Genomic DNA, 108,569 nt, shown 5'->3' on the forward strand with positions numbered 1-108,569 from the left:
GCGTCGGCAAAATCCGTGGCGTCGAGAGCTTTGGCATGATGGCCTCGGAACGTGAGCTGGAGCTGTCGGACGAGCATGATGGCATCATCGAGCTGCCCTCGGGCGCGGTGGGTGATCGCTTTGTCGATTGGCTGGCCGAGAATGAGCCCTCGAAGGTTGATCCGATGATTGAAATCGCGATCACACCGAACCGCCCCGATGCGCTGGGCGTGGCCGGGATTGCGCGCGATCTGGCGGCGCGCGGGGTTGGCACGTTGAAAGAGCACAACCATGCGCCGGTACCGGGCGATTTTGAATGCCCGATCAAGGTGACAATTGACGACGATACGCTGGACGGTGCGCCGCATTTCACCGGGCGTCTGATCCGGGGTGTGAAAAACGGCCCCAGCCCGCAATGGTTGCAGGATCAGTTGAAGGCCATCGGTTTGCGCCCAATTTCGGCGCTGGTGGATATCACCAATTACATGACCTTTGACCAGAACCGCCCACTGCACGTCTTCGATGCTGAAAAGGTGCAAGGCAACCTGCGGATTCATCGCGCCAAGGGTGGCGAAACGCTGGTGGCGCTGGACGAAAAGGAATACACCCTGCAGCCCGGCATGATGGTGATCTCGGACGACAAGGGCCCCGAATCCATCGCCGGTATCATGGGTGGCGAGGAAACCGGCTGTACCGATGAGACGGTCAATGTCTTCCTTGAAAGCGCGTTCTGGGATCATGTCCAGATCGCCCTGACGGGCCGTGCGTTGAAAATCAACTCGGACGCGCGTTATCGGTTCGAACGCGGCGTGGACCCGGATTTCACCCGCGAAGGTTTGGAACAGGCGACGCAGATGATCCTGGATATCTGCGGGGGTGAAGTTTCTTCGGTTGTCGAGGCGGGCAAAGCGCCGAACCACGCGCGGGCGTTCAAGCTGGATGCGGCACGGGTGCAGTCTCTGGTCGGGATGGAGATACCAGAGAGCGAACAGCGTCAGACCCTGACCCGTCTGGGTTTCCGCCTTGAGGGCGAGATGGCCCATGTGCCCAGCTGGCGCCCCGACATCATGGGCGAGGCCGATCTGGTGGAGGAGGTCGCGCGGATTGCGTCCCTGACCAAGCTGCAAGGGAAACCTCTGCCGCGCATTGCGGATGGTATTCCGAAACCGGTGATGACCCCGACGCAACGCCGCCAGTCGATGGCGCGGCGCACCTGCGCGGCGCTTGGGTATAATGAATGCGTGTCATATACGTTCATCGATCAGGGCTCGGCTGCGTTGTTCGGGGGCGGGGATGCTGCCACTCAGCTGGAAAACCCGATCTCGTCCGAGATGAGCCATATGCGCCCCGATCTGCTGCCCGGTCTGTTGCAGGCTGCCGCCCGCAATCAGGCGCGCGGATATGCAGACGTGGCCCTGTTCGAGGTCGGCCCGGTCTTTCATGACGGTGAGCCCGGCGACCAGAAAACCCAGATTACCGGCCTTTTGGTCGGCCGTGACGGGCCCAAGGATGTGCATGGGGCCTCGCGCCCGGTGGATGTGTTCGATGTAAAGGCAGATGCCGAGGCCGTGCTGGCCGCTATCGGAGCGCCTGCCAAGGTGCAGATTTTGCGTGACGGCGATGCCTGGTGGCATCCGGGGCGTCATGGCAGGATTTGTCTGGGCCCCAAGAAAGTGCTGGGCGTGTTTGGCGAACTGCACCCACGCATCCTGCAGGCGATGGACATCAAGGGCCCGGCGATGGCCTTTACCATCTGGCCGGATGAGGTGCCTTTGCCGCGCAAAACCGGCGCGACCCGCGCGGCGCTGGAGTTGCGCGATCTTCAGGCGGTTGAGCGTGACTTTGCCTTTGTCGTCGACGCCGGCGTCGAGGCCCTGACGCTGGTGAATGCGGCGGCTGGTGCAGACAAGGCTCTGATCGACAATGTCCGGGTGTTCGATGAATTCATCGGCGGCAGTGTGGGAGAGGGTAAGAAATCCCTTGCCATCACGGTGCGGCTGCAGCCGACGGACAAGACCCTGAAGGAAGACGAGATCGAGGCCGTCAGTGCCAAGATTGTCGAGAAGGTCGCCAAGGCCACCGGCGGTACGCTGCGCGGCTAAGGTTGCATCCGCCTCCGGCGGCCGTATTTTGAACGAGAAGAAGGGGCGGGGTGCGCCCCTTTTTCATGGGAAGAGGAGATTGCGATGTTGAAGGTGTATCTATCCGGTGAGATTCATACGGATTGGCGCGAGCAGATTATTGTTGGCGCGCAGGGCCTGGATGTGGAATTCAACAGCCCGGTCACGGATCACGCGGCCAGCGATGATTGCGGTGTGGCCATTCTGGGCGCAGAGCCGAACAAGTACTGGCATGACCATAAAGGTGCGATGGTGAATGCGATCCGCACCCGCAAGGGGATTTCAGACGCCGATGTGGTGGTTGTGCGGTTTGGTGAGAAATACAAGCAGTGGAATGCTGCCTTTGATGCGGGATATGCGGCGGCCCTGGGCAAGTCTTTGATCGTCCTGCATGGCGCAGATCATCAGCATGCGCTGAAAGAGGTGGATGCCGCAGCATTGGCCGTGGCCGAGGAGCCGCAGCAGGTGGTTGAGGTTTTGCGCTATGTGTTGACCGGGGCTTTGCCGGGCTAAACTGATTTTTTGGGCTTGCGGGCAGAGGGCGGCGCAAGCCCGGTTTTCAGGTGATCAATCCCGTGCGGGGATTGTTAGGCCCTTTTGTACCGCCGGTCGCTGCAGGAACCGATCCAGATAGGCCACCACATTGGCGTGGTCATCCCAGCCCACCAGCTCTTTCGCGCCGTAGAAATCCAAACCGCGCAGCCAGGGGGCGATGGCCATATCGGCGATCGAGTAGTCTCCGGCCACCCAGTCCTTCCCGTCCAGCTGTTGGTTCAGGACGTTCAGCAGGCGCCTGGCTTCGTTGACATAGCGTTCCCGGGGGCGGGGGTCCTCGATCTCGCTGCCGGCGAATTTGTGGAAAAAGCCCAACTGCCCGAACATTGGCCCAAGACCGCCCATCTGGAACATCAGCCATTGGGTGACACGGTGTTTGTCAGACGCGCTTTTGCCGATGAATTGCCCGGTCTTTTCGGCCAGATACAGCAGGATTGCGCCGCTTTCGAACAGGCCGATGGGTTCCCCATCCGGGCCGTTGGGGTCGATGATCGCGGGGATCTTGTTGTTGGGGTTCAGCGACAGGAAAGCGTCGCTTTTGACATCCGTATCCGACAGGGTGACCTTGTGCGCCTCATAGGGCAGGCCGGTTTCTTCGAGCATGATTGAGACTTTGACCCCATTGGGTGTGGGGAAGGAATAGAGCTGTATCCGGTCCGGGGTTTGTGCGGGCCAGCGGGACATGATCGGGTGAGTGTTGGCGTCCAGCATGGGGGACCTCCTGTTTGCGATGTCTTGTGAAAGGTAGGTGGGCACGGGCCACCATGTAAGACCCGTTGCTGTGCATTACTGGTCAGCGGGTGTTTGTGGGTGAACAACGGGGAAAACTGAGGGAACTGAAACCTAGACCAAGATGACTTTTTTGCTAAGGTTTCCGCCAATCCCGCGCGCAAGACGCGGGCGTCTTGTTGTGAAAAGGAGAGACGCGTGGACGAGGTCGTAACACAGGTGGGTGCGTTCGCCCCATTGATCATGAGCGCCGTTAAAGCGCTTATTGTATTGATCCTTGGATGGATCGTGGCCGGAGCGATTGGCGGTATGGTACGCCGCCGGATCAACTCGACCCCGCAGATTGACCCGACGCTGGGCAATTTCATGGCCAGCCTGGTCAAATGGGCCATACTGGCGATGGTTCTGGTGGCCGTGCTGGGGATCTTCGGGATTGAGGCGACCAGTATCGTTGCCATTCTGGGTGCTGCCTCGCTGGCGATTGGTTTGGCTCTGCAGGGGACGCTCAGCGATTTGGCTGCCGGTGTCATGCTGGTTGTGTTCCGCCCCTATAAGCTGGGCCAGTATGTGGATATTGGCGGTACGGCGGGTACGGTGAAGGATTTGAACCTGTTCACGACTGAACTGGTGACGCCGGACAATGTACAGATCATCGTTCCGAACGGTCAGGCCTGGGGCACTGTGATCACCAATTACTCGGCTCATGACACGCGGCGCGTCGATCTGGTGTTTGGCATCGATTATGGCGACAGCGCGGATGAGGCGATGAAGATCATTCTGGACGTGGCCAAGGCGGATGAGCGCATTCATAGCGACCCCGAGCCCTGGGTGCGGGTGACAAATCTGGGCGACAGCTCGGTCGATCTGACGGCACGGGTTTGGTGTGCGGCGGCGGATTACTGGGATGTGAAGTTCGAGGTCACAAAAGCGGTGAAAGAGGCGTTCGATGCAAAAGGCGTGTCGATTCCATATCCGCATTCGGTCGAGATTCACAAAGAGGCGTAAGTCCTCCCGCCCGTCGTACGGGCATTGAAATGCCCTTCTTCGGTTGGGCCCGGCGCCGCGCTGATCGCGCGGCGCTGTTTCGTTTATGACACCCGTTGCGTTTTGTCCGACCGCACCGCGCCGATAGGCGCGGTGCCCGGCCCAACGCTGTAAACGCCCTCGGCAGAGGGCGCTTTCAGGGGCGGGAGCGCCTCAGGATTTGATCACCACGTTGGGCGAAACCACGTCGATTCCCAATGCCTTGCCGACCGCGTAATAGGTCAGTTGGCCTGCGTGCACATTCAGACCGGCCAGCAGGTGCGGATCGTCCTGACAGGCTTGTTTCCAGCCTTTGTCAGCCAGCGACAGCATGAAGGGCATCGTGGCGTTCCCCAGCGCGATGGTCGAGGTGCGGGCGACCGCGCCCGGCATGTTGGCCACGCAATAGTGCATGATGCCGTCTACATCATAGATCGGGTCCGCGTGGGTGGTTGCCTTTGACGTCTCGAAACACCCGCCCTGGTCGATGGCCACGTCCACCAGAACCGCACCGGGCTTCATGGTCGACAGCTGATCGCGGCTGATCAGCTTGGGTGCGGCGGCACCGGGGATCAGCACCGCGCCGATGACCATATCGGCATCCTGGATCAGCTCGGCGGTTGCGCCAGCGGTTGAGTACTGGTTCTTGAACTGGCGTCCGAACACGTCGTCCAGATAACGCAGGCGCGGCAATGAGCGGTCGAGCACGGTCACATCCGCACCCATGCCAGACGCAATCTGCGCCGCGTGCGTCCCCACGACACCACCACCGATCACAACCACCTTGGCCGGCCCAACGCCCGGAACGCCACCCATCAGAACACCGCGGCCACCATTGGCCTTTTGCAGGGTCCACGATCCGACCTGAGGGGCCAGACGGCCTGCAACCTCGGACATCGGGGCCAGCAGGGGCAAGCCGCCATGCGCGTCAGTGACAGTCTCATAGGCGATTGCGGTACAGCCCGAGGCCAGCAGGTCATGTGTCTGGTCCGGGTCGGGGGCAAGGTGGAGATAGGTGAACAGCAGCTGCCCCTCGCGTAGCATCTTGCGTTCGGCTGCTTGTGGCTCCTTGACCTTGACGATCATGTCTGCGGCGGCGAACACCTCTTGGGCGGTGTCGACGACCTGCGCACCGGCCGCGATATAGGCGTCATTGTCAAAGCCTGCGCCGATGCCGGCATTGGTTTCAATGATGACGTCGTGGCCGCGGGCAATGGCCTCTTGCGCGGCGTTGGGGGTCATGCCGACGCGGAATTCCTGGGGTTTGATTTCCTTGGGGCAGCCGATCTTCATTTGGGATCTCCGTTTATAAACTGCCCAAAATATAGGCATGTTGAAGTGCAATTTCTGTGAAACTCTGCCTGTCATCGGGGTGTTGTTTGGGAAATTTTCCGGTATTAGTTTTAAAACTTGCAATGGAATTGCGCGAATGAGCCTGGATACGACGGATAAGAAGATTCTTGCGGCCCTGCAACGCGATGGCCGCATGTCGAATGCGGAGCTGTCTGAACAGGTGAACCTGTCGCCCTCGGCCTGCCACAGGCGCGTGCAACGGCTTGAGGCGGATGGCTATATCCGCAACTACGTAGCCTTGTTGGACGCGCGCAAGATGAACGTGCCGACGACGGTCTTTGTCGAGATTACGCTGCAAGGACAGGCGGAGGAGGTTCTGGACGCGTTCGAAAAGGCCGTGGCGCGTATTCCCGACGTTTTGGAGTGTCACCTGATGGCGGGTACGGCGGATTACATCCTAAAGGTCGTTGCCGAAAACACCGAGGACTTCGCCCGCATCCATCGTCAGTACCTGTCCCGCCTGCCGGGGGTGGCACAGATGCAAAGCTCGTTTGCATTGCGGACGGTGTTCAAGACCACCGCCTTGCCGGTTTGATCAAGCCGGGCCGGGATAGGTGAACAGGACGAGATGCAGTGCGTTAAAGCCGAAATGCATCACAACCGGAACCCATAACCGCCCGGTCGCGTAATACCCCAGCCCGCAGGCGACCCCCAGAACAGATGCTAGGACCACCAGCGCGGCACCGCCGCCTGCATGGACCAGACCAAACAACAGACTGGCCGCTGCGATCCCTGCGGCGGTTCCGATTTTGGGGATCAAAACCGATTGCAGATAGCTGCGAAAAAAGGCCTCTTCGGTCAGGCAGGTCAGAAACAGGTTCGACAGGGCAAAGATCAGCCACCATGCGGGCAGGCCGATGTCGAACCGTACCGCTCCGACGGTCAGACCCAGCAGGAACAGGGCGGGAAGCAGCACTAGTCCGGTCGTCAGCAACCATGGTCTGAACGGGTCTGAGGTCCGGACCATGCCCGGCCATGCCAACAACACCGCAAACAGAACCAGAGGTTTGTCCAGGTTCAGATACATGGTGAAATCGGCGCTGCCGGGGCTAGCCTGAACCTGATCCAATACCAACAGGTTGTGAAAGCCCGGAAACAGATGCGCCCCCAGTGCCAGGCACCACAGGATCAGCGCCAGATGCCCCGCCAGAGCCGCACCCCCGGATAAACGCCGCAAACCGGCCGCGCCAAACAAGCCAACACCGACAAGCGCCACCGCCAAAGGGGTTACCAGACCCATGGCCAGCGCAGCACAGCCAAAGGTGCCAAGCAGGACCAGGCCCAGTCCTTGTCGACCTGACGCAGCAAACACCTGCGCGGTGATCAGAATGAGCCACGGCCAGATAGCGGGCAAAAGAGACAGGAAATGCGCCATGGGCTTCTCAGGGGAAAGGACGCGCTATTGTTGCCGCGGGAACACGCCCCGTGGCAAGGGCGAAAAGCGGCAATCTTGGGCCAACGCGCTGGTGATGCGGCAATTCTATCGCTTGTTTCCCGCCAAAACTGCGTTCACAAAGGAACTGACTGATCGCCGCCTGCAACCCGTGCCACAGCAGTGTCTGCAAGGGCCTCATCAATTGATCTGATGACATCTGGCGGTTACACGCGCCGGGTACGGTCCGGACCCGATAGACGATAAGGATGTGACTTTGGCTTACGAAAATAACGATGTCCCCAAAGACTGGCTGGAAGCCGAGTTGGAAGATACGCTGGACGAAGATTTTGAGATCGAATTCAGCGAACCGATGTTGTCGATGGAAGTTCGCAAGATCTACAAGGATCAGCACCCCGATATGCTGGACCGCAAGGTCTATTTCAGAAACCTGCTGCGCCTGCAGGCCGAACTGATCAGGGTACAGGACTGGGTGCAGCATACAGGAGCTAAGGTCTGTATCCTATTCGAAGGCCGTGACAGTGCAGGCAAGGGGGGCGTGATCAAACGGATCACCCAGCGCCTGAACCCTCGGGTCGCCCGCGTGGTGGCATTGCCTGCCCCCAGCCGGCGTGAGCAGAGCCAGTGGTACTTCCAACGCTATGTGCCGCATCTGCCTGCGGCGGGCGAAATCGTCCTGTTCGACCGCTCGTGGTACAACCGCGCAGGTGTTGAGCGGGTCATGGGCTTTGCCAGCGAAGATCAGGTTGAACAGTTCTTTCAGGACGTTCCGGAATTTGAACGGATGCTGGTGCGGTCGGGGATTATTTTGCTGAAATACTGGTTCTCGATCACCGACGAAGAGCAACAGTTGCGATTCCTCATGCGTATCCATGACCCTATGAAACAGTGGAAATTGTCACCGATGGACCTGGAATCCCGCATCCGGTGGGAGGCGTATACAAAAGCCAAAGAAGATATGCTCTTCCGCACCAACATCCCCGAAGCGCCTTGGTACATTGTCGAAGGTAATGACAAGAAACGCGAACGCCTGAACTGTATCGAACACCTGCTGACCAAAATCCCCTATGGAGACGTGCCGCAGGAAAAGGTCGATCTGCCCGACCGCAAATATAACCCCGAATACGAGCGCAGGGTTCTGCCGGACGAATTGCACGTCCCGAAAATCTACTGACAAAAACGCCCCCGAATTGGGGGCGTTTTTCATTCCGGGACTGTCTGATGCGTGAAAGTCAGAACAGAAAGTTTTCGTTGCTCAACTCGGACAGTGACGTGTCTTCCAGCACGAGCTGATACCCGTTGTCATCCTCAATCACGACATCACTGCCACGTTGTGAGATGTGGTTGTTCATCAGGTCCTGGTAGTTTTGGATCGATGATTTGACAAATTTCAAAAAGACCTGATCGCCTTCGTCAGCGTCAAAATCGGTCACGCGCTGGTCGCCATAACCAAAAACGAAATCGTCGGCACCGGAACCACCCGTCAGGACGTTGTCACCCAGACCGCCAAACAACCAATCGTTTCCGTTGCCACCATCAAGGTCGTCATTGCCGGCCTGACCACTGAGCCTGTCATTGCCGTCGCCGCCAGACAGGTCGTCATTGCCATTGCCGCCCTGGATCTGGTCCCAGCCTGCACCGCCATGTGCAGTATCGGCCCCGTCCCCGCCAAACAGACGATCCTGGCCATTGCCGCCATAGAGCAGGTCTTGCCCCACGCCGCCATAGATCAGGTCGTTGTTGTTGCCGCCATATGCTTTGTCGTTCCCATGGCCGGCATAAATCTTGTCGTTGCCGTTATTTCCAATCAGCGTGTCAAACCCGTACCGCCCCAACAGCGTATCCGAGCCGCCTTTGCCGACCAAAGTATCGGCCCCGTTGCGTCCGTCCAGAACCCCGGCGCTGCCGTCTCTTAGCACCAGCCAATCGTCTTGTGCGGTGCCCTGAGTCCCAGCCCAAACCTCCTGGCGAACCGGTGTAAGATCCGGTTCCGGCGTTTCGTCGGGAACTGGCACTGGCGCAGGCGTCGGTGATGGCGACGGTGCGGGATTGGGTGCGCCGCCTGATGCGCCGGTATCCAACAGAACCGGTGCCGAAGTCGTCGCAAAGTTTTGCGTGACGATCACAGCGTCCCATCCGTTGAAGTCGCCTTCTTCGATCCCGATTCCGATATATTTGAAATTGGGGTTCAAGATATTGGCCCGGTGGCCGGGGCTGTTCATCAGAGACTGATGCAATTGCACGACGTCATCGCTGGCACCATTGGGTCCGCGTTCAGATTGCCACGCAATGTTTTCACCGGAACGCCACGCGCCAGAGAATTGAAAGCCCGCATCTCTCATGCGTGCCGTGGCGCTGGATCCACCCTGTCCCGTGTGGCTGAACGTGTCTGTTTGCAGCATCCATTCGCTGTGGTCTTCGGCTGAATCATTCAGCCTCTGTTCAAGCTGCAGAGGCTGTAGCCCCCGGCTTGTGCGTTCTTCATTGATCAGTGCAAGCATCTGCCGTTCTAGCGCGCTAGCGTTGGACATGACTCTGCCTCCGTAAGAATTCGTTATTTTGGAGCGACCTTAATGGCGAGAATTTGGCGGGATAAGGTCGCAATCTGGGCGGCCCGACCCACTCGGCGAATTGTCACCACCGAGATCGTTATGTTTGTGCAAAAACCCGCGCAGACGGGCCAATAAAGGGCCGAGGGGCACCGGTGCAGTGCCCCAAACACCGTCTCAGACGTCAGAAAAAGCTCATCACATAGTCGTCATCGACCGGTATTTGCCACAAAAACCCATTTTGCAGGGTATCTGCAGCGACCGACTCGGGGGGCGACTCAGTCGGGGTTTCTTCGCAACGATCCCAAAACAGCATGAACGCATCATCCTCTGCCGCAGCATCGGCCGTTTCGGTTTCAGCCAATTCGAACTCATCGGCGGGCCTGCGAGGGCTGTTAAAGAACTCAAGAATAGACGCAAGGAACGCATCGACGTCGAACGCTGTTTCAACAGGGGTTTGAGCAACGGGTTCCGGGGTCTCGGTTTCCTGAACCGGAGTCGCGACGACCTCGGGAGTGTCCTCGGTTTCGGGCGTTTGGTCGACCGGTTCCTCGACCTCAACCAGATCTGTGGCGGGCGTCTCGGTTGCGTCGGGTTCGGGGACTTCTGCAATGGGGGTTTGCGGGTCAGTCACTTCTTCCTCGGGCGCTGCGGGGGCGACGCCGGTGTCCAGAACCACCTCACCGTCGGTGGTGGCAAAGTTCTGCGTGACCATCACGGCATCCCACCCGTTATAGTCGCCTTCCTCGATCCCGATGCCGATATATTCGAAATCGGGGTTCAGGATGTTGGCGCGGTGGCCCGGGCTGTTCATCAGGTTTTGGTGCAATTGCGCGACATCATCGCTGATCCCTGGCGCGCCGCGTTCAGATTGCCACGCGATGTTTTCGCCCGATCGCCAGCTGCCCGAGAAATCAAAGCCGGCATCCCGCATCCGCTCGGTCGCGCTGGACCCGTTCGAGCCCGTGTGGCTGAATCTGTCTGCGTCCAGCATCCATTCACTATGATCCTCGGCCGATGCGTTCAGGTTGGTTTCCAGTTTCAGGGGCTCCAGCCCGCGGGATGTGCGCTCTTGGTTGATCAGCGCCAGCATTTCCTGCTCGATTGTACTTGCAGTCGACATTTCTGCCTCCGGTTATGAGTGGTCGTCTGAGTAGACGGGGCCAATTACACGGGGCATTCGAACGGCGGACAGAGGGGGCGTGGATTTGCGCGAATTCCGGCAGGCGCGTGCTGTCAGAGAACGATTCGCTGCGCTGCAAAATGCCGGGCAAAATCCTGCCGAGTCAGAACTGGCGGCTTGTTGCTGAGGCTCGGGGCCGGATCGGCGGATTGCAACTGGTGTCGAAAACGACAAACCCCCGGGCGGGGCCTCGGGGGTCGTCAAATAGTGTCATCCAAAGCTGGAAGAGCGTCAGGTGCTTAGAGCAGACCTTCGCGCTGGGCTTTCTTGCGTGCCAGTTTACGGGCACGACGAATCGCTTCAGCTTTCTCACGCGCTTTTTTCTCGGACGGTTTCTCGAAATGTTGCTTGAGCTTCATTTCACGGAAAACGCCTTCGCGCTGCAGCTTTTTCTTCAGGGCACGAAGCGCCTGATCGACGTTATTGTCGCGAACACTAACCTGCATGTGGTTGTCACCACCTTTCTAGATAGAGTTGCAAGGATTTGCAGGAAGTGGCCGTATAGCAAAGCGCACCTATCTTGTCTAGTACTGGGTCCCAGAACCGGAGAACCGCCATGACCGTTACCTACGAAGATACAAAACAACAGCTTTTGGACGCCATCCTGATGCATGTGCCGTTCGATGGCTGGTCCGAGGCCAGCTTTCGCGCCGCCATCAGCGACTGCGATCTGGATGACGGTCTGGCCCGCGCGATCTGCCCGCGTGGGGCGGTCGATCTGGCGCTGGCGTTCCATGCGCGCGGGGATGCGGCGATGGTCGAACGTCTGACCACCACCGATATGTCCGAGATGAAGTTCCGCGAAAAGGTGGCTGCTGCTGTCCGATTCCGGCTTGAAGCCGTACCCGACAAAGAACTGGTGCGCCGTGGCATGACGCTGTTTTCCCTACCAACCCATGCAGCGGATGGGGCTAAAGCATTGTGGCAGACCTGCGATCTGATCTGGGACACGCTGGGCGACACGTCGGATGATGTGAACTGGTACACCAAGCGGGCGACTCTGTCGGGGGTGTATTCCTCGACCCTGTTGTTCTGGCTGGGCGACGACTCGCCGGACCATGAAAGGACCTGGTCGTTTCTGGATCGCCGTATCGACAACGTGATGCAGATCGAAAAGCTCAAGGCGCAGGTGAATGGCAACCCGCTGTTCAAACCCTTTCTGGCCGTGCCGAACTGGCTTGCCGGTCAAGTCAAACCTCCGATGAAAATGCGGGCGGATTTGCCGGGGATGCTGAACCCGCGCAAGTAAGCGTCTGGGCCTTCCCGAATTAGCCTGCTAGGCATTGGGCCAAGGAGGATTTGCCCATGACCCAGACGATGCGCGCTGTAGAAATCACCAAGCCCGGCGGCCCGGATGTTTTGCAACTGACCGAGCGCCCGGTCCCCGAGGCGCAAGCGGGTCAGGTGGTGCTGAAAGTGGCCTATGCCGGGGTGAACCGCCCTGACGCGTTGCAGCGGGCCGGGGCCTATGATCCGCCCCCGGGTGCCAGCGATTTGCCGGGGCTTGAGGCCTCGGGCGAAGTGGTTGCCGTGGGGCCGGGTGTTGAGGGGCTGTCGATCGGTGATCAGGTTTGTGCCCTGCTACCCGGTGGTGGCTATGCCGAATATGTGGCCACCCCGGCCGCGCATTGTCTTCCGGTGCCTCAGAGCATGGGGCTGAAAGAGGCCGCTTGCCTGCCCGAGACCTTCTTTACCGCCTGGTCCAACGTCTTCATGCGTGGCGGGCTGAAAGCAGGGGAACGGTTTCTGGTCCATGGCGGCTCCAGCGGGATCGGGACCACGGCGATTCAACTGGCCCACAGCTTTGGCGCGCGGGTCTTTGCCACCGCCGGATCGGACGAGAAATGCGAAGCCTGCCTGAAACTGGGTGCGGAACGCGCGATCAACTACCGCGATGAGGATTTTGTTGGCGTCATGCGAGCCGAAGGGGGCGCGAACCTGATCCTCGATATGGTGGGCGGTGACTATATCCCGCGCAACGTGAAATCACTGGCCGAAGATGGCCGGCTGGTGCAAATCGCATTCCTGCAAGGCCCACAGGTCGAGCTGAACTTTGCTCTGATGATGGTGAAACGCCTGACCCTGACCGGCAGCACCCTGCGCCCTCAAAGCGATCTGGCCAAGGCGCGGATTGCGCAAAACCTGCGCGAAGCGGTCTGGCCCCTGCTTGAGGCCGGAAAGGTCGCCCCCGTCATGGACAGCGCATTCGATTTGGCCGATGCCGCAGCGGCCCATGCGCGGATGGAAAGCTCGGGCCATATTGGCAAGATCGTTCTGAACGTGGCCGGTTAAGGCCGTTCTAATCTGCGCAAAGAGCCGCATCTCAGCGTGATTTTCACGCTGAGGTTGCATGCGGCCAAATCCTGCCGATTGCCCTTATTTTCAGGCGTGTTAGCTTGGCGTCAGGCAACAGGAGGTCAGCATGCAGCAAACGGCAAGAACCGTCGTCATTCATGAACACGGCGGCCCCGAAGTTCTGAGGATCGAAGACCGCCCCGTGGGCGAGCCCGGCCCCGGTGAGGTGCGCATCCGGCACAGGGCCTGCGGGTTGAATTTCATCGATGTGTATCAACGCACCGGTCTCTACCCGCTAGAGCTGCCGCATGCGTTGGGGATGGAGGCCGCAGGCGTGATTGAGGCCGTGGGCGAGGGCGTCACCCATTTGCAGCCTGGTCAGCGCGCCGCCTATGCCGCCGCGCCCTCAGGCGCCTATGCCGAGGCAAGGGTGATGCCCGCCGCGCAGGTCTGTCCTTTGCCCGAGGGGATCACCTATGACGCGGCGGCGGCGATGATGCTCAAGGGGATGACGGTCGAATATCTGTTTCACCGCACAACACCGCTGAGGCGCGGGGATACCGTTCTGTTCCATGCCGCTGCCGGTGGGGTGGGGTTGATCGCCTGTCAGTGGGCCAAGTCTGAGGGGATCACCCTGATCGGTACGGCCGGAACAGACGAAAAATGCAGTCTGGCGCAATTCAACGGCGCAGCCCATTGCATCAACTACCGGACGGAAAACTTTGCCGAACGCGTGGCCGAGATCACCGGCGGCAAAGGCGTTGATGTTGTCATGGATTCCATCGGGGCGGATACGTTCAACGGATCGCTGGATTGCCTGAAACCGCTGGGCATGATGATTTCCTTCGGCAATGCGTCGGGGCCGGTGCCGCTGATGGATATCGGGGTTTTGGGCAAAAAAGGCTCGCTCAAGATCACGCGGCCGACGCTGTTCACCCATATTGCGGATCATGCCGTCTGTCAGGCCATGGCGCGGCGTCTGTTCAACAAGGTCGAAGGCGGCGAGGTCAAGATTCACATCGATCAGCGTTTTGCGCTGGATCAGGTGGCCGATGCCCATCGCGCGCTTGAGGCGCGTCAGACCACGGGCAGTACGGTTCTGGAAGTATAAGTGCCTGTACAAAAGAAAACCGGCGGCAGATCTCTCTGCCACCGGTTCTTTCGCCTAAGCGGTCGGATTACTGCGCTTGCAGTTCGGCCGGCGTTTTCTCTGCGATGTCTTTCCAGTTGGCGTCTGCCCGCTCGTTAAAGCCCGGGATGTCGCCTTCCCAGCGTTCCTGAATGTCTGCCGACAGGTTCAGGTACAGCTTGTTGTCAACGATTTTCCAATAGTTCGGGTCGCCGTCGAACTTGAAGCCCATCGCGGTGCCGAATGCGCAGTAGCCGCCATATGCGGGCAGGTACGCTTCGGGGTTTTCTTCGAAGGCTGCTTTGTTTTCTTCATTGGCAAAGCGGTACAGTGCATCATTGTGCAGGGTGGTGATGCGGTAATCGCCTTTGGTGGCCTCGCCAACGGTGAAGTAGGCAACCGGGTCATAACCCTGCAGCGCCAGGCCGGTCGAGCTTGCGTTCAGTTCAACGCCAGCGGCCAGGGCCGTGCTTGCAACTGCGACGGACAGTGCAACGCCGCCGATGAGGGATTTGATCTTGTTCATGGTTTTCACCTTTCGTGAATTGAGCCACCGGACGACACGGGAATTGTGTCTGGGCAACCCTTTCGATTTTGTTCCGTGCGGTCGGTAATTGGCCGTCACGAAACCGAAGTGGGTAATCCCGTCATCACGTTCAAAACAATCAATTGTGAATGTGCGCATGCGAAGGGCGGATGTTCAAAAATGCGCAAAAAGGGTCAGGGATCGGCGACAAATGAGGTCACAAAATCAATGACTTTCTGCGCGGGCATTTCGCACGGACGCAGCAGCGCACCGCTGTTTTGCGTCAGATACAGGTTTAGGCTGATGTAATCCGTGCCACCCAACTCATGCGCGACGAGCTTGTGGCTTTTGCCATTGGCCAGCACTGTTCGGCTGACCACATAGCGCCGGTCATTGCTGCGTCCGGTGCAAGTTCCAAGCGGGAGAGAGAAGAAGGCGTTCAGAAAAGGGCCGGTCTCGTTCAAGACTGGCCGACTTTGGGCTCAGTCCCGGCTTTGATCCGCGAGATGTTGCTGCCGTGACGCCAATAGACCAGCAGGGTCAGTACGATGCCCAGGAAAAAGCCTGTCCCATCGGTCAGCAACAGCACCCAGATGGTTGAAAGCGAGGCCGCGACCAGCGCCCCCAGCGAAGACATGCGCCAGATCGCCACCGTCACCAGCCAGGTCACACAACAGGCCACGCCCACGCGCCAGTCCAGTGCCAGCCACAGGCCGAAAAAGGTGGCCACGCCCTTGCCGCCCTTGAACCCCAACCAGACCGGAAAGCAATGCCCAAGAAAGGCAGCCAGTGCTGCGATCTGGGCGGCATCTTCGCCCGCCAGCGCCCGGGCGAGCAAGACAGCGACCACCCCCTTGGCCGCGTCCAGGATCAGCGTCAGCGCGGCGGCGGCTTTGTTGCCGGTGCGCAGCACATTGGTTGCGCCGATATTGCCGGACCCGATTTCGCGCAGGTTGCCCAGGCCCATGACTTTGGCAAGGATCATACCAAAGGGGATCGATCCCATCAGATATCCCATCGCGGCCCAGAGGATCAGCTGGGTCGTCGTACTGTCGATTGGGGGCATCAGGGTCTCCGATATACTTCTTGGCCTGCAACATAAGTTGCAGAGACCTTACCCTGCATGCGCTGCCCGTCAAACGGTGTGTTCTGCGATTTCGATTTCAGGGCAAACCGATCCAGCACAATAGGCACATCCGGGTCGAACAGCACCAAATCGGCGGGTGCACCCTCGGCCAGACGACCCGAGTCCAGCCCCAGCCGTTTCGCCGGATTCAGGGCCATGGCGCGGAACAGGGTCGGCAGGTCCAGTTGATCCGCATGATAGAGCCGCAGCGCGGCGGGCAGCAGGGTTTCCAGCGCGACTGCGCCCGAGGCCGCCTCTTCAAACGGCAGGCGCTTGCTTTCTTCGTCCTGCGGGGTGTGCATGGAACTGATGATGTCAATCAGCCCGGTCCGCACGGCTTCGATCACCGCCTGGCGGTCGTCCTCGGACCGAAGCGGCGGCTTGACCTTGAAGAAGGTGCGATAGTCGGCCACGTCCAGCTCATTCAGCGTCAGATGGTGGATCGATGTGCCTGCGGTGATGTCCAGCCCGTTGCGCTTGGCGCGGTCCAATGCGGGCAGGGCGCGGGCGGTGGTGATCTGATCGGCGTGGTACTTGGCGCCGGTCATTTCAAGCAGAGCGATGTCGCGATCCAGCCCCATGCGCTCGGCCATGGGCGAGACGGCGGGCAGACCGTAAAGCGCGGCGAACTTGCCGCTGGTGGCAGCGGCCCCGGCGCTCAGGATGGGTTCCTGCGGGTGTGCAATCACCAGCGCGCCGCAGGATTTCGCATAGGTCAGCGCGCGGGAAAACACTTTGGTATTGGCGATCACATGGTCGCAATCGGTAAAAGCCACGGCACCTGCGTCTTGCAGAAAGCCGATCTCGGTCATCTCGCGGCCTTCGCGGGCTTTGGTCAGGGCTGCCATGGGCAACACGTTGACCGGCGCATCCGCCTGAGCGCGGCGGGTTGCGAATTCCAGCGTTTCCGGCGTGTCCACGGCGGGCAGCGTGTCAGGGCGGGTGACGATAGTGGTCACACCGCCAGCAGCAGCGGCCAGACCGGCGGATTTATAGCTTTCCTTGTGCCGCTCGCCCGGCTCGCAGACCTTGACGCCGATATCGACGATGCCGGGGGCCAGACATTGCCCATCGCAGTCGATCACCTGCGCGTCCGAGGCCGGAGCGGCACCCTGACCAAGGGCGGCTATGCGGCCCTCTGAGACCTGCAGCCAGCCAAGCGTGTCCGTTCCGGCCTCGGGGTCGATCAGGCGGGTGTTGGTGAAAATCTGGTCGGTCATGTCTGGGCCTCTCGGGCTTTGGTCAGGGCTGCCATGGCGGCGTCCGGGTCGGGCAGGTATTCGAACACGCGAAATCGCAGGTGCGAGAATACGATGTTCCGTCCGTTGCGATAGAATTTCAGGTCGGGATGAACGGGAATGGATTTCGCTTTGAAGATCGCGCTGATCCACCAGACATTGCGATCGGTCACCACATAGACGCGTCGCGTGCGGATCAACCGATCCCACCACATGAAAAACGCCAGCAGCAGCGTGCAACTGATCAGTTGCCAGTAATCGCGCACGGTGTCTGCAAACCACGGGCTGGCGAGCCAGGCCAGACCAAGGCTGGCAACCAGAATCCCGTAGGCCCAACGCAGACGCGGAGGAAAATAGCCTTGATAGGGCTGACCGGCCCACAGAACCCCTTCATTGTCGGGTATTTTCTCGCGCCACCAGTCGTCGCTCATCCAATGGCCCTTTCGATGGCGGCTTTGGTGGCGGCGGGGTCGGCTTGGTATTTGATCAGGTGTTTGTCGCCGCTTTTGGTGACGACCTGCACGAAACTGCCCATGATGTTGACCGCCTCAATCTGATTCAGCGGCACGACGCGCGGGCCGGGGCCGGTGAGGGTGGTGTCAGACATCTCCCACGTATTTGTCAATTCCTCGGACGCCAGATACCACGCGCGGATGCCGATGGCGGCCAGCCCGGCGGGCGCTCCGGTCCAGACATAGGGGTTGCCGATCAGCCAAAGCACGATCATTGCCCCCGCCATGGCGATGGCGGCCAGGGTCAGGTTGGTCTGGATATAGGCGCGTTTGTGCGGGGTGAAGGTTACAGGATCAGCCACAGGGCACCTCCGACAACAAATAGGATGATCACCGCCAAAAGGGCCGAGCCGACACGATTGGACTGACCGGTCTCGACCGGTGACTGCGGGGCCGAGAAGGGCCGTGCGCTTTCGGTTTTGATCGGCCCGCCGGTCCAGTTGGTGGCCTCTTCGGTATAGAGACCTTGTAGGTGAACCCTTGGGTCCGGCGTCAAATTGGCGGCGCGATCACCGAACGCGGCGCTGCGCACCACCATCACCCAGCCTTCGATGGCGTCGAGTGCAGTACGGTTCAGCTGATCCTCGGACACGCCGCAGCCTTCGTGCAGGTATCCATAGAGCCCAAGGTCTTCGAGGTCAGCGACCGGAAAGATATCAATCTGCTCTGCGTCCAGCCCCTCGACCCCTAGAACCTGATCAGCAGCACCGGGTTCACGCAGGAACTTCGCCTCTTCGGCGCGCATGTCCAGCGTGAACAGGCGGATCACACCGCGTTCATGGGGGGCGATGGTCAGATCGCTCATGCGGCCTCGCGCAGGTTCCGGGCCAACAGCTCCATCGCGGCCATGCGGACGGCGACGCCCATCTCAACCTGTTCCTGAATGACGGATCGGTTGATGTCATCAGCCAGCGTGCCGTCGATTTCCACGCCGCGATTCATCGGGCCGGGATGCATGACGATGGCATCGGGCTTGGCCAGCGCCAGTTTCGCCGCATCCAGCCCGTAGCGGTGGTAATATTCGCGCTCGGACGGGATGAAACCGCCATCCATGCGCTCTTTCTGGAGGCGCAGCATCATGACGACGTCGACGTCGCGCAGGCCGTCGTTCATGTCGTCGTAAATCTCGGCACCAAATTCTGCGAACTGGCCGGGAACCAGCGTAGGCGGGCCGATCAGACGGATGCGGTTTTCCATCTTGCCCAGCAGGATCAGGTTCGAGCGCGCCACGCGGGAATGCGCCACGTCTCCGCAGATTGCGATGTTCAGCCGGTGCAGGCGACCCTTGGCGCGGCGGATGGTCAGCGCGTCCAGCAGGGCCTGCGTCGGGTGTTCGTGCCGCCCGTCACCGGCATTCAACACCGCGCAATTCACTTTCTGCGCCAGTAGGTCCACGGCACCGGAATGCGGATGCCGCACCACCAGCAGATCGGGATGCATCGCGTTCAGCGTCATCGCCGTGTCGATCAGCGTCTCGCCCTTTTTGATCGAGCTGGCCTGCATCGCCATGTTCATCACATCCGCGCCCAGCCGCTTGCCTGCCAGTTCAAAACTGGCCTGCGTGCGGGTCGAGTTCTCAAAGAACATGTTGATCTGCGTCAGCCCCGACAGCACATCGGAATGCTTGGCCGATTGCCGGTTCAGGTCGACATAGGTCTCGGCCAGATCAAGAATGGCGGTGATATCGGATTGCGACAGATGCTCGATGCCAAGAAGGTGACGATGGGCAAAACGCATGGGCGGGCTCCGGTCTGACAATCGAGCCGCTTATAAGAAGCCGCGCGGGCCAAGGCAACCTAAGGATCAGACCCTTCGGGCAGTTTCTCGCACCCGCCATCGGGCAGGCACTGTTCACCGGGTTTGCACCACCTGGCATTGCCGCAATCGACCGCTTTGACCGGCACGCATCCCTGATTGGCCGAGCATTTGAACCCCTGGCGGCATTGCGAGCCGGTTTCCTCGCATAAAAACCAGCCGGGGCGCGTGCATCCGCCGCCCGGCAAGCAGGCGGTGCCCGTGGCGCAGGTGCTGCCGTCGTCACATCTGGCGCTGGGCTTGGGCAGTGTGAACTTGAGCGAGATCGCCTCGCACTCGCCGCGCCCATTGCACGAGGTGCCGCTTGGGCAATCCAGGCTTGTGCGGCATTTGTTTTCGCCCTTGGGGGCGCATCGGCGGCTGCCGATGCAGCGTTCGAACGGGCCGCAGGACAGACCGCCACCGCAATAGGTGCCGCCCAGGGGGATACAGTGGTTGTCAAAGCTGCATCGCTGCCCGGCCGAGCAGCACCGGTTGCCACATTTTGACTGCCCGCCGCGACATTGGGGGGTTCGGTCTTGTATTCCGCCCCGATTGTGCAGCCCTTCGCGGGTGTTGATCTGCGCAAAGACGGGGCCGCTGAATGTGATCAGCAGGGCAATGGTCAAAAGGAATCGCAACACAACAGCCATGAATGCGCCAATGGTCGGTGCGACGGGACGCCCGATCAAGGGCAATTCGCTTTCCCTCGGTCAAAAGCTGGTTAGATTGAGGTCTATGGAATCGGCATTGGACTATCACACCGCGCGGGCGCTGCTGGATTGGCAGATCGAACTGGGCGCAACGGATGCAATCGGGGATGCCCCGGTGGATCGCTATGCGCTGCCGGACACTGCGCCCAAGGCCAAGAAACCGACCGCTGTGGCCGCCGCCCCGGAAAAGCCCAAGCAGGTAGACCCGGTTCAGGTGGCCAAAGCCGCAGCACAGGGGGCCGCGTCACTGGATCAGTTGCGCGCGGCGATGGATGCGTATGAGCATTGCGAGCTGAAACGTGGTGCGCGGCAATTGGTGTTTGCCGACGGCACACCGGGCGCACGGGTGATGATCATCGGCGAAGCGCCGGGGCGCGAGGAAGACCGCGCGGGCAAGCCTTTTGTGGGCCGCGCGGGGCAGTTGCTGGACCGGATGTTGGCGGCGATTGATCTGGATCGCGGCCAGAACGTCTATATCACCAATGTGCTGCCATGGCGGCCGCCGCAGAACCGCGACCCTAAACCCGAAGAAATCGGGATGATGAAGCCTTTCCTTGAACGGCACGTTGCCTTGGCAAAACCGGATGTATTGGTGGTCATGGGCAATATCAGCTGTCAGGCGGTGCTGGGCAAATGCGGCATCACCCGGCTGCGGGGACAATGGGATCAGGCGCTGGAGCTGCCGGTGATCCCGATGTTCCACCCGGCCTATCTGCTGCGCCAGCCGCAGGCCAAGCGCCACGCCTGGGCGGATCTGTTAGAGCTGAAAGTCCGGCTAGGGGGCAAGTGATGCGCATTCTGGCCTTTTCCGATCTGCACATGGCGCGCAACCGGGCGGCTGACATTGTGGCCGCCAGCGCCGGGGCCGATCTGGTGATCGGAGCCGGTGATTTCTGCAACATGCGGCAAGGTCTGGATGAGGCGATGCAGATGCTTTCGGGCATCTCGGCCCCGTTTGTGATGGTGCCCGGAAACGCCGAAAGCGCGCAAGAACTGACGGATGCCGCGCCCGAAGGCTGGCATGTGCTGCATGGCAGCGGGATGACGCTGGACGGTCTGCGCCTGTTCGGGCTGGGCTACGGCGTGCCGGTCACACCCTTTGGCGACTGGTCCTGCGATCTGACCGAGGCCGAGGCGGCAGAATTGCTGGATCGCTGCGACGCTGCGGACGTGCTGATCACCCATTCTCCGCCCAAAGGATTTGGCGATGTCACCTCGGGCGGGGTGTCCGTGGGATCGACCTCTGTGCGCAATGCCGTGGAGCGGCTGCAACCGAACATCGTGTTCTGCGGCCATATCCATGACAGCTGGGGCTATCGCGGCGCTGTCGGGCAGACACAGGTTGCCAATCTGGGCCCAACGGTAAATTGGTTCGAGGTGGGCCAATGATTGAAACAGTGACCCTGCTGGCCTTCATCCCCGCCGCTATGGCGCTGAACTTCACCCCCGGCGCGGATATGATGTTCTGTTTCGGTCAGGGTTTGCGATCAGGGTCCAGACCGGCGCTGGCCGCCAGTGCCGGTGTATCGGCGGGGCTGATGGTGCATGTTTTACTGGCAGGGCTGGGTCTTGGCGCGGCGGTGAACAGCCTGCCATGGGTGTTCGATGTCATCCGCTGGCTGGGTGTGGCCTATCTGCTGTATCTGGCCTGGGGGGCGATCCGGAACGGGGCGGTGTCAGCCGATGCCCCCGCGAAACCCACAACGCATGCCTTTCGGGATGGGATGGTGGTGAATCTGACCAACCCCAAGGTGATCCTGTTCGTTCTGGCCTTTATCCCGCAATTCGTGGACCCGAATTCGGGTCCGATCCTGCCGCAATTCCTGATCTTTGGCGTGATCATCGCGCTGGGCGGGTTTGCGGTGAACGGCTTGGTGGGTGTTTTTGCCGGCGGCGCGGGCAAGGTTCTGATCTCGAACCCGCGCGCCTCTCGTATCATGGGTTGGGTGACGGGGGGCATTTTTGCCGCCCTTGCCATCCGGCTTGCCATTTTGGAAAGGGCCTGACGCCACATGTCACGCATTGATGAAAGCATGGAATTCATCCCGGTTCGGATCGCTGTTCTGACCGTCTCGGACACACGTTCGTTGGAAGATGACCGCTCAGGCCAGACATTGGTCGACCGGATCGCACGCGCGGGGCACAGCCTGGCGGATCGCAAGATCATCCGCGATGAACGCGGCGAGATCGCGGCACAGTTGCGCCTGTGGGTCGGAGACCCCGAGATTGACGTCGTGATCTCAACCGGGGGCACCGGCCTGACCGGGCGTGACGTCACCGTCGAGGCGCACCGGGACGTCTATGAAAAGGAGATCGAGGCATTCGGCACGGTCTTCACCCTGATTTCAATGGAAAAGATCGGCACGTCCGCCGTGCAGTCGCGCGCCACAGGCGGGGTGGCGCAGGGCACCTATCTGTTCGCGCTGCCGGGCAGTCCGGGTGCGTGCAAAGATGCCTGGGACGGGATTCTTGAAAAACAATTCGATTACCGCCACCGGCCCTGCAATTTTGTGGAAATAATGCCCCGATTGGACGAACACCTGCGACGGAAGTAAGCTGTTCGCACGTATAACATCGGATAACCGCTTTGTGGCTTGGCATATTTCGCGGCACGGCTACCTTTTATGTTAGGCAGCGCGCAGCAACCGGGGTGAATAAGGAATGCGATTTCTAAGGCAAAGCCTTGTTGGTGTTTTTCTGGCGTTTCTGACGCTGGCTTTGCTGTTTGTGGCCGCGCAGCTGATCACCGGCGCGGTGCAAGAGGCGCTGACCCGAGACAACGCACCGCCTCAGTCCCGTGAGCGCGTCTTTGCCGTCAGTGTCCGCCCGGCCGAGCTTGAGACTGTAACCCCCCTGCTTGAGGCGTTTGGTGAGGTTCAAAGCCGCCGCCGTCTTGAACTGCGCGCCGCCCTTGGTGGGCGTGTGACCGCGCTGTCCGAGGATTTCGAAGACGGGGGTGCGGTGACGGCGGGCGAAGTGCTTGTTGAACTGGACCCTGCAGACGCGCAATCGGCGCTGGATCGGGCAAAGTCCGACCTGTTGGATGCCCAGTTTGAGGAACGGGATGCGGAACGGTCTCTGCTGCTGGCGCAGGATGAGTTGAATTCGGCCGAGGCGCAGGCCGCTTTGCAGGGCCGGGCCATGCAGCGGCAGAAAGACCTGCAAAGCCGCGGCGTGGGAACCCCCGCTGCGGTTGAGGCCGCCGAGCTGGCCGAGGCCGTTGCGCAGCAATCGGTGCTGGCGCGCCGCATCGCGCTGGCGCAGGCTGAATCGCGAGTCGATCAGGCAACCACCTTGCTGGCCCGCGCCCGCATCGCGCTGGAGGCCGCCGAGCGGGATTTGAATGACATGACCATCCGGGCGCGCTTTGGCGGTACGCTGACAGATGTGACGCTGGTCGAAGGGCGCTTGGTGGCCGCGAACGAAAAGCTGGCCGAACTGGTCGACCCCACTGCGCTTGAAGTGGCGTTCCGTGTCTCGACTGCGCAGTTTGTGCGCCTTTTGGATGCCGAGGGCGCGTTGATCAACGCGCCTGTCACTGTCTCGCTTGAGGTTACTGGTACCGATCTGACCGCCACGGGCCGTATCAGTCGCGACAGCGGGTCCGCGGGTGAGGGTCAGACAGGTCGGCTGGTCTATGCCCGCCTGGATGACGCTCCGGGGTTCAAACCCGGTGATTTCGTGACAGTCACGGTTGAAGAGCAGCCGCTGGAAAACGTGGTGCGGCTGCCGTCTTCGGTGCTGGATGCGGCGGGCTCGGTTCTGGTGCTGGGCCCAGATGACAGGCTTGAGACCTTGCCGGTACAACTGATCCGCCGCCAGGGTGATGAGGTGTTGCTGCGCGGGCAGGGTCTGGTCGGGCGCGAGGTTGTGATTGGTCGCACGCCCTTGTTGGGTGGCGGTGTCCGGGTGCGCCCCCTGCGGGAAGAAGACCAGGCCGATATCGATCCCGGCATGGTCGAACTGTCTGACGAACAGCGCGCTGAACTGGTGGCGCAGGTGGAATCCAGCAACCAGATGACCAACGAGGCCAAGGCCAGCGCGCTGAGCCAGCTGAAAGCGGCCCAAGTGCCCGCCGATTTGGTGCGCCGCATCGAGACGCGGGCGGGGGGCTAGCGCCATGATGCGCGAAATCCCCGGTGCGGCGGGCGGCATCCTGAGCTATTTCACCCGTCACCGGACAGTGGCCAACCTGTTGTTGTTGGTAATGCTGGTTCTGGGGGCCGCCGCGATCCCCAACATGCGGGCACAGTTCTTTCCGGACGTGATCCTTGAACGTGTCGACGTCAATGTCGAGTGGGAAGGGGCCGGTCCGGAAGATGTGGACAATGGCATCGTTCAACTGCTGGAGCCTGTCCTGCTTGCGGTTGAAGGGGTGACCAGCACAACCTCGACCTCGCGCGAGGGGCAGGCCAGTATCCGGTTGGAGTTTGAGGCCAACTGGGACATGTCGCGCGCCGTGGATGAGGTGCGCACCGCCGTCGACAGTGTGACCAACCTGCCTGTGGATGCCGAAGAACCCTCGATCCGCAGGGGGGCGTGGCGGGATCGGGTGACGGATCTGGTCATCACCGGCCCGGTTGATCCCGATCAGCTGGCAAAATTCACCGATGAGCTGATCAACCGTCTGTTTGCCGTTGGTGTGACCCGCACCACGATCCGGGGCCTTGCCGCGCCGCGCGTGGTGGTCGAGGTGCCAACAGCGCAACTGATCGCCAATGATATCGCCCTGTCCGAGATCGCTCAGGCCATTGCAGCCGAAGCTGTGGCCAGCCCGGCTGGGGATGTAACTGGCGCAAATGCCCGTATCCGTACCGGCGCGGAAAAGCGCACCCCGGAAGAGATCGAAGGGATCGCGCTGCGCAACTTTGCCGATGGCTCGAAACTGTATGTGGGCGATGTGGCCTCAATTCGGGTTGAGGGCGTTGACCGGGATCGCAGCTATTTTGTGGGTGATAACCCGGCTATGTCGGTGCGTGTGGACCGATCCAATCTAGGCGATGCCATCAAGATTCAGCACACGGTCGAAGATGTGGTGGCCGAGATGCAGGCCAGCCTGCCCGAAGGCGTCACGGTCGAGCTGATCCGCACCCGCGCGCAGGCCATCACCGATCGTCTGGATATTCTGGTCGATAACGGGCTGATGGGTCTGGGCCTTGTGGTCTGTCTGCTGTTTCTGTTCCTGAATGCGCGGATCGCCTTTTGGGTGGCTGCGGGTATTCCGGTGGCGATGGCTGCGTCGATTGCCTTCATGTATATTGGCGGGATTTCACTCAATATGATCTCGCTGTTTGGTTTGATCATCACGTTGGGGATCGTGGTGGATGACGCCATCGTCGTGGGGGAACATGCCGATTTCCGCGCGCGGCGGCTGGGCGAAGCCCCGGTAGTGGCCGCAGAAAGCGCGGCCCGGCGGATGGCCATGCCGGTCTTTGCCGCGACTCTGACTACGGTCATTGCTTTCTTTGGTCTTACGGCCATTGGCGGCCGGTTCGGTGAGTTGATCAACGACCTTCCCTATACCGTGATCGCGGTGCTGATCGCCTCGCTGATCGAATGCTTTCTGATCCTGCCCAATCATATGGCCCATGCCATCGCGCATTCGGCCAAGGAACACTGGTACGACTGGCCCAACCGGGTGGTCAATCGCGGCTTTCGCTGGGTGCGCGATCACCTGTTCCGCCCATTGATCGCCTGGGTCGTCTGGGCGCGCTATGTGGTTGTTGCGGTCATGGTGGTGATCCTGGCCAGCCAGCTGGCCCTGTTCATCAAGGGCGACGTGAACTGGCGGTTCTTCAACGCGCCCGAGCGTGGTTCGGTCACCGGCAATTTCATCATGGCCGAAGGGGCCACCCGCGAAGATACGCTTGAGATGATGCACAGCATCCAGCGCGCCACCGAAGAGCTGGGCCAGATTTACGAAGAACGCCACGGGCGCAACCCGATTGACTATGTTCTGGCCGAGGTTGGCGGTAATGCCGGCTTCTTCAATCTGACCGCTGCAGACGGCAAGGATCAGGACCTGCTGGGCGGAATTTCCATCGAGTTGATCGACGCTGATCTGCGTCCCTATTCCAGCTTTGAATTTGTTGGCGAGCTGCAGGATTTCGTGCCCCGCCACCCCAAGGTTGAATTGCTGACATTCCGCGGCTGGCGTTCGGGTCCCGGTGGCGATGCGATCGATGTGCAGTTCTACGGGGCCGATGTGAACACGCTCAAGACTGCGTCCGAGGATTTGCAGGCCGAACTGTCGAAATACCCCGAGGTTTCGGCGCTTGAGGACAATCTGGCCTACGACAAAGAAGACTTCATTCTGGACCTGACTGCCAAGGGGCAGGCGTTGGGCTTTCGTATCGAAACGCTGGGGCGTGTCTTGCGTGACCGGTTGAACGGGATTGAGGCTGCAACCTTCCCGGACGGTCCGCGCAGCGCCGAGATCCGCGTGGAACTGCCCGAGGGCGAATTGACCGCCGATTTCCTGGAACGTACCCTGATGCGCACCCCAGACGGGGTCTATGTTCCGCTGGCCGATATCGTTTCGGTCGAGCGTAAGTCGGGCTTTTCGACGGTACGGCGCGAAAACGGTCTGCGGGTGATTTCGGTGCTTGGCGATATCTCAGAAGATGATCCTACCCGCGCGACCGAGATCGGACGCGCCCTGAACGAAGAAATCCTGCCGAATATTGCGGCCAAGCATCAGGTCGAATGGCGCATGGCGGGGCTCAGCGAGCAAGAGGATGAGTTCCTGACCGAGGCCCGGACCGGCCTGATCCTCTGCCTGACCGGTATCTATCTTGTGCTGGCCTGGGTTTTTGCCAGCTGGACACGGCCTGTGGTGGTGATGGCGATCATTCCCTTTGGTCTGGTGGGCGCGATCTGGGGGCATTACATCTGGGATGTCCCGCTGAGTATGTTCACGGTCATAGGTCTGTTGGGAATGACCGGGATCATCATCAATGACTCGATCGTTCTGGTGACAACTATTGATGCTTATCAGCAAGATCGGGGATTGGTGCCATCGATTGTCGAGGGCACGGCGGATCGCTTGCGGCCCGTGATGTTGACGACGCTGACCACCGTTCTGGGGCTGACCCCATTGCTATACGAGGGGTCGCAACAGGCGCAGTTCCTGAAACCCACTGTGATCACGCTGGTCTACGGGCTGGGCTTTGGCATGTTGCTTGTCTTGCTGCTGGTGCCTGCACTTCTGGCCATTCTCAACGACCTGTCGCGCCCGATGACGGCTATGCGGCGGGCCTTGCGTGCCCCGGATCGCGTGGTGCAGGGCGCGGTGACAGTCACAGGGCTGGCGCTGTTGCTATGGTTCGGGGTGACAATGGTCTGGCCCCTGATGTCCGGTACGCCGATCAGCCTGTTGTCGGGGCTCTATGGCGGGGACGAGGGCGCGGCGGCTCTGTATATGGGATTGGGCGCCTTTGTTGCGGGTGCCGTTCCGATCCTTGTGCTGAGTGTCGTGCTGTCCAGCCTTCTATACGCCAAGGTGCGGTCCCGCGTGGCCTAAAGCGCGCGCAGGGCGGTTTCCAGCAGGTTGGGGACCCGATCGCTCATGGGCAGGTCGCCCTGTTGTATCTGGGTGATTGGAAACCAGCGGGCGTCCAGCGCGTCATCCCCTGCCTGTGGAGAGCCTGAGCGATACCGGCATGCCACCCCGACCAGCAGATAGTGTGACTGCACATTCCCTTGCGTGTCGTGGCGCAGCAAGTCCAGATTGTCGAGATAGCGCTCAGGCTCCGCGATGACCGAGGTTTCCTCGTGCAATTCCCGCTGTGCCGCCTGCAGGACAGTTTCACCCCATTCCACATGGCCGCCGGGAAAGCCCCAAAGGCCCGCGTCGGGTTGCTTGCTGCGCTGGACCAACAGAACGTGGCCATCATGTATGACAACGGCCAATGCACCGATCTTGGGTGTTCTGTCCATGGATCAGCCCGCGCTACACCCCAGAATGTCAACGGCGTGGCTGCTGCCGAGAACGGTGATCCGGATCTCGGACCGGTTCAGGGCCAGCGGGCCACCCGCGGCGCTGATCACCTCAGACGTGGCAACCAGCGTATCGCCTTGGCGGGTGGTTTCGGGTTGCGAGGCCCACAGCGTCGGGTTGCCCGGTTCGATCACGGCAATCTCTTGCCCTCCGGCCGAAGGCATGGTGACGCGCGCTTCGATCTGCATGCCATCCGAGGTGGGCGTCAGTTGGCAGCTTGCGGCGGTCACACGCGCCTCTTTTGCGGAATAGGGACGCTGTGCCAATGCAGCGGCAATGGTCGGGTTGCGCGCGGCGTCGGCGTCCAGACGGTGGTCGAAATTCAGCCGTTCTGGGATGCAGACGTCCTTGCAGACGCCCAGATCCATATCGCCGCGCAGGGTGACCGGTTTGGCCGGATCGCGGGGCGTAATCTCAACCGGCAGAACCAGTTGATCCTCGTAACCGATGGATTGCAGGCCGTTCTGAAGGAAAATCTCGGGCGCGGGCCAGGTGATCGACACATCGCCCACATTGTCGGATTTGTTCCAGTCGAACTGCGGCGGGATACCGGCATCGCCCGGCGCGCGCCAATAGGTTTTCCAACCGTCTTTCATCGTCAGCTTCAGCGCCCCCAGATAGGTTCCCTTGGCGGTTTGCCCACCATCCAGAATATCCAGCTGAACGACACCTTCCAGACCCTGTGCCTGTACGGGGGCAGTCAGGGCCAGACAGGCGGTCAGGGTGATCGCGGTCGATGTCAGAAAACGCTTCATACCCCATAAATGCGCGGTCCGGGCGACGAATCCAAGTCACGTTCCGGTCACTTGGATGAAATCTGCGGAAATATGCGGTGATCCCTTGCCAATACCCGCGCCTCAAGGTCATTGTTGAATGGCACGCAGCAAGAGATAACGCCCCATGGATCTGACCGGAAAACTGTTGATTGCGATGCCCGGCATGGGCGATCCGCGCTTCGACCATTCGGTTGTCTTCATGTGCAGCCATGGAGACGACGGGGCGATGGGGTTGATTGTCAACAAGCCCTCGGACCTGCGGATCAAAACTCTGCTGAGCCAACTGAACATCGCCTGTCGCATCCCCGTGGTGGGTGAGCGGTTGGTGCATTTCGGCGGCCCGGTCGAGATGTCGCGCGGCTTTGTCCTGCACAGCGCGGATTACGACGCCAACCTGCATTCGATGAAAATCTCGGATGATTTCAGCATGACCGCGACGATGGACGTGCTTGAGGATCTGGCCTCGGGGCGGGGGCCGTTGAATTCGACGCTCACGCTGGGCTATTCCGGCTGGGGGCCGGGCCAGTTGGAGGATGAGATCGCCATGAATGGTTGGCTCACCACCGATGCGACTCCGAATCTGGTGTTTGATGTGCCGGATGATGAGAAATGGGAAGGCGCGCTGGCCACGCTGGGCGTGGACCCACTGACCCTGTCCGCCAGCGCCGGGCGCGCCTGATCAGCTGTCGCGCGGGGCTGCGGCGCGGCGCAAACGGTCATTGATGGCCGCGCCAAGCCCTTCTTCCGGGATCGGTGACACAGCAATCGGTCGGCCTGTTTCGTTCAATTTGTGCAGGGCAGAAAAAAGGTTGGCTGCCGCTTCGGTCAGGTTGGCGGTTTGCGACAGGTTCAGATCGCAGTCCACGGGGCCGAACCCCAGCAGAACCTCGTCGCCCTCTGGGGTGCTGGCATTCAGCCGCACCGGCGCGTCCGGGGCGTAGTGCGATTGCAGCTGGCCGGGTGCGGTCAGCAGGTCTGTGGCCTGATGCAGGTGCAATTGCGTGTTCAGAACCGCTTCGATCTGATCCAGGGGAACGCCGCCGGGGCGCAGCAGGCTGGGGTCTCCGGCCAGTCCGACAATGGTGGATTCCAGACCGACCCCGCAGGGACCATCATCCAGAATCGCCGCAATACGCCCGTTCAGGCCCGCGCGCACATGGGCGGCGGTTGTGGGGCTGATCTGACCCGACGGGTTGGCCGAGGGCGCGGCAACCGGCCCGTCAAATTCCGCCAGCAACGCCCGCGCCGTGCCATGGGCGGGCACGCGCACCGCCAGCGTGTCCAGCCCTGCGGTGACCAGCGGTGAAATCCCGTGCCCCTCGCGCAGCGGCAGAACCATGGTCAGCGGGCCGGGCCAGAAGGCGGCGGCCAGCGCCTCGGCCCGGTCGGACCATTCGACGAAACGCTGCGCGGCCTCAACCGATGCCACATGTGCGATCAGCGGGTTGAAACTGGGCCGCCCCTTGGCCGCATAGATGCTGGCCACGGCCTCGCCGTTGCGGGCGTCTCCGCCCAGCCCATAGACGGTTTCGGTGGCAAAGGCGACCAACAGCCCCTGCCGCAGCAGGTCTGCCGCCTGTGCAATTCCGCCGGGATCGGCGGGCAATTCCATCGTGCCGTTGGGGATCATAGCTGGTGACGCCGCGTTTTGATTGCTTGTAGCATATGGCTGGTTAGGTAATCGAAGGGATCAAGACTGCATAAAGGTGGGCATTGCAATTTCCAACCCCACCCGCGAAAAACCGAACAGACAGCTCCGGGGGACCGCATGCCATACCGCGCGCCAATTGCCGATTATGACCTTTTATTCCGTCACGTTGTCGGGTTCGACCAGATTGCCGCCACCGACAAGTTCAGCGAAGCCAGCGAAGACGTCGTCACCGCGATCCTGACCGAGGCCGGCAAGATGTGCGAAGAGGTGATGGCCCCGCTGCAACGCCCCGGCGATCTGGAACCCGCGCGGCTTAAGAACGGCGTGCTGCGGACCTCGCCCGGCTATGCCGACGGCTGGAAGGCGATCGCCGAAGGCGGCTGGATCGGGATGAGTGGTGACCCCGAATATGGCGGCATGGGCCTGCCGATGACCCTGACCACGGCCGTGAATGAAATGATGTCGGCCGCCTGCCTGTCGCTGCAACTGGCCCCGCTGATGACGCAGGGCCAGATTGAAGCGTTGGAGCATCACGCCAGTGATGAGCTCAAGGCGCTCTACCTGCCCAAGATGATGTCGGGCGAATGGGCGGGCACCATGAACCTGACCGAGGCGCAGGCCGGGTCGGATGTGGGTGCGCTGACCTCAAAAGCCGAGGCCAATGGGGATGGCACCTATTCGGTGACGGGGCAGAAGATTTACATTTCGTGGGGCGATAACGACTTTACCGGCAATGTCTGTCATCTGGTGCTGGCGCGTTTGCCGGATGGGGTGCCCGGAACCAAGGGGATTTCGCTGTTTCTGGTGCCGAAATTCCTGCCCGATGAAAACGGCAATCCCGGCGTGGCGAATGATCTGAAGGTGGTCTCGGTCGAACATAAGATGGGTCTGCACGGCTCACCCACTTGTGTCATGCAATATGACGGGGCCAGGGGCTGGCTTGTGGGCAAGGAACATGGCGGAATGGCCGCGATGTTCACCATGATGAACAACGCCCGTCTGGGTGTGGGCGGACAGGGCGTGGGTGCCGCCGAAGGGGCCTATCAGCACGCGCTGGCCTATGCGCTAGAGCGCAAACAGGGCAAGACGCCCTCGGGCACCATCATCGACCATGCCGATGTGCGTCGGATGTTGATGACCATGCGCGCCGATACCTTTGCCGCGCGCGCTATCATGCTGGCCAATGCCGCCGCTATCGACATGGGCCATGCCACGGGTGACCCCGACTGGGTCGCGCGCGCCGCGCTTCTGACCCCGATCTGCAAGGCGTTCGGAACCGAGACCGGGATGCGGGTCTCAGAGACCGGCGTGCAGGTACATGGCGGCATGGGCTTTATCGAAGAAACCGGAGCTGCCCAGTATTACCGCGACGTCCGCGTGACCGCGATTTATGAGGGCACGAACGGCATTCAGGCCATGGACCTTGTGGCCCGCAAGATGATGGATGGCGGCGAAGCAGCTGGCCGCCTGCTGGATGAGATCGAAGATCACGCCGAACAGGCCCGCGCCACTATGCCTGATCTGGCTGGTCCCGTGTGGGAAGCGACCGAAAGCCTGCGCGAGACCACAGAATGGATCGTGGCGCAGTCGGACATGAACACCCGTTTTGCCGGGGCCGTGCCCTATCTGCATGCCTTCGCCCGCGTTCTGGGTGCGCATTATCACCTTAAGGCGGCGTTGGCCGATCCCGGCGGCGCGCGCTTTAAACTGGCGCGCTACTACATCAACGCATTGCTGCCGGAATTTGCCGGGTTGCTGGCGCAGGCGCAGAACGGGGCGGATGACCTCTTTGCCCTCAGCGCCGACGACCTGGCCGTATGATGGACGGAGAAAGCCCCTTGACGATCCGCCACCCCTGGCCCGAGCCCCCGGCATCGGGCGAAGCCATTGAGGTCGCCGAGGGCGTGTTGTGGATGCGCCTGCCGCTGCCCATGGCGCTGGATCATGTGAATATCTATGCGCTGGACGACGGCGACGGCTGGACGGTGATCGATACGGGCTTGTCGTCGAATAAGACGCGCCGCATCTGGGGCGATCTGATGGCGGGCCCGCTGGGTGGCAAGCCGGTGAACCGCGTGGTGGTGACGCATCATCACCCCGATCACGTGGGCAATGCCGGGTGGTTTCAGTCCGAACACGGCGCCGAATTGATAAGCACACGTACCTCCTGGTTGTTTGCGCGCATGCTGCAACTGGATGTGCAGGAAAGCTGGCCGCAGGAAACGCTGGACTATTACCGCAGCGCCGGGATGGATGCAGATTTTCTGGACAGGCGTATGAAGGAACGTCCCTTCAACTATTGCGACACCGTTTATCCGATGCCCCTGGGCTTTACCCGGATCAAGCAGGGCAGCGTCATCCGCATGGGTGGGCGCGACTGGGACGTGCATATCGGCAACGGCCACGCCCCCGAACATGCCACATTCTGGAGCCGCGACGACAATCTGGTGATCACCGGCGACCAGATCCTCAGCTCGATCAGCCCCAATCTGGGCGTCTATGTCACGGAACCCATGGCCGATCCGGTCGCCGAATGGCTTGAAGCGTGCGAGCGGCTGCAAACGCTGGCCCGTCCCGATCATGTGGCGCTGGGCGGTCACAAGCTGCCCTTTACCGGCCTGCCGGTTCGCATGAAGCAGTTGATCGACAATCACCACAGCGCGCTGGAACGCCTGACCGCCTATCTGGACACGCCCAAAACCGCTGCCGACTGTTTCCCGGTCTTGTATAAACGCCAGATTGGCGAGGGCGAATACGGGCTGGCTCTGGTCGAAGCGGTTGCACATCTGAACCATCTTTACCACATTGGGGCTGTGACCCGGACGCGCCGCGCGGACCGGGCGTGGGAGTTTCAGCGCAAAGGGTAAAGCCATGCAGGACCAGATCGAAACCTCGGCCGAGGCCGCAGAAGCCGCCGCCTTGCCCCGGTGTTACGAGGTGCATGCCAACCCCGAGGCTGCATCGGGCAACAAAGACCTGCCCGCGCCGCTGCAAAAACCGGTTGCAACCAAAAGCGCGGCCCAATGGGCGTATGAACGGTTGATCCTTTACATCCAGAATTTTGAGAAAACGCTGGACGGCGATCATGAGGTCGCGATGGGCTTCACCGGCGGCGACGCTGGTGTCATGCGGATCGAAGGTATGGGCTATTTCGATCCCGATATCATCACCTTTTATGGCGCGGACGGGACAGGCGCGCGCACCCAGTTGGTGCAACATGTCAGCCAGTTGAACGTGATGCTGCGCGCCCTGCCCAAATCGGTCGAGGACAAACCCGCCAACCGCATCGGGTTCAGACTGGCCAGGGATCTGGAAGAAGGCTGATTCCCTGACTTGCAATTCACATCTGCGCAGCCTTGAATAAGCGCATTATTCAAGGAGGGGCCGTGTGTCCGATTTTTCAGCCGTAACAAAAGCCTACAAGAGCGCCTGGGCGCGCAAACGTGTGTTTTTGCCGATCTACATCGCTGTGCGCCTGCTGCTGGTGGCATTGATTGCTCCGGGTGTGGCCATCACCGTGAATCTGGCGGTGTCGCTGTCCAACCAGACGGCGCTAACCGATCAGGCGATTGCAAGTTTTGTCCTGTCGCCCGTGGGCTTTGTTGCGGCGGTGGTTGTGCTCAGCCTGTTTCTGCTGGCCGAAGTGTTCGTCTTTTCGGTCATGGCCGGATCGCTACGCATGGGTGAAAGCGATCCATGGCGCGCGGGCAGCTCTGCCATCGGGTTGATCCTGTCGCGTCTGCCGTCGCTATTTGGCTTTGCCGTGCGCTTTGTCCTGCGGGTCTTGGTGCTGATCTTGCCCTTTGCCGCAGTTTCAGCCCTGATCGCGTGGTGGACGCTGACCGAGTATGACATCAACTATTACCTGACTTTCCACCCGCCGTCCTTTTGGATAGCGGTGGGTCTGATCGGGGCGGTTGTGCTGGTCATGGCCTGGGTGCTGATCCGCCGCCTGTCGGCCTGGGCCTTATCTCTGCATCTGGTGTTGTTCGAAGGCGTTCACCCTGCCCACGCGTTCAACATCAGCGCCAACCGGATGGAGGGTAAACGCGGTCGGCTCAAGATCGAGCTGGCGATCTGGCTGGTTCTGCGCCTGATCATTGCGGGTCTGATCGCCTGGGTCGCGGGGCTGTTGTTTGCCGTCGTCCCGCTGCAGGGGACTGATCACCTGCGTCTGGCGCTGATCTACAGCTTGGTGGTGGCTGGTCTGTGGTCGCTAGCCGGGCTGGTACTGGCGGCGACGGCGCTGGGCGCTTTGGCGGTGCTGTTGGACGGTTTTTTTGAGATCAAGACTGCAGAGCCCCCGCATCCCGAACCCGGCGGGTTGCGTATGATCCTGCGTTTTGCGCTTGGCGGGGCGGTGGTGGCCGTTCTGGCGGGGATGTGGTTCGGCCAGCATCTGCTGGAGCGCATTCAGGCCCCTGACCGGGCCGAGGTGATCGGCCACCGCGGGGCCGCGGCGCTGCGCCCGGAAAACACCATGGCCTCGGTCCTCAAAGCGATCGAGGACGGCGCGGATTGGGTTGAGATCGACGTACAGGAATCAGCGGATGACGTGGTGATCGTCGCCCATGACAGTGACTTCATGAAACTCGCCGGTGTGAACCTCAAGGTCTGGGATGCCACGATGGAGGATATCGACCAGATCGATATCGGCAGCTGGTTCGGCCCCGAATATGCGGATCAGCGCACTCCCACTCTGCGCGACGTTCTGGCTGCGGCCAAGGACAAGTCCAAGGTGATCATTGAGCTGAAGTACTACGGCCATGACGTCGATCTGGAAAACCGCGTGGCGGCGATTGTCGAGGAATTCGGGATGCAGGAAGACATCGCCACCATGTCGCTAAAGTACCCGGCGGTGCAAAAGATGAAAAAGCTGCGACCGGATTGGCGGGCCGGGGTTCTGGCCGCAACAGCGGTGGGCGATCTGACCGGGCTTGAGGGCGATTTCATCGCCGTCAACGCCGCGATGGCGACGCCGGGTCTGGTGCGCTCGGTCCAGGCGGCGGGCAAGGATATCTATGTCTGGACGGTGAATGACCCACTACAGATGTCGGCCATGGCCTCGATGGGGGTGGACGGTCTGATCACCGACCGCCCTGCGATGGCTAACGAAGTGCTGCGGGTGCGGGCGGAAATGGGTCCGGGCGAACGGTTGCTGCTGTGGCTGGCGACAACCTTTGGCATGTCCGCCGATCCTGAGGCCATGCGCGATGACAGCCCGTAAGCTTGCGGCGCTGATTGCGCTGATCGTCACCCCTGCAGCGGCGCAGGACTTTGTGCGCGGCATCGAACTGCCCGCCCACCGTGCGTTGATGGCGCAGCGGGGCGAGGCTGCGCCTGTTCCGTTTGAAACCGATGGTTGCTCGGGTGGCCTGTCGACCAGCTGGCGGTGGGTGGCTGAGACCTTTCCCAAGTTCCGCGCGCTTTATGAGGAACACCCGCCGTGGGAATATTGCTGCGTGACCCATGATCGGGCGTATCACAACGCGGGCGGGGCCACGCAGGCCGAGCAAAGTTTTGACGCGCGCCTTGCGGCCGATGACACGCTGCGCGCCTGCGTCAAACAGCACGGAGAAGCCAATGCCGAAGACTATGCCATCCGCTATGACATGACCCCGGACCAGATTCGCACCGCCCATACCGTCACGGCCGAGGCGATGTATGCGGCGGTCAGATTGGGCGGTGGGCCCTGTTCCGGCCTGCCGTGGCGCTGGGGGTTTGGCTATCCGGGTTGCTCTGTGTTTCTGCCATCGACCCCTGCGCCCGAATGACGTGGTGACAGGCCCTGTTTTTTCTATTATCCAACAGTGCAAACACGCGAATTGGGAATCTTTCAGATGGCTGAACACAAGCACGGCGATATGGACATCACCGTTCAGGAAAAAACCTTTAACGGCTTTATCAAGGCCACCACATGGTGCGTTGTTGCCATCGCCTTCCTGTGCCTGTTCCTGGCGGTCTTCGCCTCTTAAAACCAAACGGGGTCGACCGTGATCAGGATTTTGCTTGCCTGCCTGTTGGCGGCGACCGTAGCAGGCTGTGCAGGTTCACAGCGCCCCCAGGCCGATCAGTCCGAGATTGTGGCAGGGTCCTATCGTGACCCTGGGCCTTCGACCCTGACGCTTTATACCATGATCAGCACCCGGACCGGCTCGGGTGCGCACACTTCGCTGATGATCAGCGGCAGTGAGCGGGTGATCTTTGACCCCGCAGGCTCGTTCCGGGCCGATGTGGTTCCGATCAAGGATGACGTGCTGTACGGCATCACCCCAAACGTGGAACGCGCCTATCGCAGCAGTCACGCGCGCGAGACGCATTTTGCCCGTATCCAGACCATCGAGGTCACGCCGCAGCAGGCCGAGATTGCCTTGCAACTGGCCAAGCAATCGGGGCCGGTGGCTGGGGCATTCTGCGCCAACTCAACCTCTCAGCTGTTGCAACAGGTGCCGGGGTTCGAAGGAATCAGCACCACGTTCTACCCGGTCAAGCTGTCGGATCAATTCGGTCAGATAGCGGGCGTTGTCACCACCGAATACCGTGAAAGTGACGATGCCGATCTGCAAAAAGGTCTGGCCGCGAACAACGCCCTGCTGAACCAGCAGGACGCTGCCCTAGCCCAATAGGTAAAGCAACACGTAGAGCGTGCCGGCCCCCGAAAAGATGGCCGCCAGCACGTTCTTGGTGACCACGCCAACACCCAGTGCGACAGCTGCCGCTGCCATGCGGGACACATCCGGTTGCCCGCCTGTCGCGGTGGGCCACACGACCAAAGGCGCGATCAGGGCCGGGATGATGGCCGCCGCGGTATAGCGCAGATGGCGCAGCAGCCACGGTGGCATAGGGCGGTCTCCGACCAGCCCGATAAAGGCAAAGCGCAGGGCAAAGCTGCCAATGGCCAGCCCGACGATAACGATCCACATGGTGACCGGGTCGACCTGGGTCATGTCTTTCTCCGCTCCAGCATCACCTCGGTTTGCGCGCCTGCGATCATGCCCGCAGCGCCCGCGATCAACAGACCCAGATTGTACGGAACCGACACGCACAAAAGGGCCACGACGATGGCCACAAAGGCCGCAACCACATGGGCCGCGGTGCGCATCATCGGTCCGATCATGGCCAGAAAGGTGATCGGCAGCGCGAAATCCAGCGCCCAGCTTTCAGGAATGCGGGCCCCAAGCAGGGCCCCTAGATAAGACGCCAAAATCCACAAGGGGCTGATCAGCGTCACGGTGCCAAAGAAATACGCCATACGCTGTGGTATGGTCATCTGCGGCTCTTTCTCGAACCGGGCGATCCCGCAGGCATAGGATTGATCTACCGTCACATAGGCCGCCAGCGCCCGCTGCCAAAGGGGCGCGGCCCCCAGATAGGGCGTCAGCGAGGCCGAATACATCGCCACCCGCAGGTTCACGGCCAATGCCGAGGCCAGCACGATGATCGTGGGCGTATTCTCTTGCATCAGTTGCAGCGCTGTAAACTGCGCGGCCCCTGCAAAAACGGTGGCAGAGAAGGCAACGGTTTGCACGATGGTCAGCCCGGCCTCGGTGGCGAAAACGCCGAACAAGGTGCCGAAGGGGATCGCCACAAAGATAAAGGGCGCCCCGTCGCGAATACCTTTCCAGAAGTATGACTTGGATGTGGTGTCTGCCATGGCTAGATCCTATGGTGTCAGCCGCAGCAGTAGCGGTGTTACGAAAGGGTTGCAATTGGCCACGGAACTGGATCTCTCGGACTACATCATCGCCCCCGATCCCGGCGCGGCCCGCCTGACCCGCGCGGTCGAAGGTGTAGACCAGAATGGCGAGGTCAGCCATATCTCGGTTGTCGAGGAGCGCCCGCTGACGATTTTCCTCAATTCACAGGAGATCGTGACCGCCATGACCATCGGCGACTATCCCGAATATCTGGCGCTGGGATTCCTGCGCAATCAGGGGATGCTGCTGGCCGATGACGAAATCACCCGTGTCGACTATGACGATGATCTGGAAACGGTTGTTGTCCGCACGGCGCGCCAGACGTCTTACGAGGATAAGCTCAAGAAAAAGACCCGCACCAGCGGCTGCGCGGTTGGGACGGTATTCGGCGACATGATGGAAGGGCTTGAGGACGTGCGCCTTCCGCAGGTGCAAGTGCGAACCTCGTGGCTGTATGATCTGGCCGCCAAGATCAACCGCACGCCGTCTTTGTACCTTGAGGCCGGGGCAATCCACGGCACGGTGCTGTGCCGCGAAAACCGACCTTTGGTCTATATGGAGGACGTGGGCCGCCACAACGCCGTCGACAAGATCGCGGGCTGGATGCTGTCCGAGGGCGAGGCGGCAGAGGACAAGATCCTCTATACCACGGGCCGTCTGACATCCGAGATGGTGATCAAAACGGCAATGATGGGCATCCCGGTGCTGGCGTCTCGGTCCGGTTTTACGGCCTGGGGCGTCGAGATCGCGCGCGAGGTCGGCCTGACCCTGATCGGCCGCATGCGCGGGCAGCGGTTCGTGTGCCTGTCCGGTGAGGATCGCCTGCTGCGCGATATCGACCCGGCAAGCGTGGCTGTCGAGGATAAGAAACATCGTCGGAAGAGTGCGGGATGAATGACTTGGAATTCGTATTGGCACTGACGAGGCTTTTACTACCTTTTCTGTTTTTTGGTCTTGTTGGGCTCGCTTTTAGTTATCGAATGCTATGGCCACTAATGCGAAAGCTAAACCATTCGGGGTTTGATAAACGTGCCACGCGGAAACTCCTGTTTGCGGGGTGCTCCAACGGTACGCCGGAGATAGAGGCCGAAATCAAAAGATGCAGGCTTGCCTATGCTGGACTGCTTTGCTTGTTCTTGGCATTCGCAGCTTTCTATTTCGGGCTTGGTGCCGCCCTGTTATTGGGGGCGCTGGTGCTGATAAATATGCTGTTGGCGCGCCCGCTTGAAATTACTGAGGACGCCCAATGACCAAACCTCTCGGAGTGATCCTCGCCGGTGGTCTCGCCACCCGAATGGGCGGTGGCGACAAGGGGCTGCTGCAGATCGGTGGGCAGAGCCTGATGTCCCATGTCATTGACCGCCTTGCGCCTCAAGTTGACGGGCTGGCGCTGAACGCAAATGGTGATCCTGAGCGGTTTACCGATCTGAACCTGCCAATCCTGCCGGATACGATCGACGGTTTCGCTGGCCCTCTGGCCGGGGTGCTGGCGGGGCTGGACTGGGCGGCAACGCAAGGCGCGGATGCGATCGTCACTGCCGCCGCTGACACGCCCTTTTTCCCGCGTGATCTGGTGGCGCGGCTGACCGATACCGCAAAAGGGCAAACCTATCCGCTTGTGCTGGCCACCACGCCGCGCACCGGGGATGAGGCGCTGAAATCCGGCGGGGGTAAGCGGGTCAACCGGCACCCGACCTTTGGCCTCTGGCCCGTGGCGCTGCGCGATGATCTGCGCGACGCGTTGAACAACGGGTTGCGCAAGGTGGTGATCTGGACCGACCAGCATGACGGGCGCGAGGCGCTGTTCCCGGCGGACCCGTTCGATCCCTTCTTTAACGTCAATACGCCCGACGATCTGGCGCGGGCGGAACATCTGTTGGAGCAGGCATGAGGGTCTACGGCGTCACCGGCTGGAAAAACGCCGGTAAAACCGGATTGATGGAGCGTTTGGTGTCTGAGATCACCGGGCGTGGTTTCACCGTCTCCACCCTCAAACACGCGCATCACAGCGTCGACGTGGACCAACCCGGCACCGACAGTTACCGCCATCGCGCGGCAGGCGCGTCCGAGGTGCTGTTGGCCTCGGGTCAACGCATCGCGATCATGCAGGAATTGCGCGGCGCGCCCGAACCTGCGCTTGCCGATCTGCTGGCGCGACTGGCTCCGGTCGATCTGGTACTGATCGAAGGCTTCAAGCGCGACGCCCACCCCAAGGTTGAGGCGTTCCGGGCCGAGGCCAACAACCCGCTGATGGCCCCCGAAAACCCGACGATCCGCGCGGTGGCCAGTGACACGCCATTGGACGTCAACCAGCCGGTCTTCGATCTGAATGACACCAGCTCCATCGCGGATTTCATCCTGCACGAGGTGGGGCTATGACCAAACCGAACATCAAACCTCCGCCCTTGCGCAATGATTGTTTTGCCTTGCCTGCCGGGGTGAACTGGACGCCGGTGGATGAGGCTTTGGCCTTGCTGCGCGACCGTCTGACGGTGGTTGCCGCTGCGCAAGAGGTGCCTCTGGCGCAGGCGATGGGGCGAATTCTGGCCGAGGATGTCTTTGCGAAACGTTCGAACCCGCCGCAGCCAAATACGGCGGTGGATGGCTATGGCTTTGCCGGGGCTGCGCCCGAGGGGCCGCAGGTGATGCCGCTGCATCCGGGTCGTGCGGCGGCGGGCATTCCGTTCGACGGCGCGGTGCCCGCAGGCTATGCGCTGCGCGTGCTGACCGGTGCGGCTTTGCCCGCTGGCGTGGACACGGTGATATTGGAAGAAGACGTCACTGTTCAGGACAACCACATCGCCTTTCACGGACCCTTGAAACAGGGCGCAAATACCCGCAAGGCGGGTGAGGATGTGGCCGAGGGCGATCCGGTTCTGCCCGCCGGGCGCAGGATCACCCCCGCTGATCTGGCCTTGCTTTCGGCAACCGGGGTCGCCGAAATCAGCGTGCGCCAAACGCTGCGCGTGGCGGTTTTGTCTACGGGGGATGAACTGGTTGAACCCGGTGAGGTCGCAGGCCCCGGCCATATCTATGATGCCAATCGCCCGATGCTGTTGTCCTTGCTGGGGCGGATGGGGTTTCAGCCTGTCGATATGGGCCGGGTGTCCGATGATCGTGCGGCGTTACGCGATTGTTTGGACAGGGCCGCTGCGCAGGCGGATGTGATCCTGACCAGCGGCGGTGCCTCTGCTGGGGATGAGGATCATGTGTCTGCGTTGTTGCGACAGGCCGGCGCGATGCAGGAATGGCGGATTGCGCTGAAACCCGGACGGCCTTTGGCGCTGGGAATGTGGGATCAGACGCCGGTCTTTGGCCTGCCGGGCAACCCGGTGGCGGCCATGGTCTGCACGCTGATCTTCGCGCGCCCGGCCCTTGGCCTGATGGCGGGCGAAGGCTGGTCCGAGCCGCAGGGCTTTGACCTGCCCGCCGCGTTTGAAAAACGCAAGAAACCCGGCCGCCGCGAATACCTGCGCGCCCGTGTCCGCGATGGCCGGGCCGAGGTGTTCGCCTCCGAAGGGTCAGGCCGCATCAGCGGGTTGAGCTGGGCCGAAGGGCTGGTCGAGATTGCCGATGGTGCGCGCCACATCACCCCCGGCGATATGGTGCGGTTCATTCCTTACGGCAGCTTCGGACTCTAGAGGCTCAGTCGAACGTCCCGGCCACACGCCCCAGCAACATAAAGGCCCGTGCGGTGCGGGTCTCTCCCAGCGCCGATAGATCGGCATCGCTGGCCTCGGGCTCAAAACCGACAATCATATGGTCGAACCGGCGCAGGAAGTGATGGGCCGCGTCGCGAAAGATCGGGTCCTGCTTCATCCGGGCCGCCGTCAGCGCCAGAGAGGAGCGGTCGCGTATGCCCCCAAGCGCGGCCACGGAACGGCCACGCGCGCCTTGGGCAAACTGCCGCCAGATCTCGGGCCGGGCCATGTCGGGGCGCAGGTCATCCATATAGATGCCCTCTTGGCTCAGCAGGGTCAGAACGTCCTGCGAGGCTTGCACCAGCTTTGCGGTCTTGCGGTCCTTCAGTGCCAGACGCAGGGCATCGAACCCTGCGGCATCATCCTGCGTTTCAGGAAAGTTCAGTGCGCGGATGAACACATCGGTGCTGAGCGGTGGCGCAATATCTTCGGCCTGCGTTCCAAGCTCAAGCGAGGTTTGATCGCCTGTACCATTCGGCGCGGTACGAGGCGCGGGTTCTGCCCGCTTGGTGGAGAAGGTTGCCAGCGCGCTTTCGGTTTTCTTCGCACTCTGGGCGATTTCATCCAGCTTTTTGTTGACCGCCGGCTCATAGGAACTTGCGGCGCGTTGCTGTTGTATCACGTATGTCTGCCGGATTGCGTCAATCGCAGTTTGCAGCCGCTCGCTTTCCTCGCGCATCACCCGGCTGGCGCGCATCGCCGTAGCGGCAACCCAGATCATTGCTACTGGCATGAACACCGCCAGCAGCGTCACGATGAATCCGCCGCCCTGCGACTGGCCCGGCAGGACCAGAAACAGCACGGACACCACCAGCCAGATCACGCTCAGTACAATTGCCGCGATCTCGATCTCGGTCAGGGATGGCCGCGAGGGTTTGTCATATATGCCCAGCGAGGTCGGCCGTTCGGTCTCCTGCTCGGGCGTTGGCTGTGACATGGGAACGCTCCGGTCAGGCGTACTCGATACTCAGAACTTCGTAAGACCGCACGCCGCCGGGGGTGCGAACTTCGACACTGTCGCCTTCGTCCTTGCCGATCAGGGCACGGGCCATAGGGGATTTGACGTTCAGCAGGCCGTTTTCGATATTGGCCTCATATTCACCCACGATCTGCCAGGTCTTTTCCTCGTCGGTGTCCTCATCGACCAGCGTGACCTTGGCGCCGAACTTGATCGCACCGGACAGCTTGGCCGGGTCGATCACGTCGGCCAGCGACAGGATGCCTTCCAACTCCTTGATGCGGCCTTCGATAAAGCCCTGTTTTTCACGGGCCGAGTGATATTCGGCGTTTTCCTTCAGATCCCCCAGTTCACGGGCCGAGGCGATGGCCTCGATGATCGCCGGGCGTTCGACGGATTTCAGGTTTTTCAGCTCGGCCTCGAGCGCGGCATTGCCCGCAGGCGTCATTGGAATCTTTTCCATGGTCTTGTCGTCCACGCATAAAGTGATGCGCCCCGCCGCATGGAACCAGCGTCGGGGCGATTTGATGGGTTGGCAAATACCTGACCCAAACAAGGCACGAAATGCAAGAGGGCTTGGCCGCATAGCGGGCGGATTACAGCCTAGGCGTAGCTAATCACCTCGAATTCGATGTCATTGTCATCATTGAAATAGAACCGGCGGCCGGGCTCGTAATCGGCGTGGGATTTGGGGGTGAACCCCGCATCGATCACTTTTTGCTCGGTCGCGTCGATGTCGTCGACCAACACACCCACATGGTTCAGCCCGCCCAAGATGTCATAGCTGCTTTCGCCTGACGGCTTCGGATCGCTGGGCGCATAAAGGGCCAGATAGGTATGGGCGCTGCCCACATGCACGGTATAGCCGCCCGCAATGGCCGGGCCTTCCCAGCGGGTTTTCCAGCCAAACACCTTTTGCATCCACGCCGCCGAGGCCTGCGGGTCGCGCACGGTGAAGTTGGTATGTTCAAGCGTTGCCATCATCGGGATCTCCTTTGTGATTTGAGGCTTGTCCCGACTCACCGTAATTTCTAAACTTAACTTGAGGTCAAGGTATTTTTAATGAGGTCCAGATGGCAATCTCCGAAGGGTTGGCAATTGGCGCGCTGGCGCGGCGCACCGGGTTGGCGGTGTCCGCCATCCGCTATTACGAGGCACAGGGTCTGATCACGCCATGGCGCAACGCGGGCGGGCAGCGGCGGTATCAGCGCGCCGACATACGCCGGCTGAGCTTTGTCATGATCGCCCAGCAATTCGGCCTGTCGCTGCCCGAGATTCGCGAGGTGCTCTCAGGGCTGCCCGGAAACCGCACGCCAACGCCTAAGGACTGGCAGAAGATCAGCGTTGGTCTGCGCGCCCGCCTGGATCAGCGAATCGCCACCCTGACGCGGCTGCGCGACAATCTGGATGGCTGCATTGGCTGTGGCTGTCTGAGCCTGCCAAAATGCGCCCTTTACAACCCCGATGACCGCGCCAAATCCTATGGTAGCGGCCCCAGATACCTGATGGGCGACGCGCCAGAGGACAGAAGTGTCGAATAGCGTCCTTGTTACGCCGTGTTTCGATTGACCTATGTCTTTCCAAACATGTAATCACCCGTGAAACAATATTGCGCCGACCACGCAGTGAAAGCGCCAATTCGGAAAAGTTAGCTAAGGAGCCCGCGATGGCCGAGATTGAACGCGAAGCGATGGAGTACGACGTTGTGATCGTAGGTGCAGGCCCTGCTGGCCTGTCTGCGGCCATTCGTCTGAAACAGCTGGATGCCGACCTGAATGTTGTGGTTCTGGAAAAGGGCTCGGAAGTGGGTGCGCATATCCTGTCGGGCGCGGTGCTGGACCCGTGCGGGCTGGATGCGCTGATCCCGGACTGGAAGGAAAAAGGTGCGCCGCTGAATGTGCCGGTGCACGAAGACAATTTCTATATGCTGGGCGAAGCCGGTAAAATCCGCATCCCCAACGCCCCGATGCCGCCGCTGATGAACAACCACGGCAATTACATCGTCTCGATGGGCAATGTCTGCCGTTGGATGGCCGAACAGGCCGAGGAACTGGGCGTGGAAATCTTCCCCGGCATGGCGTGTTCCGAGCTTGTCTACGGCGAGAATGGCGAAGTCAAAGGCGTGGTCGCCGGTGTGTTTGGGCTGGAAGCGGACGGTTCTTACGGCCCCAACACCGAACCGGGGATGGAGCTGCACGGCAAATATGTCTTCCTGTCGGAAGGTGTGCGTGGATCTCTGTCCAAAGAAGTGATCGCCAAATACGACCTGTCTGCGGGCAAAGAGCCGCAGAAATACGGCGTCGGCATGAAAGAGATCTGGGAGATCGACCCGGCCAAGCACAAAGAAGGCTCTGTCACGCATACCATGGGCTGGCCTCTGGGCAGCAACGCGGGCGGCGGGTCGTTTATCTATCACCTAGAAAACAATCAGGTTTATGTCGGTTTCGTGGTGCACCTGAACTACAAGAACCCGCACCTGTATCCCTACATGGAATTCCAACGCTTCAAGCACCATCCGATGGTGGCCGAACTGCTGAAAGGCGGCAAGCGTGTGGCCTATGGCGCGCGCGCGATCACCGAGGGCGGTTATCAGTCGATGCCCAAGCTGGTCGCGCCGGGCGTGGCGCTGCTGGGCTGTTCGGCGGGCATGGTCAATGTGCCGCGCATCAAGGGCAACCACAACGCGATGCTGTCGGGCAAAGCCGCAGCCGAGGCCGCCTTTGACGCGATCAAGGCCGACCGGTCCGGTGATGAACTGTCTGACTACGAGACCGAAGTGCGCAACGGGCCCATCGGCAGCGACCTGAAAAAGGTGCGCAACGTCAAGCCGATCTGGTCGAAATGGGGCCTGACCGCATCTTTGATGCTGGGTGGTCTGGACATGTGGACCAACACGCTGGGCTTTTCGCTGCTCGGTACGGTGGGCCACGGCAAGAACGATGCGCAATCGACCGAAGAGGCCAGCAAGCACAAGCCGATCGACTATCCCAAGCCCGATGGCGTGCTGTCCTTTGACCGTCTGACCAACGTGTCCTTTGCGATGACCAATCACGAGGAAAGCCAGCCCTGCCATCTGCGGCTGACCGACCCCGAAGTGCCGGTCAAAGTGAACTTGCCCAAATTCGACGAACCGGCACAGCGCTATTGCCCCGCCGGTGTGTATGAAATGGTTCAGGATGAAGACGGCCCGCGGTTCGTGATCAACTTCCAGAACTGCGTCCATTGCAAGACCTGTGACATCAAGGACCCCAGCCAGAACATCACCTGGACCACGCCGCAGGGTGGGGATGGACCGAATTATCCCAACATGTAAGCAAAAAACCGGGCACTGGCAGGGTCGTGAAGGCTCTGCCATTGCCTCTTGCCAGCCAAAGCCCTAGCTTTACCTACAGACAAGAATAGCAAGGCAGGATTTAGGTGGCTTCTTTGGTTCGTCGCGCAGCGCTGGCTGTAGTGTTTTCCTCGTCTTTTGTGTTTCCCGCTTTGGCGGATACCGGTTCGGGTGCCTATCTGGCCGGGCGGCAGGCTGTTTACGAAAGTGACTATACAGCGGCCGAGCGCTATTATGCGCAGGCGTTGAGAGTCGATCCCGAAAACGCAGCCCTTTTGGAAAGCGTTCTGGTCGCGCGCCTGTCACTGGGCGAAGTGCAGCGCGCCTTGCCCATTGCGCAAACCATCGAAGAAATGGAGTTGACCAGCCAAGCCGCCCGGATGGTGATCACCGCAAATCTGGTCGCAGAGGGACAGCTTGACGAACTGCTGGCCCGCGATCCCGAAACACAGGGCGTTGGGCCTTTGGTGGACGGGCTGATGATCGGCTGGGCCCATATGGGGCAGGGCGCGGTGACCCGTGCGATGGAGCAGTTCGACGAGGTCTCGACTCAGGATGGCCTGCGCGACTTTGCCCTGTATCACAAGGCGCTGGCGCTGGCTTCGATCGGGGATTTCGAAGGCGCAGAAGAGGTTTTTAGCGCCCATGATGGCGCGGTCTCGCGGTTTTCGCGCCGGGCTGCGCTGGCCCGGGCCGAGGTGCTGTCTCAGCTGGACCGAAACGAAGAAGCTCTGGCGTTTCTGGACGAGGTGTTCGCGGCAGGCCGTGATCCATCAATCGAAGGCTACGTGGCCCGTCTGACCGATGGACAAACCCTGCCTTTCACCCACGCGCAATCGGCGCAGGACGGTATGGCCGAGGTGTTCTTTTCCGTTGGGGCCGCCCTGAACGGTGAGGCCGCTCCGAACTATGTGCTGCTTTATGTGCGAACCGCCGCGTTCCTGCGTTCGGGGCATGTAGATGCGATCCTGCTGGGCGCGGAATTGCTGGACGGGCTGGAACAATACGATCTTGCGGTTGACGCCTATCGTGCAGTCCCTGCCGACAGCAGCGACTATCACGTGGCCGAACTGGGCCGGGCTGAGGTTCTCAGCCGGTCGGGCAAAGCTGATGCAGCGGCCGAAGTGTTGCAGACACTGGCCAGTCAGAACCCAACCCTGCCCAGCGTGCACGTTGCGTTGGCCGATCTGCAGCGCCAGCAAGAAGAATATGGCAGCGCTGTTGCCTCGTACAGCACGGCCATTGATCTGACCGAAGGCGCTTCGGGTGCAAGTTGGTTCCTGCACTACGCGCGCGGTATTTCGCATGAACGGCTCAAGCAGTGGGATCAGGCCGAGGCCGATTTCCGCCGCGCATTGGAACTGAACCCCGACCAGCCGCAGGTTCTCAATTACCTTGGCTATTCGCTGGTTGAACGGCGCGAGAAACTGGATGAGGCGCTGGACATGATCGAACGCGCCGTGTCAGCGCGCCCCGATAGCGGATATATCGTCGACAGTCTGGGCTGGGTCCTGTTCCGTCTGGGTCGCTATGACGAAGCGGTCGGCCACATGGAGCGCGCGGTTGAGCTGATGCCCGTCGATCCGGTGGTCAATGATCATCTGGGCGATGTCTATTGGGCCGTCGGTCGCGCGCGCGAGGCTGAGTTCCAGTGGAAACGTGCCCTGTCCTTTGTCGATCCCGAGGATACCGATGCCGAGGCTGATCCCGAGCGTATCCGCCGCAAGCTTGAGATCGGGCTGGATGCAGTTTTGGCCGAGGAAGGCGCAGATCCCCTAAAGGTCGCCAACGGTAACTAACACCCTGTGCCGGAAATCCTAACGCGTTGGGGCGATCAGTTCAGTCGCGAGACCACGTAATCGGCCAGATCACGCAGCAAGGTGCGCAGTTCGTGGTCGGGCAGAGGGTCCAGCGACGCCTTGGCCTTTGCGGCCCAGTCAAACGCATCTGACCGTGTGGCCTCCAGCGAGCCGTATTTGCCCATCAGGCCAAGCGCGTGACCCAGATCGCCCTCTTCCTGACGGCCCTTGCCGATCGTACGTTCCCAAAAGGCGCGTTCATCCGGGGTGGCCTGTGCGACGGCTTTGATCACCGGCAGCGTCAGCTTGCGCTCGCGGAAGTCGTCGCCAACATTCTTGCCGGTCGCTTTGCTATCACCCTGATAATCCAGAAGATCGTCCGCGATCTGGAACGCGATTCCCAGCGCATCGCCATAGTCGTACAGCGCCTTGACCTGCTCCTCAGAAGCGCCTGCAATGACGCCGCCCACCTCGGTTGCGGCCGAAAACAGCGCTGCGGTTTTGCCGCGCACAACTTGCAGATAGACGGATTCATCCGTGCCCAGATCGGTGGCTGCGGTCATTTGCAGAACCTCGCCCTCGGCAATCGTGGCCGAGGCGTTGGCGAGGATGTCCAGAACACGCAGCGATCCGGTCTCAACCATCAGTTGGAAACTGCGGGAAAACAGGTAATCGCCGACCAGAACGCTGGATTTGTTGTCCCACAGCAGATTCGCCGTGGGCCGCCCGCGCCGCTGGGCGCTTTCGTCGACCACGTCGTCATGCAGCAGGGTTGCGGTGTGGATGAATTCGACCGTTGCGGCCAGCCGCACGTGATGGTCGCCCGCATACCCAAACAACCGGGCCGCCGCCAGCGTCAGCATGGGGCGCAGACGTTTGCCGCCCGCCTCGACCAAATGCGCGGTCACTTCGGGGATGCGCGGCGCGTGCTCGGACGCCATACGCGTGCGGATCAGCGTGTTGACCGCCTCCATTTCGGCGGTCAGAATCTCTGCCAGTCGCTCATGCGGTTTCGTGATCGTATCGATATTCATCACACCCCTGATACAAGGCTCGACATCTTAGCCACCTTGCCCTTACATCCATCCCCATGAAAGAACTTTTGCGCAGCACCGATCCGACGATCCTGGCTTTTGCTTCGGCCCTTCTTGAAGGCGAGGATATAGACTGCTTTCAGATGGACGTAAATATGAGCATCCTCGAAGGCGGCATCGGAATCTTCCCCCGTCGCCTGATGGTGCGGGCCGACGATCTGACCCGTGCGGAAAGAGTCATGCGCGACAATGACATCCCGCTGGGGCGATGACCTGCTTCCCCGATAGCGATCTGACCCGTAACGATTTTTTGAGCGGCCGTGTACGTCTGTGGCAACCGCGGTCCGGCTATCGGGCAGGAGTTGACCCGGTTCTGCTGGCGGCGTCGGTCCCGGCGGTCCCTGGTCACAGCGTGCTGGAGCTTGGCTGCGGTGCAGGGGCTGCGATCCTGTGTCTGATGGCGCGGGTTTCGGGCCTGCAGGGCGTGGGGGTCGAACTTCAACCCGCCTATGCCGATCTGGCGCGCCGGAATGCCGATGAAAACAATGCCTCGCTTGACGTGATCGAGGCGGATTTGACTGCGCTGCCCGCCGATCTGCGGCAACGGCAGTTCGACCATGTGATCGCGAATCCTCCTTATTACCGGGCCGGGGCACATAGTCCGGCGGCAGACAAAGGGCGCAGCATGGCCTTGGGCGAGGACACGCCGTTGGCAGAGTGGTTCGATACCGCCGCTCGGCGCCTCGCGCCGCGCGGGTATCTGCATATGATCCAGAAAGCCGACCGCCTGCCCGACATGCTGGCGGGCTGTACGGGACGGTTGGGTTCGGTCGAAGTTCTGCCGCTGGCCGCGCGCACCGGTCGCACCGCTGAATTGGTCATGCTGCGCGCCAGAAAAGGGGGTCGGGCAGGTTTCCGGTTGCACGCGCCTTTGATCCTGCATGCGGGCGAGCGACATGAGAAAGACGGCGAAAGCTATACGCCACAGGTCTCATCGGTGCTGCGGGATGGGGCCGTGATCACCGGGTTTTTCGGTCAATAGGCATTAACCAGCCGAATTTGTCGGATTTATTATAGTTTCTGTGCGTCTGCAGCGTGACAGGGTGGAAACGATGTGGTCAACTTCTTACGTGAAACTCAGACACCAACAGAGGAGTACCGCCATGAGCGTGAGCGCACATCTGACCGAACTGAAGAAGAAGCACGAAAATCTCGGTCTTGAAGTTGAACAAGCACAACGCTCGCCTGGCATCGACGATCTTCATATTGCGCAGCTGAAAAAGCAGAAGCTGAGGCTCAAGGAAGAGATCGAGCGATTGTCGAGTTAACGACGCAGACTGGCGCGCGCGGCAATCGTCGCGCCGCCTGTGATAAGCACCGCCGCGATCGCCAGGCCCCAGGACGGGGCGGCGATCCCGGCCACAACCAAAGCCAGCGTAGACAGCAAAGGTGCCGCGTAGGACGCCGTGCCCAATATCTGAATGTCGCCCTGCTTGACCCCGATGTCCCACACATAAAACGCCAGCCCGACGGGTCCCAGCCCAAGGGCCGCGACCGAGGCCCAGCCAAAGGCGCTGCTGGGCCAGACTGTTTCCTCGATCGCCAAATGCAAAACACCCGACGCAACGGCTGTGGCAACGCAAAATACGGCCACTGAACTGGTCGGAGTATCCCCCAGCTTGCGCGACAACACCGAATAGCCTGACCAGGTCAGCGCGCAGAGCAATGCCAGACCATAGCCGGGCAGGTGGGCCGCCTGAAACCCCATCCCGCCGCCTCCGGCGATGATCACCGCGGCCCCGGCAAATCCGAGACAGGCGCCAAACAGATGTCCAAGGCGCAGGTTCTCGCCCGGCAGCAACCCGGAAAACAACACGATCAACAGGGGCCAGAGATAGGCGATCAAGCCCGCCTCGGCCGCTGGGGCCATGCGCAGGGCCGAGAAATACAGCGCGTGATAGCCAAACAGACCAATGGTGCCGAACAGATAGGTGGTCCAGGGCACGGTGCGCAATTGACGCAACCCGCCGCTGGCCCATGTCCAGATCAGGCCCAAGGTGCCGCCGATGGAAAAACAGATGGCGTTCAGCAAGAGCGGTGGCGTGGGCGAGGATCCGACGGTGAACAGGGCCAGCAAGGACCACAGCAGGACAGCGATGAACCCGATAGTCGTGGCGCGGGATCTGGTCATGAGGTGGGGACGTCTTCTACGGGGATGATCTTGAATGCGTCCGAAATATGCGCGGTTTTTTCAATCTCGGCAATGAACCAATCCCGAAAAGCCGCGATCTGAGGGCGTTTTTCTGCCCCCGGCAGGCAGAGAAAACGAAACCGCCCGCGTGTCTCAATCGCTGTTTTGAAAGGTGCGACCAGTCGCCCTTCGGTCAGGTCCTTCAGGATCATCGCGCGACGCCCCAAGACCACACCAACACCCGCAACAGCAGCATCAATCGCATGATCTGCGTTGGAAAAACGCGCGCCATGCTCGGGCGTGAACGTGATCCCCACGGCCCGAAACCACGTGGGCCAGTCACATTTCGGCCTGAGAAACGCAATCGAGTCGTCATGGATCAGGGGCGCATCCTTCAGGCTTTCGGGTGTCGGAAACTGCGCGGCCAATTCCGGGGTCATCACCGGGGTCAGCCATTCCTTGCGCACGGGCACGGAATAGAGCCCTTCGTCCGGGCCATAGCCAAAGCGTATGGCCACATCCACATCGTCTCGTTCAAGGTCCATGTTGCGCAAAGTGGCCGAGAATTTCAGGTCAATCTCGGGATGTGCCCGCGCAAACTCATACAGCCGGGGTGCCAGCCACTTGGCCGTCAGCGCCGGGCCCGCCGTGACCGTCAGACTGGTGTCGTCGCCCTGCCGCCGGGCCGCCTGCCAGGCGGTTTGCAGCGCCGCAAACCCTTCGGCCGCACCGGGGGCGAGCGCTCGCCCGGCATCGGTCAGTTCAACGGCGCGGTTCAGGCGACGAAACAGAGGACGGCCCAAGTGTTCCTCAAGCGATTTGATCTGGAACGACAATGCAGCCGGTGTCACGTGCAGCTCATCCGCGGCCTTGGCAAAAGACATATGCCGGGCCGCTGCATCAAAGGCACGCAGCGCTGTCAGGGGCGGAAAGGCGGCACTCATTCGATCAAGAATTTCTTAACTGGTTGTCGTAAAAAGCTCGTTTGTCAGCTTTGAAGATAAGGCGCATATTCAGGGAAAGTCAAGCAAAGCTGAACTGAAAGGATGCCTGTCATGATCGAGATGACCACAAACCCCGCAGCCGTCCGCGCGTTTCAGCGGGCCCATGCTGAGCGCGGCAAGATCATCAAAAACGCCCTTGCGTGGCTATTCGGTTCCCGCTGAACGCAGTGCACACGTTCTTACGGGATGAACAAGGGCCGGCCCAGAGTGGACCGGCCCTTGTTCGTGCTGTGCGTTCGGATTACGAGAAGAACTGAGCGCCGTTCGCCGAAATTGTCGAGCCATTGATGAACTGCGAGTCATCCGAGGCCAGGAAGGTCACGCAGCGCGCGATCTCGTCGGCCTCGCCCAGACGGCCTGCAGGAATCTGGCTGATGATGGCTTCACGCACTTTTTCAGGAACGGCCATCACCATTTCGGTTCCGATATAGCCGGGGCAGACCGCGTTTGCGGTGATCCCCGCCCGCGCACCTTCCTGTGCCAGCGATTTGACGATGCCCAGATCGCCCGCCTTGGTCGCGGCATAGTTCACCTGTGCGAACTGACCTTTTTGTCCATTGACCGAGCTGATGACGATGACGCGGCCAAACTTACGCTCGCGCATGCCGGGCCAGATCGGGTGAACGGTGTTGAACACGCCGGTCAGGTTGGTGTCGATCACCTGCTGCCACTGCTCGGGTGTCATCTTGTGGAAGGGTGCGTCACGGGTGATCCCTGCATTGGCGACCACCACGTCAATCGGGCCAAGCTCGGCTTCGACTTTCTCGATGCCTGCTTTGGATTCCTCATAATCGGCCACGTTCCATTTGTATGTGCCGATGCCGGTTTCCTCGGTGAAGTTTGCCGCCGCTTCGTCGTTCCCGGCATAGGTGGCCGCAACATTATACCCTTCGGCCTTGAGCGCCTTGGAAATTGCTGCGCCGATGCCGCGGGAACCGCCGGTAACGAGTGCTGTACGTGCCATTGAGGACTCCTCCAATTTTGATCTGTCTAGTAATTCTGTTACTTTGTGGGGTTTAATTGCGCAATATCGTTTCGCGTGAGTTTTGATCTTTCTTGCAAATGATAAAGGCGCATCTCAGGGGAAGGTTTGATCTAAAACAAAAAAGGGCGTCCATTGGACGCCCTTGGTATCGGGATGTCAGCGCATTCAGTCGCGCTCCACACACAGGGCGACGCCCATACCGCCACCGATGCAGAGGGTCGCGAGACCCTTCTTGGCATCGCGGCGCTTCATTTCAAAGAGCAGGGTGTTCAGAACGCGGCAGCCGGATGCACCGATCGGGTGGCCGATGGCAATCGCACCGCCATTGACGTTCACGATCGACGGGTCCCAGCCCATGTCTTTGTTCACGGCGCAGGCCTGTGCGGCAAAGGCTTCGTTGGCCTCGACCAGATCCAGATCGCCAACTGACCAGCCGGCTTTCTCCAGCGCCTTGCGCGACGCATAGATCGGACCGACGCCCATGATTGACGGGTCCAAACCGGCGGTCGCGTAGGATGCGATCCGGGCCAGCGGTTCGATCCCGCGCTTTTCGGCGTTTTCGGCCGACATCAGCAGCGTGGCCGCGGCCCCGTCATTCAGACCCGAAGCGTTTGCCGCCGTGACCGAGCCGTCCTTGGTGAAGGCAGGGCGCAGTTTGGCCATCGCCTCCATGGTCGCGCCGTGGCGGATGTATTCGTCGCTGTCCATCACGATGTCGCCCTTGCGGGTCTTGATGGTGAAGGGCGTGATTTCGTCAGCAAACTTGCCAGCCTTTTGCGCGGCTTCAGCCTTGTTCTGGCTGGCGACGGCGAATTCGTCCTGCTGATCGCGGCTGATCTGCCATTTCTCGGCGACATTCTCAGCGGTTTGACCCATGTGATAGCCGTTGAAGGCATCCCACAACCCGTCGCGGATCATCGTGTCGATATATTTCATGTCGCCCATCTTCTGACCCGCGCGCAAGGCGGCGGCATGGGGCGAAAGGGTCATGTTCTCTTGACCGCCGGCGGCGACAATCTCGGCATCGCCCAGTTGGATGTGCTGAGCCCCCAATGCCACGGCGCGCAGGCCCGAGCCGCAAACCTGATTGATACCCCAGGCCGCGCTTTCCTGCGGAAGGCCGGCGTTGATATGGGCCTGACGTGCAGGGTTCTGGCCCTGTGCGGCTGTCAGAACCTGACCCAAAATGGTCTCGCTGACTTCGTCCTTTTCGATCCCTGCGCGTTCAACGACGGCCTCAAGAACAGCCGCGCCCAAATCATGTGCAGGGGTGTTTGCAAATGAGCCACCAAAACTGCCGACGCCTGTCCGGGCAGCGGATGCGATTACTACGTTGGTCATTCAGACAATCCTTTACCATCAAGGTTCCGGGGGAACCCTAACGGCGCGCATCCCAAAGGCATAGCCTCTGTGAACCAGAGCGCCTTGCATTACCCCGCTTCAACTGTGCATGACATAGCGTAATGCTGCACGTGCAGCAACGGTCAGCTTGTCTCAGGCGTGGGCGAGGCCGGATTTCAGCGCTTAGCTGCCGGTTTGTTTGGCTTTTTCACCCTTCCACGGGGCCGAGACGGTAGGAGCCCCGAACAAGTACCCCTGCAGGCAATCGACGCCATTTGCCACCAGAAATGCGGCGTCTTCCTTGGTTTCGACCGATTCGGCTGTCACCAGAATCTCGAATTCTCGGGCCACGGCGACAAGGGCGCGCACCAGCGCCTGATTGTCGGAATTGCTGCTGACGCCCCGAACGAACTGTCCATCGATCTTGGCGGCATCGAACAGAAACTCGCGAAAGTGGCGGAAGCTGAAGTTGCTGGCCCCGAAATCATCCAGTGCAAAGGCCACGCCGCGCGGTTGCATCCGGTCCATGAAATCTATCACCAGCTCGGGCACTGTCATGGCAGAGCTTTCCGAAATCTCCAGTATCAATCGCTCACCGATATGGGCGTGCTTTTTTAGAAACCGCTCCAGCACGCGCGTATATCGTGCATAGCCGATCGACCGAGCAGACATGTTGATCGAAAGCCTGATATCCGGGGTTCTGGCCAATGTGCGCAGCCCCATCTCAAGCGCAACGCAATCCAGATCCCGCCCGATGGGGGTGTTTTCCAGTTGCGGCATGAAATCACGCGCGGGGATCACCCGCCCGGTTTCGTCCAGCACGCGGATAAACCCCTCATAAAAAGCCACGTCAAATGGCGGGTGGGCTTGCATCACTGGCTGAAAGGCCAGTTTGCATTGTTTGTGTTTCACCGCCTCAGTGGCCATTTGAACGGTGGACGTGTCACGGGATGCGACAGCCGCGTTCAAAGGGCTTTCCGCCCCTTCGGGCACATCCGCCTTGTTCTTGTCCCGCATCGCTTTGCCAATCCCTTTTGCGTCCACGCTTGGGAACGTATTTCAGGGCATAGTGATGAATCTGCGGTTAAGGCTTTTGGGTTTTCGGTGGATTATCGCGCGGTTTCCCAAACGCGTCCCAATGCGGCGGCTGCGCTGATCACCGCCCCGGCAAAGCCAAGGGTCATCATGGCAAACCCAAGGGCAATGATTGCTGATGGTCCGCCAGCCAGCGCCGTCAGCATCGCCAAAACAAGCCCGAGCAGGCCAAGAACGGTCGAAACAGTTGCTAGTCTGGACATTTTTACCTCCGGCCACTCGTTACGGTTCACTCCCCGCAAGATGGAGTCTGCGGTCCCGTTTTCAAGAATGTGGCCAAAGGGTTCGGCGGATTTAAGCCTGTTTTGCCTGCGGATTGGGCGATTTTGCCTCAAAATGCTCGAATCCGGGCGTTCCGCGATCTTCGGGGTTGCGGGCCAGGTGCTTGGCCTTGATCTGGTCCGAGCTGTCGCGGCTGCCGTCATGGCTGTAGCCCGGTGGGGCAAAGCAATAGGACAGACGCTCGCGCAGGGTCAGGCCCGGCTGCGTCGCGTCGCGCCAGATGCTGACCCATTCGTGAAAGGCCACGCGCAGCGGGTTGAACGTGCCGATATTATGAACCAGCCCGAAATCGACGCGGTCATCCTCTTGCTCGGGCACAAAGGTTCCGAACATCTTGTCCCAGACGATGAAGACGCCGGCATAGTTGCAATCCAGATACCGCGCGTTGCGCCCGTGATGCGCCCGATGATGGCTGGGGGTGTTCATCACCGCCTCGAACCAGCGGGGCATTTTGCCGATGGCCTCGGTGTGAATCCAGAACTGGTAGATCAGGTTCAATCCGCCGACGAACAGGACCATCGCCGGGTGAAACCCCAGCAGGATCAGCGGTGCCCGCACCACCATCATGAAAGTGAACGTATAGGTCCAGCTCTGCCGTAGCGCCGTGGTCAGGTTATAGTGCTGCGAGCTGTGGTGGTTCACATGGCTGGCCCAGACCCAGCGGATGCGGTGGCCAAAGCGGTGCACCCAATAGTACCGCAGATCATCCAGCACGAAACACAGGATGATCACCGGGATCGAGGTGCCCAGGTTCAGCGGAGTGATCTGCCACAACCACATGAAGAACCCATAGGCGATGAACCCCAGCAGAAAGCCGGACGCGATGTTGCCCGCGCCCATCACCAATGAGGTCACGGCATCGCGCGTCTCATACCGCCCGCCTTTGCCTTTGACGGCAATCCACAGGAATTCGGCCAGAATGGCGGCGATGAAAAAGGGCACGGCCCATTGTACAGCGTCGGGGAAGGTGATTTGGTCGGTCATGTGGCGTCCATCAGATGTTCCCAATGCGGGCGTTCGAATTCGTCAAGGCGGATGATGGCTTTGGGGGTGCCGAAATCGTGGAACTGGATCTCGAACCCGTCGGGATGGTCGATCCAGTCGTAATCCAGCAAGTGGCGCGCCACGGTGTCAGCCCCAAAGGACCACAACAGCCCGTTCCCGGTCTCGGTCCGGATCAGGGCGGAATGCTTGTCATGGGCAATAGTTATGTCGATGATCACATCATCGGGCGCATGGCGCAGCCATTCCGAGCGCGCGGTCTCGGGCGTCAGGTCGCGCATCCGCGACCGTCCGGTCAAATGCAGCAGCACGGTCACACCGACGATACCGCCGACGACCAGAACCAACAGAATTTCCAGTGGCATTCCATCCTCCTGCAGCCAAACTGCAAAGAGGAGAGGTCACTGTCAAAGGTGGCGTTGCGTCAGCGGAGCCGACCAATGAATCACAAATTAGTTTGAGATGGTGTAGGTCCCGCCCGAGTCGCCTTTGCCCTTGTTGCGGGTGAATGTCACCTGGTTTCCCTCCAGTGACACCCTTTGACAGTCTTCAGGCAATGCGTTGCCGCCGACGGTTACGTTTCTGCACCAGAACCTTTTGTTCCAAACCCATGCGCCAACCACTTTTGCGCCATTGTCCAACTGACCCGAGATTTTACCGTCTGACGAAATGACAAGTGAGGCCCCGTTCCCGACAAGTGTCTTGTCAGCGACGGCATCCAGAAACTGGTTTTCTTTCTTGATTTCTTTTGCTGTCGCAACTGTGGCGGAAACTGCCAGAACCGACAGGGTAGTTAAAACCAAATTCAGCATCTTCACAAAAAAATCCTCCCGCTTGAATGCAGCGGGAGGTTAGCACGATTCGTTGATTTCAGGGTGAGATCTTCAGCTTTCACCGCCCACGAGAGCGCCGACAATCGCCTTCGCGCTATCCGAGTTCCACTCGGCATCGCCGATCAGACGGGCGATTTCGTCGCCGTTGGGGTCAAGGATCACAGTGATCGGCAGGGCAATCACGCCGAACTCACGCGCCACGGCCGAGCCCGCATCCTGATGGCGGGGCAAGTTGTCGATGCCGTTTTCCTCGAAGAACTTCTTGATACCCGCAGGTGAGTTGCGCCCGGTGGCCAGCGTCACGACCTCAAACTTGTCGCCACCGAACTCTTCCTGCAGTTCGGCGATCTGGGGCATTTCCTTGCGGCAGGGCGCGCACCAGGTGGCCCAGAAATTCACCAGAACATATTTACCCTTGTAATCGGCCAGCGTTGCGGTGCCGCCGTCATCTTCCAGTTGGAATTCGACCGGAGTCTTGGTTTTGGGTTCCTTATGCAGGATCAGGCGCTTCAGCGTGCCTTCCCGCAAAGGCTTCAAAGTCTCTATATCGGCGGCCAAAGCTGCATTTGCACCCAGCGCAAGGGCCATATAAAGGGGGATCAGACGAAATAGGCGCATATCAACTCCGGGTTTTCTTACATGACCGATCAATCCTCGAACCAGATGTGGGGCGGCCGCTTTGCCGCCGGTCCAGACGCGATCATGGAGGCAATCAATGCCTCGATCGGGTTCGATCAGCGGATGGCAGCCCAGGACATCGCAGGCTCGCGCGCCCATGCCGCCATGCTGGCTGCCACAGGCGTCATAAGTGATAGTGATGCGCAGGCTATTCGGGAAGGGCTGCTCACAGTCTTGTCAGAAATCCAGTCCGGTTCGTTTCAGTTTTCGACCGCGCTGGAAGACATCCACATGAATGTCGAAGCGCGGCTGAAAGAGGTGATCGGAGAACCCGCAGGACGTTTGCACACAGGCCGCAGCCGCAATGACCAGGTTGCGACAGATTTCAAACTGTGGGTCCGCGATCAGTTCGACGCCGCCGAAACCGGCCTTCTGGCCCTGATCCGCGCGCTTTTGGCACAGGCCGAGGCGGGGGCCGATTGGGTCATGCCCGGCTTCACCCACCTGCAAACCGCGCAGCCGGTGACATGGGGTCACCACATGATGGCTTATGTCGAGATGTTTGGCCGTGATCTATCCCGCGTCCGTGATGCCCGCGCCCGGATGAACGAATCCCCCTTGGGCGCTGCGGCGCTGGCAGGCACGTCCTTCCCTATCGACCGTGCGATGACGGCCGAAGCACTGGGCTTTGACCGTCCCGCCGCCAACTCACTGGATGCGGTCAGCGACCGTGACTTTGCGCTTGAATTCCTGTCCACCGCCTCGATCTGTGCCGTGCATCTGTCGCGCTTTGCCGAGGAACTGGTGATTTGGTCTTCGGCCCAATTCCGATTTGTCACGCTGTCGGATCGCTTCTCGACCGGTTCGTCGATCATGCCGCAGAAGAAAAACCCCGACGCGGCTGAACTGATCCGCGCAAAGGTGGGCCGGATTTACGGCGCCAATACCGCACTGATGATGGTGATGAAGGGCCTGCCACTGGCTTATTCCAAGGACATGCAGGAAGACAAGGAACAGGTCTTTGATGCCGCCGACAACTGGATGCTGGCGCTTGCGGCGATGGAGGGCATGGTCAAGGATATGACCGCCAACCGCGAAAGCTTGGCCGCCGCCGCAGGCTCGGGGTTCTCGACCGCGACCGATCTGGCCGACTGGCTGGTGCGGGTGCTGGGCCTGCCCTTCCGCGATGCGCATCACGTCACCGGATCGCTGGTGGCCATGGCCGAAAGCAAAGACTGTGATCTGCCCGATCTGACGCTGGAGGACATGCAGTCGGTCCACGCAGATATTACGGATGATGTCTATTCTGTCCTTACTGTCGAAAATTCGGTAAACTCGCGCCAATCCTATGGCGGCACGGCCCCCGATCAGGTGCGTGCCCAGATCAAAAGGTGGAAGGCGCTGGTATGATACAGATACTCCGTGTGATCCTGCTGATCGCGGCCGGGTTCGCCCTGGCCGCCTGCGGTGCGGATGGCGAGCCGATCCAACCTACCATGAGCGCGAATATCGGCGTGGGCAGCAGCGGTACCCATGTGGGCGGCGGCGTGGGCCTGCAAAAGGGCGGTCTGGGTGTATTCCTGGGCATTTAACCTCTCAGTTCCGAAGAAGGCATCATGAAGTTTCTCCCCCTGATCCTATCGTTTGGCGTTCTGGCCGCCTGTGATCCGTCGTACAAACCCCGGCCTGAACCTACGGCGAACTCGGGCAGTTCCGGCATCTCGATCTCGGGCTATGGTCGGGTTGGCGTGTCGACGACGAACTGACCATCTGCCGCAAGTGCGTCGAATCCATTGATCCACGCGCCCGTTTTGGTCTAAGCGCGCGGGTATGGATCACTTTCTCTACCGCGACGGCGCGCTTTTCGCCGAGGATGTCCCGATTTCCGAAATCGCAGCCGCGGTCGGAACTCCGTTTTATGTCTACTCAACCGCAACTCTGCTGCGGCACTTCAAGCTGTTTGATGATGCGTTGGGCGACCTGGATCACCTTGTCTGCTATGCGATGAAAGCGGCCAGCAATCAGGCCATTCTGAAGACACTGGCGCAGGCGGGCGCTGGAATGGATGTGGTCTCGGGCGGCGAATACCTGCGGGCCAAGGCCGCAGGGGTACCGGGCGACAAGATCGTATTCTCGGGCGTTGGCAAGACAGCGGATGAGATTCGCACCGCGCTGACCGGCGGCATCCGCCAGTTCAACGTGGAATCCGAGCCCGAGATGGACGTGATCAACGCGATTGCGCTGGAACTGGGCGTGGTTGCGCCGATCACTGTGCGGGTGAACCCGGATGTGGACGCCAAAACCCACGCCAAGATCGCCACAGGCAAGTCCGAGAACAAGTTCGGCATCCCGATCGCCCGTGCCTCAGAGGTTTACGCCCATGCCGCCACACTGCCGGGGCTGGACGTCATTGGTATCGACGTCCATATCGGTTCGCAACTGACCGAGCTGGAACCGTTCGAGTTGGCCTATACCAAGGTCGCCGAACTGACCGAACAGCTGCGCGCCGAGGGGCACAATATCCGCCGCCTTGATCTGGGCGGTGGGTTGGGCATCCCCTACACCCGCGCCAATGATGCACCGCCGTTGCCGGTGGAATATGGCGCGTTGATCCAGAAAACTCTGGGCCATCTGGGGTGCGAGATTGAAATCGAACCCGGCCGCCTGATCGCGGGCAATGCGGGTCTGATGGTCAGCAAGGTGATCTATGTGAAATCGGGCGAAGGGCGCGATTTCCTGATCCTGGACGGGGCCATGAACGATCTGATCCGTCCTGCGATGTACGAAGCATATCATGATATTGTTGCGGTGAACGAACCCGCGCCGGGCGTGGAACAGCAACCCTATGACATCGTGGGCCCTGTTTGCGAAACCGGCGATACCTTTGCCAAACAGCGCAATATGCCACCGCTTGCAGCAGGTGATCTGGTCGCATTTCGCAGCGCCGGCGCATATGGTGCGGTGATGTCCAGCGAATATAACACCCGCCCCCTGATCCCCGAGGTTCTGGTGCATGGTGATCAATTCGCCGTAATTCGTGAACGCCCAAGCTTTGACGAAATCATAAACCGCGATACCATACCCGAGTGGCTCTGACGCGATGACCGTGCGGGCCTGCTGACGGAGGCCCGCCTTGACCGCAAGACCGACCCTGCCGATACCAAGACCATCCCTGTGGCTGACGCATGCAGGGATGCTCGCTGAGCAGGTTTTGCGCGCGTTTTGGCCCTTTTTCACTGTTTTCATGGCGATTCTGGCCGTTTTGATGCTGGGCTTGCAGGACCTGGTTCGTGTTGAAATGGTCTGGGCGGTTGGTGCCGTGGCGCTGATCGGTCTGGTGGCAGCGCTGGTTCTTGGGATCAGGCGATTCCATTTCCCATCCCGCATCGAGGCGCTGACGCGGTTGGACGAATCCCTGCCGGGACGCCCGATACAGGCGCTGTTGGATGATCAGGCTATCGGGTCGATGGATGCGGATTCAGTCGCGATCTGGCAGGCGCACCAGACACGTATGGCGCAACGCGCGGCGCTGGCCGAGCGGGTTAAGCCTGATCTGCGGCTGGCTGAGCGTGACCCCTATGCTCTGCGATACATGGCCTTGTTGGCGCTGGTGATCGCAGCGTTGTTCGGCTCTTTCTGGCGCATAGGATCGGTCGCAGAGATGGCCCCCGGCGCTGCCGTGGCCGGGCAGGGCCCTAGCTGGGAAGGCTGGGTTGAGCCGCCACGCTATACCGGCTTGCCGACGCTTTATCTGGCGGATCAGACCGACCCGACATTGTCGATCCCGCAGGGCAGTCGCATCACCCTGCGCTTTTATGGTGAGGTCGGCGCGCACAGCCTGACTGAAACCAGCACACCGTTGGGCACGCAGGATGCAGCAGAGCCAGAACAGGAATTTGTCGCTGATCGGTCCGGAGAGTTGAAGATCACAGGCCCCTCGGGCCGTGACTGGGTTTTGGACGTCATTGCCGACACTGCTCCCGCCATTGGCGTTGCCGATGAGGCCGAGTCTGAGGCGGGCGGGCAGATGAAACTGCCCTTTGCGGCCAGCGATGATTATGGTGTTGTGTCCGGCACCGCCACGATCGAACTGGATTTGGCTGCTGTAGATCGGGACTATGGCCTGACCGTGGCCCCCGAGGCGCGCGACGTGATCGAGGTGGAACTGCCGATGCCGATCACCGGCGACCGGGATGATTTCACCGAGGACCTGATCGAAGATTTCTCACAGCACCCTTGGGCGCATCTGCCGGTGCGGATCACGTTGACGGCGCGGGACGCGGCCGATCAGGAAAGCCAGTCCGAGCCATATATGACCAACCTGCCCGCGCGGCGGTTCTTTGACCCGCTGGCAGCAGCGGTGATCGAACAGCGTCGCGACCTGCTGTGGTCGCGCGAAAACGCGCCGCGGGTTGCGCAAATTCTGCGGGCCGTGTCGCATCTGCCCGAGGGGTTCTTCCGCTCGGATACCGCCTATCTGCGGCTGCGCGTGACTTTGCGGCGGCTTGAGGCGTTCACCAAATATGATCTGAAGCCCAAGCAGCAGGAAGAGATTGCGCAGGCCCTTTGGGAACTGGCGATCATCATCGAAGAGGGCACGCTGGCCGATGCGTTGGAACGCATGCGCCGGGCACAGGAACGTTTGTCTGAAGCGATGAAAAACGGGGCCACCGACGAAGAGATCGCGGAGTTGATGCAGGAACTGCGCGAGGCGACGCAGGACTATATGCGCCAGCTCCAGCGTCTGGCGCAGGAAAATGGTGAGTTTGACGATAACCAGCAGGGTCAGAATGGCGAAACCCTGCAAATGACGCAGGATGACCTGCAGCGGATGATGGACCGCATTCAGGAACTGATGGAACAGGGCCGCATGGCCGAGGCGCAGCAGGCGCTGGAAGAGTTCCAGCAGATGATGGAAAACATGCGCGTCACCCAAGGTCAGGGCCAGGGTCAGCAATCCGAAGGCCAGCAGGCCATGGAGGGGCTGGCGGAAACCCTGCGCGAACAGCAGGGCCTGAGCGATCAGGCCTTCCGCGATCTGCAGGAACAGTTCAACCCCGGTGCGCAGGCCGGTGAAAGCGAAGGCAACGAGGGCCGCAATGGTGGTCTGGGCCGGGGCCAGAGCCACGAAGGTCAGGGCGGTCAGGGTCAGGGTTCGGATCAGGCCGAAGGCAATCCGCAGGGGCAGGGATCGCTTGCCGATCGCCAGCAGGCCCTGCGCGACGAGCTGGGGCGCCAGCAGCAAAACCTGCCCGGTGCCGGAACACCCGAAGGTGAAGATGCGCGCGAGGCGCTGGGCCGGGCTGGCCGTGCCATGGATGAGGCCGAAGAGGCGCTGCGTGGCGATGATCTGGCCGAAGCCATAGACCGCCAGTCCGAAGCGATGGAGGCCCTGCGTGAAGGTATGCGATCTCTGGGCGAAGCCTTGGCGCAAAACCAGCAGAACCAGCCGGGTCAGGGCACGCAAGAGGGCGACATGCAGGCCAATAACCGCGATCCGCTGGGCCGCAGCCCGGGATCAAGCGGCTCGCTTTCGACCGATGACAGCCTGCTGCAGGGCGAGGACGTGTATCGCCGCGCCCGTGAGCTACTGGATGAAATCCGCCGCCGCACCGGCGAAACGGACCGTCCGGAGGTCGAACTGGAATATCTGAAACGGTTGTTGGAGCGGTTCTAGGCCCCGGGCTCTTTGCGTTCGCTCGTCTCTCCGACATCAGCGGGGGGACAGACCGGTGGGCGGAAAATGAGTCTATACCGCCCCAAACCCTTTGGAAAGCGTGTCAGACGGATGGCTGGTTCTTGTCCTGGCCTTCGGTTCTTTTCTTTTTGTCCTGATCGACATGCCACTTGATGGCAAAGAACATGCCCACGCCCAGCACAATGATTTTGAACGGAAAAAAGATAAGAGGGAAGAGTTCAGACCAATGAGTCATAGATTGCATCCGCGCTGATGAATGACGCTGTTTTCAGTCAGGCGCGATACGTCCGAATTGTTTCGCACAACATCCGCCATAGTGACGCAGGCGCGCTGTGGCTGGTCGTTCGGTCTGAACGGATTGCGGATGCTCGCGGCTGATTGTACAGCCGCGACACACGCCATTTGTCAGTTCTGTGCTGAGCCCGAGGTCTGAGCCTCAAGCCAAATGCGGGCCTGATCTACCATTGAAACATAGGGCTCAAGGATCGGGTCGGCCTGCGGGACTGCCTCGCTGATCTGCTGGGCGTTGCCGTAGATCAGCACCAGCACAATTCCGATGATAAGGATCAGGGCAAAACCGCGCATAAAGCCACCGGATTTACGCGGCGCCTCGTCCCCGTCACCATCCCCGACCATGATGTCTTCTTTGCGCAACGTTGAATTGATCGCGTCGACATCGGGCAGCGCATCTTTTTGCCCTGCGTCTTGGGCCGTCTCAGATGTTGTCAGCTCTTTGATCGCGCGGTCTGTATCCGGGTCAGGTTCGGCCGGTGTATCCAACGCCAGATCCGGCTGAGTTTCCAGGCTGCTGCCCTCCTGCGCACGCAGGTCCGCCTCGCGGCTTGCTTCTTCCTGCAGGATACTGGCAACGGCGGGGTCGATATTTCCGGTTGCCGCGGGTTTCTCGGTGGGCGGGGCAGGTTCAGGTTCAGGTTCAGGTTCAGGTTCAGGTTCAGGTTCAGGCTGTGGCGTGTCTTTCGGTTTAACCTCGACCTTGATGTCCGTTCCTTTGGACTTGGGCTCTTCAACCGGGGCGGGCTCAGGCTCGGGTGGTGTGTCCTCGGCTACAGGCTGGGCTGCGGCAGGGGCGGGCTGATCCGGGTACTTGGCCTGAAACCAGGTTTTCTCGCAATTCGAGCATTGGACATCGCGGCCCTCTTCCGGGATAACCTCGTCGGGCACCTCGTACTGAGCGCTGCAATTGGGACAAGTAAGACGCATGCTGCCTCCTGGTCGGGCCGCGGCCCCGATAATAGTTTTTTCAGGGATGATATTCCGTTAAGACCTGACCGCAAAGGGTGTTTTCGGTTTCGCGGCATAAGTGTCACCAATTCGACCCGATGCAGGCATTGAAACAACATCCGCGCTCGGGCAAGAAGGGCGGCAACTAAAACGGGGGCCCCTGTGATCGAGCTGGAAAACGTCAGCTATACCTATGGCGGCGGTGAATTGCTGAGTAACGTGTCCTTGCAATTGCAGGCAGGTTCGTTCCACTTTTTGACCGGCCCGTCCGGCGCGGGCAAGACCACATTGCTTAAGCTGTGTTATGGGGCGCTGTTGCCTACATCCGGTCGACTCAGCGCGTTCGAACAGGATGTGTCGGGCCTGGATCGGGATCAGATGGCCCTGTTGCGCCGTCGGATCGGGGTCGTGCATCAGGATTGTCAGTTTCTGGATCACATGACGGTGGCTGAGAACGTAGCCTTGCCGCTGATGGTGTCGGGGCGCGCCGAATCCGCGCAGCCAGATGATCTGAGCGAATTGTTGTCCTGGGTCGGCCTCGGCGCGCGTCTTGAGGCGCGCCCACCGGAACTGTCGGGGGGTGAGCGTCAGCGCGCCGCACTGGCCCGCGCGGTTATCCTGTCGCCGGATGTGGTTCTGGCGGACGAACCGACAGGCAATGTGGATTGGGAAATGTCGCAACGTCTGCTGCGGTTGCTGGTCGAGTTGAACAAGATGGGCAAAACAGTGCTGATCGCTACCCATGACCTGAGCCTGATCCGCGCCGCCAAAAGCCAGGTTCAGGCGCGGGTGCTGCGCATCTCGCAACGTCAGGTGCAATTGGCGGGGGCGGATTTATGAGCAAAGGGATGATCCGGAACCTGCTGCAACGGGATACACGGGCGGACAAGGTTGTGCCGCCCACCGGCTATACGGCGCAGCTGACGCTGTTTGTCTCGGGTGCGATGGCGTTTCTTGCCGTGTTTGCGCTGGCGTTGTCGTTGGCTTCGGGGCGGTTGGCCGACCGATGGGCCAGCGAATTGGCCGGGGCGGCCACCTTGCGGATCAATGCGCCGGCAGATCAGCTTGCGGCTCAGACCGAGGCGGCACTGACAGTGCTGCGCCAGACCCCCGGCATCGCATCGGCCCGGGCCCTGACGGCCGAAGAACAGGCCGCACTGCTGTCGCCATGGTTCGGCCCTGACTTGCCGCTTGAGACGCTGCCCATCCCGCAACTGATCGAGATTGTCGAGGGTGAACCCGGTCTGGACGCCACTGGCCTCCGCCTGCGTCTGGGGGCCGAGGTACCGGGCGCGGTATTGGACGACCACACCCGCTGGCGCGAGCCGTTGGTGGATGCGGCGATGTCGCTGCGGCGGCTGGGCTGGATTTCGATCCTGCTGATTGGTGGCGCGACGGCGGCAATGATCACGCTGGCCGCGAATGCCTCGCTGGCGGCCAACGCGCAGATCATCGGCGTCCTGCGTCTGATCGGTGCGCGAGATGGCTTTATTGCCCGCGCCTTTGTGCGGCGGTTCACCTATCGCGCCTTTTTTGGCGCCGTTGTCGGCGTGTTGCTGGGCATGACCGGGGTGCTGCTGCTGCCCGAGGCCTCGGATGAGGGCGGGTTTCTGACTGGTCTGGGTTTTCAGGGATTGGGCTGGCTCTTGCCCGCGTTGATCCCGGTGCTGGGCGCGACCGTTGCCTTTCTGGCCACCTGGACCGCCGCCAGCCGTAAATTGAAGGAACTGTCGTAATGGCTCTTGCGCTTCAATGGATACGCTCACTGATCTTCATGATCGTGATTTATGTCTGGATGCTGATCCTGGGCATTGTCTTCGCCCCCTACGCCCTGTTCGCCAAGCGCGGCGCACGGCAGGCGTGCAAGACCTATGCAGCCACCACAATGTGGCTGGCCCGCTGGATGATCGGGCTGCGCACCGAGGTTCGCGGTACTCCGCCCGTAGATGAGGTGGTCATCGGGGCCAAGCATCAGTCCTTTCTGGACATCATTATGATTTTCAACGCCGTACCTCAGGCCAAGTTCATCATGAAGAAAGAGCTGATGTGGACGCCGATTATCGGGATTTACGCCAAACGTCTTGGTTGCATTCCGGTGGATCGGGGCAAAAAGGGCGCGGCGGTGGCCAAGATGGTCAAGGATGTCGCAAAAGAGTTCTCCGAGCCCGGACAGCTGGTCATCTACCCGCAGGGCACGCGTGTGGCACCCGGATTGTGCAAGCCCTATAAGGTCGGGACAGCAGTTTTGTATGAGGGGCTTGGCTTTCCCTGCGTTCCGGCTGCCACCAATGCGGGTGTCTTCTGGCCCCGCTCGGGCATTCTGCGCAAACCCGGCTTGGCGATTGTCGAATTTCTTGACCCTATTGAACCGGGCGTCGGGCGGGATGATTTTCTAAGCCGTTTGGAAGACGACATCGAAACACGATCCAATGCCTTGATGAAAGAAGTGGGGTTCAATCCGGATGGAATTCATTGAAGATATCGAAACGCTCGAGTCGCTTTACGGAACCACCGCAGCCCCCGCGCTGCGCAAAGTGGCGTTCAGCCTGACGCCTCTTTATCGCAAATGGATCATGGCCTCGCGTCTGTGCATCCTCAGCACCGTGGGCCCTGAAGGAACCGATGGCAGCCCGCGCGGTGACGACGGCCCGGTGGTGGCAGAGCTTGACCCCAAAACGCTGGCCATGCCGGATTGGCGGGGCAACAACCGCTTGGATTCCTTGCGTAACATCGTGCGTGATCCGCGCGTGTCGTTGATGTTCATGGTGCCGGGATCAAACAACGTGATACGGGTAAACGGTACCGCACGGCTGACAACCGATACTGACCTGCGGGCCCGGTTCGAAAAGAACGGAAAGCTGCCCGCTACAGTCGCTGTGATCGAGATTTCCGAAATTTATTCGCAATGCGCCCGTGCACTGCTGCGCGCCCGGACCTGGAGCGGTGATGATGAAACCTCGGACCTGCCCACCATGGGTCAGATTTTGGCCGAGGCATCAAATGGCGAAGAAGGCGGCGCGCACTACGACGCAGAATGGGGAGCGCGCGCCGCTAAAACGATGTGGTAGGTCAGGCCGGTTGCGCGGTCATGGCCGCGAACATCGCTTTGACTTCGTCCATGTTAATGCCCAATCCACGCGCCAGTTTTTGGACAAAGACCGTCTCGTCCCGATCCAGATTGCCGTCCGCAGCGGCGATCATCAGGGTGGCTTGCAGGACCATCCGCTTTTGGTCGAACGTCAACCCGGTTCCAAAGGCTGCAAACTGCGCGTCGGTCGGTTTGGCCTCGGCCATTTCGAACATACGGCGAATGCGCGCCTCATCAAAGCTTTCGCCTGTGATCTGTTTGGCGATGCCCGCCATGGTGGCAATCTCGGACGGGTCCAAACGGCCATCTGCTTTGGCAGCGTGACACATGGCATCCATCGCCTGCAGGGCGGCCGGGTGAACGGTTCCGATTTCAGAGTGACGCTGAGCTTTGCGCTTGGATTGTCCGGCTTTCTTCAACCCGGCAAAGATCAAAAGCACGACAATTGCACCCAGCCCCCAAAAGCCCGAGATCATATCAGTACGCGACATGACCGGCTGGTCGGGCAGATCGGCGGGAAAATCACCCAGTGTCTTGCCCAGCGTCACATCATCCGCGTCCAAAGGGTAGTAGCTGTCGCTGTCGCAGCTGTTGGGTGCCATGACGTAGCCGATCGAGCTGCGCCAAACACCTGCAAACATGATGTGGGTCTTCTTGGTGAGATGGCACAATGACAAAGCTTGCCCGGAATTGTCCGTGATCTCGGTCGGGGTAATCAGGCTCATTTCTTCCGAGGTGCCCCAGACACCGCCGCCGCGCGCGGCCTGTGCATCCTGACCAGTGAATAGGGTGACTAAAAGCGCTGCCGCGCACAGGAATACAAATCTCATAAAAGCCTCAATCGATTTCGTTCTCTAAATGCCGGTTCGAACCAGACACGTTCTCGAAATCAACCTTAACGTGAGCAAAAATAAGCCTGTACAAGGGCAGAAAAAAGGCGGGCCTTGAGGCCCGCCTTTCAGGTGTTTCTTTGCAGCTTAATCAGCTGTGGATCGGTCCATCGCCACAGGCCAGCGCGGCTTCGCGCACGGCTTCGGAATAGGTCGGGTGGGCGTGACAGGTCAGGGCCAGATCCTCGGCTGAGGCGCCGAATTCCATGGCGACACAGACCTCGTGAATCAAATCGCCCGCTGCCGGGCCGATGATATGGGCCCCCAGAATGCGGTCGGTTTCCTTGTCGGCCAGAATCTTGACGAACCCATCAGCGGCAAAGTTCGCCTTGGCGCGGCCATTGCCCATGAACATGAACTTACCCACCTTGTAGGCGCGGCCAGCAGCCTTGAGCGTCTCTTCGGTTTCGCCCACATTGGCGACCTCGGGCCAGGTGTAGATCACGCCCGGGATGACGCCGTAATTCACATGACCATGCTTGCCTGCGACCTGTTCGGCAGCGGCCATGCCTTCGTCTTCGGCTTTGTGAGCCAGCATCGGGCCCTCGGTTACGTCACCGATGGCATAGATGCCGGGCACGTTGGTCTGCCAGTCGCTGCCGACCTTGATCTGACCGCGCTGCGTCATTTCAACGCCCAGAGCCTCAAGGCCCAGCCCGTCCGAGAAGGGCTTGCGCCCGGTGGCGACCAGAACGGTGTCGGCGTCGATCACATGTTCGCTGTCATCTTTGCGCAGCTTGTAGGTCACCTTGGCCTTGGTCTTGGTGGCTTCGGTCTTTTGCACCGCCGCACCCATGACAAAGTTCAGGCCCTGTTTCTTGAGAATACGCTGGAAGGTCTTCTGCACCTCGGGGTCCATGCCGGGCGTGATCACGTCGAGGAATTCGATCACCGTCACCTCAGCGCCCAGACGCTGATAGACCGAACCCAATTCCAAGCCGATCACGCCTGCGCCGATGACGACCATCTTTTTCGGGATTTTGCCCAGTGACAGCGCCCCGGTCGAGGTCACAACGACTTTCTCATCCACTTCAACACCGGGCAGCGACGCCGGTTCCGAGCCCGAGGCGATGATGATGTTCTTGGCGGTATGGACCTCATCACCGACCTTGACCTGACCGGCAGCTGGGATCGAGCCCCAGCCTTTCAGCCAATCGATCTTGTTCTTCTTGAACAGGAACTCAATGCCCTTGGTGTTGCCTTCGATCGTTTCCTCTTTGTAGGCCTGCATCTGCTTCCAATCGACCGAGGGGCTTTTGCCCTTCAGACCCATCTTGGCAAAGTTATGTTCGGCCTCGTGCAGCTGATGGCTGGCGTGCAGCAGCGCCTTGGACGGGATACAGCCCACATTCAGACAGGTGCCGCCCAGGGTCTCACGCCCTTCGACCACAGCGGTTTTCAGGCCCAGCTGGGCGCAGCGGATGGCACAGACATAGCCGCCGGGACCGGCTCCGATTACGATGACGTCATAGCTGGACATAAAGGGCACTCCTTGGTGTGTCTTGGCCGCGCCTTAAGGGACGCGGCTATTCAGGCTCTACAGAGCTTGCAGGTAAAGATAAGCCGTTGCGAGGAAACCTGCCAGCCAGACAATGGTGCGCAGGAACGGAACGGGGATGGCAAAGGCGTAGATCGGTACAAAAGCGATCCGCGCGATCAGAAAGATTTGGGCGGCCAGCAGGGTGCCGCCGGTAAAGGCGTCTTTGGCCGACAGGATCAGAATGGCAGGCGCAAACAGGGCCAGCGCCACAACTGAATTGGCAAGGGCCCGTTCGACGCGCCCCGCGACGCCGGTCAGCGGGGGCATATCATCGCGTGCACCGCCCAGCGTCATAAGCCCGACCTGAGACATGGCAGTCAGAACGTTCACCAGGATGACAACAATGACCACAAGGCCATAAAGGGCAAGAATCGAAAGCTCGGAAGACATGATGGGTATCCTTTTCTATCTCGTTTCCAGTCTTGCGGTTATCATCTTGTCAGTGGTGCAACAGGGCGAGACGGGGGTGGTTCACGCCCAATTGCTGATTTGTGTACAAGGCCGCATCAGAACAACGCGACCAGAAGCATCAAGGTTGTGGCCAGAAACCCGGCAAACCAGATAACGCTGCGCCACGGTTTTAGCCCATAGTAATAGGCCGGGACATAGGCGACACGCGCCAGCAGGTAAATCCACGCACAGCCCGCAGTAAAACCGGTTGCCTGCCCGGATAGGGTCACGACCGTACATGCTATCGCGAACAGGATCAGCCCCTCAAAGTGGTTGTTCATGGCGCGATACAACCGCGCCGTCCCATCAGACAGCTGATCCTCAAGCGATCCGCCCAAACGGCTTCGGTCCCGTGCGGACATGGTTTTCCCCGGCCCCAGTTCGATATTGGCCGGGATGGCCATCAGGGCGAACTGAAAGACCTGCAGCAAAGCCGCAAGGGTCAGGGCCGTGAGTTCCGGTGTCATACGGGTGCATCCTTTTCGGCCAGAACCGCAACGTCTTCCCACCTTTTTAAAAACAGTTGACCCGGGATAATTAACAAGGTGATCATAAAAAATGCACCTAGAAAGTTGGGTTCTACGCCTTTTCGAGCTTCACTGTAGTAAGACAGACCGTCCATGCGGGTTACCAAGTAAGCCCCTAGGAATGCAGAAAGAAAAAAAACGGGCGCGCCCAAAAGAAAAAATCGTTTGTATCGACCTTTTCCAGTGAAAAAAAGAAGTGCGCTGCACTGTTTGCATTCATGCGCAGCGAATTTGTTCCATCCCTTGCCCGGATTAGTTCGTTCCATGCGAGAGAAAGGTTGGATAGTTGCGCATTCAGGACAGCGAATGCCTGCAAGTCGCGACATGAAGCCTGGGTGTGCCCCGGGCTTTAGATGGCTGATTGCGTTTACTTTGCTGTCCCGCATCTTGTATTGCACTTTCGTTCTTCCAAAAGGTTCTGATTGAAAAAGGCATATCTCTGCTTCTAGATACACCTGATTTTCTCAACCCATCCCGTTCAGTTTGGTTGGCACAGATTCCAAGGTGGTTACACCGGCGACAGCACCTTGATCTGGATATGCGTCACGCCGCCACGTTCGTGGTGCATGGCCAGTTCCTCGGATTCCAGAAAGCTGAGCGCGCGGTCCAGATCGCGGATCTCGAACAGAGCGACGGCATGGTCTTTCTGCTCGGGGTCGCTCCAGATGTGGAGGTCGCGGATACCCGCGGCCTCGCGCACCTTGCGGTCTTCCCGGAACACGGTCAGCCAGGCGCTGAAATCGGCCACATCGGCCTGCCATAATACATGCGTTGCCATGATTACAGATCCATCAGCAGGCGGCGCGGATCTTCCAGCGCCTCTTTCACGCGGACAAGGAAGGTCACAGCCCCTTTGCCATCCACGATCCTGTGGTCATAGGACAGCGCCAGATACATCATCGGGCGGATCACCACCTGACCGTTAATCGCCATCGGACGATCCTGGATCTTGTGCATGCCCAGAATACCCGATTGCGGGGGGTTCAGGATCGGCGAGGACATCAGCGAGCCGTAGACACCGCCGTTCGAGATGGTGAAGGTGCCGCCCTGCATTTCAGCCATGGACAACTTGCCGTCACGGGCGCGCTTGCCTTTTTCGGCGATGGCTTTTTCGATCTCGGCAAAGGACATGCTGTCCGCGTCACGGATCACCGGAACCACCAGACCGGTCGGCGTACCGGCGGCGACGCCCATATGGACGAAGTTCTTGTAGACGATATCGGTGCCGTCAATCTCGGCATTCACCTCGGGCACTTCTTTCAGCGCGTGGCAGCAGGCTTTGGTGAAGAAGGACATAAAGCCCAGACGGACACCGTGTTTCTTCTCGAACTGGTCCTTGTACTGGCTGCGCAGGGCCATCACCTCGGTCATGTCCACCTCGTTGTAGGTGGTCAGCATGGCGGCGGTGTTCTGGCTGTCTTTCAGGCGTTTGGCGATGGTCTGGCGCAGGCGGGTCATCTTGACGCGTTCTTCGCGCGCGGCATCGTCAGCGGCCACAGGCGCACGTGGCGCAGGGGCCGGTGCCGGAGCGGCAGCCGGTGCGGGCGCTGCTGCCGTGGCGACCGCGCGGGCGACGTCTTCTTTCATGATGCGACCGTCACGGCCTGTGCCGGTGACCTGACCTGCGGACAGACCGGCCTCGGCCATCGCTTTCTCGGCGGATGGCGCATTGGCAACGTCCTTGCCCGTGGCCGCAGCCGCTGGGGCTGCAGCAGCTGCCGGAGCTGCTGCCGGGGCTGCAACAGCGCCCGAGCCTGAGATGACGGCCAGCTTGGCCGTGGCATCCACGGTGGTACCTTCGGGTGCAGTGATTTCGGCCAGAACGCCGGCGGCAGGGGCCGGAACCTCGACCGAGACCTTGTCGGTTTCCAGCTCACACAGCATTTCGTCCTGCGCGACCGCATCACCCACCTGTTTGAACCAGGTGGAGACGGTCGCCTCGGTCACGGATTCACCCAGCGTGGGAACCATCACATCGACGCTGCCGCCTTCGGCCGCTGCCGGCGCCGCTGCCGGAGCTGCTGCCGCTGGGGCAGGGGCTGCGCCTTCGCCTGCGGTGATGGTGGCCAGCAGGGCATCGACACCTACGGTTTCGCCTTCGGCAGCGACGATCTCGCCCATCACACCGGCAGAGGGGGAGGGCACTTCGACGGTTACCTTGTCGGTTTCAAGCTCACAGAGCATCTCATCCACGGCCACGGCATCGCCGGGTTTCTTGAACCACGTCGCAACCGTGGCTTCGGTGACGGATTCGCCAAGCGTGGGAACACGAACTTCAATGGTCATCGTTTACTTTCCTTCGATGCTCAGCGCTTCGTTCACGAGCGCCTCTTGTTGGGCTTTGTGTTGGCTGGCCAGACCCGTCGCGGGCGAGGCAGAGGTGGCGCGCCCGACATAGCGAGGCCGCGTGTGTTTGGCCTTGATGCGGGTCAGGACCCATTCGATGTTGGGTTCGATAAAGGTCCAGGCCCCCTGGTTCTTGGGTTCTTCCTGACACCAGATGATCTCGGCGCCTTTGAATCGCTCAAGTTCGTTGATCAGCGAATGCGCCGGGAACGGATAGTATTGCTCGATCCGCATCAGGTAGACGTCGTCGATACCACGCGCGTCGCGCTCTTCCAGCAGGTCGTAGTAAACCTTGCCCGAGCACATCACGACCCGTTTGATCTTGTCGTCCTTGACCAGCTTGGTCTCAGAATTTCCGTGTTGGGCATCGTCCCACAACACGCGGTGGAAGCTGGAGCCGGTGGTGAAATCCTCAGCCGTGCTGACGGCCAGCTTGTGGCGCAGCAGCGATTTCGGCGTCACCAGGATCAGCGGCTTGCGGAAGGTGCGGTGCAGCTGACGGCGCAGGATGTGGAAATAGTTCGCAGGCGTCGTACAGTTCGCCACGATCCAGTTGTCCTGACCGCACATTTGCAGGAACCGCTCCAGACGCGCGGATGAGTGTTCGGGGCCTTGCCCTTCGAACCCGTGCGGCAGCAGCGTGACCAGACCAGACATGCGCAGCCACTTGCTTTCGCCCGAGCTGATGAACTGGTCGAACATGATCTGTGCGCCGTTGGCAAAGTCGCCAAACTGCGCTTCCCACAGGGTCAGCGCGTTGGGTTCGGCCAGCGAATAGCCATATTCGAACCCTAGCACCGCGTATTCCGACAGCATCGAGTCGATCACTTCGTATTTCGATTGTCCATCGCGGATGTTGTTCAGGGGGTAATAGCGTTCCTCAGTCTCCTGATGGATAAACCCCGAATGACGCTGGCTGAACGTCCCGCGCGTGGCGTCCTGACCGGACAGGCGCACCGGATAGCCTTCGGTCAGCAATGAGCCGAACGCCAAAGCCTCGCCGGTTGCCCAGTCAAAGCCCTTGCCGGTTTCGAACATCTGTTTCTTGTGATCCAAAAGACGCGCAACGGTTTTGTGTACCGCGATGTCGTCCGGCGCATGGGTCAGTGCCTTGCCGACCTCGGCCAGCGTCTCAGGCGCGATGGCGGTGTCGCCGCGGACGTATTCCTCTTTGTTTTTGTCCAGATGCGACCAGCGCCCGTCCAGCCAGTCGGCCTTGTTGGGTTTATAGTCTTTGCCGGCCTCAAACTCATCATTCAGATGGGCCTGGAAGGCGGCCTTCATATCCTCGATCTCGCCCTCGGGGATCAGACCGTCCTGAACCAGACGCTCGGTGTACAGAGACAGCGTGGTCTTATGCGTCTTGATCTTCTTGTACATGATCGGGTTGGTGAACATGGGCTCATCGCCCTCGTTGTGACCAAACCGACGGTAGCAGAAGATGTCGATAACCACGTCCTTGTGGAATTTCTGACGGAACTCGGTCGCGACCTTGGCGGCGTGAACCACCGCCTCGGGGTCGTCACCATTCACGTGGAAGATCGGGGCTTCAACCATCAGTGCAATGTCTGTGGGATACGGGCTGGAGCGGCTGAAATGCGGCGCGGTGGTGAAACCGATCTGGTTGTTCACCACGATATGCATGGTGCCGCCGGTTTTGTGGCCGCGCAGGCCGGACAGGCCGAACCCCTCGGCCACAACACCCTGACCGGCAAAGGCCGCGTCACCGTGCAGAAGGATGCCCATCACGGCCGTCCGGTCGGTGTCGTTCAACTGGTCCTGCTTGGCGCGGACCTTGCCCAGCACGACGGGGTTCACCGCCTCAAGGTGGCTGGGGTTGGCGGTCAGCGACAGGTGTACGCTGTTGCCATCAAACTCACGGTCGCTGGAAGCGCCGAGGTGGTATTTCACGTCGCCCGAGCCGTCCACGTCCTCGGGCTTGAAGCTGCCGCCCTGGAATTCGTTGAAGATCGCCCGATAAGGCTTGCGCATCACGTTGGCCAGAATGTTCAGACGGCCCCGGTGCGGCATGCCGATAACGATGTCACGCACACCCAGCGCGCCGCCGCGCTTGATGATCTGTTCCATCGCGGGGATCAGAGCCTCACCCCCGTCCAGACCAAACCGCTTGGTGCCCATGTATTTCACGTGCAGGAATTTCTCGAAGCCTTCGGCCTCGACCATCTTGTTCAGGATGGCTTTGCGGCCTTCCTTGGTAAAGGCGATCTCTTTGCCGTATCCCTCGATCCGCTCTTTCAGCCAGGCGGCCTGTTCGGGGTCCGAGATATGCATGTATTGCAGCGCGAAGGTGCCGCAATAGGTGCGCTTCACGATCTCGACGATCTGGCGCATGCTGGCCATCTGCAGGCCCAGCACGTTGTCGATAAAGATCGGGCGATCCATGTCGGCTTCGGCAAAACCATAGGTTTTTGGGTCCAGTTCAGGATGGTTGCTGGCAGCGCGCATGCCCAGAGGGTCCAGATTGGCGGCCAGATGGCCCCGAATACGATAGGCCCGGATCAGCATAAGCGCCCGCAGACTGTCGAGAACCGCGCGTTTGATCTGGTCTTCGCTGACCGCGACACCCTTGTCGGCGGCCTTTTCCTTGATCTTCTTGCCCGCAGCCTTGGCGTCAATCTCGGCCCATTCCCCGGTGAGTGCACCCGTCAGGTCATCGGCCGGCATCGGAGGCCAGTCGGTCCGCGCCCAAGACGGCCCCTCGGCCTCTTTCTGAACATCCGGCGAGGCGTCGCCCATAGCCTTGAAGAACTCGGCCCAGGCGGCATCCACCGCACCGGGGTTCTTGGTGTATTGGGCATAAAGCTGCTCCAGATACTCGGCATTGTGCCCCTGCATGAAGCTTGAGGCGTGAAACGCGGAATTGGGTGTATGTTCAGTCATATGCGAACCTCGAATGGGCTGGCGGTTTCGGTGTTGGTCTTAGTCTTGCGGTAGATCGGGGTAGCCAATTTTGTTGAATACCCAGGCCATGTGTTGTCGGACGATATCTATTGTTTCCGTGTCGAAATAGTCTGACACAGGAATGCCTTTCCGGCGATCTTTCATTGATTTGTCATGGCCCAGCTTAAAACTGTCTTCGGGCAGGCCAAAACTGGCGAAGAGGTCTTTCAGATCATCAGCCAGATGCTCTTTGCGGATAAACCGATCAATGATCACGTGATTGTCGATGGACACAATGGGCCAGTCGATCGACCAGGTTCGGGTTCGAATAAACGCCCGGAATTGTTCCAGCTCAGTCTCCCAATCTTCGGATGGCAGGTTTTTCTGATGTTTCGCAAAGTGAAATTGCGACACCGCCCGGTCGAAAGGATTTCGGACATTGGCGATCTTTGTATAGCTGTCGTACAGCTTGGGCCCAAGGTTTGCGCGGCCCTCGCTGGCAGGCATGTGATTGCGCCACGGATATTTGTAGCGACGCCAGAATTGCCAGGCCGGATAGGGATCACCCGGAATCATGCCTCTGGCCCCGACGATCCCGTACTTCGAGATCCGAACGACGCCATCGGGCAACTCACCCAGCCCGGGTTTCTCGCACAGCGGCTGCAGGGCTTTCTCGGTCGAGGTGCCCGCCGTTTTTGTTGTCTTCATGTAGACAAACTTGTGCTTGTGACACACCAGAACCATGTCAGAGGACCTTTCCGGTTTGCGCGAGTCTGGCTGTGATGTGCGGTCGTTGAGCGGTCATGAAGTCACTTCGTAAGGGTTGGGACCATATTTGTTTGTGCCGGGTTCGCTGGGGCGGGTCAGCCACCACAGCACCAGCAAGGGTGAGATCATCAGGATCAGTAGGGTCGGAATCACGATCAGCAGCGTGGCGCGCGTGAACAGGATGTCCAGACTTCCGCCGTGTTGAAAATGCGAGGCGAAACCGATGCCGAAAACGAGCACAGCCAATGCCCCAAGGATCAGCAGGATCGGCAACAAGGCATAAAGCCCGCTGCGCCCGGTATCATGCATCCGCCGCCACGCGACCGCCAGATGTGGGAGGAATACGATCAGGGTCACGATGGACTGCACCGGCCCCGAGGATGTAGCAGAGACGGATTTCACTTCGTCGCTCTGGCTGACCGAGACTTGAGTGAAGAACTGCCAGTCGATGATCCCGGCGATAAAGCTCCAGATCACGATGAACAGGAAAAAGAACCAGTATTCGGGCCGCGAGGCACGGCCTGAGAAGGTGAAGAATTTGGAGAAACAGGTGCGGATTGCGTTAGAGAAGGTCATGATGGCAACGCTCTGCTCGGCGCTCCAAACCGGTTTTCCCCTGAATCGGATGCGACGAGCATCATGCCAATGATGCTGGATGTGACCATCACACTCACTATTAGAGATGCCACATATGCTGGCAAAAGGGTCAAAAAAGCCAGGATGAGCCAGAGAATTGGCCCACCGACAAGCAAGCTGAACCCAAGGAACAACTGATATCCAAGCCAGCAGAGGATTATCGGCATGAAAGGAAAAATGGCCTGATAACCTTCTTCACCAGTGTCTTGGAGTCTTCGACTCATCGCTGAAATCAATGGTAGTGAGGCCATCATCACAATAAACAGTTGTCCAATTCCCCAGTTTAGGGAAACGCGCCAATCAAAATACAGCGCGACAAAAATGGGCACAACAGAAGCAACAGGTGCGAACCACCAAAACTCGGCGCGCGAAGCTCTGCCTGAAAAGACAACAGCTTTGCGAAAGCCGGTCGATATGGCTTGCTTTGGTCCCATTAGCACTCACTCGCCCGGCGGCAACGCCGGGCAGCGCCCGACCCTCCCCCCGGGAGGGCGCTTGCAGCGCCCACCCAGGGTCGGGCGCTGTCCTCAGCGCCTGTGGAGAGTCGGCCTGCCATCAGCCAATCGCTTCCAGCACAGCCTCACCCAGCGTCGCGGGGCTTTCGGCCACTACGATACCGGCCGAGCGCATGGCTTCGATCTTGTCCTCGGCACCGCCCTTGCCACCGGCGACAATCGCGCCCGCGTGGCCCATGCGGCGGCCCGGAGGGGCTGTGCGGCCTGCGATGAAACCGGCAACCGGCTTTTTGCGGCCCTTCTTGGCTTCATCCGCCAGGAACTGCGCGGCTTCTTCTTCGGCCGAGCCACCGATCTCACCGATCATGATGATCGAGTGGGTCTCGTCATCGGCCAGGAACCATTCCAGCACGTCGATATGCTCGGTGCCCTTGATCGGGTCGCCGCCGATGCCCACACAGGTGGACTGGCCCAGACCCACATCGGTGGTCTGCTTGACGGCCTCATAGGTCAGAGTGCCCGAACGCGACACAACACCGACCGAGCCGCGCTTGTGGATGTGGCCGGGCATGATGCCGATCTTGCAGGCGTCGGGCGTGATGACACCGGGGCAGTTTGGTCCGATCAGACGCGATTTGGAGCCTTCCAGCGCGCGCTTGACCTTCATCATGTCCAGAACCGGGATGCCTTCGGTGATGCAAACGATCACCTCCATCTCGGCATCAATCGCCTCAAGGATCGAATCCGCGGCGAAAGGCGGCGGAACATAGATCACCGATGCGTTGGCTTCGGTCACATGCTTGGCCTCGTGGACCGAGTTGAACACGGGCAGGCCCAGATGGGTCATCCCGCCTTTGCCGGGGGTCACGCCGCCGACCATCTTGGTGCCATAGGCGATGGCCTGTTCAGAGTGGAATGTGCCCTGCGAGCCGGTAAAGCCCTGACAGATCACTTTGGTATTTTCGTCGATGAGGACTGCCATTTTAGGAGTCTCCTGAAATTGCCGCGCCATAGGCGCGAGTGTTAAGCCTCCGAGGCGATAACCGCCCCTCCAAGTTTTTTTCCTTCGGCCTTGCCGCCATGGGAGTGGTGTAGTCGAATAACTTCAAAAAGATCTGAGTCATTTGATTCAACAAACACTGACTCTACTTTGGCTCGACGCATAGACTTTTCGATTTCGTCCATTGCATCCCTCCAGTGATCGTAGAAACCCAAGTCTCGGTAGAGGTTGCCGGATTGTCTGATAAGCGCTGCGGACACAGGGCCATCATTCAAATTGCAAACTTCACGCATTTGGGAAACGTAGATTGTGTCTGTTCGATTTGGGTCGGCCAGCCGGTTTTCTTTCACCACAAAGACAATAATGACCAGTGCAGCGAAGGCTAACAGGGCGATGGCTTCTCCCACTCCCATTTTGACTTAACCCTTAACCGCCTTCACGATCTTCTCGGCACCGTCTTTCAAGTTGTCCGCCGCGATCACGTCCAGGCCAGAGGTGTTGATGATCTCTTTGCCTTTTTCGACATTCGTGCCTTCCAGACGCACGACCAGCGGAACCTGCAGGCCGACCTCTTTCACCGCAGCCACAACGCCCTCGGCTATGACGTCACAGCGCATGATGCCGCCGAAGATGTTGACCAGTATGCCTTTGACCTGCGGGTCCGAGGTGATGATCTTAAACGCCTCGGTCACTTTCTCTTTGGTCGCACCGCCACCTACGTCGAGGAAGTTGGCAGGCTCGGCCCCATAGAGTTTGATGATGTCCATGGTGGCCATCGCCAGACCGGCACCATTGACCATGCACCCGATCTCACCATCCAGTGCGATGTAGTTCAGGTCGTATTTGGAGGCTTCGAGTTCCTTAGGGTCTTCCTCGGTCTCGTCGCGCAGCTCGGCGATGTCGGGGTGGCGGTAGACCGCGTTGCCGTCAAAGCCGACCTTGGCGTCCAGCACTTTCAGGTCGCCCTTGTCCGAGATGATCAGCGGGTTGATCTCCAGCATCTCCATATCCTTCTCGACGAAGGCGGCATAGAGCTGGCTCATCAGTTTGACACATTGCTTGACCTGTGCCCCTTCGAGGCCCAGCGAGAACGCGATGCGGCGACCGTGATAGGGCTGATAGCCCGTGGCCGGATCAACCGAGAAGGACAGGATTTTCTCAGGTGTGGCTGCGGCCACTTCTTCGATGTCCATGCCGCCCTCGGTCGAGCAGACAAAGGAAATCCGGCTGGTCTGGCGGTCCACCAGCAGGGCCAGATACAGTTCGCGTTCGATGCCCGATCCGGCCTCGATATAGATGCGGTTGACCTGCTTGCCTGCGGGGCCGGTCTGATGGGTGACCAGGGTGCGGCCCAGCATCTTTTTGGCTTCTTCCGCCGCTTCTTCGACCGATTTGGTCAGACGGACACCGCCTTTTTCACCGGCGTCGGTTTCCTTGAAAGAGCCCTTGCCGCGCCCACCTGCGTGGATTTGCGCTTTGACAACCCAAAGGGGGCCATCCAGTTCACCGGCTGCGGTTTTGGCTTCCTCGGCGCGCAGAACCGCGCGACCTTCGGAGACCGGAGCGCCATAGCTGCGAAGAAGAGCCTTGGCTTGGTATTCGTGAATGTTCATCGAAATTGTCCCGTCTGACTACGATTAAACCGTTATAGGGGGTTCTAGGGGACAAGTTTAAAGGCTTTTTTGACGGCAAAGCGCTTTTTCACGAAGATTTTCTGTATTTGTGATCACAGGTTTTCAGCGTGTGATCACAAAATCATGACACACCTAAGCGATGATTCGAAATGTAAGGAATGTGGTTTGGAAAAAGGGGTTTCCGACGTTTGCGCCAACATTCACGACGCGAAATGGGTGCGGGTCTGTGTAAAAGAAAACCGGCCCTGGAAAAGGCCGGTTCCCGTCGTCTCAGTAATACGAAAAGCTTAGGCCAGCGAGCTGTCGATGCCTTTGCACGCCTCGATCAGGCCCTTCACGGCGTTGACCGAGTTGTCGAATCCAGCCTGCTCTTCTTCGTTCAGCTTGATGTCGACGACGCGTTCGATGCCGCCTGCGCCGATCACGGTGGGGACGCCGACATACATGCCGTCAACACCCAATTCGCCGTTGCAATAAGCAGCGCAGGGCAGAACGCGTTTCTGGTCTTTCAGGTAAGCTTCGGCCATTTCGATCGCCGAGGTGGCCGGTGCATAGAAAGCCGAACCAGTTTTCAGCAGGCCAACGATTTCGGCACCGCCATCACGGGTGCGCTGAACGATGGCGTCCAGTTTTTCTTGCGTGGTCCAGCCCATCTCGACCAGATCAGGCAGCGGGATACCGGCAACGGTGGAATACCGCACCGACGGAACCATCGTGTCGCCGTGGCCGCCCAGAACAAAGGCGGTGACGTCGCGCATCGAGACGTTGAATTCTTCCGACAGGAAATGCGCGAAACGGCCCGAGTCCAGAACGCCTGCCATGCCGCAGACCTTGTTGTGTGGCAGGCCCGAGAATTCGCGCAGAGCCCAAACCATCGCGTCCAGCGGGTTGGTGATGCAGATCACGAATGCGTCGGGGGCGTTGGCGGCGATGCCTTCGCCGACCGACTTCATGACCTTCAGGTTGATGCCCAGCAGGTCATCGCGGCTCATACCCGGTTTGCGGGGGACGCCGGCGGTCACGATGCAGACGTCGGCACCTGCGATGTCCTCATAGGACTGTGTGCCTTTCAACTTGGCATCAAACCCTTCGGAGGGGCCGGATTCCGCGATGTCCAGCGCTTTGCCTTCCGGGGTGCCTTCGGCGATGTCGAACAGGACGACGTCACCCAGTTCTTTCATTGCAGCGAGGTGGGCGAGCGTGCCGCCGATCTGACCTGCGCCGATCAGCGCGATCTTGGGTCTGGCCATGTTGAATGTCTCCGATGGATTTAGAAATCGCGGATGTGCTAGTCGCTAAAGCGGCAATACGCAAGGGTTCTGCGACGTGGCATACAACCGCATACCGTTGCCGACGCCTGCTGGTTGCGCTAAACGACCTGTCAGACAAGCCTATTTTGGATCGCCGCATGTTCGAGATGAATTTTATGTTTTTCGCTGTGGCGATTCCGGCGGTGATCTTTGCCGGGATATCGAAGGGCGGTTTTGGATCGGGCGTGGCCTTTGCATCGTCGTCGATTCTGGCGCTGATCCTGACGCCCGGACAGGCGCTGGCGCTGATGCTGCCGATATTGATGGTGATCGACGTCGCCACACTGAAACCCTATTGGAAACGCTGGAGCTGGCCGGATTCGCGCCTGCTGATCCTGGGCGCTGTGCCCGGTATTGCGTTGGGCGCGTGGCTGTACCGTGCCACCGATGATGACCTTTTGCGCCTATTGATCGGGGGAATCTCGGTCGGGTTCGTGATCTGGCACGTAGCTCAAAGCGAGGGGCTGATCCGTGGCTTTGCCAACCGTTTGCCGCCACCTGCCGGTCTGTTTGCCGGTCTGGTCGCGGGTTTCACCAGCTTTGTCAGCCATGCCGGTGGTCCACCCGCCGCCGTCTATCTGCTGTCACAGCGCCTGACGAAGACCGAGTTTCAGGCCAGCACCGTACTGGTCTTTTGGGTCATCAATGCGGTGAAATTCGTGCCGTTTGCCTATCTCGGCTTGTTCACCTGGCACACGGCGCTGGCGGATCTTTTGCTGGCACCCTTTGCTATCCTGGGCGCCTGGTTGGGCGTTCGGGCGCATTTCATGCTGTCCGAGCGCCTGTTTTTTGGCATTGCCTATGTTCTGCTGACCATCACCGGCAGTAAGCTGATCTGGGATGCGCTGACTTAGGTGTTGGGGGGCAGCGCTTCGGCCGTCGTCTCATAGGCCTGACCCGTGGCGATCAGGCAAGTCGTGCCATCGGGCAGCGTTACTGTGATCGTCCAGCTGCCTGTCTGATCCGATGCAAAGACCTCCATCACAGCGCCTTGCCGGGCAATGCCGATGCCGCGACGTGTTTCGCCATAGGTTTCGGCCAGCCGTTTGATCACATCATCACGCGGGGCACAGGTGCGGGCCTGCACCTGCCCGGCGGCCAGAACCATGATGCCAAGGCCCATCGTCATCTTGAAAAGCGTCTTCTTCATCGGTCACCCCTTTCGATTCTATCTGGTAAGCAGGGTGGGGTCGTGTGACCGAAATTTGGTTAAACCGCCGCACGTTGCGTCACTTATGCTGCGTTGCGGCAATTTTGCCCTTGAACTTTCCGATAAAAAATGGCCCCTTCTGCGCAACAATCTTTCAAAGGGAGAGGCCAGTGGACATCCGTCAGCGCCCCTATCGTTCCGTTCTATACATCCCCGGCTCGCGTGACCGGGCGCTGGACAAGGCGCGGAGCTTGCCTGTGGATGCGATCATCTTCGACCTTGAGGATGCGGTGGCTGCTGATGAAAAACCCAAAGCGCGTGAGACGCTCAGGGCGGCTCTGGCTGCCGGTGGGTACGGCTCGCGGGTCAAGATCGTGCGGATCAACGGGCTGGATACCGAATGGGGCCGCGCCGATGCCGAAGCGGTGCGGGATATGGATGCTGATGTGGTTCTGCTGCCCAAAGTGAGCTCGGCGGCGGATGTGGATGCACTGGCGGCGATAACCGGTGACATGCCGATCTGGGCAATGATGGAGACGCCACGCGGCATGCTGAACGCGGCCGAGATCGCAGCCCATCCCCTGATGGCTGGCTTTGTCATGGGCACCAACGATTTGGCCAAAGAATTGCAGACCCGCTTTCGCCCCGACCGGCTGCCGATGATGACCTCGCTGGGCCTGTGCCTGCTGGCCGCCAAGGCGGAAGGGCTGATCATTGTCGATGGGGTCTACAACGCATTCAAGGATGGCGAAGGGCTGGCAGCGGAATGCGAGCAGGGCCGCGATATGGGCTTTGACGGCAAGACACTGATCCACCCGGCGCAGGTCGACATCACCAACGCGGCCTTCGCGCCTTCTGAGACCGAGATCGATCTGGCCCGCCGCCAGATCGCCGCCTTTGAAGAGGTTGAATCCCAAGGCCAGGGTGTCGCTGTCGTAGATGGCAAGATTGTTGAAAATCTGCATGTTGTAACAGCCCGCGAAATTCTGGCAAAAGCTGAGGCGATAGTAGCTTTGCAAGCGGGGTAAGCCAGCATGGGCTTTGTTCTTCTGATCCTTGGGGTGGCGCTTTGGGCGGCCGCCCATCTTTTCAAACGTCTGATGCCCGCGCAACGCGCGGCGATGGGCGATGGCGGCAAGGGCGCGGTGGCGCTGGCGCTTGTTGCGGCGATTCTGTTGATGATCTTCGGCTATCGCATGACCGATTTCATCTATGTCTGGGCGCCGCCAACCTTCCTGATCCACGTCAACAACCTGTTGGTTCTGATCGCCATCTTCCTGATGAGCCCAGCAGGCAAGAAAGGCCGTCTGCTGAACAAGCTGCGCCATCCGATGCTGGGCGGGTTCAAGCTGTGGGCGTTTGCGCATTTGCTGGTGAATGGCGATCTGGCCTCGATCATCCTGTTTGGCGGCCTGCTGGCCTGGGCGGTTGTCGAGGTCATCGTGATCAACAAATCTGAGCCTGACTGGACACCGGCGGAACCCGGAACGTACGGCAAGGATGCGATGTTCTTTGTGGCGTCAATCGTGTTGTTGGGCGTGATTGGCTATATTCACGGGCTGGTTGGCCCGTCACCGTTTGGATCGTAAGGAAAACACCATGGCGAAACTCTATCGCTTGCTGACCGAGGAAGACACCTCTGCCTTCTGTCACAAGGTCACGGACGCGCTGGCCAAAGGGTGGGAGCTGTATGGCGATCCCTCCTATGCCTTTGACACGGCCAACAACGTGATGCGCTGCGCGCAGGCCGTCACCAAAGAGGTTGCGGCCGACTATTCCCCCGACATGAAGCTGGGACAGCAATAATGGCAAAAACCAATCCGGGTAACTTTTTCGAGGATTATTCCGTCGGGCAGATCCTGCACCACGCGGTGCCGCGTACCGTGACCGATGGCGAGCGGGCGCTGTATCATGCGCTGTATCCGGCGCGACATGCGCTTTATTCCTCGGATGAGTTCGCCCGGAATTGCGGTTTGCCGCAAAGCCCGATTGACGATCTGGCGGCGTTCCACGTGGTATTTGGCAAGACGGTTCCCGATATCTCGCTGAACGCCGTTGCCAATCTGGGCTATGCCGAGGGGCGCTGGCTGAAGCCGGTCTATTCCGATGACACGCTGCGGTCTGAATCCGAGGTGATCGGGGTCAAGCAGAACTCGAACGGGAAAACCGGCGTGGTCTGGGTGCGTACGCGCGGCCTGAACCAGCATGGCGAGGTGGTCATCGAGTATGTGCGCTGGGTGATGGTGCGCAAATCGAACATCGACGCCCCCGCGCCCGAGGCCGTGGTGCCGGATCTGAAACAGGTGCTGACGGTTGACGATCTGGTGGTGCCCGAGGGGCTGGATTTCGCGGCCTATGATTTCGTTCAATCTGGCGAGGCCCATCGTTGGGGCGATTATGAGATCGGCGAGACCATCGACCATGTCGACGGTGTGACAGTGGAAGAGGCCGAACATATGCTGGCCACGCGCCTCTGGCAGAACACCGCCAAGGTGCATTTCGATCTGACCTTCCGCCCCGAGGGTCGCTTGATCTATGGCGGGCATGTGATCTCGATGGCGCGGGCCTTGTCGTTCAACGGCCTGGCCAACGCGCAGATGATCGTCGGTCTGAACGGGGGCGCGCATGCCAACCCGTGTTTTGCGGGCGATACGATCAAGGCGTGGTCCGAGGTTCTGGATAAGGCCGAAACCTGTGTTCCCGGCGTGGGGGCCATTCGACTGCGGCTGGTGGCCACCAAGGGCGGCGCGCCGTTTGAGCTGAAGGGCGACGATGGCCGCTACAAACCAGAGGTTCTGCTGGACCTCGACTATTGGGCGCTGATGCCAATCTGACCGGACGCACATTCATTTGATCGCAGGCGCCATCATTCGTGCTAGGTTGCGCCTATGGTCCTGTTTCGCTCAGTCGCTGCTTGCCTGTTGCTGACGCCCCCTGCGCTGGCGTGTGATCTTGCGTTGGCGCTGGCTGTGGATGTCTCGGGTTCCGTCGACTCATCCGAATACCGGATACAAATGGACGGTTTGGCAGAAGGTCTGCGTGACCCGCTGGTGTCCGAGGCGCTGGTGCGCGGGCAGGCGCAGTTGATGTTGGTGCAATGGACCGGAGCCTCGCGCCAGAAGGTGACAATTCCCTGGACCCGAATCGACAGTTTCGACACGCTGGAACGTTTCGCGGTTCAGGTCGCCGAAGACCCAAGGGTCTGGCGCAACTTTTCAACTGCGATTGGTGAGGCGCTTGAGATGACGCTGGCCAGCTTTGATGACGTGTCCAACTGCAAACGTCATCTGATCGACATTTCGGGCGATGGCGTATCGAATGAAGGGGTTGAACCGACCGAGATACATGGTCTCTTGCGCACGCATGGTGTGACGGTGAATGCCATCGCCATCGAAGAAAGCGAACCGGACCTGACCGCCTATTTCTTTGAGAACGTGATTGTGGGCGAAGGGGCCTTTGTCGTCTCGGCCGCGGGCTTTGCGGATTACCCCGAGCGTATCCGCAAGAAGTTGCTGCGCGAAGTTGTGGAGCAATCAGCCTCTTTGGACTGAGCGGTTAAGATTCGTGATCACAAAGGCTGCGATATGTAGACGCTAACATTGATTACATAGAATTAGTTTCGTGATCACAGTGCCATTTTGTGTGATCACAAATTCCGGATTTCTGCAGTTTTGCACTCGTTTTACGTGTTTTTGCGCATGCAGCACGTGACAGATTGGCAAAAACGGGTAAAACGTCTGGTAGCCAACGAAAGAGGAGCCGACATGGCCGATGTCAATCGGGGCAACCGCCCGCTCTCGCCACACATAATGATCTACCGCCCGCAGATGACGTCTCTGTCTTCGATCATGGTGCGTATCAGCGGGATCGGAGTGTTCGCTGTTGCAATTCTGGTCGTCTGGTGGCTGCTTGCCGCGTCGACATCCGAAAGCGCCTTTGGCGGGATCGATGCTTTCCTGCGCAGCTGGTTCGGCGACCTTCTCCTGACCGCCGCGACTTGGGGCTTGTGGTATCACACGCTGGGCCGTTTGCGCCACGTCATCTGGGATTTCGGCTATTGCCTGGATGTCAAAATCGCCGAGAAACTGGGGCTGGGCATGTTCGTTGGCGCGACTGTCCTGACCCTGATCACCGTGATTGCGGTTTAAGGAGGCGACGATGCGATATCTGACAGACCGCAAACGCGCGCAGGGGCTGGGCGCAGGGAAATCCGGAACACACACCCACTGGCAGGTCATGGTGCGGGCCATGGTTCTGACCGTATTGGTGCCGATCTTTATTTTCACCTTTGGTGCAGGCATTGGCGGCAGCTATGACGAGGTCATAGCCTATTTCAGCCGTCCGTTCCCGGCGATTGTCACAGCCCTGATGCTGGTCGTTGGGTTGCTGCAGCTTATGTACGAAGCGCAGGAAGCAATCGAAGATTACGTTCATGGTGTGATGGAGAAAATCTCGATCGCGGCAGTGTATGCGCTTGGCTACACACTGATGGCTGCCGGGCTGTTCGCCCTGGTCAAACTGGCCCTGTGACAAAGCGCGGTAAGGATTAAGAACGATGACAGCAGCATATGAATATGAAACCCACGAATACGACGTCGTTGTCGTAGGCGCAGGTGGTGCCGGTCTGCGGGCAACGCTGGGTATGGCGGAACAAGGTCTGCGCACGGCCTGTGTCACCAAGGTTTTCCCGACCCGTTCGCACACGGTGGCGGCGCAGGGCGGCATCGCGGCGTCCCTGTCGAACATGGGCCCCGACCACTGGCAATGGCACATGTACGATACCGTCAAAGGCTCGGACTGGCTGGGTGACACCGATGCGATGGAATACCTCGCACGCGAAGCTCCCAAAGCGGTTTATGAGCTGGAGCACTATGGTGTGCCCTTCAGCCGGACCGAAGAGGGCAAAATCTATCAGCGCCCCTTTGGCGGCCACACGACCGAGTTTGGCGAAGGCCCTGCCGTGCAGCGTACCTGTGCCGCCGCCGACCGGACCGGCCACGCGATCCTGCACACGCTGTACGGTCAGTCGCTGAAGAACAACGCTGAGTTCTACATCGAATACTTCGCCATAGACCTGATCATGTCCGAGGATGGCCAGTGTCAGGGCGTCGTCTGCTGGAAGCTGGACGACGGTACGATGCACGTCTTCAACGCCAAGATGGTGGTGCTGGCGACCGGTGGTTACGGTCGGGCCTATTTCTCGGCCACGTCGGCCCATACCTGTACCGGCGATGGTGGCGGCATGGTGGCCCGCGCGGGTCTGGCCTTGCAGGATATGGAGTTCGTTCAGTTCCACCCGACCGGCATCTACGGCTCGGGCTGTCTGATCACCGAAGGTGCACGGGGCGAGGGTGGTTACCTGACCAACTCGGAAGGTGAACGGTTTATGGAGCGCTATGCGCCCCAATACAAGGACCTCGCGCCCCGTGACTATGTCTCGCGTTCAATGACCATGGAAATCCGCGAAGGTCGCGGCCATGGCGACAATGGCGACCACATCCACCTGAACCTCAGCCATCTGCCCGCCGAAGCGCTAGCCGAGCGTCTGCCAGGCATCTCGGAATCAGCGCGCGTCTTTGCAGGCGTCGATGTGACCAAGGAACCGATCCCGGTTCTGCCGACCGTGCACTATAACATGGGCGGCATCCCGACGAACTATTGGGGTGAGGTTCTGAACCCGACCGCCGATAACCCAACTGCCGTTGTCCCTGGCCTGATGGCGGTGGGTGAGGCCGGTTGCGCCTCGGTTCATGGGGCGAACCGGCTGGGCTCGAACTCGTTGATCGATCTCGTGGTCTTTGGCCGCGCGGCTGCGATCCGGGCGGGTGAGGTTGTTGACGCGAAAGCGCCGAACCCGGTTCTGAACCAGGCGTCGGTGGACAAGGCATTTGACCGTTTCGACGAAGTGCGCAACGCAAGCGGAACAATCCCGACCGCCGATCTACGGCTTGAGATGCAGCGCACGATGCAGGAAGACGCGGCCGTGTTCCGGACCGCCAAGACCATGGCCGAAGGCGTCGAGAAGATGACCGCAATCGCAGCCAAGATGGACGATCTGAAGGTCACAGACCGTTCGCTGGTCTGGAACAGCGACCTGATGGAATCGCTGGAACTGACCAACCTGATGCCAAGCGCTCTGGCCACCATTGTCGGTGCCGAGGCGCGCAAGGAATCCCGCGGCGCCCACGCGCATGAGGATTTCACCGAGCGAGACGACGAAAACTGGCGTGTCCACACCGTCAGCCGCGTCGAAGGCAACAAGGTTGAGCTTAGCTATCGCCCGGTCATCACCGATCCGCTGACGACTGAAACCGAAGGCGGCATCAGCCTCAAGAAAATCGCGCCCAAGGCGCGGACGTTCTAAGGAGAGGAACTTATGGTACAACTGACCCTCCCCAAGAATTCGCGCATCACGACCGGCAAAACCTGGCCCAAGCCGGACGGTGCGAAAAATGTGCGGAAATTCCAGATTTACCGCTGGAACCCGGAAGATGGAAAAAACCCACAGCTCGATACTTATTTCGTCGATATGGACAGCTGCGGCCCGATGGTTCTGGACGCGCTGATCAAGATCAAGAACGAGATTGATCCGACCCTGACCTTCCGCCGGTCCTGCCGAGAAGGCATCTGCGGGTCCTGCGCGATGAATATCGACGGGATCAACACGCTGGCCTGTATCTATGGCATGGATGAGATCAAGGGCGACGTGAAAATCTATCCGCTGCCGCATATGCCGGTGGTCAAAGACCTGATCCCCGACCTGACCCATTTCTATGCGCAGCATGCATCGATCATGCCATGGCTGGAGACCAAGACCAACCGCCCGGCAAAGGAATGGAAGCAGTCCATCGAAGACCGCAAGAAGCTGGACGGTCTGTATGAATGCGTGATGTGCGCCAGCTGCTCGACCTCGTGCCCGAGCTATTGGTGGAATGGCGACCGCTATCTTGGGCCCGCCGCGTTGCTGCATGCGTATCGCTGGATCATTGACAGCCGCGATGAAGCGACAGGCGAGCGTTTGGATGAGCTGGAAGACCCGTTCAAACTGTATCGCTGCCACACGATCATGAACTGCGCCAAGACCTGCCCCAAGGGGCTGAACCCGGCCAAGGCGATTGCCGAGATCAAGAAGATGATGATCGAACGCGCGGTCTAAGCGCGGCAGAAACTGCACTTGCCGTATTGCGGCAAGTGCATGGCAAGATTGCAAAATCATGCAATGTAACCGCCCCTGTTCAGGTCTATCCTATGTTCAGGGAGGAGTGATAAAACCGAAACGGGATCGCTCCGATGCAAGAAAACCACTCAGAAAAGAACACCAAAGCAGCCGAAGCCCTGGCCTTGTTGGAACAGGCGTGGGCCTACTATACGCCAGAGGCCGTTTATGTTTCCCAAGAGCAGCACGAACCTGAACTGTTCGAATACGCAAACGCCGCCTGACGCTTGAATTTACGCAGAGATTGGGCAATGCATAAGCATGCCCATTCTGTTGCTCCTGTTGGCTGCTGGTGTGTTCGCCTATTTCGTGTGGCGGTCACACACGACCACTTTGACGCGTGATTGCCGATGGCGGCAGCATCGTAAGGAAGGCGTTTGGATTTGCGCCTATTGTGGGGCGCAGCAAGAGGGCGTGGATACGCCCACTGCCTGTTTGAAAGGGCAGTAAACAAGGTGTTCCCTGCCCTGTTGTTGTCTATGCGGCGTCGGGAAAAGCGGCCTGCAGGGCAATCTCGACCATGTCGCCAAAGCTGCTTTCGCGTTCCGACGATGGCAATGCCTCACCGGTCAGCAGATGATCGGATACGGTCAGAACGGCCAGAGCCCGGCAGTTGTGACGTGCGGCCAGAATGTACAGCTCGGCAGCTTCCATCTCGACCCCCAGAATGCCGTGCCGCACCATCTGTTCGTTCAGATCGGGGCGTTCATCATAGAAGACGTCCGACGAATAGATGCCACCCACATGAGTCGGCGTGCCCTTGGCTTCGGCGGCCTTGGCGGCGGCTTGCAGCAGGCCCCAATCGGCGCAGGGGGCAAAGTTCAGCTCTTTCAGGATGCCGCGAGACGGCGTGCTGAGCGTTGTCGACGTCATCGCCAAGATCACGTCGCGGATTTTGACGCTGTCCTGCATTCCCCCGCAGGACCCGATACGGATCAAGGTTTTTGCGCCGAAATCGCGGATCAACTCATTGGCGTAAATCGACAGGGATGGCATGCCCATACCGCTGCCCTGAATGGTGACGGGATTGCCTTTCCAGGTTCCGGTATAGCCCAACATGCCACGTACATTGTTGACCAGTTTGGCATTCTCTAGAAATGTCTCAGCCGCCCATTTCGCCCGATATGGATCACCCGGCATTAAAACGGTTTCAGCAATTTCGCCTTTTTCGGCTCCGATATGAATTGTCATTTCGCGTCCAATTCCGTCAGATTTCCAAATCCGTAATTTCCGCACCGGCCTTTAAGGCGTCATGCACCCATTGCGGTTTGCGTCCGCGGCCCGACCACGTTTGGTTTGGGTCCGCCGGGTTTTTGTATTTGGCTTTCGACTTTGCACCCTTGATTGGTTTTGCGGCGTCCTCAGACAGTTCTGAGAGAGAAAAACCAAATTCCGCCGCCGCTTTTTCGGCAGCTTTCAGCGCTTCTTTGCGCTCGCGTTTTTCTGCGCTTTTCAGTGCAATTTCTACCTTGTCGCGCAATTCCAAAAGCTCTTTGCGCGACAGGTTTTCAAGGTTGATTGCCATTTCGATTTCTCTCTATCCCGATAATTGCCCAATGCATTACCAGAACGGTAAATATCGATCTTTATCCCAATGGCAATAGAGCTGCGGAAAAGCAGACGCTATTCAGCGGCAATATTCTGCGGGTCCGCCAGGGTCACGATATCGCCCATGATTGCGTTCAGCTCAAAATTCTTGGGGGTATAGATTTTCGACACGCCCATGGATTTCAGCTTTGCAGCGTCTTCGTCGGGAATGATGCCGCCGACCACGACCGGGATGTCGTGCAACCCTGCGCTGTGCAGTCTGGCCATGACATCCTCAACCAAGGGGATATGGCTGCCGGACAGGATCGACAGGCCAATCACATGGGCCTTGTCCTCAATCGCGGCGGCCACGATTTCTTCGGGCGTCAGGCGAATGCCCTCATAGCTGATATCCATGCCGCAATCGCGGGCGCGGAAGGCGATCTGTTCTGCACCATTGGAATGGCCGTCCAGACCGGGTTTGCCCACCAGGAATTTCAGACGGCGGCCCAGCTTGTCGCTGACGGCATCCACTGAGGCGCGCAAATCCTCCAGCCCTTCGGTCTTGTTCGAGACCGAGCCCGACACGCCGGTTGGCCCACGATAGGTGCCGTAGACTTTGCGCATTTCCTCGGCCCATTCGCCGGTGGTGACGCCCGCCTTGGCGGCGGCGATGGAGGGCTCCATCACATTTGCGCCGGTCTGTGCCGCGTTACGCAAGGCGGCCAGCGCGGCGGTAACGGCTGCGTCATCACGCTCGGCCCGCCATTCGTTCAGGCGCGCGATCTGCTCCTGCTCCACCGCGGGATCGACCACCATGATGCCGCCATCTTCGGTCTGCAGGGGTGAAGGCTCGCCTTCGGTCCATTTGTTCACACCGACCACAACGGTTTCATTGCGTTCAATCCGGTTCAGACGTTCGGCGTTCGAATCCACAAGCCGGGACTTCATGTATTCGATCGAGGCCACGGCACCGCCCATCGCATCCAGATTTGCCAGTTCAGCGCGCGCGCCCTCTTTCAACTCTTCGACCTTGGCGTCCACGGCGGGGTTGCCATCGAACAGATCGCCATATTCCAGCAGGTCGGTCTCATAGGCCAAAATCTGCTGCATCCGCATGGACCATTGCTGATCCCAGGGGCGCGGCAGGCCAAGCGCTTCGTTCCAGGCCGGCAATTGCACCGCACGGGCACGCGCCTTTTTCGACAGCGTGACGGCCAACATCTCGATCAGGATACGATAGACGTTGTTTTCCGGCTGCTGCTCGGTCAGACCCAAGGAGTTCACCTGAACCCCATAGCGGAACCTGCGGAACTTGGGGTTTTCGACGCCATAGCGGTCTTGCAGGATCTCGTCCCACAAATCGACAAAGGCGCGCATCTTGCACATCTCGGTGACGAACCGGATGCCTGCGTTCACGAAAAACGAAATCCGACCGCAAAGCGCCGGAAAATCTTCGGCGGGAACGCGGGGGCGCAGTTCGTCCAGCACGGCGATGGCGGTGGCCAGCGCATAGGCCAGTTCCTGTTCCGGTGTCGCGCCCGCTTCTTGCAGGTGATAGGAACACACGTTCATCGGGTTCCATTTCGGCACGTTGGTATAGCAATACTCGGCCACATCCGCGATCATCTTGAGCGATGGTTTTGGCGGACAGACATAGGTGCCGCGGCTCAGGTATTCCTTGATCAGGTCGTTCTGCACCGTGCCCTGCAGTTTCGAGACATCCGCGCCCTGTTCCTCGGCCACCGCGATATACAGCGCCAGCAGCCACGGCGCCGTCGCGTTGATCGTCATCGAGGTGTTCATCTGTTCCAGCGGGATTTGGTCGAACAGAACCCGCATGTCGCCCAGATGGCTGATCGGCACGCCCACCTTGCCGACCTCGCCACGTGCCAGCGTGTGGTCGCTGTCATACCCCGTCTGTGTCGGCAGGTCGAAAGCCACCGAAAGACCCGTCTGCCCCTTGGCGAGATTTCCCCGATACAGCGCGTTCGACGCCTTCGCGGTGGAGTGACCGGCATAGGTTCGGATGAGCCAGGGGCGATCTTTCTGCGTCTGCGTCATAGCGGGGCCTCACGTATCGATCGGGTAAGAAAATTACTCACGATGCTTCTAAATCGTAATTTTCATCCCGTGTCAATTCGCTGCGGCGCGGCATCTTGTGTTCTTCGGATTGTGGGGCGTTCCGTTTGCTGGCAGGGTGTGCGCATGACTCAGACCGTGGAACTTCCGCTTTGGCTTTTTTTGCTGATCCTGGTGTTTGCCGCGGTCACGTTGGCCTCGCATTTTCTATTTCCGTCGGTGCGTTGGTTCTTTCGTCGCCGCCTTGAAAGGGCGGTCAGACGCTTGAACAAGCGGCTGCAACGCCCGATTCAACCGTTCAAGCTGGCGGAACGTCACGACATGATTCAACGGTTGATCTATGACCCGCAGGTCAGCCACGCAGTACAGGATTTTGCCCGCGAAGAACGGGTGCCCGAAGCGGTCGCCTTTGAAACCGCGCGCCGTTACGCGCGCGAGATTGTGCCGTCTTTTTCCGCCGTGGCCTATTTCAGCATCGCCATTCGGGTGGCCCGGATGCTGAGCAATGCGTTCTATAACGTGCGCCTTAGTTACGTCGACGAACAGGCGGTCAAAGACATAGACCCTGATGCGACGGTTGTGTTCGTGATGAATCATCGCAGCAATATGGACTACGTGCTAGTCACCTATCTGGCGGCGCAGCAATCGGCACTGTCCTACGCGGTGGGCGAGTGGGCGCGTGTCTGGCCGCTGAGCCGTTTGATCCGCGCCATGGGGGCATATTTTATCCGGCGCAAATCCGGCAGCGAGTTATACCGGCAGGTCCTTGCATGTTATGTGCGCCACGCGACCGAGGCCGGGGTGACTCAGGCCATTTTTCCCGAAGGTGGGCTAAGCCTGACCGGCGCGCTGGGCAGGCCAAAACTGGGGCTGCTGAAATACCTGATCGATGCGACGGGCCCGGATGGGCGGGATGTGGTCTTTGTTCCGGTGGCGCTGAATTACGACCGCGTGCTTGAGGATACGATCCTGACCAAAGCTGCGCTGGGCAATGAGCGCCGGTTCCGCGCCCGTATCGGGGTGATCACTTGGTGGATTCTGAAACAGATCGGGCGTCGGCTGGTAGGCCGGTACCAGCGCTTTGGTGTGGCCTCGGTTCGCTATGGGCGTCCTGTATCCCTGCGGGAATTCCGGATCGATCACGAAGAAAACCTGATGACCGATCTGGCGCGGGACTTGATGGCCGGTATCGGCGTGGCGCTTCCGCTGGCCCCGATCCCCGTCGCCTGTTGGCTCGTGCGCGAAAAGGGAGAGGTTGCCGAAAGCGATGCCATTGAGTGGATTGATCAGCTTTTGCGACGCGACGGAGCGTCCGAGCCTGTGGACCGCCCCATGATCGAGGCTGGCCTGCAACAATTGGTCGATCGCGGCATCCTGACACGCGCGGATGGAAAAATATCCTCGTCAGGTCAACGGCTTGATCTGCTGAACTACTACGCGGCCTCGGCTTCGCTGGACGCAAATGGCAGTCTTTCTGCGCTTGCAAAGGATTTTTCTGCATCCGCTGGGTCATAAAATTACAAAAACTATCCGAATAATGTTGCATTATTTCTCAATGACCAATATCTCAACGGTTAGGTCATGCGATTCTGCATCGCGGCAATAGTTTGATTAAGGGAGGCCAAAATGGCTCTGGACACCGAAAGCGGCATTGCGTCCTACGAGGCACCGGAAAAAGACCTCTATGAAATGGGCGAAATCCCTCCGATGGGATTTGTGCCAAAGAAAATGTACGCGTGGGCGATTCGCCGGGAGCGCCACGGCGAGCCTGACACAGCCATGCAGTTGGAAGTGGTTGACGTGCCTAAGCTGGACAGCCACGAAGTGCTGGTTCTGGTGATGGCGGCGGGTGTGAATTATAATGGCGTCTGGGCGTCACTGGGCAAACCGATCAGCCCGTTCGACGGCCATGGGCAGCCCTTCCACATTGCGGGTTCCGACGCCTCGGGCATCGTTTGGGCCGTTGGCGAAAAGGTCAAACGCTGGAAAGTGGGGGACGAAGTTGTCATCCATTGCAACCAGGATGATGGCGACGACGAGGCTTGCAACGGCGGTGACCCGATGTATTCCGACAGCCAGCGGATTTGGGGTTATGAGACGCCGGACGGGTCTTTTGCGCAGTTCACCAATGTTCAGGCGCAGCAGCTTATGCCGCGCCCCAAACATCTGACCTGGGAAGAAAGCGCCTGCTATACGCTGACGCTGGCCACTGCGTATCGGATGCTGTTCGGGCACGAGCCGCATGACCTGAAACCCGGTCAGAACGTTCTGGTCTGGGGTGCGTCGGGCGGTCTTGGTTCGTATGCGATCCAGTTGATCAATACGGCCGGTGCAAATGCAATCGGTGTGATCTCGGACGAAAGCAAGCGGGACTTTGTCATGGGGCTGGGCGCCAAGGGCGTGCTGAACCGCAAGGACTTCAATTGCTGGGGCCAATTGCCCACGGTGAACACACCCGAATATGCCGAGTGGTTCAAAGAGGCCCGCAAATTCGGCAAGGCGATCTGGGACATCACCGGCAAAGGCGTGAATGTCGACATGGTGTTCGAGCACCCGGGCGAAAGCACCTTCCCGGTGTCGACCTTCGTGGTGAAAAAAGGCGGTATGGTTGTGATCTGCGCCGGCACCACCGGCTATAACCTGACCTTCGATGTGCGGTATATGTGGATGCACCAGAAGCGCCTGCAGGGATCGCACTTTGCGCATCTGAAACAGGCATCGGCCGCAAACCAGTTGATGGTCGAGCGCCGGTTGGACCCCTGCATGTCCGAGGTGTTCACATGGCAGGACCTGCCCGAAGCGCATATGAAAATGATGCGCAATGAGCATAAACCGGGCAACATGTCTGTTCTGGTTCAGGCGCCGCGCACCGGAATGCGGACTTTGGAAGAGGTTCTAGACGCCCGCGGTTGAGCGGTATGAAAAAAACATTAACAACGCCTGCGAATCGAGGAATCGGTTCGTGGGCGTTTTCTGTTTTGAGTAAAGTGTTTTAATTGTAACGACTTACATAAAGATCACTCCCTTTTTTTGGGGAGTAGAAACCAGTGAATAGCCCAAAAAACCTTACACATGTTATGGTTGTGTTAACCCTTCGTTAACCGTTTCGGGGAGAGGCTGATGGCGCAAAATGATTGGATACTGGACGTGTTGTCGGACCTCAACGCCTTTGCTGTTGAGAACGGTTTGACCGCGCTTGCGGAGCAGCTGGATGACACCAAGCTGATCGCTGCCGCCGAGATTGCGTCCAAAAAGACCGAGGTACGGACGCCGGCGGATGGGAATAAAACTGGATATGGGCCAAGTCCTCGAGGACTTGGAAAACACCAGCACGCTTGAAGAGCTTAGCAATGTCGCCATCCGCCTGCGGGATAGGCTGAAGGTCGAGCATCTGATCTATCACTGGGTTGATGGTGCCGGGGATCAGTACGGGTATACAACCTATCCCGACGCCTGGGCGGAACGCTATATCGAAAAGAATTACCACCGCATTGACCCGGTTATTCTGGGATGCTTTCAGCGGTTTCATCCGGTTGATTGGAAATCCCTGGATTGGTCCAGCAAAGTGGCCAAGGCTTTTTTGCAGGACGCGCAGAGCCATGGGGTCGGAAACCAGGGCTATTCGATTCCGATCCGTGGACCCAATGGGCAGTTTGCCCTCTTCACCGTGAACCATTCATGCGACGATGAAACATGGTATCGGTTCATCGAACGCCACGGGCGTGAGTTGATCCTCATTGCCCATTACTTCAATCGCAAAGCGTTGGAGTTTGAACGAGACCGGCAACCCGACGCCCCCCGCAACCTGTCGCCGCGTGAGGTGGACGCGATGACCTTGCTGGCCTTGGGCTATAGCCGCGCGCAGGTCGCCCATTCGCTGTCAATCTCCGAGCATACATTGCGGGTCTATATCGAAAGCGCCCGTGCCAAGCTTGGGGCGCAGAACACCACCCATGCCATCGCCACGGCGCTCAGCCGGGGATTAATAGTGGTTTAACGGGCGCACGCTCTCAGAACCGGAAATTAACCATGACTTTGTACCCCCTTCGTTCCTGCACAGGACGACAAGGGGAAAAAAGTCATGTTGCGTTATTTATATGCTGATGAACTGCATAAATTTCCGGATCTGGCCAGGGGCATGTTCCTTGACCGCGCCGATCAGTTCAAAACCCGGTTGGGTTGGGACGTGAACGTCAATGAAGATGGGGAAGAGCGGGATAAATACGACGATCTGAACCCGCTTTATGTCATCTGGGAAGAAGAGGATGGCAGCCATGGCGGCTCGATGCGGGTCTTGCCGACCACGGGCCCGGTGATGGTGAACGAAGTGTTTGGCCATCTGACGGGCGGTGAGCCGATTTGCAGCCCGCTGATCTGGGAGGTGACGCGGTTCTGCCTGTCCCGCACAGCCAGCCCGCATACGGCGGGGGCCATCATGCTCAGCGGGGGTGAGATGATGGAGGGGTTCGGTCTGACCCATATTGCGGGCGTATTTGATGCGCGCATGATTCGGATCTATCGCCTGATCGGGTCTTCGCCTGTGGTGCTGGGCACGCAGGGGCAAGGTCGCGACCAGATTTCGGTGGGTCTGTGGCCCTATTCCGCAGATGACTGCAACCGTGTGGCCGAACGCGCTGGCATCCAGCGCGAGCTGTCCCGGCTGTGGTTCAAGACCGCGTTTGGCACCGGCAGGCAGCATCGGTTTGCCCTGTCGGCGTAAGCGGTCGAAAAGCCAAAACCCTCTCTGGTGATAGCTGGCGCGGCCCTGTAGGGTCGCGCCATGACGACGCCTCCCGTAACCTTTTCCGAAGACCAGGCTGCCGCCTACGACAGCATCGCCGAGATGCTGCGCTCGGCCGGTGTTGATCTGGACGATGATGCCCTTTTGAAACTGCCGGGCGCTGGGAAATCCGGCGTTATGGCGGTGATTGGCAAGGCGGGGTCCGGCAAAACCCTTTTGCTGGCCGAGCTTTACAAGGCGTTGGCCGAAACCGGGGTGCAAATCGTTTCGGGCGATTTCGAAAGCCGCAAGGCCAAGGAAAAGCGCAGCCTTGCCATTCTGGCCCCCACGAACAAGGCCGCCAGCGTGTTGCGCCTGCGCGGTGTTCCGGCAACGACAATCCACCGCATCCTCTACACTCCGGTCTATGACCCGGAATATGAACGCATTGCCGAGTGGCTGGCGGGCAATGACGAACGACCCGAGATCGAAGGGCTGACCGACGAGGCCCTGGATCGGGCGGCGGCGTTTTATGCGAACAACAAGTCCATTCCGGGCGCATTGGCCGCCGCCGGACTGAGGGGGTCGGACTTCATTACCGGCTGGAAACGCCGGGATGAGCCCTTGGACATTGGGTTCGTGGACGAAGCCTCGATGCTGGACGACCGGCAGTTCGAGGACCTGCAAGAGATTTTCCCGACCCTTCTGCTGTTTGGCGACCCGGCGCAGTTGGCCCCTGTCAATCAGTCGGGCAGCATGGTGTTCGAGGCGTTGCCCGAGCCGCGCAAACAGATCCTGCACCGGGTGCACCGGCAGGATGCGGACAATCCGATTCTGGACCTTGCCCATGCGCTGGCCGACCCGCAGATGGGGTTCGAGGATTTCGAACGTCTGATCGAACAAACCGCCCGTCAGGACGACCGCGTGGTCTGGGGCCAAAGGGTTGAGGTTGACCTGATGGCCCGCAGTCCGGTTCTGGTCTGGCGCAATGCCACGCGCATCCGGCTGATCCAGGCCTTCCGCCATGTGCACGGCGCGCCGGATACCGAACTGCTTGAGGGCGAGCCGCTGATCTGCGACGGGATCGAGCTGCCGCTGAAGCACCGCAAGAAACGGCTGGACCTTGAGGCGCGCGGGCTGATCAAGGGGGCGCAGGTGATCTATCTGGGGCCGGGGCGCAAGCCGGGGTTTTCGCGCCTGCACGTCATGGGTGCCGAAGACCCGCAGGTCAGCGCCGCCTCGATCGTCAAGATCGAGATGCCGGACGAAGAAGAACCGTTTATTCCTTATGCAGCGCGGATGGGCGCAACCTTTCTGCACGGTGCGGCGGTGACCATTCACAAGGCGCAGGGGTCCCAATGGGACACGGTACAGGTCTTTGCCCCCGATATTTACGCCGCTGCCCGCATGGGCCGGACTGAGGCAGGGCAGCCGCTGTGGAAACGGTTGGCCTATGTGGCCATTACCCGCGCGCAGGAGCGGCTGATCTGGGTGGTGCGCAACCGTCTGGCCAAGCCCACCCATCCGCTGCGCGTCGATGACCTGCGCGCCGTCCCCGCCGCATCGCTGACCCTGGAGGCCGAAGAGACATGACAACGATCATCGTAACCGGAGCAAGTTCGGGCATCGGCAAGGCCACGGCCGAGCTGTTTCTGGATCAGGGCTGGACGGTGGGCCTGTTGGCCCGCAGCGCCGACAAGCTGCAGCAAATGGCCGAGGGGCACGACAAGGCGATCCCTCTGGTTGCGGATGTGACTGACCCTCAGGCGGTTCAGGCGGCGTTCGCGGCGTTTCAGGACAAGACCGGGCGGCTGGATGTGCTGTTCAACAACGCTGGTATTTTCGCGCCCGGCGGCACCATTGACGAAATCACGCTTGAGGACTGGTATCAAAGCGTCAACGTGAACCTGAATGGCATGTTCCTAAGCGCGCGTGAGGCGTTTCGGATCATGCGCCACCAATCCCCGCAGGGCGGGCGCATCATCAACAATGGCTCAATCGCTGCGCATGTACCTCGTCCAAAATCGGCGCATTACTCGGCCACGAAACATGCGATTACCGGCCTGACCCGCAGCCTGTCTCTGGATGGGCGTGAGTTTGGGATTGCCTGCGGTCAGATCGACATCGGGAATGCGCGCACGCCCATGGTGCAGGAGCTGGTCGAAAACACCATCGCCGCTGGGCAAACGCCCGACCCGACCATGGCGGTTGAGGACGCCGCGCGCTCGGTGTTGCATATGGCGACATTGCCGCCCGAGGCCAATGTGCAGTTCATGACCGTGATGGCCACGACGATGCCCTATATTGGTCGGGGCTAAGGGTTAGTTTTCGCGCAGCAACCGGAAGGCAGTCGACGCGCCCCAACCAGCCGCAATTGCGATGACCAATGACATCAGGCCGTACCAGACAGGTTGCTGGCGGGACATGTTGTAGAGGAACCGTTCCAACCCAACCTTGCGCACGTCGATGGTGGTTTCGAACTGGGAAACAACCTCGCGCCCGCGGGTCAGGTAGATACGCGCCACGTAGTCGCCCTCGGTCAGGTCTGCGGGCATGTCGATGGATGTTCTGAACAGGGTCTGTTCGTCCACCGCAACAGTGTTTTCACGGATGGAATACAGGCCCTCAGCCTCTCGGATACGGACAACGGCATCCGCGAAGTCCTGCGCCCCCTGGATGTGCATAGCCGCACCGACCGACCGGATCGCGCGTTCAATGGACACGCGGTAACGCAGGTCTTCGGTGTCCGACAGAATCTCATCCAACGGTGCGCTGGTGGCGACGGCGTAAAAGCTGGGGGCAAGGTCGACCAACACGCTGTCAGTGTTGACCCAAATGCCCAGCCTACGTGCCTTGCGACGTACAGTGACGGGACCGGACGGGCCTGCGACGGCCACGATCACCTCAAGCGGAGGTCCCGACGGGATCGGGGTTTCGCGTTTTACGGCCCCAAAGATCAGAATCTCGGACCCGTCAAATGTGGCCGTAATCGCCACGCGATCCTGGCTGAGACCAAGAACCACGGTCTCTTCCTGGGCCAGCGCTGGCGTGACGCAGAAGACAAGCAGAAGGAGCAGGCGGTTTAGCATCATCAGTGCCCCCCTGCGGTGCCAAGCGAGTACAATTCGGACGGTTCCAGCAACAGGTCCAGCGCCAGTTTCCCGCACACGACCAGAACCAGGGCCGCCAGCAGGACACGCAGTTGCTCGGCTGGCATCCGCGCTCCGATCACCGTTCCGATCTGCGCACCCACAACGCCACCGACCAGCAGCAGAACGGCCAGAACGATGTCGACCGTATAGTTCGTGGTGGCGTGCAGCATGGTGGTGAAGGCGGTCACGAAGATGATCTGAAACAGCGAGGTTCCAACAACAACCTTGGTCGGCATGCCCAGCAGATAGATCATTGCCGGCACCATGATAAAGCCGCCGCCAACCCCCATGATCGCGGACAGAACGCCGACGCACAGCCCCACCATGATCGGCGGAATGACCGAGATATAGAGGCCCGATGTGCGAAACCGCATTTTGAAGGGCAGCGCATGAATCCAACCGCGCTGACGGCGTTTCGCCGGGGCAACGCCGCCTTTTTTGGCCTTACGCAGGGCGCGCAGGCTTTCGACAAACATCAGGCTTCCGACCACGCCAAGGAAGACGACGTAACACAGCGTGACCAGCAGATCGACCTGACCCAGGCTTTTGAGGTAGTTGAATACCACCACACCCAGAGCCGCCCCCGTTAAGCCCCCGACCAACAGGACCGTCCCCATTTTCAGGTCCACGGTTTTTCGTCGGAAATGCGCCAACACGCCGGAAAAGGATGAGGCAACGATCTGGTTTGCTTCGGTGGCAACGGCGACCGCAGGGGGGATACCGATAAAAAACAGCAGCGGCGTCATCAGGAACCCGCCGCCCACACCGAACATGCCGGACAGGATACCGACCATCCCGCCTAACCCCAAAAGCAAAAAGGCGTTGACGGAGACTTCGGCGATAGGAAGGTAAATCTGCATTATGAATTACCGGGTACGGTCAGACGTGCCAATCGGATTGGTGTGGGCTGACAAATACCATTGGGGTGAGGTCTTTATGCGGCGATTAGGCTGCATGGCGAGTATCGAACAAGGGACTGTCCGATTTGGCTGAAAAAACCGCGCGTTTAGTACGGCGCGCGTATGCGTTTCCCAAACCCGGGTGAAAGCGGATGCAATCACGGCTATTTCTGGAAACACACTCATACCTCTTTAGAGCGGTTGCCGCATGCAAAATCAACACTGCATGCGGCACTGCGGCGAACTGGACCGACACGCGGTCAAAACTGGACTGGTCAGCGTTCTTTTACATAGGGTTCCCCACCGGCGCGCGGAGGGGTGGCCTTGCCCACGAATCCGGCCAGAATGACCACCGTCAGGATATAGGGCAGGGCGTCCATCATCTGGACCGGGATCACCACGCCGCCCAGATCGATGTTCTGGAATCGCAACGCAACCGCTTGCAGCAGCCCAAACAGCAGACAGGCCCACATCGCATGCCATGGCCGCCATTTCGCAAAGATCAGCGCCGCCAGCGCGATAAACCCGCGCCCGGCGGTCATTTCTTTGACGAAACCGGCTTGCAGCGCGGTGGCCAGATAGGCCCCGGCGATCCCGCATAGGACGCCACAAATGGCAACGGCGGCAAAGCGCAGTCCCACAACAGACACCCCTGCCGTATCCACGGCAGCCGGGTTTTCACCAACCGCGCGCAGGCGCAGGCCGAACCGGGTGCGATACAGAACCCACCATGTCAGCGGCACCATCAGAAAGGCCGCGTAGACCAGTATGGAATGGCCTGACAGAAGCTCAGCATAGATCGGGCCGATGATCGGCACCCCGCTGATGGCATCGGCAAACGGGAAATCGATCGGTTCAAATCGGGCTCCGCCAAACAGCGAGGGCGTGCGGCCCCCTTGCTGAAACCAGCTCTGCGCGATCAGAACGGTCAGGCCCGAGGCCAGAAAGTTGATGGCGACGCCGGAAATCAGCTGATTGCCCCGGAAGGTGATCGAGGCCACCCCATGCAGCGCCGACAGCACCAGAGAAGCGCCAATGCCCGCAAGCAGCCCCAGCCAGACTGATCCGGTCACGGCGGCGATTGCGGCCGAGAAGAAGGCAGCCATCAGCATTTTGCCTTCCAGCCCGATGTCGAAGATCCCGGCCCGTTCCGAATAAAGCCCCGCAAGACAGGCCAACAACAAAGGCACCGCCAGCCGTACCGTGGAATCGAGAACCTGAATGAGTGTTACGAAAACCTCCATCATTGTGCTCCCTTCCGGGCGCTCAGGAACAGTTTCTCAAGCGGCATGCGGACCATGTTGTCCAGCGCGCCGGTGAACAGGATCACGAGGGCCTGAATGACAACGATCAGCTCACGCGGGATCGACGTCCAAAGGGCCAGTTCGGCCCCGCCCTGATAGAGGAAGCCGAACAAAAGCGCCGCCAGGAACACGCCGAAAGGATGCGACCGACCCATCAAGGCCACGGCGATGCCGATGAACCCGGCGCCTTCGGTTGCGTTCAAAACCAGCCGCTCAGCCTCACCCATCACGTTGTTGATTGCCATCATCCCGGCCAGCGCGCCCGAGATCAGCATGGCGATGATGGTGATGCGGACGGGCGAAATCCCGGCATAGACCGCCCCGGTCTCGGAATGCCCATAAGCGCGGATTTCATAGCCCAGCCGCGTGCGCCAGATCAGTGCCCAGACGACAACACAGGCCAGAATGGCCACGAAGAACGAGATGTTCGCAGGTGCGCCCCGGAACATCACGTTTTCCGCGGTCGAGAACATGGATTGGAAGGTCGGCAGGTGAACCGCATCGGGGAATCGCGCGGTGGCGGGGTCTTGCGACCCCTGCGGGCGCATCACGTTGACCAGCATATAGTTCAGGAAGGCCGCCGCGATAAAGTTGAACATGATCGTGGTGATCACGATATGGCTGCCGCGCTTGGCCTGAAGATAGGCCGGGATCGCAGCCCAGGCCGCCCCGAACAGGGCCGAGCCCACACAAGCGGCCAGCAGGGCGACGCTCCAATGCGGCCAGGGAAGGTAAAGACAGACAAAGGCGACGCCCAGCCCGCCCAACATGGCCTGACCTTCACCGCCAATGTTGAACAGGCGGGCATGAAAGGCCACGGCCACGGCCAGTCCGGTGAACATGAAATTGGTTGCGTAATACAGCGTATAGCCCCAGCCATAGGTCGACCCAAGCGCGCCCGTGACCATGGTCTTGAGGGCGTCCCACGGGTTTTCACCAATGGCGAGGATCACCAGCGCCGAGAGAATTGCGGCCAGGATCAGACTGATCAGCGGGATCAGAACGACATCGGCCCATTTGGGCATTTTATCCATGCTTCACGCGGCCTTTCCCGCAACACCGGCCATCAGCAGGCCCAGCTCTTTTTCATCTGTCTCATGGGGCAGGCGCTCGCCCATGATATGTCCGTCAAACATCACCGCGATCCGGTCGGAGAGTGAGAAGATCTCTTCCAGCTCGACCGAGACCAGCAGGATCGCCTTGCCCTGATCGCGCAGGGCGACGATCTGTTTGTGAATGAACTCGATCGCGCCAATGTCCACGCCGCGGGTCGGCTGGCCGACCAGCAGCAGATCGGGGTTCCGCTCAATCTCGCGCGCGACGACGATCTTTTGCTGATTGCCACCCGAAAAGCTTTTGGCCGACAGCCAGCCATTGGGCGGGCGCACATCGAACTTTTCAATCTTGCGCTCGGTATCGGCGCGCAGGGCGGCGTTGTTCATGAAGAGGCCGCGCTTGTAGGCCGGATCGCGGTGATAGCCAAAGGCCACGTTCTCCCACGCGTGGAAGTCCATGATCAGACCCTCGCGCTGACGGTCTTCGGGCACATGGGCGATGCCGCGCGCGCGCCGGGCCTGACCGTCTGATCCGGCACCAGACAGCGCAAGTGGCGTGCCGTTCAGGCGAATCTCGCCCTGACCGGGGCGCATCCCGCCCAGCACCTCAAGCAATTCCGACTGCCCGTTGCCCGCAACACCGGCAATGCCAACAATCTCACCGGCGCGGACAGTCAGATCGATGCCTTTGACACGTTCAACACCGGCTGAATCGAAGACCCGCAGGTTTTCCACCTCAAGCACGGGCTGCCCCGGTTTTGCGGGCACCTTGTCGACCTGTAGCAGCACCTTGCGGCCCACCATCAACTCGGCCAGCTCCTGTGGGTTGGTCTCGGCCGTTTTCACGGTGGCCGTCATCTCACCACGGCGCATGACCGAGACGGTGTCGGTGTTTTCCATGATCTCGCGCAGTTTATGCGTGATCACGATGATGGTTTTCCCTTCGGACCGCAGCCGGTCGAGGATGCGGAACAGCTGATCCGCCTCGGCGGGGGTCAGCACGCCGGTGGGTTCGTCCAAAATCAGAATCTCGGCCTTGCGATACAGCGCCTTCAGGATTTCCACCCGCTGCTGCATGCCTACGCCGATCTCGTCGATGCGCTTGTCGGGGTCGACGAACAGCTCGTATTCCTCTTCCAGCGCCTTCAGTTCTTTTCGGGCCTTGGCCAGCGACGGGGCCAGCAGGCCACCGTCTTCGGCACCAAGCACGATATTTTCCAGAACGGTGAAATTCTCAACCAGTTTGAAATGCTGGAACACCATGCCGATGCCCGCCGCAATCGCGGCCTGGCTGTCTGGGATCTCGGTCTTTTTCCCGTTGATCCAGATCTCGCCCTTATCGGCCTTGTAGAAACCGTAGAGGATGCTCATCAGCGTGGATTTGCCCGCACCGTTTTCGCCAATGATCCCGTGGATCGTTCCGGGGGCGACGCTGATGGAGATGTCTTTGTTGGCCTGAACCGGCCCAAAGGCTTTGGAAATGCCCTTAAGCTCAATGGCGGGGACGGTCATGTCTTGTCCTTGGGTTGCCGAAAGGGCCGCGCAGCTCGCGGCAGAGTGGAGACAGGGCGGAGGTTAAACCCCCGCCCCGCGTAAGATCAGAACTGCAGTGCCGGGCAGCTGTCGTTCTCATAGTAGCTGGTCACCGAGACGTTGCCGTCGATGATGTCCTGACGGGCCTTGTCAACGGCGGCTTTCATGTCGTCCGACACCAGCGACGCGTTGTTTTCGTCCATCGCATAGCCAACGCCATCTTCGGACAGGCCCATGGTGAAGACGCCGGTTTCAACATTGTCACCCGCTTTCATGGCTTCGTACACAGCCACGTCCACGCGTTTCAGCATCGAGGTCAGAACCTTGCCCGGGTGCAGGTGGTTCTGGTTGCTGTCCACGCCGATCGACAGGATGCCCTCGTCAGCAGCGGTTTGCAGAACGCCAACACCGGTGCCGCCTGCGGCTGCATAGATCACGTCAGCGCCCTGGCTGATCTGCGCCTTGGTCAGTTCCGAGCCCTTCACCGGATCGTTCCACGCCGCCGGGGTGGTGCCGGTCATGTTGGCAACAACCTCAATATCGGGGTTCACGGCTTTGGCGCCTTGCGCATAGCCACAGCCAAAGTGGCGGATCAGCGGAACATCCATTCCGCCGATAAAGCCCACGGTGCCCGACTCGGACGCCATGGCGGCCATCATGCCCACCAGATACGAGCCTTCGTGCTCAGCAAAACCAACCTGACGGATGTTCGGCGCGTCCAGCCACGTGACGTCGACCACGACAAAAGTTGTATCGGGATAGTCAGGCGCAACAGCGGACAGCGGATCGGCCATGCCGAAACCCATGGTGATGACGGGGTTCAGACCGGCCTCGGCAAAGCGGCGCAGGGCCTGCTCACGCTGGGCTTCGGACTGCATCTCGATCTCACGATAGGTGCCGCCGGTTTCTTCGGCCCAGCGAGACGCGCCGTT

Annotated in this window: 121 protein-coding genes (2 of these 121 cut by a window edge); 60 read left to right on the forward strand and 61 right to left on the reverse strand. The window is 60.0% G+C overall.

Annotation, left to right across the window (positions count from 1 at the left end; translation table 11 throughout):
* Both pheT and ACRZ94_RS16695 read left to right on the forward strand, forming a co-directional pair.
* A protein-coding gene (gene pheT / locus ACRZ94_RS16690) for a phenylalanine--tRNA ligase subunit beta (protein ID WP_480655611.1) crosses the window boundary here: on the forward strand, positions 1–2,081 show its 3' portion. 316 nt of this gene lie to the left of the window's left edge; 2,081 of the gene's 2,397 nt are visible here — the last part of the coding sequence; its start codon lies off the left edge, out of view; the stop codon is at positions 2,079–2,081.
* 84 nt (positions 2,082–2,165) lie between these two features.
* On the forward strand, positions 2,166–2,612 hold the full coding sequence (locus tag ACRZ94_RS16695; protein ID WP_480655610.1) for a YtoQ family protein: 447 nt from the start codon (positions 2,166–2,168) through the stop codon (positions 2,610–2,612).
* Positions 2,613–2,666: 54 nt separating this feature from the next.
* Here ACRZ94_RS16695 and ACRZ94_RS16700 read toward each other — a convergent pair whose 3' ends face one another.
* Positions 2,667–3,365, reverse strand: a complete 699-nt coding sequence (locus ACRZ94_RS16700; protein ID WP_480797875.1) for a glutathione S-transferase family protein — start codon at positions 3,363–3,365, stop codon at positions 2,667–2,669.
* A 261-nt stretch (positions 3,366–3,626) separates the two neighbouring features.
* Between ACRZ94_RS16700 and ACRZ94_RS16705 the strand changes: the two genes are divergently transcribed.
* On the forward strand, positions 3,627–4,388 hold the full coding sequence (locus ACRZ94_RS16705) for a mechanosensitive ion channel family protein (RefSeq protein WP_480797954.1): 762 nt from the start codon (positions 3,627–3,629) through the stop codon (positions 4,386–4,388).
* Positions 4,389–4,580: 192 nt separating this feature from the next.
* On the opposite strand, the gene ald is transcribed toward ACRZ94_RS16705, so the two are convergent.
* On the reverse strand, positions 4,581–5,699 hold the full coding sequence (gene ald / locus ACRZ94_RS16710; protein WP_480655606.1) for an alanine dehydrogenase: 1,119 nt from the start codon (positions 5,697–5,699) through the stop codon (positions 4,581–4,583).
* A 136-nt stretch (positions 5,700–5,835) separates the two neighbouring features.
* On the opposite strand from ald, the gene ACRZ94_RS16715 reads away from it, so the two are divergent.
* Positions 5,836–6,294 carry an Lrp/AsnC family transcriptional regulator gene (locus tag ACRZ94_RS16715; protein ID WP_480655605.1) on the forward strand — a complete coding sequence of 153 codons (459 nt, stop codon included), beginning with the start codon at positions 5,836–5,838 and terminating at the stop codon, positions 6,292–6,294.
* On the opposite strand, the gene ACRZ94_RS16720 is transcribed toward ACRZ94_RS16715, so the two are convergent.
* Entirely contained in the window at positions 6,295–7,134 is an 840-nt protein-coding gene (locus ACRZ94_RS16720) for a CPBP family intramembrane glutamic endopeptidase (protein ID WP_480797876.1), read from the reverse strand.
* 274 nt (positions 7,135–7,408) lie between these two features.
* Between ACRZ94_RS16720 and ppk2 the strand changes: the two genes are divergently transcribed.
* On the forward strand, positions 7,409–8,326 hold the full coding sequence (gene ppk2, locus ACRZ94_RS16725) for a polyphosphate kinase 2 (RefSeq protein ID WP_480655601.1): 918 nt from the start codon (positions 7,409–7,411) through the stop codon (positions 8,324–8,326).
* A gap of 58 nt (positions 8,327–8,384) precedes the next feature.
* Here the strand turns inward: ppk2 and ACRZ94_RS16730 are convergent, their stop codons facing one another.
* The 3 genes from ACRZ94_RS16730 to rpsU all read right to left on the reverse strand — a co-directional run bounded on the left by ACRZ94_RS16730 (position 8,385) and on the right by rpsU (position 11,330).
* Positions 8,385–9,683: a CAP domain-containing protein gene (locus tag ACRZ94_RS16730; protein ID WP_480797877.1), complete on the reverse strand. Its 1,299-nt coding sequence runs from the start codon at positions 9,681–9,683 to the stop codon at positions 8,385–8,387.
* A gap of 202 nt (positions 9,684–9,885) precedes the next feature.
* Complete coding sequence (locus ACRZ94_RS16735) at positions 9,886–10,824, reverse strand: CAP domain-containing protein (protein WP_480655597.1); 939 nt, start codon at positions 10,822–10,824, stop codon at positions 9,886–9,888.
* A gap of 299 nt (positions 10,825–11,123) precedes the next feature.
* A complete protein-coding gene (gene rpsU, locus ACRZ94_RS16740) occupies positions 11,124–11,330 on the reverse strand; it encodes a 30S ribosomal protein S21 (protein WP_005614280.1) in 207 nt (68 codons plus the stop codon).
* A gap of 110 nt (positions 11,331–11,440) precedes the next feature.
* Here rpsU and ACRZ94_RS16745 point away from each other — a divergent pair, with 110 nt between their 5' ends.
* The 3 genes from ACRZ94_RS16745 (at position 11,441) to ACRZ94_RS16755 (ending at position 14,290) form a co-directional block, all read left to right on the forward strand.
* Entirely contained in the window at positions 11,441–12,133 is a 693-nt protein-coding gene (locus ACRZ94_RS16745) for a COQ9 family protein (RefSeq protein WP_480655595.1), read from the forward strand.
* Positions 12,134–12,189: 56 nt separating this feature from the next.
* Complete coding sequence (locus ACRZ94_RS16750; RefSeq protein ID WP_480655593.1) at positions 12,190–13,176, forward strand: NAD(P)H-quinone oxidoreductase; 987 nt, start codon at positions 12,190–12,192, stop codon at positions 13,174–13,176.
* A gap of 130 nt (positions 13,177–13,306) precedes the next feature.
* Positions 13,307–14,290, forward strand: a complete 984-nt coding sequence (locus ACRZ94_RS16755) for a quinone oxidoreductase family protein (RefSeq protein WP_480655591.1) — start codon at positions 13,307–13,309, stop codon at positions 14,288–14,290.
* Positions 14,291–14,357: 67 nt separating this feature from the next.
* Here the strand turns inward: ACRZ94_RS16755 and ACRZ94_RS16760 are convergent, their stop codons facing one another.
* The 9 genes from ACRZ94_RS16760 to ACRZ94_RS16800 form a co-directional block, all read right to left on the reverse strand.
* The gene (locus tag ACRZ94_RS16760) at positions 14,358–14,834 is read right to left on the reverse strand and encodes a YHS domain-containing (seleno)protein (RefSeq protein WP_480655590.1); all 477 of its coding nucleotides are present in this window, start codon (positions 14,832–14,834) and stop codon (positions 14,358–14,360) included.
* A 194-nt stretch (positions 14,835–15,028) separates the two neighbouring features.
* On the reverse strand, positions 15,029–15,298 hold the full coding sequence (locus tag ACRZ94_RS16765; RefSeq protein WP_480797878.1) for a hypothetical protein: 270 nt from the start codon (positions 15,296–15,298) through the stop codon (positions 15,029–15,031).
* Positions 15,295–15,900 carry a glycerol-3-phosphate 1-O-acyltransferase PlsY gene (plsY, locus tag ACRZ94_RS16770; RefSeq protein ID WP_480655586.1) on the reverse strand — a complete coding sequence of 202 codons (606 nt, stop codon included), beginning with the start codon at positions 15,898–15,900 and terminating at the stop codon, positions 15,295–15,297. Before plsY ends, ACRZ94_RS16765 begins: the two co-directional genes overlap by 4 nt.
* Positions 15,900–17,180, reverse strand: coding sequence for a dihydroorotase (gene pyrC, locus ACRZ94_RS16775; protein WP_480655584.1), 1,281 nt, complete (start codon positions 17,178–17,180; stop codon positions 15,900–15,902). Before pyrC ends, plsY begins: the two co-directional genes overlap by 1 nt.
* Complete coding sequence (locus ACRZ94_RS16780; protein ID WP_480655582.1) at positions 17,177–17,629, reverse strand: hypothetical protein; 453 nt, start codon at positions 17,627–17,629, stop codon at positions 17,177–17,179. The genes pyrC and ACRZ94_RS16780 overlap by 4 nt, the downstream gene beginning before the upstream one ends.
* Positions 17,626–18,012 carry a hypothetical protein gene (locus ACRZ94_RS16785; protein ID WP_480797879.1) on the reverse strand — a complete coding sequence of 129 codons (387 nt, stop codon included), beginning with the start codon at positions 18,010–18,012 and terminating at the stop codon, positions 17,626–17,628. Before ACRZ94_RS16785 ends, ACRZ94_RS16780 begins: the two co-directional genes overlap by 4 nt.
* Positions 17,997–18,515, reverse strand: coding sequence for a hypothetical protein (locus ACRZ94_RS16790; RefSeq protein WP_480797880.1), 519 nt, complete (start codon positions 18,513–18,515; stop codon positions 17,997–17,999). Before ACRZ94_RS16790 ends, ACRZ94_RS16785 begins: the two co-directional genes overlap by 16 nt.
* Positions 18,512–19,447, reverse strand: a complete 936-nt coding sequence (locus ACRZ94_RS16795) for an aspartate carbamoyltransferase catalytic subunit (protein ID WP_480655576.1) — start codon at positions 19,445–19,447, stop codon at positions 18,512–18,514. The genes ACRZ94_RS16790 and ACRZ94_RS16795 overlap by 4 nt, the downstream gene beginning before the upstream one ends.
* Positions 19,448–19,506: 59 nt before the next feature.
* The gene (locus ACRZ94_RS16800) at positions 19,507–20,196 is read right to left on the reverse strand and encodes a scavenger receptor class F, member 2 (protein ID WP_480797881.1); all 690 of its coding nucleotides are present in this window, start codon (positions 20,194–20,196) and stop codon (positions 19,507–19,509) included.
* Positions 20,197–20,242: 46 nt separating this feature from the next.
* Between ACRZ94_RS16800 and ACRZ94_RS16805 the strand changes: the two genes are divergently transcribed.
* The 6 genes from ACRZ94_RS16805 to ACRZ94_RS16830 all read left to right on the forward strand — a co-directional run bounded on the left by ACRZ94_RS16805 (position 20,243) and on the right by ACRZ94_RS16830 (position 27,739).
* Positions 20,243–21,007 carry a uracil-DNA glycosylase gene (locus ACRZ94_RS16805; protein WP_480797882.1) on the forward strand — a complete coding sequence of 255 codons (765 nt, stop codon included), beginning with the start codon at positions 20,243–20,245 and terminating at the stop codon, positions 21,005–21,007.
* The gene (locus tag ACRZ94_RS16810; protein WP_480655570.1) at positions 21,007–21,606 is read left to right on the forward strand and encodes a metallophosphoesterase family protein; all 600 of its coding nucleotides are present in this window, start codon (positions 21,007–21,009) and stop codon (positions 21,604–21,606) included. Before ACRZ94_RS16805 ends, ACRZ94_RS16810 begins: the two co-directional genes overlap by 1 nt.
* The gene (locus ACRZ94_RS16815; protein WP_480655568.1) at positions 21,603–22,223 is read left to right on the forward strand and encodes a LysE family translocator; all 621 of its coding nucleotides are present in this window, start codon (positions 21,603–21,605) and stop codon (positions 22,221–22,223) included. Before ACRZ94_RS16810 ends, ACRZ94_RS16815 begins: the two co-directional genes overlap by 4 nt.
* A 6-nt stretch (positions 22,224–22,229) precedes the next feature.
* A complete protein-coding gene (moaB, locus tag ACRZ94_RS16820) occupies positions 22,230–22,772 on the forward strand; it encodes a molybdenum cofactor biosynthesis protein B (RefSeq protein WP_480797883.1) in 543 nt (180 codons plus the stop codon).
* Between the two features lie 106 nt (positions 22,773–22,878).
* On the forward strand, positions 22,879–24,333 hold the full coding sequence (locus tag ACRZ94_RS16825) for an efflux RND transporter periplasmic adaptor subunit (protein ID WP_480655564.1): 1,455 nt from the start codon (positions 22,879–22,881) through the stop codon (positions 24,331–24,333).
* Positions 24,334–24,337: 4 nt separating this feature from the next.
* Positions 24,338–27,739 carry an efflux RND transporter permease subunit gene (locus tag ACRZ94_RS16830; RefSeq protein ID WP_480797884.1) on the forward strand — a complete coding sequence of 1,134 codons (3,402 nt, stop codon included), beginning with the start codon at positions 24,338–24,340 and terminating at the stop codon, positions 27,737–27,739.
* On the opposite strand, the gene ACRZ94_RS16835 is transcribed toward ACRZ94_RS16830, so the two are convergent.
* Together ACRZ94_RS16835 and ACRZ94_RS16840 are read right to left on the reverse strand one after the other, a co-directional pair.
* On the reverse strand, positions 27,736–28,155 hold the full coding sequence (locus ACRZ94_RS16835) for an NUDIX hydrolase (protein WP_480797885.1): 420 nt from the start codon (positions 28,153–28,155) through the stop codon (positions 27,736–27,738). The two genes, ACRZ94_RS16830 and ACRZ94_RS16835, sit on opposite strands and share 4 nt — an antisense overlap.
* A gap of 3 nt (positions 28,156–28,158) precedes the next feature.
* Positions 28,159–28,971 carry a protein-disulfide reductase DsbD domain-containing protein gene (locus ACRZ94_RS16840; RefSeq protein WP_480797886.1) on the reverse strand — a complete coding sequence of 271 codons (813 nt, stop codon included), beginning with the start codon at positions 28,969–28,971 and terminating at the stop codon, positions 28,159–28,161.
* 145 nt (positions 28,972–29,116) lie between these two features.
* Between ACRZ94_RS16840 and ACRZ94_RS16845 the strand changes: the two genes are divergently transcribed.
* Positions 29,117–29,671, forward strand: coding sequence for a YqgE/AlgH family protein (locus ACRZ94_RS16845; protein ID WP_480797887.1), 555 nt, complete (start codon positions 29,117–29,119; stop codon positions 29,669–29,671).
* Here ACRZ94_RS16845 and ACRZ94_RS16850 read toward each other — a convergent pair whose 3' ends face one another.
* Positions 29,672–30,622 carry an L-threonylcarbamoyladenylate synthase gene (locus ACRZ94_RS16850; RefSeq protein ID WP_480797888.1) on the reverse strand — a complete coding sequence of 317 codons (951 nt, stop codon included), beginning with the start codon at positions 30,620–30,622 and terminating at the stop codon, positions 29,672–29,674.
* A 138-nt stretch (positions 30,623–30,760) separates the two neighbouring features.
* Between ACRZ94_RS16850 and ACRZ94_RS16855 the strand changes: the two genes are divergently transcribed.
* The 7 genes from ACRZ94_RS16855 to ACRZ94_RS16885 all read left to right on the forward strand — a co-directional run bounded on the left by ACRZ94_RS16855 (position 30,761) and on the right by ACRZ94_RS16885 (position 37,269).
* Positions 30,761–32,464, forward strand: a complete 1,704-nt coding sequence (locus ACRZ94_RS16855; RefSeq protein WP_480797889.1) for an acyl-CoA dehydrogenase family protein — start codon at positions 30,761–30,763, stop codon at positions 32,462–32,464.
* The gene (locus ACRZ94_RS16860; protein WP_480797955.1) at positions 32,464–33,510 is read left to right on the forward strand and encodes an MBL fold metallo-hydrolase; all 1,047 of its coding nucleotides are present in this window, start codon (positions 32,464–32,466) and stop codon (positions 33,508–33,510) included. Before ACRZ94_RS16855 ends, ACRZ94_RS16860 begins: the two co-directional genes overlap by 1 nt.
* Positions 33,511–33,514: 4 nt before the next feature.
* Positions 33,515–33,967: a DUF6173 family protein gene (locus tag ACRZ94_RS16865; RefSeq protein ID WP_480797890.1), complete on the forward strand. Its 453-nt coding sequence runs from the start codon at positions 33,515–33,517 to the stop codon at positions 33,965–33,967.
* Between the two features lie 64 nt (positions 33,968–34,031).
* The gene (locus ACRZ94_RS16870) at positions 34,032–35,870 is read left to right on the forward strand and encodes a glycerophosphodiester phosphodiesterase family protein (RefSeq protein WP_480655546.1); all 1,839 of its coding nucleotides are present in this window, start codon (positions 34,032–34,034) and stop codon (positions 35,868–35,870) included.
* A complete protein-coding gene (locus ACRZ94_RS16875) occupies positions 35,857–36,417 on the forward strand; it encodes a hypothetical protein (protein ID WP_480655544.1) in 561 nt (186 codons plus the stop codon). The genes ACRZ94_RS16870 and ACRZ94_RS16875 overlap by 14 nt, the downstream gene beginning before the upstream one ends.
* A 66-nt stretch (positions 36,418–36,483) precedes the next feature.
* A complete protein-coding gene (locus ACRZ94_RS16880) occupies positions 36,484–36,618 on the forward strand; it encodes an aa3-type cytochrome c oxidase subunit IV (RefSeq protein WP_480655542.1) in 135 nt (44 codons plus the stop codon).
* Between the two features lie 18 nt (positions 36,619–36,636).
* Positions 36,637–37,269 carry a hypothetical protein gene (locus ACRZ94_RS16885; RefSeq protein WP_480655541.1) on the forward strand — a complete coding sequence of 211 codons (633 nt, stop codon included), beginning with the start codon at positions 36,637–36,639 and terminating at the stop codon, positions 37,267–37,269.
* Here ACRZ94_RS16885 and ACRZ94_RS16890 read toward each other — a convergent pair.
* On the reverse strand, positions 37,258–37,590 hold the full coding sequence (locus ACRZ94_RS16890; protein WP_480655539.1) for an AzlD domain-containing protein: 333 nt from the start codon (positions 37,588–37,590) through the stop codon (positions 37,258–37,260). The genes ACRZ94_RS16885 and ACRZ94_RS16890 overlap by 12 nt on opposite strands.
* Positions 37,587–38,297 carry an AzlC family ABC transporter permease gene (locus tag ACRZ94_RS16895; RefSeq protein WP_480655537.1) on the reverse strand — a complete coding sequence of 237 codons (711 nt, stop codon included), beginning with the start codon at positions 38,295–38,297 and terminating at the stop codon, positions 37,587–37,589. Before ACRZ94_RS16895 ends, ACRZ94_RS16890 begins: the two co-directional genes overlap by 4 nt.
* Here ACRZ94_RS16895 and ACRZ94_RS16900 point away from each other — a divergent pair.
* From ACRZ94_RS16900 to ACRZ94_RS16920, 5 genes are read left to right on the forward strand one after another with little or no spacing between them, the layout of a single operon-like run.
* Complete coding sequence (locus ACRZ94_RS16900) at positions 38,296–39,234, forward strand: formate dehydrogenase accessory sulfurtransferase FdhD (protein WP_480655535.1); 939 nt, start codon at positions 38,296–38,298, stop codon at positions 39,232–39,234. The genes ACRZ94_RS16895 and ACRZ94_RS16900 overlap by 2 nt on opposite strands.
* A complete protein-coding gene (locus ACRZ94_RS16905) occupies positions 39,231–39,590 on the forward strand; it encodes a hypothetical protein (protein WP_480655534.1) in 360 nt (119 codons plus the stop codon). The genes ACRZ94_RS16900 and ACRZ94_RS16905 overlap by 4 nt, the downstream gene beginning before the upstream one ends.
* Positions 39,587–40,231, forward strand: a complete 645-nt coding sequence (gene mobA / locus ACRZ94_RS16910) for a molybdenum cofactor guanylyltransferase MobA (RefSeq protein ID WP_480655533.1) — start codon at positions 39,587–39,589, stop codon at positions 40,229–40,231. Before ACRZ94_RS16905 ends, mobA begins: the two co-directional genes overlap by 4 nt.
* Entirely contained in the window at positions 40,228–40,719 is a 492-nt protein-coding gene (gene mobB / locus ACRZ94_RS16915; protein WP_480655531.1) for a molybdopterin-guanine dinucleotide biosynthesis protein B, read from the forward strand. The genes mobA and mobB overlap by 4 nt, the downstream gene beginning before the upstream one ends.
* Positions 40,716–41,981: a molybdopterin-binding protein gene (locus ACRZ94_RS16920; protein WP_480655529.1), complete on the forward strand. Its 1,266-nt coding sequence runs from the start codon at positions 40,716–40,718 to the stop codon at positions 41,979–41,981. The genes mobB and ACRZ94_RS16920 overlap by 4 nt, the downstream gene beginning before the upstream one ends.
* A 4-nt stretch (positions 41,982–41,985) precedes the next feature.
* Here the strand turns inward: ACRZ94_RS16920 and ACRZ94_RS16925 are convergent, their stop codons facing one another.
* The 3 genes from ACRZ94_RS16925 to ACRZ94_RS16935 all read right to left on the reverse strand — a co-directional run bounded on the left by ACRZ94_RS16925 (position 41,986) and on the right by ACRZ94_RS16935 (position 43,983).
* Positions 41,986–42,978: a hypothetical protein gene (locus ACRZ94_RS16925; protein WP_480655527.1), complete on the reverse strand. Its 993-nt coding sequence runs from the start codon at positions 42,976–42,978 to the stop codon at positions 41,986–41,988.
* A gap of 13 nt (positions 42,979–42,991) precedes the next feature.
* Complete coding sequence (gene greA, locus ACRZ94_RS16930) at positions 42,992–43,462, reverse strand: transcription elongation factor GreA (protein WP_480655526.1); 471 nt, start codon at positions 43,460–43,462, stop codon at positions 42,992–42,994.
* 140 nt (positions 43,463–43,602) lie between these two features.
* Positions 43,603–43,983, reverse strand: a complete 381-nt coding sequence (locus ACRZ94_RS16935; RefSeq protein ID WP_480655524.1) for a VOC family protein — start codon at positions 43,981–43,983, stop codon at positions 43,603–43,605.
* An 89-nt stretch (positions 43,984–44,072) separates the two neighbouring features.
* Between ACRZ94_RS16935 and soxR the strand changes: the two genes are divergently transcribed.
* The 3 genes from soxR to ACRZ94_RS16950 all read left to right on the forward strand — a co-directional run bounded on the left by soxR (position 44,073) and on the right by ACRZ94_RS16950 (position 48,129).
* On the forward strand, positions 44,073–44,540 hold the full coding sequence (soxR, locus tag ACRZ94_RS16940; RefSeq protein WP_480655522.1) for a redox-sensitive transcriptional activator SoxR: 468 nt from the start codon (positions 44,073–44,075) through the stop codon (positions 44,538–44,540).
* A gap of 125 nt (positions 44,541–44,665) precedes the next feature.
* Entirely contained in the window at positions 44,666–46,312 is a 1,647-nt protein-coding gene (locus ACRZ94_RS16945) for an electron transfer flavoprotein-ubiquinone oxidoreductase (RefSeq protein ID WP_480655520.1), read from the forward strand.
* A 104-nt stretch (positions 46,313–46,416) separates the two neighbouring features.
* On the forward strand, positions 46,417–48,129 hold the full coding sequence (locus ACRZ94_RS16950) for a tetratricopeptide repeat protein (protein ID WP_480655518.1): 1,713 nt from the start codon (positions 46,417–46,419) through the stop codon (positions 48,127–48,129).
* Between the two features lie 35 nt (positions 48,130–48,164).
* Here the strand turns inward: ACRZ94_RS16950 and ACRZ94_RS16955 are convergent, their stop codons facing one another.
* On the reverse strand, positions 48,165–49,163 hold the full coding sequence (locus ACRZ94_RS16955) for a polyprenyl synthetase family protein (protein ID WP_480797891.1): 999 nt from the start codon (positions 49,161–49,163) through the stop codon (positions 48,165–48,167).
* Positions 49,164–49,219: 56 nt separating this feature from the next.
* Here ACRZ94_RS16955 and ACRZ94_RS16960 point away from each other — a divergent pair, with 56 nt between their 5' ends.
* The 3 genes from ACRZ94_RS16960 to ACRZ94_RS16970 all read left to right on the forward strand — a co-directional run bounded on the left by ACRZ94_RS16960 (position 49,220) and on the right by ACRZ94_RS16970 (position 50,491).
* A complete protein-coding gene (locus ACRZ94_RS16960; protein ID WP_170387439.1) occupies positions 49,220–49,435 on the forward strand; it encodes a putative signal transducing protein in 216 nt (71 codons plus the stop codon).
* Positions 49,432–50,205 (forward strand): tRNA1(Val) (adenine(37)-N6)-methyltransferase, encoded by a 774-nt coding sequence (locus ACRZ94_RS16965; protein ID WP_480797892.1) that lies wholly within the window; start codon positions 49,432–49,434, stop codon positions 50,203–50,205. Before ACRZ94_RS16960 ends, ACRZ94_RS16965 begins: the two co-directional genes overlap by 4 nt.
* A 121-nt stretch (positions 50,206–50,326) precedes the next feature.
* On the forward strand, positions 50,327–50,491 hold the full coding sequence (locus ACRZ94_RS16970; RefSeq protein WP_170353553.1) for a YdcH family protein: 165 nt from the start codon (positions 50,327–50,329) through the stop codon (positions 50,489–50,491).
* Here ACRZ94_RS16970 and yddG read toward each other — a convergent pair.
* The 10 genes from yddG to ACRZ94_RS17020 form a co-directional block, all read right to left on the reverse strand.
* Entirely contained in the window at positions 50,488–51,354 is an 867-nt protein-coding gene (gene yddG, locus ACRZ94_RS16975) for an aromatic amino acid exporter YddG (protein WP_480655512.1), read from the reverse strand. The two genes, ACRZ94_RS16970 and yddG, sit on opposite strands and share 4 nt — an antisense overlap.
* Positions 51,351–52,298: a transcriptional regulator GcvA gene (locus tag ACRZ94_RS16980; protein ID WP_480655510.1), complete on the reverse strand. Its 948-nt coding sequence runs from the start codon at positions 52,296–52,298 to the stop codon at positions 51,351–51,353. Before ACRZ94_RS16980 ends, yddG begins: the two co-directional genes overlap by 4 nt.
* Before the next feature lie 301 nt (positions 52,299–52,599).
* The gene (phbB, locus tag ACRZ94_RS16985; protein ID WP_480655508.1) at positions 52,600–53,322 is read right to left on the reverse strand and encodes an acetoacetyl-CoA reductase; all 723 of its coding nucleotides are present in this window, start codon (positions 53,320–53,322) and stop codon (positions 52,600–52,602) included.
* Between the two features lie 186 nt (positions 53,323–53,508).
* On the reverse strand, positions 53,509–54,684 hold the full coding sequence (locus ACRZ94_RS16990) for an acetyl-CoA C-acetyltransferase (RefSeq protein WP_480655506.1): 1,176 nt from the start codon (positions 54,682–54,684) through the stop codon (positions 53,509–53,511).
* Between the two features lie 183 nt (positions 54,685–54,867).
* Positions 54,868–55,701: an EAL domain-containing protein gene (locus ACRZ94_RS16995; protein WP_480655504.1), complete on the reverse strand. Its 834-nt coding sequence runs from the start codon at positions 55,699–55,701 to the stop codon at positions 54,868–54,870.
* 92 nt (positions 55,702–55,793) lie between these two features.
* Complete coding sequence (locus tag ACRZ94_RS17000) at positions 55,794–55,982, reverse strand: hypothetical protein (RefSeq protein ID WP_480655502.1); 189 nt, start codon at positions 55,980–55,982, stop codon at positions 55,794–55,796.
* Positions 55,983–56,073: 91 nt separating this feature from the next.
* Positions 56,074–57,045: a sterol desaturase family protein gene (locus ACRZ94_RS17005; protein WP_480655501.1), complete on the reverse strand. Its 972-nt coding sequence runs from the start codon at positions 57,043–57,045 to the stop codon at positions 56,074–56,076.
* Positions 57,042–57,428, reverse strand: coding sequence for a hypothetical protein (locus ACRZ94_RS17010; RefSeq protein ID WP_480655499.1), 387 nt, complete (start codon positions 57,426–57,428; stop codon positions 57,042–57,044). Before ACRZ94_RS17010 ends, ACRZ94_RS17005 begins: the two co-directional genes overlap by 4 nt.
* Positions 57,429–57,515: 87 nt before the next feature.
* Positions 57,516–57,875 carry a hypothetical protein gene (locus ACRZ94_RS17015; RefSeq protein ID WP_480655497.1) on the reverse strand — a complete coding sequence of 120 codons (360 nt, stop codon included), beginning with the start codon at positions 57,873–57,875 and terminating at the stop codon, positions 57,516–57,518.
* A gap of 72 nt (positions 57,876–57,947) precedes the next feature.
* Positions 57,948–58,514, reverse strand: a complete 567-nt coding sequence (locus ACRZ94_RS17020) for a TlpA disulfide reductase family protein (protein ID WP_480655496.1) — start codon at positions 58,512–58,514, stop codon at positions 57,948–57,950.
* A 21-nt stretch (positions 58,515–58,535) separates the two neighbouring features.
* Here ACRZ94_RS17020 and argH point away from each other — a divergent pair, with 21 nt between their 5' ends.
* The 5 genes from argH to ACRZ94_RS17045 all read left to right on the forward strand — a co-directional run bounded on the left by argH (position 58,536) and on the right by ACRZ94_RS17045 (position 64,191).
* Positions 58,536–59,924: an argininosuccinate lyase gene (gene argH / locus ACRZ94_RS17025; RefSeq protein ID WP_480655494.1), complete on the forward strand. Its 1,389-nt coding sequence runs from the start codon at positions 58,536–58,538 to the stop codon at positions 59,922–59,924.
* Entirely contained in the window at positions 59,921–60,106 is a 186-nt protein-coding gene (locus tag ACRZ94_RS17030; RefSeq protein ID WP_480655492.1) for an argininosuccinate lyase, read from the forward strand. Before argH ends, ACRZ94_RS17030 begins: the two co-directional genes overlap by 4 nt.
* A 24-nt stretch (positions 60,107–60,130) precedes the next feature.
* The gene (locus tag ACRZ94_RS17035; RefSeq protein WP_480655491.1) at positions 60,131–60,280 is read left to right on the forward strand and encodes a hypothetical protein; all 150 of its coding nucleotides are present in this window, start codon (positions 60,131–60,133) and stop codon (positions 60,278–60,280) included.
* 64 nt (positions 60,281–60,344) lie between these two features.
* Positions 60,345–61,610, forward strand: coding sequence for a diaminopimelate decarboxylase (gene lysA, locus ACRZ94_RS17040; RefSeq protein WP_480797893.1), 1,266 nt, complete (start codon positions 60,345–60,347; stop codon positions 61,608–61,610).
* A gap of 37 nt (positions 61,611–61,647) precedes the next feature.
* Complete coding sequence (locus ACRZ94_RS17045) at positions 61,648–64,191, forward strand: TIGR02302 family protein (RefSeq protein ID WP_480655487.1); 2,544 nt, start codon at positions 61,648–61,650, stop codon at positions 64,189–64,191.
* Between the two features lie 103 nt (positions 64,192–64,294).
* Here ACRZ94_RS17045 and ACRZ94_RS17050 read toward each other — a convergent pair whose 3' ends face one another.
* A complete protein-coding gene (locus ACRZ94_RS17050; protein WP_480655485.1) occupies positions 64,295–64,447 on the reverse strand; it encodes a hypothetical protein in 153 nt (50 codons plus the stop codon).
* A gap of 170 nt (positions 64,448–64,617) precedes the next feature.
* The gene (locus ACRZ94_RS17055; RefSeq protein ID WP_480797894.1) at positions 64,618–65,433 is read right to left on the reverse strand and encodes a zinc-ribbon domain-containing protein; all 816 of its coding nucleotides are present in this window, start codon (positions 65,431–65,433) and stop codon (positions 64,618–64,620) included.
* A gap of 183 nt (positions 65,434–65,616) precedes the next feature.
* Between ACRZ94_RS17055 and ACRZ94_RS17060 the strand changes: the two genes are divergently transcribed.
* The 4 genes from ACRZ94_RS17060 to ACRZ94_RS17075 are packed head-to-tail and all read left to right on the forward strand — an operon-like array spanning position 65,617 to position 68,522.
* Positions 65,617–66,294 carry a cell division ATP-binding protein FtsE gene (locus ACRZ94_RS17060; RefSeq protein WP_480655480.1) on the forward strand — a complete coding sequence of 226 codons (678 nt, stop codon included), beginning with the start codon at positions 65,617–65,619 and terminating at the stop codon, positions 66,292–66,294.
* Positions 66,291–67,190 (forward strand): cell division protein FtsX, encoded by a 900-nt coding sequence (locus ACRZ94_RS17065; RefSeq protein ID WP_480797895.1) that lies wholly within the window; start codon positions 66,291–66,293, stop codon positions 67,188–67,190. The genes ACRZ94_RS17060 and ACRZ94_RS17065 overlap by 4 nt, the downstream gene beginning before the upstream one ends.
* A complete protein-coding gene (locus ACRZ94_RS17070; RefSeq protein ID WP_480655476.1) occupies positions 67,190–67,930 on the forward strand; it encodes a lysophospholipid acyltransferase family protein in 741 nt (246 codons plus the stop codon). The genes ACRZ94_RS17065 and ACRZ94_RS17070 overlap by 1 nt, the downstream gene beginning before the upstream one ends.
* The gene (locus ACRZ94_RS17075; RefSeq protein WP_480655474.1) at positions 67,917–68,522 is read left to right on the forward strand and encodes a pyridoxamine 5'-phosphate oxidase family protein; all 606 of its coding nucleotides are present in this window, start codon (positions 67,917–67,919) and stop codon (positions 68,520–68,522) included. The genes ACRZ94_RS17070 and ACRZ94_RS17075 overlap by 14 nt, the downstream gene beginning before the upstream one ends.
* Before the next feature lies 1 nt (position 68,523).
* On the opposite strand, the gene ACRZ94_RS17080 is transcribed toward ACRZ94_RS17075, so the two are convergent.
* From ACRZ94_RS17080 to mdh, 15 genes are all read right to left on the reverse strand, one after another.
* Complete coding sequence (locus ACRZ94_RS17080) at positions 68,524–69,372, reverse strand: tellurite resistance TerB family protein (protein WP_480797896.1); 849 nt, start codon at positions 69,370–69,372, stop codon at positions 68,524–68,526.
* Between the two features lie 151 nt (positions 69,373–69,523).
* Complete coding sequence (gene lpdA / locus ACRZ94_RS17085; protein ID WP_480797897.1) at positions 69,524–70,912, reverse strand: dihydrolipoyl dehydrogenase; 1,389 nt, start codon at positions 70,910–70,912, stop codon at positions 69,524–69,526.
* Positions 70,913–70,969: 57 nt separating this feature from the next.
* Positions 70,970–71,362 carry an MAPEG family protein gene (locus ACRZ94_RS17090; RefSeq protein WP_480655468.1) on the reverse strand — a complete coding sequence of 131 codons (393 nt, stop codon included), beginning with the start codon at positions 71,360–71,362 and terminating at the stop codon, positions 70,970–70,972.
* 116 nt (positions 71,363–71,478) lie between these two features.
* On the reverse strand, positions 71,479–71,889 hold the full coding sequence (locus ACRZ94_RS17095; protein ID WP_480655466.1) for an MAPEG family protein: 411 nt from the start codon (positions 71,887–71,889) through the stop codon (positions 71,479–71,481).
* The gene (locus ACRZ94_RS17100) at positions 71,886–72,404 is read right to left on the reverse strand and encodes a hypothetical protein (protein WP_480797898.1); all 519 of its coding nucleotides are present in this window, start codon (positions 72,402–72,404) and stop codon (positions 71,886–71,888) included. Before ACRZ94_RS17100 ends, ACRZ94_RS17095 begins: the two co-directional genes overlap by 4 nt.
* Before the next feature lie 53 nt (positions 72,405–72,457).
* A complete protein-coding gene (locus tag ACRZ94_RS17105; protein WP_480655462.1) occupies positions 72,458–72,727 on the reverse strand; it encodes a hypothetical protein in 270 nt (89 codons plus the stop codon).
* Positions 72,728–72,729: 2 nt separating this feature from the next.
* Complete coding sequence (gene odhB, locus ACRZ94_RS17110) at positions 72,730–74,235, reverse strand: 2-oxoglutarate dehydrogenase complex dihydrolipoyllysine-residue succinyltransferase (RefSeq protein WP_480655460.1); 1,506 nt, start codon at positions 74,233–74,235, stop codon at positions 72,730–72,732.
* Positions 74,236–74,238: 3 nt separating this feature from the next.
* Positions 74,239–77,196, reverse strand: a complete 2,958-nt coding sequence (locus ACRZ94_RS17115; RefSeq protein WP_480797899.1) for a 2-oxoglutarate dehydrogenase E1 component — start codon at positions 77,194–77,196, stop codon at positions 74,239–74,241.
* Positions 77,197–77,235: 39 nt separating this feature from the next.
* On the reverse strand, positions 77,236–77,940 hold the full coding sequence (locus tag ACRZ94_RS17120; protein ID WP_480797900.1) for a sulfotransferase family 2 domain-containing protein: 705 nt from the start codon (positions 77,938–77,940) through the stop codon (positions 77,236–77,238).
* A 57-nt stretch (positions 77,941–77,997) separates the two neighbouring features.
* Positions 77,998–78,540: a DUF805 domain-containing protein gene (locus ACRZ94_RS17125; RefSeq protein WP_480797901.1), complete on the reverse strand. Its 543-nt coding sequence runs from the start codon at positions 78,538–78,540 to the stop codon at positions 77,998–78,000.
* Entirely contained in the window at positions 78,537–79,034 is a 498-nt protein-coding gene (locus ACRZ94_RS17130) for a DUF805 domain-containing protein (protein WP_480655452.1), read from the reverse strand. The genes ACRZ94_RS17125 and ACRZ94_RS17130 overlap by 4 nt, the downstream gene beginning before the upstream one ends.
* 121 nt (positions 79,035–79,155) lie before the next feature.
* The gene (gene sucD, locus ACRZ94_RS17135; RefSeq protein ID WP_480655450.1) at positions 79,156–80,037 is read right to left on the reverse strand and encodes a succinate--CoA ligase subunit alpha; all 882 of its coding nucleotides are present in this window, start codon (positions 80,035–80,037) and stop codon (positions 79,156–79,158) included.
* Between the two features lie 41 nt (positions 80,038–80,078).
* Positions 80,079–80,468 (reverse strand): hypothetical protein, encoded by a 390-nt coding sequence (locus tag ACRZ94_RS17140; RefSeq protein ID WP_480655448.1) that lies wholly within the window; start codon positions 80,466–80,468, stop codon positions 80,079–80,081.
* Positions 80,469–80,474: 6 nt separating this feature from the next.
* Positions 80,475–81,668 carry an ADP-forming succinate--CoA ligase subunit beta gene (gene sucC, locus ACRZ94_RS17145; RefSeq protein WP_480797902.1) on the reverse strand — a complete coding sequence of 398 codons (1,194 nt, stop codon included), beginning with the start codon at positions 81,666–81,668 and terminating at the stop codon, positions 80,475–80,477.
* Between the two features lie 308 nt (positions 81,669–81,976).
* The gene (gene mdh / locus ACRZ94_RS17150; protein ID WP_170353522.1) at positions 81,977–82,939 is read right to left on the reverse strand and encodes a malate dehydrogenase; all 963 of its coding nucleotides are present in this window, start codon (positions 82,937–82,939) and stop codon (positions 81,977–81,979) included.
* Between the two features lie 158 nt (positions 82,940–83,097).
* Between mdh and ACRZ94_RS17155 the strand changes: the two genes are divergently transcribed.
* Positions 83,098–83,853, forward strand: a complete 756-nt coding sequence (locus ACRZ94_RS17155; protein ID WP_480797903.1) for a sulfite exporter TauE/SafE family protein — start codon at positions 83,098–83,100, stop codon at positions 83,851–83,853.
* On the opposite strand, the gene ACRZ94_RS17160 is transcribed toward ACRZ94_RS17155, so the two are convergent.
* Positions 83,850–84,149, reverse strand: coding sequence for a hypothetical protein (locus tag ACRZ94_RS17160; protein ID WP_480655442.1), 300 nt, complete (start codon positions 84,147–84,149; stop codon positions 83,850–83,852). The two genes, ACRZ94_RS17155 and ACRZ94_RS17160, sit on opposite strands and share 4 nt — an antisense overlap.
* Before the next feature lie 170 nt (positions 84,150–84,319).
* Between ACRZ94_RS17160 and ACRZ94_RS17165 the strand changes: the two genes are divergently transcribed.
* From ACRZ94_RS17165 to ACRZ94_RS17210, 10 genes are all read left to right on the forward strand, one after another.
* The gene (locus tag ACRZ94_RS17165; RefSeq protein ID WP_480655440.1) at positions 84,320–85,177 is read left to right on the forward strand and encodes an HpcH/HpaI aldolase/citrate lyase family protein; all 858 of its coding nucleotides are present in this window, start codon (positions 84,320–84,322) and stop codon (positions 85,175–85,177) included.
* A 6-nt stretch (positions 85,178–85,183) separates the two neighbouring features.
* Positions 85,184–85,738, forward strand: coding sequence for an NnrU family protein (locus tag ACRZ94_RS17170; protein ID WP_480797904.1), 555 nt, complete (start codon positions 85,184–85,186; stop codon positions 85,736–85,738).
* 10 nt (positions 85,739–85,748) lie between these two features.
* Entirely contained in the window at positions 85,749–85,955 is a 207-nt protein-coding gene (locus ACRZ94_RS17175; RefSeq protein ID WP_480655436.1) for a DUF1737 domain-containing protein, read from the forward strand.
* Positions 85,955–86,983, forward strand: a complete 1,029-nt coding sequence (locus ACRZ94_RS17180; RefSeq protein ID WP_480797905.1) for a MaoC family dehydratase — start codon at positions 85,955–85,957, stop codon at positions 86,981–86,983. Before ACRZ94_RS17175 ends, ACRZ94_RS17180 begins: the two co-directional genes overlap by 1 nt.
* A gap of 54 nt (positions 86,984–87,037) precedes the next feature.
* Positions 87,038–87,700, forward strand: coding sequence for a DUF1194 domain-containing protein (locus ACRZ94_RS17185; RefSeq protein ID WP_480655432.1), 663 nt, complete (start codon positions 87,038–87,040; stop codon positions 87,698–87,700).
* 213 nt (positions 87,701–87,913) lie between these two features.
* Positions 87,914–88,297: a succinate dehydrogenase, cytochrome b556 subunit gene (gene sdhC, locus ACRZ94_RS17190; RefSeq protein WP_480655430.1), complete on the forward strand. Its 384-nt coding sequence runs from the start codon at positions 87,914–87,916 to the stop codon at positions 88,295–88,297.
* A gap of 10 nt (positions 88,298–88,307) precedes the next feature.
* Positions 88,308–88,679, forward strand: coding sequence for a succinate dehydrogenase, hydrophobic membrane anchor protein (locus ACRZ94_RS17195; RefSeq protein ID WP_480655428.1), 372 nt, complete (start codon positions 88,308–88,310; stop codon positions 88,677–88,679).
* A gap of 25 nt (positions 88,680–88,704) precedes the next feature.
* Positions 88,705–90,513 (forward strand): succinate dehydrogenase flavoprotein subunit, encoded by a 1,809-nt coding sequence (gene sdhA / locus ACRZ94_RS17200; RefSeq protein WP_480797906.1) that lies wholly within the window; start codon positions 88,705–88,707, stop codon positions 90,511–90,513.
* Positions 90,514–90,525: 12 nt separating this feature from the next.
* Positions 90,526–91,305 (forward strand): succinate dehydrogenase iron-sulfur subunit, encoded by a 780-nt coding sequence (locus ACRZ94_RS17205; RefSeq protein ID WP_480797907.1) that lies wholly within the window; start codon positions 90,526–90,528, stop codon positions 91,303–91,305.
* Positions 91,306–91,439: 134 nt separating this feature from the next.
* Positions 91,440–91,589, forward strand: a complete 150-nt coding sequence (locus tag ACRZ94_RS17210) for a hypothetical protein (protein ID WP_480655422.1) — start codon at positions 91,440–91,442, stop codon at positions 91,587–91,589.
* 253 nt (positions 91,590–91,842) lie between these two features.
* Here ACRZ94_RS17210 and deoD read toward each other — a convergent pair whose 3' ends face one another.
* The 3 genes from deoD to ACRZ94_RS17225 form a co-directional block, all read right to left on the reverse strand.
* Complete coding sequence (gene deoD, locus ACRZ94_RS17215) at positions 91,843–92,556, reverse strand: purine-nucleoside phosphorylase (protein ID WP_480797908.1); 714 nt, start codon at positions 92,554–92,556, stop codon at positions 91,843–91,845.
* 16 nt (positions 92,557–92,572) lie between these two features.
* On the reverse strand, positions 92,573–92,890 hold the full coding sequence (locus ACRZ94_RS17220) for an H-NS histone family protein (protein WP_480655418.1): 318 nt from the start codon (positions 92,888–92,890) through the stop codon (positions 92,573–92,575).
* A gap of 98 nt (positions 92,891–92,988) precedes the next feature.
* Positions 92,989–94,956 carry a methylmalonyl-CoA mutase family protein gene (locus ACRZ94_RS17225; RefSeq protein WP_480797909.1) on the reverse strand — a complete coding sequence of 656 codons (1,968 nt, stop codon included), beginning with the start codon at positions 94,954–94,956 and terminating at the stop codon, positions 92,989–92,991.
* 144 nt (positions 94,957–95,100) lie between these two features.
* Here ACRZ94_RS17225 and ACRZ94_RS17230 point away from each other — a divergent pair, with 144 nt between their 5' ends.
* The 7 genes from ACRZ94_RS17230 (at position 95,101) to ACRZ94_RS17260 (ending at position 102,012) form a co-directional block, all read left to right on the forward strand.
* Positions 95,101–96,489, forward strand: a complete 1,389-nt coding sequence (locus tag ACRZ94_RS17230; protein WP_480655414.1) for a 1-acyl-sn-glycerol-3-phosphate acyltransferase — start codon at positions 95,101–95,103, stop codon at positions 96,487–96,489.
* Between the two features lie 111 nt (positions 96,490–96,600).
* On the forward strand, positions 96,601–97,887 hold the full coding sequence (gene ccrA, locus ACRZ94_RS17235; protein WP_480655412.1) for a crotonyl-CoA carboxylase/reductase: 1,287 nt from the start codon (positions 96,601–96,603) through the stop codon (positions 97,885–97,887).
* 207 nt (positions 97,888–98,094) lie between these two features.
* On the forward strand, positions 98,095–98,313 hold the full coding sequence (locus ACRZ94_RS17240) for a hypothetical protein (protein WP_480655410.1): 219 nt from the start codon (positions 98,095–98,097) through the stop codon (positions 98,311–98,313).
* The gene (locus tag ACRZ94_RS17245) at positions 98,252–98,971 is read left to right on the forward strand and encodes a helix-turn-helix transcriptional regulator (RefSeq protein ID WP_480655409.1); all 720 of its coding nucleotides are present in this window, start codon (positions 98,252–98,254) and stop codon (positions 98,969–98,971) included. Before ACRZ94_RS17240 ends, ACRZ94_RS17245 begins: the two co-directional genes overlap by 62 nt.
* A gap of 84 nt (positions 98,972–99,055) precedes the next feature.
* The gene (locus tag ACRZ94_RS17250; RefSeq protein ID WP_480797910.1) at positions 99,056–99,694 is read left to right on the forward strand and encodes an acyl-homoserine-lactone synthase; all 639 of its coding nucleotides are present in this window, start codon (positions 99,056–99,058) and stop codon (positions 99,692–99,694) included.
* A 60-nt stretch (positions 99,695–99,754) separates the two neighbouring features.
* Entirely contained in the window at positions 99,755–101,287 is a 1,533-nt protein-coding gene (locus ACRZ94_RS17255) for an ATP-dependent DNA helicase (protein WP_480797911.1), read from the forward strand.
* Positions 101,284–102,012, forward strand: coding sequence for an SDR family oxidoreductase (locus ACRZ94_RS17260; protein WP_480797912.1), 729 nt, complete (start codon positions 101,284–101,286; stop codon positions 102,010–102,012). Before ACRZ94_RS17255 ends, ACRZ94_RS17260 begins: the two co-directional genes overlap by 4 nt.
* Before the next feature lie 3 nt (positions 102,013–102,015).
* Here ACRZ94_RS17260 and ACRZ94_RS17265 read toward each other — a convergent pair whose 3' ends face one another.
* The 6 genes from ACRZ94_RS17265 to ACRZ94_RS17290 all read right to left on the reverse strand — a co-directional run.
* Positions 102,016–102,783 (reverse strand): TIGR02186 family protein, encoded by a 768-nt coding sequence (locus ACRZ94_RS17265; RefSeq protein ID WP_480797956.1) that lies wholly within the window; start codon positions 102,781–102,783, stop codon positions 102,016–102,018.
* 2 nt (positions 102,784–102,785) lie between these two features.
* The gene (locus ACRZ94_RS17270; protein ID WP_480797913.1) at positions 102,786–103,706 is read right to left on the reverse strand and encodes a sulfite exporter TauE/SafE family protein; all 921 of its coding nucleotides are present in this window, start codon (positions 103,704–103,706) and stop codon (positions 102,786–102,788) included.
* A 314-nt stretch (positions 103,707–104,020) separates the two neighbouring features.
* Positions 104,021–104,989, reverse strand: a complete 969-nt coding sequence (locus ACRZ94_RS17275) for an ABC transporter permease (RefSeq protein ID WP_480797957.1) — start codon at positions 104,987–104,989, stop codon at positions 104,021–104,023.
* Positions 104,989–106,083 (reverse strand): ABC transporter permease, encoded by a 1,095-nt coding sequence (locus ACRZ94_RS17280; RefSeq protein WP_480797914.1) that lies wholly within the window; start codon positions 106,081–106,083, stop codon positions 104,989–104,991. The genes ACRZ94_RS17275 and ACRZ94_RS17280 overlap by 1 nt, the downstream gene beginning before the upstream one ends.
* A gap of 3 nt (positions 106,084–106,086) precedes the next feature.
* Positions 106,087–107,616: an ABC transporter ATP-binding protein gene (locus ACRZ94_RS17285; protein ID WP_480655398.1), complete on the reverse strand. Its 1,530-nt coding sequence runs from the start codon at positions 107,614–107,616 to the stop codon at positions 106,087–106,089.
* 86 nt (positions 107,617–107,702) lie between these two features.
* Positions 107,703–108,569, reverse strand: the 3' portion of a protein-coding gene (locus ACRZ94_RS17290; RefSeq protein WP_480655396.1) for a BMP family lipoprotein. 132 nt of this gene lie beyond the right edge of the window; the window shows 867 of its 999 coding nt (coding positions 133–999); the start codon falls outside the window, past its right edge; its stop codon occupies positions 107,703–107,705.

This window comes from Ruegeria sp. CH10, assembly GCF_056537125.1.

What these genes read in the sequence shown, in the direction of transcription:
- ACRZ94_RS16695 (WP_480655610.1), top strand. Translation starts at nt 2,166, where the DNA reads ATGTTGAAGGTGTATCTATCCGGTGAGATTCATACGGATTGGCGCGAG.
- ACRZ94_RS16700 (WP_480797875.1), bottom strand. Translation starts at nt 3,365, where the DNA reads ATGCTGGACGCCAACACTCACCCGATCATGTCCCGCTGGCCCGCACAA.
- ACRZ94_RS16705 (WP_480797954.1), top strand. Translation starts at nt 3,627, where the DNA reads ATGAGCGCCGTTAAAGCGCTTATTGTATTGATCCTTGGATGGATCGTG.
- ald (WP_480655606.1), bottom strand. Translation starts at nt 5,699, where the DNA reads ATGAAGATCGGCTGCCCCAAGGAAATCAAACCCCAGGAATTCCGCGTC.
- ACRZ94_RS16715 (WP_480655605.1), top strand. Translation starts at nt 5,836, where the DNA reads ATGAGCCTGGATACGACGGATAAGAAGATTCTTGCGGCCCTGCAACGC.
- ACRZ94_RS16720 (WP_480797876.1), bottom strand. Translation starts at nt 7,134, where the DNA reads ATGGCGCATTTCCTGTCTCTTTTGCCCGCTATCTGGCCGTGGCTCATT.
- ACRZ94_RS16730 (WP_480797877.1), bottom strand. Translation starts at nt 9,683, where the DNA reads ATGTCCAACGCTAGCGCGCTAGAACGGCAGATGCTTGCACTGATCAAT.
- ACRZ94_RS16735 (WP_480655597.1), bottom strand. Translation starts at nt 10,824, where the DNA reads ATGTCGACTGCAAGTACAATCGAGCAGGAAATGCTGGCGCTGATCAAC.
- rpsU (WP_005614280.1), bottom strand. Translation starts at nt 11,330, where the DNA reads ATGCAGGTTAGTGTTCGCGACAATAACGTCGATCAGGCGCTTCGTGCC.
- ACRZ94_RS16745 (WP_480655595.1), top strand. Translation starts at nt 11,441, where the DNA reads ATGACCGTTACCTACGAAGATACAAAACAACAGCTTTTGGACGCCATC.
- ACRZ94_RS16750 (WP_480655593.1), top strand. Translation starts at nt 12,190, where the DNA reads ATGACCCAGACGATGCGCGCTGTAGAAATCACCAAGCCCGGCGGCCCG.
- ACRZ94_RS16755 (WP_480655591.1), top strand. Translation starts at nt 13,307, where the DNA reads ATGCAGCAAACGGCAAGAACCGTCGTCATTCATGAACACGGCGGCCCC.
- ACRZ94_RS16760 (WP_480655590.1), bottom strand. Translation starts at nt 14,834, where the DNA reads ATGAACAAGATCAAATCCCTCATCGGCGGCGTTGCACTGTCCGTCGCA.
- plsY (WP_480655586.1), bottom strand. Translation starts at nt 15,900, where the DNA reads ATGCCCCCAATCGACAGTACGACGACCCAGCTGATCCTCTGGGCCGCG.
- pyrC (WP_480655584.1), bottom strand. Translation starts at nt 17,180, where the DNA reads ATGACCGACCAGATTTTCACCAACACCCGCCTGATCGACCCCGAGGCC.
- ACRZ94_RS16780 (WP_480655582.1), bottom strand. Translation starts at nt 17,629, where the DNA reads ATGAGCGACGACTGGTGGCGCGAGAAAATACCCGACAATGAAGGGGTT.
- ACRZ94_RS16790 (WP_480797880.1), bottom strand. Translation starts at nt 18,515, where the DNA reads ATGAGCGATCTGACCATCGCCCCCCATGAACGCGGTGTGATCCGCCTG.
- ACRZ94_RS16795 (WP_480655576.1), bottom strand. Translation starts at nt 19,447, where the DNA reads ATGCGTTTTGCCCATCGTCACCTTCTTGGCATCGAGCATCTGTCGCAA.
- ACRZ94_RS16805 (WP_480797882.1), top strand. Translation starts at nt 20,243, where the DNA reads ATGGAATCGGCATTGGACTATCACACCGCGCGGGCGCTGCTGGATTGG.
- ACRZ94_RS16810 (WP_480655570.1), top strand. Translation starts at nt 21,007, where the DNA reads ATGCGCATTCTGGCCTTTTCCGATCTGCACATGGCGCGCAACCGGGCG.
- ACRZ94_RS16815 (WP_480655568.1), top strand. Translation starts at nt 21,603, where the DNA reads ATGATTGAAACAGTGACCCTGCTGGCCTTCATCCCCGCCGCTATGGCG.
- moaB (WP_480797883.1), top strand. Translation starts at nt 22,230, where the DNA reads ATGTCACGCATTGATGAAAGCATGGAATTCATCCCGGTTCGGATCGCT.
- ACRZ94_RS16825 (WP_480655564.1), top strand. Translation starts at nt 22,879, where the DNA reads ATGCGATTTCTAAGGCAAAGCCTTGTTGGTGTTTTTCTGGCGTTTCTG.
- ACRZ94_RS16830 (WP_480797884.1), top strand. Translation starts at nt 24,338, where the DNA reads ATGATGCGCGAAATCCCCGGTGCGGCGGGCGGCATCCTGAGCTATTTC.
- ACRZ94_RS16835 (WP_480797885.1), bottom strand. Translation starts at nt 28,155, where the DNA reads ATGGACAGAACACCCAAGATCGGTGCATTGGCCGTTGTCATACATGAT.
- ACRZ94_RS16840 (WP_480797886.1), bottom strand. Translation starts at nt 28,971, where the DNA reads ATGAAGCGTTTTCTGACATCGACCGCGATCACCCTGACCGCCTGTCTG.
- ACRZ94_RS16845 (WP_480797887.1), top strand. Translation starts at nt 29,117, where the DNA reads ATGGATCTGACCGGAAAACTGTTGATTGCGATGCCCGGCATGGGCGAT.
- ACRZ94_RS16850 (WP_480797888.1), bottom strand. Translation starts at nt 30,622, where the DNA reads ATGATCCCCAACGGCACGATGGAATTGCCCGCCGATCCCGGCGGAATT.
- ACRZ94_RS16855 (WP_480797889.1), top strand. Translation starts at nt 30,761, where the DNA reads ATGCCATACCGCGCGCCAATTGCCGATTATGACCTTTTATTCCGTCAC.
- ACRZ94_RS16860 (WP_480797955.1), top strand. Translation starts at nt 32,464, where the DNA reads ATGGACGGAGAAAGCCCCTTGACGATCCGCCACCCCTGGCCCGAGCCC.
- ACRZ94_RS16865 (WP_480797890.1), top strand. Translation starts at nt 33,515, where the DNA reads ATGCAGGACCAGATCGAAACCTCGGCCGAGGCCGCAGAAGCCGCCGCC.
- ACRZ94_RS16875 (WP_480655544.1), top strand. Translation starts at nt 35,857, where the DNA reads ATGACAGCCCGTAAGCTTGCGGCGCTGATTGCGCTGATCGTCACCCCT.
- ACRZ94_RS16880 (WP_480655542.1), top strand. Translation starts at nt 36,484, where the DNA reads ATGGCTGAACACAAGCACGGCGATATGGACATCACCGTTCAGGAAAAA.
- ACRZ94_RS16890 (WP_480655539.1), bottom strand. Translation starts at nt 37,590, where the DNA reads ATGACCCAGGTCGACCCGGTCACCATGTGGATCGTTATCGTCGGGCTG.
- ACRZ94_RS16900 (WP_480655535.1), top strand. Translation starts at nt 38,296, where the DNA reads ATGGCTAGATCCTATGGTGTCAGCCGCAGCAGTAGCGGTGTTACGAAA.
- ACRZ94_RS16895 (WP_480655537.1), bottom strand. Translation starts at nt 38,297, where the DNA reads ATGGCAGACACCACATCCAAGTCATACTTCTGGAAAGGTATTCGCGAC.
- ACRZ94_RS16905 (WP_480655534.1), top strand. Translation starts at nt 39,231, where the DNA reads ATGAATGACTTGGAATTCGTATTGGCACTGACGAGGCTTTTACTACCT.
- mobA (WP_480655533.1), top strand. Translation starts at nt 39,587, where the DNA reads ATGACCAAACCTCTCGGAGTGATCCTCGCCGGTGGTCTCGCCACCCGA.
- mobB (WP_480655531.1), top strand. Translation starts at nt 40,228, where the DNA reads ATGAGGGTCTACGGCGTCACCGGCTGGAAAAACGCCGGTAAAACCGGA.
- ACRZ94_RS16920 (WP_480655529.1), top strand. Translation starts at nt 40,716, where the DNA reads ATGACCAAACCGAACATCAAACCTCCGCCCTTGCGCAATGATTGTTTT.
- ACRZ94_RS16925 (WP_480655527.1), bottom strand. Translation starts at nt 42,978, where the DNA reads ATGTCACAGCCAACGCCCGAGCAGGAGACCGAACGGCCGACCTCGCTG.
- greA (WP_480655526.1), bottom strand. Translation starts at nt 43,462, where the DNA reads ATGGAAAAGATTCCAATGACGCCTGCGGGCAATGCCGCGCTCGAGGCC.
- ACRZ94_RS16935 (WP_480655524.1), bottom strand. Translation starts at nt 43,983, where the DNA reads ATGATGGCAACGCTTGAACATACCAACTTCACCGTGCGCGACCCGCAG.
- soxR (WP_480655522.1), top strand. Translation starts at nt 44,073, where the DNA reads ATGGCAATCTCCGAAGGGTTGGCAATTGGCGCGCTGGCGCGGCGCACC.
- ACRZ94_RS16945 (WP_480655520.1), top strand. Translation starts at nt 44,666, where the DNA reads ATGGCCGAGATTGAACGCGAAGCGATGGAGTACGACGTTGTGATCGTA.
- ACRZ94_RS16955 (WP_480797891.1), bottom strand. Translation starts at nt 49,163, where the DNA reads ATGAATATCGATACGATCACGAAACCGCATGAGCGACTGGCAGAGATT.
- ACRZ94_RS16960 (WP_170387439.1), top strand. Translation starts at nt 49,220, where the DNA reads ATGAAAGAACTTTTGCGCAGCACCGATCCGACGATCCTGGCTTTTGCT.
- ACRZ94_RS16965 (WP_480797892.1), top strand. Translation starts at nt 49,432, where the DNA reads ATGACCTGCTTCCCCGATAGCGATCTGACCCGTAACGATTTTTTGAGC.
- ACRZ94_RS16970 (WP_170353553.1), top strand. Translation starts at nt 50,327, where the DNA reads ATGAGCGTGAGCGCACATCTGACCGAACTGAAGAAGAAGCACGAAAAT.
- yddG (WP_480655512.1), bottom strand. Translation starts at nt 51,354, where the DNA reads ATGACCAGATCCCGCGCCACGACTATCGGGTTCATCGCTGTCCTGCTG.
- ACRZ94_RS16980 (WP_480655510.1), bottom strand. Translation starts at nt 52,298, where the DNA reads ATGAGTGCCGCCTTTCCGCCCCTGACAGCGCTGCGTGCCTTTGATGCA.
- phbB (WP_480655508.1), bottom strand. Translation starts at nt 53,322, where the DNA reads ATGGCACGTACAGCACTCGTTACCGGCGGTTCCCGCGGCATCGGCGCA.
- ACRZ94_RS16990 (WP_480655506.1), bottom strand. Translation starts at nt 54,684, where the DNA reads ATGACCAACGTAGTAATCGCATCCGCTGCCCGGACAGGCGTCGGCAGT.
- ACRZ94_RS16995 (WP_480655504.1), bottom strand. Translation starts at nt 55,701, where the DNA reads ATGCGGGACAAGAACAAGGCGGATGTGCCCGAAGGGGCGGAAAGCCCT.
- ACRZ94_RS17000 (WP_480655502.1), bottom strand. Translation starts at nt 55,982, where the DNA reads ATGTCCAGACTAGCAACTGTTTCGACCGTTCTTGGCCTGCTCGGGCTT.
- ACRZ94_RS17005 (WP_480655501.1), bottom strand. Translation starts at nt 57,045, where the DNA reads ATGACCGACCAAATCACCTTCCCCGACGCTGTACAATGGGCCGTGCCC.
- ACRZ94_RS17010 (WP_480655499.1), bottom strand. Translation starts at nt 57,428, where the DNA reads ATGCCACTGGAAATTCTGTTGGTTCTGGTCGTCGGCGGTATCGTCGGT.
- ACRZ94_RS17015 (WP_480655497.1), bottom strand. Translation starts at nt 57,875, where the DNA reads ATGCTGAATTTGGTTTTAACTACCCTGTCGGTTCTGGCAGTTTCCGCC.
- ACRZ94_RS17020 (WP_480655496.1), bottom strand. Translation starts at nt 58,514, where the DNA reads ATGCGCCTATTTCGTCTGATCCCCCTTTATATGGCCCTTGCGCTGGGT.
- argH (WP_480655494.1), top strand. Translation starts at nt 58,536, where the DNA reads ATGACCGATCAATCCTCGAACCAGATGTGGGGCGGCCGCTTTGCCGCC.
- ACRZ94_RS17030 (WP_480655492.1), top strand. Translation starts at nt 59,921, where the DNA reads ATGATACAGATACTCCGTGTGATCCTGCTGATCGCGGCCGGGTTCGCC.
- ACRZ94_RS17035 (WP_480655491.1), top strand. Translation starts at nt 60,131, where the DNA reads ATGAAGTTTCTCCCCCTGATCCTATCGTTTGGCGTTCTGGCCGCCTGT.
- lysA (WP_480797893.1), top strand. Translation starts at nt 60,345, where the DNA reads ATGGATCACTTTCTCTACCGCGACGGCGCGCTTTTCGCCGAGGATGTC.
- ACRZ94_RS17050 (WP_480655485.1), bottom strand. Translation starts at nt 64,447, where the DNA reads ATGACTCATTGGTCTGAACTCTTCCCTCTTATCTTTTTTCCGTTCAAA.
- ACRZ94_RS17055 (WP_480797894.1), bottom strand. Translation starts at nt 65,433, where the DNA reads ATGCGTCTTACTTGTCCCAATTGCAGCGCTCAGTACGAGGTGCCCGAC.
- ACRZ94_RS17065 (WP_480797895.1), top strand. Translation starts at nt 66,291, where the DNA reads ATGAGCAAAGGGATGATCCGGAACCTGCTGCAACGGGATACACGGGCG.
- ACRZ94_RS17070 (WP_480655476.1), top strand. Translation starts at nt 67,190, where the DNA reads ATGGCTCTTGCGCTTCAATGGATACGCTCACTGATCTTCATGATCGTG.
- ACRZ94_RS17075 (WP_480655474.1), top strand. Translation starts at nt 67,917, where the DNA reads ATGGAATTCATTGAAGATATCGAAACGCTCGAGTCGCTTTACGGAACC.
- ACRZ94_RS17080 (WP_480797896.1), bottom strand. Translation starts at nt 69,372, where the DNA reads ATGAGATTTGTATTCCTGTGCGCGGCAGCGCTTTTAGTCACCCTATTC.
- lpdA (WP_480797897.1), bottom strand. Translation starts at nt 70,912, where the DNA reads ATGTCCAGCTATGACGTCATCGTAATCGGAGCCGGTCCCGGCGGCTAT.
- ACRZ94_RS17090 (WP_480655468.1), bottom strand. Translation starts at nt 71,362, where the DNA reads ATGTCTTCCGAGCTTTCGATTCTTGCCCTTTATGGCCTTGTGGTCATT.
- ACRZ94_RS17095 (WP_480655466.1), bottom strand. Translation starts at nt 71,889, where the DNA reads ATGACACCGGAACTCACGGCCCTGACCCTTGCGGCTTTGCTGCAGGTC.
- ACRZ94_RS17105 (WP_480655462.1), bottom strand. Translation starts at nt 72,727, where the DNA reads ATGGCAACGCATGTATTATGGCAGGCCGATGTGGCCGATTTCAGCGCC.
- odhB (WP_480655460.1), bottom strand. Translation starts at nt 74,235, where the DNA reads ATGACCATTGAAGTTCGTGTTCCCACGCTTGGCGAATCCGTCACCGAA.
- ACRZ94_RS17115 (WP_480797899.1), bottom strand. Translation starts at nt 77,196, where the DNA reads ATGACTGAACATACACCCAATTCCGCGTTTCACGCCTCAAGCTTCATG.
- ACRZ94_RS17120 (WP_480797900.1), bottom strand. Translation starts at nt 77,940, where the DNA reads ATGGTTCTGGTGTGTCACAAGCACAAGTTTGTCTACATGAAGACAACA.
- ACRZ94_RS17125 (WP_480797901.1), bottom strand. Translation starts at nt 78,540, where the DNA reads ATGACCTTCTCTAACGCAATCCGCACCTGTTTCTCCAAATTCTTCACC.
- ACRZ94_RS17130 (WP_480655452.1), bottom strand. Translation starts at nt 79,034, where the DNA reads ATGGGACCAAAGCAAGCCATATCGACCGGCTTTCGCAAAGCTGTTGTC.
- sucD (WP_480655450.1), bottom strand. Translation starts at nt 80,037, where the DNA reads ATGGCAGTCCTCATCGACGAAAATACCAAAGTGATCTGTCAGGGCTTT.
- ACRZ94_RS17140 (WP_480655448.1), bottom strand. Translation starts at nt 80,468, where the DNA reads ATGGGAGTGGGAGAAGCCATCGCCCTGTTAGCCTTCGCTGCACTGGTC.
- sucC (WP_480797902.1), bottom strand. Translation starts at nt 81,668, where the DNA reads ATGAACATTCACGAATACCAAGCCAAGGCTCTTCTTCGCAGCTATGGC.
- mdh (WP_170353522.1), bottom strand. Translation starts at nt 82,939, where the DNA reads ATGGCCAGACCCAAGATCGCGCTGATCGGCGCAGGTCAGATCGGCGGC.
- ACRZ94_RS17155 (WP_480797903.1), top strand. Translation starts at nt 83,098, where the DNA reads ATGTTCGAGATGAATTTTATGTTTTTCGCTGTGGCGATTCCGGCGGTG.
- ACRZ94_RS17160 (WP_480655442.1), bottom strand. Translation starts at nt 84,149, where the DNA reads ATGAAGAAGACGCTTTTCAAGATGACGATGGGCCTTGGCATCATGGTT.
- ACRZ94_RS17170 (WP_480797904.1), top strand. Translation starts at nt 85,184, where the DNA reads ATGGGCTTTGTTCTTCTGATCCTTGGGGTGGCGCTTTGGGCGGCCGCC.
- ACRZ94_RS17175 (WP_480655436.1), top strand. Translation starts at nt 85,749, where the DNA reads ATGGCGAAACTCTATCGCTTGCTGACCGAGGAAGACACCTCTGCCTTC.
- ACRZ94_RS17180 (WP_480797905.1), top strand. Translation starts at nt 85,955, where the DNA reads ATGGCAAAAACCAATCCGGGTAACTTTTTCGAGGATTATTCCGTCGGG.
- ACRZ94_RS17185 (WP_480655432.1), top strand. Translation starts at nt 87,038, where the DNA reads ATGGTCCTGTTTCGCTCAGTCGCTGCTTGCCTGTTGCTGACGCCCCCT.
- sdhC (WP_480655430.1), top strand. Translation starts at nt 87,914, where the DNA reads ATGGCCGATGTCAATCGGGGCAACCGCCCGCTCTCGCCACACATAATG.
- ACRZ94_RS17195 (WP_480655428.1), top strand. Translation starts at nt 88,308, where the DNA reads ATGCGATATCTGACAGACCGCAAACGCGCGCAGGGGCTGGGCGCAGGG.
- sdhA (WP_480797906.1), top strand. Translation starts at nt 88,705, where the DNA reads ATGACAGCAGCATATGAATATGAAACCCACGAATACGACGTCGTTGTC.
- ACRZ94_RS17205 (WP_480797907.1), top strand. Translation starts at nt 90,526, where the DNA reads ATGGTACAACTGACCCTCCCCAAGAATTCGCGCATCACGACCGGCAAA.
- ACRZ94_RS17210 (WP_480655422.1), top strand. Translation starts at nt 91,440, where the DNA reads ATGCAAGAAAACCACTCAGAAAAGAACACCAAAGCAGCCGAAGCCCTG.
- deoD (WP_480797908.1), bottom strand. Translation starts at nt 92,556, where the DNA reads ATGACAATTCATATCGGAGCCGAAAAAGGCGAAATTGCTGAAACCGTT.
- ACRZ94_RS17220 (WP_480655418.1), bottom strand. Translation starts at nt 92,890, where the DNA reads ATGGCAATCAACCTTGAAAACCTGTCGCGCAAAGAGCTTTTGGAATTG.
- ACRZ94_RS17225 (WP_480797909.1), bottom strand. Translation starts at nt 94,956, where the DNA reads ATGACGCAGACGCAGAAAGATCGCCCCTGGCTCATCCGAACCTATGCC.
- ACRZ94_RS17230 (WP_480655414.1), top strand. Translation starts at nt 95,101, where the DNA reads ATGACTCAGACCGTGGAACTTCCGCTTTGGCTTTTTTTGCTGATCCTG.
- ccrA (WP_480655412.1), top strand. Translation starts at nt 96,601, where the DNA reads ATGGCTCTGGACACCGAAAGCGGCATTGCGTCCTACGAGGCACCGGAA.
- ACRZ94_RS17240 (WP_480655410.1), top strand. Translation starts at nt 98,095, where the DNA reads ATGGCGCAAAATGATTGGATACTGGACGTGTTGTCGGACCTCAACGCC.
- ACRZ94_RS17245 (WP_480655409.1), top strand. Translation starts at nt 98,252, where the DNA reads ATGGGAATAAAACTGGATATGGGCCAAGTCCTCGAGGACTTGGAAAAC.
- ACRZ94_RS17250 (WP_480797910.1), top strand. Translation starts at nt 99,056, where the DNA reads ATGTTGCGTTATTTATATGCTGATGAACTGCATAAATTTCCGGATCTG.
- ACRZ94_RS17255 (WP_480797911.1), top strand. Translation starts at nt 99,755, where the DNA reads ATGACGACGCCTCCCGTAACCTTTTCCGAAGACCAGGCTGCCGCCTAC.
- ACRZ94_RS17260 (WP_480797912.1), top strand. Translation starts at nt 101,284, where the DNA reads ATGACAACGATCATCGTAACCGGAGCAAGTTCGGGCATCGGCAAGGCC.
- ACRZ94_RS17265 (WP_480797956.1), bottom strand. Translation starts at nt 102,783, where the DNA reads ATGCTAAACCGCCTGCTCCTTCTGCTTGTCTTCTGCGTCACGCCAGCG.
- ACRZ94_RS17270 (WP_480797913.1), bottom strand. Translation starts at nt 103,706, where the DNA reads ATGCAGATTTACCTTCCTATCGCCGAAGTCTCCGTCAACGCCTTTTTG.
- ACRZ94_RS17275 (WP_480797957.1), bottom strand. Translation starts at nt 104,989, where the DNA reads ATGGAGGTTTTCGTAACACTCATTCAGGTTCTCGATTCCACGGTACGG.
- ACRZ94_RS17280 (WP_480797914.1), bottom strand. Translation starts at nt 106,083, where the DNA reads ATGGATAAAATGCCCAAATGGGCCGATGTCGTTCTGATCCCGCTGATC.
- ACRZ94_RS17285 (WP_480655398.1), bottom strand. Translation starts at nt 107,616, where the DNA reads ATGACCGTCCCCGCCATTGAGCTTAAGGGCATTTCCAAAGCCTTTGGG.